The following is a 97,363-nucleotide window of genomic DNA, read 5'->3' as shown; positions in this document are numbered from 1 at the left end:
ACCTACCAGCGCATCGACAAGGACGGCACGTTCCACACCCTCTGGTCCGACAACGACCGCCGCGAGGTCGAACAGGAGCCGTCCACGCACTGAGCAGGACCCGCGGCAGGACCCGCGGGAGCGCAGGCCCGGGTCGGTTGCCTCGTCATCGACGAGAGCCGACCCGGGCGAACCCGTGTCCCGGTCGGTGCCGGGCGGGACACGGGCACCAGCACGGGCGCGGTCACGGACACGGGCACGGGCACGAGCACGAGCTCACGCACAGGTCCGCAGCGCCATCCCCGTCAGGCGACGATGCGCTCGCGGGCGAGTCGGGCGAGCAGGTCGTCGAGACGAGCACCGGGGCCGAGCAACCGGTCCGAACCGGGGGCGACACGCACGAAGAACGTCGCGACGGCGGTCGTGTCGTCGGCTCGGACGTAGTGCACCGCCACGGCGGGGGCGGTGCGCCGACCGGCACCCGGCACGAGGACCGCCTCGGTCCCGACGTGCATGACGCGGCTCCACCGGATGACGAGCAGCCGAGTCGCCCGCCGTCCGTCGAGTTCCCACAGCGAAGCCTCCGTCGCTCCGAACGCCCAGGTCACGCGAGCGGTGAGCGGCACCTCGGGCCGGGCCGCCTCGATCACCCCGCGCAGTTCCTGCGTCGGAGCCGCGGGGACCAGCCACACCGTCGGGTCGATACGGCGCACCGCGCGCGCGAGCACGTCGTCAGCGCGACGCCGACCCGCTGCGCGTGCACGGACGACCGCGAGGACGACGATCGTCACGCCAGCGGTGACGGCCACCGCCTCCGCGATGCCGAAGGCCCGCAGGTCTGCGTCCGCGTGGACGGTCACGACGATGATCCGGGCGGTGAGGAGCGCCACCCACACACCGACGATCACCCACCGGAGCACGAGGAGCCGAGCGGCGGAGGACCAGCGGTGCTGGTCGTCGCGGGCGCGACCGAGCCCGGGGACACGATCAGGTCGCCACGGCACGCTCCGATCCTGCCACGGCGCCCGCACGGCACACCTCGCACCGGGTGAACGCTCCCCGAACCCCGACCCCGAACCCCGATCCCGACCCGGACCCGACGCGCGACCTGCAGCCGCAGCCGCAGCCGCAGCCGCAGCCGCAGCCGCAGTCCACGAGCGGCACCGACGCCCTGTTCCCAGCACGACTGACCTACGATCCGATCGTGACCGAGCCAGACCCGCGCCTCCTCCCGCACCGCAGGTGGGCCGCAGCGCTCGTCGGCGTCATCGCCGTCCTCGCGTTCCTCGCGGTCGCCGAACTGGGCGCGCTCGTCCTGGGCGGCGCAGGCAGTCCGCTCGTCGCGGTCGGCTCCGCCGTCATCGACCTCGCGCCCCCGACGGCGAAGGACCTCATGGTGTCGCTGTTCGGAACGGGCGACAAGGTGGCCCTGTTCGTCCTCATGAGCGTCATCCTCGTCGCGGTGGCGGCCGGCGCCGGTGTCCTCGAACGCCGGAACCCGCCGTACGGCGCGCTCGTCTTCGCCGCCGGCGGGGTGCTCGCACTCCTCGCCGTCACCACTCGTTCGGGCAGCGGCACCCTCGACGGCGCCCCGACGGTCGCCGGCATCGCCGCCGCGGTGGTGGTGCTGCGACTCCTGCTCCAGCGTCTCCGCCGCTGGGAGGACGCCCGCGCGGTCCCGACCGCCGGACCCGGCGGTGCTGGTGCGGTCGCACGCCGCTCCTTCATCCGCTGGACGGTGACCAGCGCAGCGCTCGCGGTCGTGGTGGGCGGCGCCTCCCGGATCGGCTCGGCCTCGCTCCAGGCCGCAGCGGCCGTCCGGCGAGCCGTGCGTCTGCCGCAGCCGGCGACGCCCGCCCCGCCCGTCCCGAGCGGCGCGAGCCTGGACGTCGAGGCCATCACCCCGTACGTCACGCCGAACGCCGACTTCTACCGCATCGACACGGCGCTGCGCGTCCCCGCCATCGACCCCGCCGACTGGTCGCTGAAGATCACGGGCGAGGTCGACGAGGAGGTCGAGCTCACCTGGGACGAACTGCTCGCGCTCCCGCTCGAGGAACACATGGCGACCCTGAGCTGCGTGTCGAACGAGGTCGGTGGCGACTTGATCGGCAACGCCCTCTGGCTCGGGTACCCGATCCGGTCCCTGTTGGCGCGCGCCCGCCCCCGCGCCGGAGCGGACATGGTGCTGTCCCGCAGCATCGACGGCTTCACCGCGGGGACCCCGCTCGACGTGCTCCAGGACGAGGGGACCGACGCGCTCCTGGCCGTCGGGATGAACGGCGACCCGCTGCCCGCCGAGCACGGGTTCCCGGCGCGGCTGGTCGTGCCCGGCCTGTTCGGGTACGTGTCCGCGACGAAGTGGGTGACCGAGCTCGAGGTGACGCGGTTCTCCCGGGCACAGGGGTACTGGACGCCTCGGGGTTGGTCGGAGCGGGGACCGGTGAAGCTCGAGTCGCGGATCGACACCCCGGTGGACGGCGTCACGGTGGCCGTCGGCGACCGGGTCCCGATCGCGGGCGTCGCGTGGCAGCCGCACACCGGGGTGAAGGCCGTGCAGGTGAAGGTCGGGGACGCCGACTGGCAGGACGCCGAACTGGCGGACTCGGTCTCGGCCGACACGTGGCGGCAGTGGGTGCTCCGGTGGACGGCGACGAAGGGACGGCACGAGATCCAGGTCCGTGCCGTCGGTGCCGACGGCGAGGTGCAGACGAGCGTGCAGCGGCCGCCGGCACCGAACGGCGCGACCGGGTGGCACGGGGTCACCATCACGGCGTCCTGACGGGAGGCCCGTGCGGTCAGGCGGGGAGCGTCGCCACCACGCACGTGCCGTCGACGTCGTCGTCCCGCACGACATCGGTCGTGAAGCCGGCGGTGCGGAACAGTTCCGCGGACACCGGCGCCTGCTTGGCCGACACCTCGATGACCACGGACCCGCCGCGCCGCACCCAGTCAGCAGCGCCGGCAGCGATGCGCCGGTGCAGGTCGAGCCCGTCGGCGCCGCCGTCGAGTGCGACCCGGTGCTCGTGGTCGCGCGCTTCGGGCGGCATGGTCGCGATGGCGTCGGTCGGGACGTACGGGGCGTTCACGGCGAGCACGTCCACGGCACCGCGGAACCGGGTGGGCAGCGGGTCGAACAGGTTCCCGGTCACGACGATGCCGCGGTCGCCGAGGTTCTCCGCGGCCACCTCGGTGGCGTCGGGGTCGATGTCGGCAGCGACGAGGTCGAGCGCTCCGACGCGTTCCAGCAGCGCCATCGCGACGGCCCCCGCTCCGCAGCACAGGTCGACGACACGGTCGTACCGTCGGAGCCGTCGGGCTGCCTCCGTGACGACGACCCGCGTCCGCGCCCGTGGCACGAAGACGCCCGGTGTGACGCGGACGCGGTGCCCGTCGAACGCCGCCCAGCCGAGGACGTACTCGAGGGGCTCCCCCGCCAGGCGACGCTGCACCAGGCCGCGGAGCCGGACCGCGTCGCCGTCACCGGCCGCGAGGAGCAGGTCCGCCTCGTCCTCAGCGAACACGCTCCCGCCCGACCGGAGTCGGGCGGCGAGGGCGTCCCGCGCGGTCAGTGCCACCGTCGGACGTGAGCGCTCAGGCGGCGCCGTCGAACATCGACGTCACCGAGCCGTCGTCGAACACCTCGTGGATGGCCCGGGCGATGAGCGGCGCGATCGGCAGCACCTCGAGCTTGTCCCAGCGCTTCTCGGGTGGCAGCGGCAGGGTGTCGGTCACGACGACGCGGTCGATGAACTCGCTCTGCAGCAGCTCCGTGGCCGGGTCGGAGAACACCGCGTGGGTGGCGGCGACGACGACGCCCTTGGCACCGTTGGCCTTGAGTGCCTCGGCGGCCTTCGCGATGGTGCGCCCGGTGTCGATGAGGTCGTCGACGAGCAGGCACCAGCGACCGGAGACGTCACCGACGATCTCGTGCACGGAGACCTGGTTCGGGACGAGCGGGTCACGGCGCTTGTGGATGATCGCCAGCGGAGCCCCGAGCTTCTCGGACCAGATGTCGGCGACGCGGACGCGCCCCATGTCCGGCGAGACGACGGTGAGGGTCTCCGGGTCGAGCATCTCCTTGAAGCGCTCGAGCAGCACGGGCATGGCGAACAGGTGGTCGACGGGACCGTCGAAGAAGCCCTGGATCTGCGGCGCGTGCAGGTCGACGCTCATGATGCGGTGCGCACCCGCGGCCTTGAACAGGTCGGCGACCAGACGGGCCGAGATCGGCTCACGCCCACGGCCCTTCTTGTCCTGGCGGGCGTACGGGTAGAACGGCGCCACGACGGTGATGCGCTTGGCCGAGGCACGCTTGAGCGCGTCGACCATGATGAGCTGCTCCATGAGCCACTCGTTGATCGGGGCCGTGTGCGACTGGATGACGAAGGCGTCGCATCCGCGCACCGACTCGTCGAAGCGGGCGTAGAGCTCACCGTTGGCGAAGGTCCGGGCGTCGGTCGGGACGAGGTCGACACCGAGCTCTTCCGCGATCGCCTTCGACAGTTCCGGGTGCGCTCGCCCGGCCACCAGGACGAGTCGCTTCTGGCCGGTTGTCTTGATTCCGGACACGTGTGGTGCTCACTCCCTGACCCCGAGAGGGGGCCGATCTGACCCCGCCGGGGCCGATGTCCTGGGCTCCGATCGGGGCCCACCGCTGACGGCCGCAGGGACCGTCGAAGGTGTCACTCGCCTCGCGCGCGCCGAGCTGCCTCGGCCGCCGGGGTACCGGGTCGGTTCTCCTCGACCCATCCCTCGGTGTTGCGCTGTGGGGCGTAGCTGATCGCGAGCGACCCGGCCGGCACGTCCTTGCGGACGGTCGTGCCTGCACCGGTGTACGCCCCGTCACCAATCCTAACCGGGGCGACGAACACGTTGTGCGACCCGGTGCGGACGTCCGACCCGACGACGGTGCGGTGCTTGTGCACGCCGTCGTAGTTCGCCGTGATGGTGGCTGCGCCGATGTTCGAGTCCTCGCCCACCTCGGTGTCGCCGATGTAGGACAGGTGCGGGACCTTGCTGCCGCGACCGATGACGGCGTTCTTCGTCTCGACGAAGGTACCGATCTTGCCGCGGTCGCCGAGGACCGTGCCCGGCCGCAGGTAGGCGAACGGCCCGACGGAGGCGCCGTCCCCGATGACCGCGAGCGTGGCGTCGACCCGGTTGACGGTGGCGTCGGCTCCGACCTCGGTGTCCCGGAGCGTGGTGCCCGGTCCGACGACGGCGCCGGCCGCGATCGCCGTCGCTCCGAGCAGCTGCGTGCCGGGCAGGAGCTCGGCGTCGGGCTCGATGGACACGTCGAGGTCGATCCACGTCGATGCGGGGTCCTGCACCGTGACGCCGGCGAGCTGGTGCCGACGGACGATCCGCGCGTTCAGCTCCCGTGCCGCATCCGACAGCTGTGCCCGGTCGTTGATCCCGGCCACGAGCCACGGGTCGGTCAGGGTGACGACGTCCACCCGTCCCCCGCGGGCGGCGATGAGCGCGGGCACGTCGGTGATGTACTTCTCGCCCTGTGCGTTCTCCGTCGTCAGCGACGGCAGCACCGCGCGCAGGTGGGTGACGTCGAACGCGTAGATGCCGGCGTTGGTCTCGGTGACGGCACGCTGCTCGTCTGTCGCGTCCTTGTGCTCGACGACACCGGTGAAGGCGCCGGAGGCGTCGCGCAGGATCCGGCCGAGCCCGGTCGGGTCGTCCTGGATGGCGCTGACGAAGGTGACCGCGTTCGACTGGCTCGCGTGCGCCTCGACCAGTCCGCGGAGGCTCTGCGCGTCGAGCAGCGGGACGTCGCCGGAGAGCACCACGACGACGCCGTCGAAGTCGGCCGGGAGCGCGTCGACCGCGACCTCCACCGCCCGACCGGTCCCGGGGACGTCGTCCTGGTCCACGACGAGGGCGTCGGGGGCACGCTCGGTGATCTCCGCCGCGACGCGCTCACGTTCGTGCCGCACGACCACGGCGACGTGCTCGGGCGACAGGGACTCGGCGGTCCGGAGCACGTGGGCGATGAGGGGCAGCCCGGCGAGCCGGTGCAGCACCTTGGGGAGCGAGGACTTCATGCGCGTGCCCTGCCCGGCGGCGAGGACGACGACGGCGATCCGCTGGTCGGTCATGCGTCCCATCCTGGCGCACCGCTCCCCCGGCGTCCGACCGTCGCGGGCATCTGTGCGGAACTCCGCGCCGCAGCACGTCCGTGGAGGAGCCGCCGACGCACCGCGAGCGCCTGGAGGCCCGGCACCGGCCGTCTGACCGGTGCCGGGCCTCCAGGCCGAGCCGTGCGCGGTCCGCGCGTGCGTGTGGACCGCCGTCAGGCGGACGTGTCCGAACAGCTCTACCTTGATCCAGCCCGGCTCGCGACGGTCGAAGGCCTCGTACGCCTCGATCGCGGACCCGATGCCCTCGTGCTCGGTGATGAGCGCGGTCGGGTCGAACTGGCCCGCTGCGACCATGTCGATGAGCGGCGGCGTGACCGAGTGGTGGTCGCAGTTGCCCATGCGGATCGTGAGGTTCTTGTTCATCGCCTCGCCGATCGGGTACGACTGCGCGGTCGGCCCGTACACACCGATGATCCCGATCCGGCCGTACTTCGCCACGCACGCGACCGCCCACTGCGCGACCTGCGACGGGCCGTCACCCGGCTTCCACTGCTGCGCCTCGCCGAACCCGTCCGGGGAGGCGTCGGGCGCGACCTGGGCGACCTCGGCGTCGAACGCGGCCGCCTGCTCGTCGGACACCGCTGCCGGGCCCCGCTTCGGGCGCTCGGCGTCGACCCCGACCGCGTCGATGACGGCGTCGGCGCCGATCCCGTTCGTGAGGTCCATGATCGCCTGCACCGGGTCCTCGCGGTTGTAGTCGACGACCTCGCAGTTCTGCGCGAGCGCGGCGGCGAGCCGGGTCTCCTCGCCGTCGACGACGATCACGCGCCCGGCGCCCTGCTTGAACGCGGACGCCGCGGCGAACTGCCCGACGATGCCCGCGCCGAACACCACGACGACGTCGCCGCGGGTGACGCCGGCGAGCTCGGCGCCGAACCACCCGGTCGGGAAGATGTCGGAGAGCAGGATGGCCTGCTCGTCGCTCACGTTCTCCGGCAGCGGGTGCATGGTGTTCTGCGCCCACGGGACCCGGACGTACTCGGCCTGCAGACCGTTCACCGGACCGGTCGACTCGGGGCCGCCGAAGAAGCTCGTCCCCGCCTGCGGGCCGTTCGGGTTCGCGACGTCGCACTGCGCGGTCTGGCCCATCCGGCAGTACCGGCACGCGCCGCACGAGATCGTCGAGTTGATCACGACGCGGTCGCCGGCGCTGAAGCCACGGACGGCGTCACCGACGCTGGTGACGACACCGACGGCCTCGTGACCGACAATCGTGCCCTCCTGCATCGGGGCCATGGTGCCGCGGACGAAGTGCAGGTCGGTACCGCAGATCGCCGAGCGGGTGATGTGCACGATCGCGTCGTGCGGGTCCTGGATCGTGGGCTCCGGGACCTCGTCGAGCCGGATGTCGCCGATGCCGTGCCAGACAACTGCCTTCATGGGGTTCCTCCTCGTGGGTCGTCGACCCGGACGGTACGCGCGGCGGTCTCGGTGGTCGTCGAGGGCAGCAGGACCCGCGGGCAGGCGGCGGCCGGGAGGCCCTCCCCGCCTCCGTCAGGCGGCGGCGCCCCGGCTGGCGGGCCGGGTCTCGTCGCGCACGAACGCCATGAGCACGAGCCCGGCGACGAGCACCACGACCACCCCGAGGATCCCGTACCGGGTCGACCCGCCCACGGTCACGGCGAGGCCGAACAGCGCCGGCGCGATGAACGAGGCCGCGCGGCCGGTGGTGGCGTAGAGGCCGAACAGCTCTCCTTCACGACCGGGCGTCGCGAGCTTGGCCAGGTACGCCCGGGAGGACGACTGCACCGGCCCGACGAACACGCAGAGCGCGAGACCGAGCACCCAGAACGAGACCTGCGCGGAGCCGGCGAAGAGCACTGCGGTACCGGTCAGGGCCAGCCCCACGAGCGACACCATGATGAGCGGACGGGACCCGAACCGGTCGTCGAGTCGGCCGGAGAGCACGGTCGAGATGCCCGCGACGACGTTCGCGACGATCGCGAACAGGATGACCTCGGACGGGCTGAAGCCGAAGACCTGGGCGGCGATGATCCCGCCGAACGTGAACACCGCGCCGACGCCGTCGCGGAACACCGCACTCGCGAGCAGGAACGCGAGCACGTTGCGCCGCGTCCGCCAGAGCCGGGCGACGTCCCGCCCGAGGTCCGCGTAGGCGGTCCAGAGCGACCCGCGGCGGCTCGGGTCGGCGGGTGCCTCGGGAACGGCGAGGAAGAGCGGGACCGAGCTGACGGCGAGCCAGACCGCGGCGATCCCGATCGCGACGCGCACGTCCCACTGCCCGCCCGCGACCGTCGCCGGGAGCTGCAGGAGCCCACCGCGGCCGTCCACGCCGAAGTCCTGGATGCAGAGCAGGAGCAGGACGACGAGGAGCACGATCCCGCCGAAGTACCCGGCGGCCCAGCCGATCGCGGAGACCCGGCCGGTCTTCGGTCCGGTGGCGACCTGCCCGAGCATCGCGTTGTACCCGACACAGGCGATCTCGTACGCGACCGTCCCGATGCCGATGAGCGCGGCGCCGAGCACCAGGTACGGCTGCTCCGGGGCGACGAACACCATGCCGACGATGGCGAGGAAGACACCGACCGTCGCGATGAGCACCGACCGCCTGCGGTGCCCGGACGTGTCGGCCAGCCGCCCGACGGCGGGGGCGACGAGGGCGACCAGGATGCCCGCGACGGTCAACGCCGTCGAGACGACGGCGGCGTTGTGGGCGAGCTCCCGCTCGACGGCGGCGGCTGCTGCAGCGGTCGAGTCCTCGGCGGCGACCAGTGCCGGGTCCACGAAGGCCCGGCTCGCCAGGTAGGTGCTGAAGACGAACGTCGTGACGACGGCGTTGAAGGCGGCGGAGCCCCAGTCCCAGAGCGCCCAGGACACGAGTGCCCGTCGTCCTGCCGTGGTCGGCGGGGCCGCGGCGGTCGTCGGCGTACCGGTCATGGCGGAACCGTAGCGCGTCCCGGTGTCGTGCCGGGGAACCGTGCCGCTCCGGGTCAGCAGGTCACCGTCGGAGCGTCTGCTTGGGGTACTCGCCGAACCGCTCCGCGTAGGCCGCGGAGAAGCGTCCGAGGTGCGCGAAGCCCCACCGGGTCGCGACCTCACCGACCGACGCCGTCCGCGGGTCGCGGGCGAGCAGTTCGTCGTGCACGCGGTCGAGCCGCACCTGCCGCAGGTAGGTCAGGGGCGAGACACCGAGGGTCCGGCGGAAGGACTCCTGCACGCTGCGCACGCTCAACCCCGCGACCCGCGCCAGCTCCGCGATGGTGATCGGGTCCTCGGGGTGGGCGTGGACGTACTCGACGGCGGCCCGGAGCTTCGCCTGCCGCGGGTGCAGCAGCTCGGCGGGGAGGCGGTCGAGCTGCGGCGGGACGACCCGGAGGAACGCGTCGGCCGTCTGCCGCTTCGCCTCGTGCCACACGAGCGAGTCGGTCCCGCCCTCGCGCAGCGCGCGGGAGAGCGCGCCGAGGGAGTCGCGCCAGTGCCGGACGGCCGCGCTCTCGGTCGGTCGCAGGTGGTCGAACCGCAGGTCGCGGGTGCCCACGTCGAACCGTTCCGAGGCGACCTCGCGGACGAACCGACGATCCAGGTGCACGAGCTGCTGGTCGTAGTCTGCGGCCACGAACACGACCTCGCGGTGCGCGGCGAACAGCGTCGGCTGCCCGATGCGGAGCGGGACGCGGTCGCGCAGGGTGTCGGGGACGCCGGAGCCCGACGTGAGCCACCCCATCACCAGCTCGTTGCCCGGGGTGGAGGCGCCGCGGAGGAAGCCGTTCATGGTCGACCGGCGCATCGACACCTCCGAGTCCCCGACGGCCGTGTAGCGGTACGAGTACTCGCCCTCTGTCCGGCGGGACAACCACTGCTTGCCGGCGTAGATGCCGGCGAGGTCGCGGACGGCCGCCTCCGGTTCGGTCCCGGCGACCTCGAACCGGACCGGCGTGACGGACTGCTCGTCGCCCGGACCATCTGAGGACGTCGGCGCGCTCACCGGGTCACCCGACCGGACCGGACGTGACCGCCGTCCGGATAGGGTGAGCCCGAACGCGCGGAGCCGACCCGCGCGCGGCTGCACGTCGAGGAGGCGAGCCCGTGAGTGAACTCGACGTCATGGGCGCCCTGGCCCGGCTCGAGCACTCCTCGATCTCGCTGCGCGACCGTCTGCGCGACCGGACCGGCATCACCGGCACGGACCTGCTGGTCGTGCGGTACGTGTGGCGCGCGAAGACGGCCGGACGGTCGGTCCGCGTGAAGGACCTCAGCGTGCACCTGGGGCTGACGGGCCCCGCGGTGACCGGCCTCGTCGACCGGCTGGCACGACAGGGCGTCCTGCGACGGGTGCCGAACCCGGAGGACGGTCGGAGCCGCTTCATCGAGCTCACACCCGGTCACGAGGAGGTCTTCGCAGCGGCGCTGGCGAGCACCAACGAGCAGTTGCACGAACTCCTGTCCTCCTTCTCGGAACGCGAGCGTCGACGCCTCGTCCGCATCGTGGACCTGATCGCCGGGGCGCTCGACGACGGGGTGCCACCCGCGTCGTAGTGCAGGGTATGGGCCGGTCGGATCGTCGCTGGGGGGTTTGTCCGCGCAGCGCGGATGGGTCGGCGACCTCCCCGTTCGCCCGGACGTGCTCCCGTTCACCGTCGTACCGTCGGTGACGATCAGGACCCCTCGCAAGGGGGTCATGTCCGACGGGAAGGGACACCATGGGCATGTACGAGTCCGAGCCGGGCGTCGACCCGGTGCGCATCACCACCATCCGCCGTCTGCGCCGCCGCTGGAAGCACGGCGAGCAGCCGACCGACGACCAGGGGTTGTTCGACGACCTCTTCGTCGGCACGACGAAGCAGCGCTGACACACCGTCGTCGACGCGGCAGCGCGTCGCGCTGGCACACGACGGGAGGCCCGTGGCGGGATCGCCACGGGCCTCCCGTCGTGTGTGCGGCCGCTCAGCCCTTCACCGCGCCGGACGTGAGCCCGGAGACGATCGACCGGCGGAACACGAGCACGAGGATGACGATCGGCACCGTCGCCGCCACGCTCGCCGCGAAGATCTGCGCGAACGGCACCGTGAACTGGGTCCCGAACAGCGCGATGCCGACCGGGATCGTCCGCAGCGAGTTCTCGCTGTTGAAGGTGAGCGCCATGAGGAACTCGCTCCACGACGCGGTGAAGGTGAAGACCCCGACGGTGAACAACCCGGGCTTCGCCATCGGCAGGATCACGGAGAGCACCGTTCGCCAGGCACCGGCGCCGTCGATCTCGGAGGCCTCCTCGATCGTCGACGGGATGCCCTGCAGGTAGTTCCGCATGATCCAGATGGCGAACGGCAGGTTGAACGCCACGTACGGCACGATCAGCCCGGGGTACGAGTTGAGCAGTCCCAGGTTCCGTTCGAGCAGGTACAGCGGGGTGAGCACCGCGATCGCCGGGAACACCGACAACATGAGCAGCGACGTCATGATCGCGGTGCGTCCACGGATCCACCGGCCGGCGAGCGCGTACCCGGCCAGGAACGCGAGCGCGAGCACGATCACGGTCGTGGACACCGACACGATGATGCTGTTCACCATGTACTGCCCGAGCGCGTTGTCCCGGAAGGCCACGACGAAGTTGTCGAGCGTGAACGACATCGGGAAGGCGGTCGGCGGGGACTGCGCGATCTCGGAGGACGGCTTGAACGACGTCGTCACGAGCCAGTACAGCGGCAACGCGGTGACGACGGCGATGACGACGGCACTGACGTTGACGGTGTTGACCCACCGCCGCCAGCCCTTGCGGATCCGTTGACGGGGCATCAGGCCTCGCCTCCCTTCGCCTGGTTCCGGAAGGCCCGGAGGAAGAGCAGACAGCCGGCGGCCACGATGAGCGCGGTGCTCGTCGCGATCGCCGCTCCCGGCCCGATGTTGATGTCCTGGAAGAGCACCTTGTAGCCCATGATCGCGAGCGACTGGGTGCTCGTCCCGGGGCCGCCGTTCGTCAGCACGAAGGGCAGGTCGAAGACGCCGAACGCCTGCAGGATGCGGAACAGCACCGCGATCGTCAGGGTCGGGGCGAGTTGCGGCAGCACCACGCGCCAGAACGTCTGCCAGCCGTTGGCGCCGTCGAGCTCCGCCGCCTCGTAGTGGTCCTCGGAGATCTGCACCAGGCCCGCGAGCAGGATGATCGCGACGAACGGCGTCGTCTTCCAGATGTCGGCCACCATGAGTCCGGTGATGGCCGGGACGGGCTCGCCGAGGATCACCGGCGCCTCCCCGAACAGGGCGAAGAACCAGGTCGCCACCCCGTACGTGGAGTCGTAGACGTACTTCCACAGCTGGGCGTTGACGATGGTCACGAGCGACCACGGGACGAGCATGAGCGCGAGCATCCAGCCCCGGGTCGCCCCGAGCCGCTCGAGCACGAGCGCGACGAGCATGCCGAGCACGAGCTCCACGAACACCGTGACGATCGTGTACAGGAACGTGAAGCCGAGCGCCCGGTACCAGTCCGCGCTCTGCACCAGGGCCGCGTAGTTGTGGAACCCTAAGCCCTGGATCGCGAAGCCGTCGTAGCCGATCTCGACGTCCGCGAAGCTGAGGACGATCGAGTAGACGACCGGGAAGATCGTCACCGCCGCGACGACCAAGAGGGCCGGGGCGGCGAAGCCCCAGGCGCTCCGGGCACGCAGGCGGTCGAGGCGGTTCCGTCCGCTCCGGCGAACGACGGGGTCGGGGCGGGTCGGGCCTCCCGGTCGGGTCGACGTCCGGACGCCGGTCGCGGCGCTCACAGCGCCGCTCCCCGGAGCGCGAGGTCGATGGCGTCGGCCATCGCGCGCGTCCCGCCGTCGACCGTGCGCTGCCCGCCGAGGATGCCGTTGCCGTTCTGGTAGACGCCCTGCGAGACCTTCGGGTAGTAGGCGGTCGAGGTCGGACGCGGCACGAGCGTGATGCCCGCGGCGGTGTCGTACGTCGGGCGCTGCTGCCGCTTCGCGTCCGCGCTGACGAGCGACGCGGACCGGGCCGGCAGGACCCCGCCCTCGCGGGTGAGGAACTGCTGCGCCGTCTCGCTCGACATCCAGCGGGCGAACGTGAGGGCGGCTGCGGGCTGCTGGGTGTGCGGGTTGATGTAGTTCCCCCAACCGCCGATCGTCGAGTGGTGGTCCTCCATCCCGTCGAACGTCGGGCGGGCGGCGAGCCCGACCTTGCCCTGGACGGCGCTGTCCGGGCCGTTCGCGATGCCCCACGCGTACGACCAGTTCCGGAGGAACGCGGCACGACCGCCCGAGAAGGCGTCGTTCGTGTCCTGCTCCTGGTACGTGAGCGTCGCACGGGGGCTCGCGCCGGAGGTGACGAGCGAGCGCATGAACTCGAACGCCCGCCGGGTCTCGGAACTCGTCGTCGTCGCGTTCTCGAGGCCGTCGTCGAGCAGCGAGCCACCGGCGTCGGCGACGAACTCGGTGACGTTGCAGGTCAGGCCCTCGTACACGTCGCCCTGGAACGCGAACCCGTACGAGACGTCCCCGGTGTCGACGAGCTTCGCCGCGGTGTCGCGGACCTCCTCCCACGACCCGGGTACCTGGAAGCCGTGCTTGTCGAGCAGGTCCTTGCGGTACAGGAAGAACGACTCGTCGATGTAGAGCGGGAACATGTAGTACGTGCCGTCGACACTGGCGGCGAGCCGGAGCCCCTCGGGGAACTGCTCGAAGAAGTCCTCCCCCACCAGCGTGTTCACCGGCGTCGCGAGCTTGTTCTTCGCGAACTGCCCGGGCCAGGCGACGTCGCCCAGGTACACGTCCGGCGTCGGCGACCCGGCTGCGATCTGCGTCGTCAGCGACGTCCGGTTCGTGTCGGTGTCGCTCGGGGCGCTGACGATCCGCACGCGGATGTCGGGGTGCTCCTTCTGGAACTCGGCGATCAGTCGCCGTCGGAGGTCCCCACCGTCCTTCGACGCCACCTGCCCGGCCCACCAGCTGATGGTCGCCGGTCCCTCCGGCGGGTCGGTCGGCCAGTCGGCGACCTCGGTCCGCTCGGGGCGCGTGGAGCAGCCGGCCAGCAGCAGCACCCCCGTGCCTCCGAGCAGGAACAGCCTGCGGTCGATGTCCATCCGTCCTCCTCGACGTCCGGTCCGCACCCCCGGCCTCCGTCTGAGCGGGCGCGCGAAGCTGTGAGGCCACTCAACCCCTGACCACCGCACCGCGCCTGGGAGTCCGCCGAGCACGAGGGTCACGCTCCGGCCGGTCTCGACGAGCCGGTCTCGTCCGCCGCGCGCGCCCACGCCCGCCGGAGCCGTACCGGACACCGCCCAGCGGTTACGGTGACCGGGTGCGCGGACCACGGACGACGGAGCCAGCGCCCGACGGCGACGCCGAGCGCGCACCGAGGGCCGTGGTCGTCGTGCCCCCTGACCCGCGGCGACGCCCGGTCCGCGCGACCCCGTGGCGTCGGGTCCTGGTGGGCGTCGTGCTCGCGGCGGTGCTCGGCGGTGCCGCGGTCGCCGCTGCCGGGACGCTCGTCTCGCAGCGGACAGCGGAACGCTTCGCCGTCGAGGACGCCACCCGCGACACCGCGGCCGTCGCACGGTCCGTCGTCGAACCCGCGCTCCGCGACGCGATCGTCGACCCGGAGGCCGACACCACCGCACACCGGGAGGCGGTGGAGGCCCTCGACCGGGCCGTGCGCCGTGCCACCGCGGCGAGCGCCGCCGTCCGCGTCAAGCTCTGGGCACCGGACGGGACCGTGCTCTGGTCGGACGAACCCCGGCTCACGGGTGAACGGTTCACGCTGTCCGACGAGGACCTCGAAGCACTCGCCGAGGACCGGTCCGACGCCGAGGTGTCCGACCTGAGCGCACCCGAGAACCGCTACGAGCGGGGGCAGGGGCCCCTCCTCGAGGCGTACCAGGCGGTCCACGTCCCCTCCGGCGACCCGCTGCTGCTCGAGGTCTACTACCCGTACGACGACGTGCTGGCGAGTTCCGCGTCGCTCCGTTCGGCGTTCGCGGCACTCGCGTTCGGCACGGTCGCCGTCGTGATCGGGCTGCTCCTGCCGGTGCTCCTGTGGCTGCTGCTCCGCCTGCGCTCGGGCCAGCGGGACCGCGAACGGCTGCTCGTCCGCGCGCTCGACGCCGAGACCGCCGAGCGCCGACGCATCGCCGCGGACCTGCACGACGGACCGGTCCAGGACGTCGCCGGGCTCGCGTTCTCGCTCGGCGCGGTCGCGCGGGGAGCGACGGGTCCGACCGCCACGGCGCTCGACGCCGCCGCGTCGACTCTCCGCGGAGCGGTGTCCGCCCTGCGCTCGCTGATGTCGGCGGTGCAGCCGGCCGCCCCCGACCGGGACGGGCTCGGTGCCGCGCTCGCCGACGCCACCGCGCGCGCCCACGCCTCCGGCATCGCCACCGTCCTCGACGTGCCGGACCGGGTGGACGCCCCACCGGCCGCCCTGACCGCGGTGGTGCGGTTCGTGCGGGAGGCAGTGGCCAACACGGTGCGGCACGCCGGGGCCTCGCGGGTCGAGGTCGTCGTCCGACGGCGGGACGGCGACCTGTCGGTCCGCGTGTCCGACGACGGGACGGGCTTCGACCCGGTGACGGTCCTCAGCGCGCGGCGGGAGGGACACCTCGGCACGACGCTGCTCCGGCAGGTGGCCGAGGACTCCGGCGGGTCGCTGCACCTGCGGACCGCGCCGGGTGGCGGCACCACGTGGGAGCTCAGCCTGCCGGCGGAGGCCGACCGGTGGTGAGGGTGCTGCTCGTCGACGACCACGCGCTCGTCCGCAACGGGCTGCGGGCGGTGCTCGACACGACGGCGGACTGCACGGTGGTCGGTGAGGCCGCCACGGGCGAGGCCGCGGTCGACCTGGCGGAGACCCTGCAGCCGGACGTCGTGGTGATGGACCTGTCGATGCCGGGCGCGGGCGGGGTCGCCGCCACGGCCGCGCTGCGGGAGCGCGTCCCCACGGCCCGGGTGCTCGTGCTCACGACGTTCGCCGACGACGCCCGGGTCCGCGCCGCGCTGGCGGCCGGCGCGACCGGCTACCTGCTCAAGGACGCCGACCCCGACGACGTGGTCCGGGCGGTGCAGGCGACGGCGCGGGACGAGGTGCCGATCGACCCGCGGGTGGCCCGGAGCCTCCTGCCCCGCGGGGTCGACCGGCACGCGGATTCCGACGGCCACGCCGGTGCCGGGACCGGCAGCGGCGTCCCGGCGGGCACCGGCGGCGCGGCCCGACCCGGCGGCGGCGGTCCGGTGCGCGGCGGCGTCGACGGTCCGGACCGACACGATGCCGGTGGTCCGCTCCGTGGTGCGGCGGACCGGGACGCACCCGACCTGCCGCCGCGGGAGCGTGACGTGCTGGTCCGTCTGGCCCGTGGCCTGTCGAACCGGCAGATCGCCACCGAGCTCGGGATCGCCGAACGGACCGTGAAGGTGCACGTCGGCAGCGTGTTCCGCCGCATCGGTGTCGCCGACCGGACGAGCGCCGCGCTCTGGGCCCGGGACCACGGCTGGTGACCGCACGCCGACGTCGTCCGGCAGGCGGGTACTAGTACCAAGGTCCGATGGTGCCGTCGCGCTGCAGCGGCGACGATCGTGCCGAGGGGACGAACCGCCCCGAGCACAGGAGGCACACCATGGACACCACGACCACCCACCGCGGCCGCACCGCGGGTCGCCGCACGGTCGGCATCGCCGCCACCGTCGTCGCCGCCGCGGTCGCCGCAGTCGCCCTCGTCGGGGTCGCCCCGGCGCAGGCGTCCGGCAAGACCTCGACCGGCGGGGACTACGCCGTCACCGTGAACGGCACCACGACGAACCCCGCGGTCGGCAAGGACTTCAAGCTCCGTGACACCGCGGTGTCCGGCACGATCGCCGTGCGCGGCCAGCACAACGGCTTCGACATCCGGGTCGCCGACCTCGGCGTCCACGACTACACGCTCACCGGCGCACCGGACACGCAGCGGATGGTGACGAAGCCGACCGTCGTGTTCGCGTCGAAGGTCCCGACGCTGACGCCCGCCCAGCTCGCCGGCACGCGGCTGTCGTCCCTCGAGGTGCGGGACGACACCCTGGTCGCGATCTTCAGCACCGCAGCCGGCAAGTACAAGATCCAGGCCAAGGACGGCGCCCAGGGCGGGATCTTCCAGATGGAGACGGAGTTCGCCGGACCGGTCGAGTTCACGCACACGCTCGGCGCGGGCCTGTTCTACTTCGTCAACCCGTACACGGGCAAGGTCAACTTCGGCGACGGCACCGCGGCGGTGGCCTCGGGCAGCGGCGCGCACCAGATGCTCCTCGGCAAGGACAGCCCGCAGGTCGCGACGAAGACCTCGCAGACGGCCACGACCACGACCTGGACCGTGCAGCCGGGTGGACGCATGGGCGGGGTGCTCGGCGAGGACGCCGTCGAGCTGAGCGCGGGTGCGACGAACTGCACGAGCGACTGCCAGGCACAGAACCAGATCCGCGGCTCCCTGCCGGTGCCGCCGGACCCGGTCGACCCGACGCCGATCGCGTCGCGCTGACGGCCGGACGGCCTGACAGGCAGACGGGAGGCCCGGTACCAGCTGGTACCGGGCCTCCCGTCTGCCTGTAGCCCGTCGCGCGCCGCGCGTCAGCGCGGGATGACCGAGAACAGGAACTTCTTCCGCACCATGTACCAGACGAGCAGGATGAGCACCGTGTGGGTGATCGTCCCGATCCAGACGTTGCCGTAGTCGACCGGGATCGACGCGACCACGAGCGCGAAGAACACCTGCCACACGAACACGTACAGGCTGGCCTGACCGAGCGGGATCCAGAGCCAGCCGATCACGGCGTTCACCGGCTTCCAGAACACCGTGAGGATCGCGTACGACACGATCGCGAAGAACGCGATGTCGACGAGACGACCCCACTGCAGGTCCACACGCTGGTACGCCGTGTTGTACAGCTCGCGATACATGTCCGCAGGGAACGGCACCGGCGTGAAGTCGAACCGGTCACCCGCCCAGACGTAGACCAGGAACGCCGCGTACCCGCACACCAGCACACCGACGAGCACCTTGCCGAGGCGGCCGGTCAGGGCGCGCGTGATCTGCCGTCGGTGGTAGCCGAGCACGAGGCCGTGCGTGAACACCACCTGCCAGATGAACAGCGGGAACACCGCGTCGAACTGGGCGTTGACCGGCTTGAACTCCGGGTTGAGCACCTGGAACACGTAGAGCGCCCAGCTCGCGATGAGCAGCGCCCACCAGAACCCGCGGCGGATGATCCACATGAACACCGGGATGAACAGGCTCAGCACCACGAACAGGCCCATGATGTTGAACGGCCAGGGGCCCATCTCGAGCAGCAGGAACTGTCGGATCGCGTACCAGGGCGGCGGGTAGGCGAGCAGCTGCATCGCGTTCGGGTACAGGTCGTAGACGCGCCCCTCGGCCCGCACGCCGTCCGTGCCGGTCCCACGGTCGGTGAAGGTCGTGATCGCGTCGGTGTTCAGGAACGGGATGAAGCTCAGCGCGAAGACGACGAGGATGACGACGAGCGTCACGACGTACTGCTTGCGCGCCCGCTTGAAGGCCCCGATCGCCGAAGCCCACTCGCCGAACTTGGCGACGCCGAGCGGGTAGACCATGCCGAGGACCATGCCGGACAGGAACACGAACATCTCGGCACCGGTGATGGCGCCGACCGCGTGCAGCGTCAGGTACGAGTACGGGCCGGACACCTCGATGTGCGTGATCACCACCGCGAGGATGATGAACCCGCGGAACAGGTCGAGTCGGAGATCACGTCCGGGCTTGCCGTCGTCCGGGTAGCGCCAGCTCGGCACGAGCCGCCCGAACAGCCCGCTCAGCACGAACACGACCGCGAGGCCCGCCGCCAACCAGACGATCCAGGCCATCTGGTCGCCGCCGGTGTCGAGCTGCTGGTTCGTGGCCTCGGCGCCCTGCTGCGGGGTGACCCGCTCGGTGACCGGACCGAAGACGAAGCGGTCGGACTCCTGCAGGTCGGTGCGGAACGACCCGGCGACCCCGGGCGCCTTGGCGAACCGCCAGTCCGCGGGCCGGTTGCCCGCTTCGGGCTCACGCCGGATCGCGTCGATGTAGGTCACACCGCGGATCTCCGGGTGGTCGCGGACGGCGTCGATGACCTGCCGCCACCACCCCTGCTTCACGAGCAGTTCGGCGTCCCCTCCGAGCGAGTGGTCGTAGAGCGCACCGGTGTCGAGGAGCATCGGGAGGTCCCGGCCCGCGGCGAAGCGCTCCGTGAACGTCTCCGGTTGGGCCCGCTGGTAGCCCCAGGTCTCGGCGAAGCGCTGTGCCACCTCGTCGGACTCCGGCACGTCGTTCCGCGTCAGCGGGACGTCACGCCCGGCGGCCTCCGTCGCCGCTCCCTTGCCGAAGTAGAACATCGACAGGCCGACCCAGTCGACCGACGCTTCCCCCGGCCAGTAGGGCAGGTACGGGTCGTCGGCCTCGGTCAGCTGCCCGTCGCCGTTCGTGTCGAGCTTCTCCGTGTCCGTCGCCGACAGGTCGGCCAACCGGCCGGCGGACGAGCCGAACGGGTACCCGGCGCCGTAGGACGGCTGCCACACCATGCGGGCGTCCGAGTTCCCCGCGTGCACCTGCGACGCGAGCGCCCGGAAGGCCCGGATGAACTGCGTCGGCTGCTGCCCCCAGCGCAGCCACGTGCCGTTCATCTGCGGGGCGAAGCGGACGAGCAGCTGCGTGTCGTACTGCCGGTGGATCTCCTGGAGGAGCGTGTTCGCCCGGCGGGCGTCGGCCTTCGTGAGCGTCCGGAGCGCACGGTCCGGCTCGAGGCTCACCACGAGCACGGCACCCTGCGCCGCAGCGGCACGGGTCGCGCGCAGCAGCTCCCGCTCGGCCGACCGGTCGATCGGGTACGCGACCTCGACGCCGTACATGGACGGCGTCGCGTCGAGTCGTCCCTCGTAGCCGTCCGGTGAGTCCGAACCCCAGTCGAGGTCCGGTCCGAACCAGGTCTTCCCGCTCGCGGGTTCGCGGACGCCGGACGTGACGGCGTCGGCGGGCAGTGCTCCCCCGAGCACGAGCACGCCGATCGTGACCAGGAGCGCGACCGCCTTCGCCGCGTTCTGCCTCAGCGAGCGCACACCAGCGTCCAGACGTTGCGGCCGCCCTGGTGGGTGTGCTCGAGGCGGTCGAGGGCGGCGATGGCCAGGGCGAGCCCCCGGCCCCCCTCGTCCTCGGGGTCCGCCATGGTGACCTCGCCGAGGTCGATGTCGACCGGCATGCCGTTGTCGGACAGGACCGCGACCAGGTCGTCGCCGTCGGTGCCGAGGTCGAGCAGGAACCGCCGGCCCTGACCGACGTCGGACCGGCGGGTGTGCTCGATCACGTTGGCGGCGATCTCGACGAGCGCGGTCTCGAACCGGAACCGCAGCGAGACGTCGTCGACCCCCAGGCCCTCCCACCACGACCCGAACGTGTCCTGCACGGTGTCGAGCGACGCCGGGACCGCCGGGACGTCGATGCTGGCGTCTACGTTCACAGGGGTCCTCCGACGGTGGTCGACTCGTGGGCCAGGGGCATCTCGGCCTCGGGTCCGCGGTAGCGCACGGCCCGGATGACGATGCTGAAGATGAACAGGTCGAACACGACCCAGGCGGTGTTGACGAGCGGCGCGATGCCCTCGGCCTGCCCGGCCAGGTAGCGGATCGCGATCATCACGAGCGCGGCGACCAGGGCCCCCATCGCGATGAGCTGCGGCCTGACCAGGTCCCACCGGGGCCGTGCCTCGGACTCGTCGCGCACCTTCGGCGTCACGCGGAACCCGAGGGGCTTGCCGCGGAACACGTTCTCGAACGCGCTCGTCACCGACTCGATCCAGACCGGGAAGAGCGCGAGCGAGTACTGCTGCCCGCGCCACGTCGGTCTGCCTGCGGCCACCACCCAGAACAGCAGCTGGTTGAGCACCAGGAACGGGATCAGCCGGACGAAGAAGTCCACGCTGTACGCCTGCACCGGCACGACGCCGAACGACAGGCAGAGGACCGGTGCGGCGATGTAGACGACCGCGGCGAAGCCCGACAGGTAGCTCCACATCGTGGAGAAGTACATCAGGCGCTGGCCGAACGACAGGCCCTTCTGCACGAGCGGGTTCTCGCGGAAGAACACCTGCATGGTGCCCTGTGCCCAGCGGAGGCGCTGCACGAGCATCGTCTGGAGGTCCTCGGGCGCGAGGCCCTTCGCGAGGATCTCGTCGTGGTACGCCGACTTCCAGCCGAGACCGTGCAGGCGCATGGCGGTCGCCATGTCCTCGGTCACCGAGATCGTCGCCAGCGGCATGATCGGCTGCGCCTCGTCGTCGCGGTTGACGTCGAGCGCGCGGGTCAGCACGGCGATCGCCTCGATCGCGGCGACCGGCGACGCGTCGCGCTGCCCGAGGACGTCGAGTGCGGCGTCGTCGAGCCCCGCGAACGTGTTGGCGTCGGTCGACATCGCGGCGAGCTCCTGCAGCTCGGCACGGACCGCCTCGAGGTCCGCCGCGGCGAACCGGAAGGCGATCGCGTCGATGCCGCGCTGGAACCGGTAGGTGACGTCGCCGAGCGGCTCGCCCGTGGCGATGTCAGCGCGTGCCTGCTCCACCACGACCTCGGCGTCGTCGAGGGCGGCGAGCACGCGCGGGTCGGTCTCGTTCTCGCGTGCGCGGGCGAGGAGCTTCTTCGCCGTCTTGACGGTGCGCTGCACGCTCGTCTCGACCTCGCGGACGTACCGCGTGATGCCGAGCTGCATGAGGGCCTCGCGGCGCAGGATCGCGTTCGACCCGCAGAAGAACGCGGCGTTCCAGCCGTCCTTCGACTGCTGGATCGGCCCGTAGAACAGGGGCGCCTGGCTGCCGAGCGGGTCCGAGTCCGGCACGTTCTCGAACCACTGCGGGGTCTGCACGAGTGCCATCCGCTCGTCCTTGAAGTACCCCAGCGTCCGGTCGAGGATGGCGGGGTCCGGCACCTGGTCGGCGTCGAGGATGAGCAGGAACTCGCCCTGCGTGGCGAGCAGCGCGTTGTTGAGGTTTCCGGCCTTCGCGTGGCGCGGCCGGTCCACCCAGTCCTTGCCGCGCGTGATGACCCCGAGGCCCTCGGCCTCTGCCGCCGCCCGCATCTCCGGACGGTTGCCGTCGTCGAGGATCCAGGTCTCGTGCGGGTGCCGGATCGCCTTCGCGGCGCGGGCGGTGCGCATGACGAGGTCGATCGGCTCGTTGTACGTCGTGATGAAGACGTCGACGGTGACCGGGTCGCTCGGCGGGGTCGGCGGCTCACCGCGCTCCCGGAGCTTCCACGCGCCGAACGCGAAGAGGACCGAGTCGATGACGCTGTACGTCTCGGCGAGGATGAGCGGCACGGCGATCCACCACGAGTGCCAGTTCACCGAGGCCACCCACCGCCACGCGATGTAGTTGATGCCGGAGACGGCCGCGAGCACGGCGACCGTCCGCACGGCGAGGAGCCGACGGCGCGGGGTGCCGACCTCGAGCCGACGTCGGTCCTGACGCCCGACCTCGACCGCCGTCATCGACGTGCCTCCGGTGAACCGTGGGTGCTGTGCACGGTGTCCCCTCCTGATCCCGAAGACCCGTGCACGCGGTTGCCGCGCACGGGGGTGCCATCGGGGTCGGCGACGGTCCCGGGTCCCGCCGGTCGCTCCCCTGCGCTCGACGTCACCCCTGGCGACGTCGGCGTGCTGTCCTGTCTACCGCAGGCGGGCGACCAGTGTCAGCACCACGCCCCGATCTGGGGACGGCCGGCCCGGTACGACGACGCCCGGGCCGTCGAACCAGTCGACGACCCGGGCGCTGTCGGGCGGTGTTACGCGCCGCCACCCGCGGTGAAGATGTCCTGCGAGATCTTGTCGAGCTGCGTGCGGAGCTGCTCGAGCTCCGTCTTCGCCTTGTCCAGCGCAGCCTTGGTCTCCGGCCACGTCGAACCACGGAAGTTCGCAGCCAGCGGCCCGTCCCACACGTTCGAGTCGGACAGGATGCGCCCCTGCGCATCGAGCTGCGAGATCTGGTCCGTGAACCCACCGTTCACGATGGACTGGATCTGACGGATGGCGGTCTTCGCCTGCTCGGTCGAAAGCACACGCGACATGGTGAACCCCTCTTCTCTTCGTACCTGCACCCCCGCGCAGAAGATCCCCCGGAGGCTCTGACGGGGTCCACAGTACCGAACCGCGCCGCAGGCACACCAGGGTGTGCACAGGAACGACGGGAGGCCCGGTACCAGTGGTACCGGGCCTCCCGTCAGTGGTCGGTCGCGTGCGCGGCCGGTCGTGTCAGTCGCGCGTGTGACGCGGCTTGCGCGCCTCGCGGTCGTCGCCGTACCCGCGGTCGTCGCGACCACCGCGGTCGTCCCGGTCGCCGTAGCGCCCGCCGTCACGGCGCGGACCGCTGTCACGGCGGATCGGGCCGCGACGGTCCGGCTGGATCTCGATGAGCTTGCCGCTGATCCGGGTGTCGCGCAGTCGGTCGAGGACATCCGAGCCCATGTCCGACGGCAGCTCGACGACGGAGAAGTCCGGGCGGATCTGGATCGCACCGAAGTCGTCGCGGCGGAGGCCGCCCTCGTTGGCGAGAGCGCCGACGATCTGCCGGGGCTCGACACGGTGGCGGCGGCCGACCTCGATGCGGTAGGCCGTCATGGGGACCGAGCGACGTCGGCGGTCGCCGCCGTCGCGCTCACGGTCGCCGTCCCGGGCGGGACGGTCGTCACGGCTGCGGCGCTCGTCGCGCTCGGCCTGCTGGCGGACGCGGTCGTCGGCCGGGTCGAGGAGGAGCGGGGTGTCGCCCTGCGCGACGACGGCCAGCGCCGCGGCGACGTCCGACTCGGGGACGTCGTGGTGCTCGACGTAGTGCCCGATGATGTCGCGGAACGCGGTGATCCGGGACTGCTGCTCGAGGGCCGCGGTGATCGCGTCGTCGAAGCGGGTGAGGCGGGTCGAGTTGACGTCCTCGACACTCGGCAACTGCATCTGCGTGAGCGGCTGCCGGGTGGCCTTCTCGATCGCCGAGAGCAGTCGGCGCTCGCGCGGGGTGACGAAGCTGATCGCGGCACCCGAACGACCCGCGCGACCGGTGCGGCCGATGCGGTGCACGTAGGACTCGGTGTCCACCGGGATGTCGAAGTTCACCACGTGCGTGATGCGGTCGACGTCGAGTCCGCGGGCGGCGACGTCGGTCGCGACGAGGATGTCGAGCTTGCCGGACTTCAGCTGGTTGACCGTGCGCTCACGCTGGGCCTGGGCGACGTCCCCGCTGATGGCGGCGGCGGCGTACCCGCGGGCGCGGAGCTTCTCGGCCAGGGTCTCGGTCTCGCTCTTCGTGCGGACGAAGATGATCATGCCCTCGAAGTCCTCGACCTCGAGGATGCGCGTGAGGGCGTCGACCTTCTGCGGGTACGAGACGATGAGGTACCGCTGCGTGGTGTTCGCCGAGGTGGTCGTCTTCGCCTTGACCGTGATCTCGGCCGGGTCGTTGAGGTACTGCTTGGAGATGCGGCGGATCTGCGCGGGCATCGTCGCGGAGAACAGCGCGACCTGCTTGGTGTCCGGCGTCTCGGCGAGGATCGTCTCGACGTCCTCGGCGAAGCCCATCTTGAGCATCTCGTCGGCCTCGTCGAGCACGAGGTACTTCAGCTCGGACAGGTCGAGGGTGCCCTTGGCGATGTGGTCCATGATGCGACCCGGCGTGCCCACGACGACGTCGACCCCGCGACGCAGGGCGGACAGCTGTACGCCGTACGCCTGGCCGCCGTAGACGGGCAGGACGTGGACGTTCTTCATGTGCGACGCGTACTGCTCGAACGCCTCGCAGACCTGGAGCGCGAGCTCACGGGTCGGGGACAGCACGAGTGCCTGCGGCAGCTTGGCGCCGGACTCCATGCGGGAGAGCACGGGGAGCGCGAAGGCGGCGGTCTTGCCGGTGCCGGTCTGGGCGAGGCCGACGACGTCGCGGCCCTCGAGCAGGGTGGGGATGGTGGCGGCCTGGATGGCGGAGGGGGTCTCGTACCCGATCTCCTTGACGGCCTTGAGGACGGCATCGCTGAGCCCGAGGTCGGCGAAGGTGATCACGGGCTCCTCGTCGACGGCTTCGGTGGGGGTGTTCGTCTCGGTGCTCATAGGAGGAACGGTATCCCGTTTTCGGACCGCACCCCAGACGGCGCGGGGCGGACGGGACGGACGGGAGGCCCGTGGCGGCGCCGCCACGGGCCTCCCGTCCGTCGTGCGGCCGGTTCAGACGACCGACCAACCGCCGTCACTCGGCAGGACCGCCCCGTTGACGTTCGCGGAGTCGTCGCTGAGCAGCCAGGTGATGGCGGCCGCGAGCTGCTCCGGCTGCGCCACCGGCGGGATCGTGGTCTGCATGATCGGGCCGACCCGACGGGCGGCGTACTCGCTCCGCATCGGGGCCTCGATGTTCGTCGCGACCGCACCCGGCGCGACCGCGTTCGCACGGATGCCCTGCGGCCCGTGGAAGAAGGCGACGCTCTTGGTGTAGCCGGCGATGGCGTGCTTCGACGACGTGTACGCGGCTCCCGCGGCGGAGGCCTTGAGCGCTGCCTCGGAGGCCACGTTGACGACGGACCCCCGGCCCGCGGCGATCATGAGCGGGAGCACGGCACGGGTGAGCCGCATCGGCCCGGTTACGTTGACGCTGAACACCCGCTCCCACGTGGCGTCGTCGACCTCGTCCGGCGGCAGGAACGCGTCCATGATCCCGGCGACGTTCGCGAGCCCGTCGACACGGTCGCCGGCGACGGCGAGCAGCGCCTCGATCGTCTCGGTGGCGGCGACGTCACCCACGACGGTCTCGACGTCGAGTCCGGCGCCGTCGACGAGCTCGCTGCGGAGCGCGTCGAGCCGGTCGGCGACGACGTCGGTGGCGATCACCCGGCCGCCCTCGGTGGCGATGCGGAGGGCGGTCGCGCGGCCGATCCCGGAGCCCGCTCCGGTGACGATCACCGTCCGGCCGGCGAAACGGGCAGCGGACGCGGTGGCTGGTGCTGGGTCGGTCATGGTGTCTCCTCGTCGAGCAGCCGACGGGCGGGTCCCACCGGCGACGGTCGCCCGTCGGCACAGTTCTAGCACTCAGTGCCGGAAGTCACCAGAGTCCGGCGCCCGGACGACCGCGTGGCAGGATCGGCCCATGGCAGATCGGCCGACCGGGCGACCCCGCACGATCGACCCGGACCGGGTGTCGCTCGTCGCGCTCCGCCTGTTCGACGAGCGCGGGTACGACTTCGTCTCGATGGACGAGGTCGCCGCCGCTGCCGGGGTCAGCCGGCGCTCGCTCTTCCGGCTCTTCCCGACGAAGGCGTCGCTCGTCTGGGGTGGCCTCGACGAGTTCGCCGAGCGCCTCACCGCGGCCCTGGACGCCCGCCCCGCTGACGAACCAGCGCGCGCCGGCCTCCGCGCCGCCTACCGTACGGCCGCCACGTTCCCCGACGCCGTGGTCGAGACGACCCGGCACCGACTCCGGGTGATCCGGGCGAACCCGACCCTCGCCCGCGAGGCCCCCCGGTTCCCCGGAGGCACCGAGGAGCACCTGGTCCGCTTCGTGGCCGAGCACGACGGGGTCCGGGCAGACGGGCTCGCGCCCGCGGTCACCGCAGCGGTCGTGATCGGGGCGGCGACGGCGGCACTCCGGTGGTGGGCCGAGCAGGACGACAGTCGCCCGGAGGACGTGGTCGACCGGGCGCTGCGCGACCTCTCCTGAGGAGCCGTCCGCACCGTCCGCAAGGTCCGTAAGGTCCGCAAGGTCCGCAAGGTCCGCAAGGTCCGCAAGGTCCGCGGAGATGGTTGCGTCGTGGAACTATCGGGTGTAACTTTGCATCGTCTGCAAGGTTTCACGGCGCGCAGCAGCCCTCGCGATCCGTCCGGATCCCGGCCTCCGCCCGACCTCGCCACCGCCCGACGACGCGTCCGCCGCCCGGGCACATCGATGAAGAAGGACCCCCATTGTCAACAGCCACCGCAGCGACCTCGGTGCAGGACAGGCACGCCACGACCGCTGGCGCGCCCGGCCAGCAACCCCTGATGACCCACCGTCAGATCCTGCTCGTCATCTACGGCCTCATGGCGGGCATGTTCCTGTCCTCGCTCGGACAGACCGTCTTCGGCACCGCGATCCGCACGATCGGTGACGACCTGCACGGGCTCGACCAGCAGGCCTGGGTCACGACGGCGTACCTCATCACGTCGACGATCGCGACGCCGATCTACGGCAAGCTCTCGGACGTCTTCGGCCGTCGTCCGCTCTACATCTTCGGCATCGTGGTGTTCATCCTCGGCGCCGTGCTCTCGTCGATGTCCACCTCGATGCTCATGCTCGCGGCCTTCCGCGCCGTGCAGGGCATCGGTGCCGGTGCACTCATGTCCCTGCCGCTGGCGATCATGGGCGACATCCTCGCCCCGCGTGAGCGCGCCAAGTACCAGGGCTACTTCCTCGCCGTCTTCGGCATCTCCTCGGTCATCGGCCCGCTCATCGGCGGTCTGCTCGCTGGCGCGTCCGAGATCCTCTTCATCACCGGCTGGCGCTGGGTGCTCCTCATCAACGTGCCGATCGGCATCGCCGCGCTCGTCATGGTGATCGTCTTCCTGCACCTGCCGAAGGTGCACGACACGAAGGACAAGCCGGTCGTGGACTGGTGGGGCGCGACCGCGGTCATCGTCACCCTCGTCCCGCTGCTCCTCGTCGCCGAACAGGGCCGCACCTGGGGCTGGGGGTCGGCGGCCGCGATCGCCTGCTACGTCATCGGCGCGGTCGGCCTCGTCGCACTGCTGCTCATCGAGTCGAAGATGGGCGACGCGGCGATCATCCCGCTGAAGCTCTTCCGCTCGGGCACGTTCTCGATGGCGACCGTCATCGGCTTCCTCGTCGGGTTCGCGATGTTCGGCGCCATGCTGACCATCCCGCTCTACCTGCAGATCGTCGTCGGCCTCACCCCGACCGAGTCCGGGTTCGCCACGCTCCCCCTCGTCGGCGGCCTCATGATCGCCTCGATCGTCTCCGGTCAGATCGTCGCCCGCGTCGGCCGGTACCGGGTCTTCCCGGTGATCGGCACCGCGCTCGTCTCCGCCGGGTACGTCGTCCTGACCTTCATGACGATCGACAAGCCGCTCTGGTTCCTGATGATCGGCATGTTCCTCATCGGGCTCGGACTCGGTTCGGTCATGCAGTCCCTGACGCTCGCGTCGCAGGGATCGGTCGAGGCGCGGGACATGGGCGTCGCCACCAGCTCGGCGACCTTCTTCCGCCAGATCGGCGGCACGCTCGGCACCGCCGTGCTCCTGTCGATCCTGTTCTCGGTGATGCCGACGAACATCGTCCACGCGACGGCCGACAAGGCCGACCTGACGTCCGCACTCGACGCCGCACTCGACCCGCGGGTCGCCAGCGCGAAGGCGAACCAGGGCGTCATGGACCAGATCTGGAACCCGATCGTCGACCCGGTCCAGGACAGCATCGGCTCAGGCCTGGCGCGCGCCACCACCGCCGCGAAGCAGGCCGCCGACCAGGCCGTCACCGAGCAGGTCACCACCGCCGTCCAGGCGCAGGTCGCCGCCGGCACGCTCCCCGCGGCGGCCGCCGAGACCGTCATCGCACAGCAGGTCTCCGACGCCTCCCCGCAGGCCGAGGCCACCGCGCTCGCGACGGCAGCCGACAAGGCGCACGCCAGCGTCGTGGACGGCAAGCTCGCGGTCGACTGGGAGGACGCCGGACAGCGCACCTACTGGGTCGACCAGGTCGTCCCCGACCTCGCGAAGCAGATCGAGAAGGGCGCGCACGACGACTCGAGCGCATCGGCCACCAACGACACCTCGTTCCTGACCGGCGCCGACGCCCGCCTGACCCGCCCGTTCATGGCCGGCTTCAACGCCTCGTCCGTCGCGATCTACTGGGTCGGACTCGGTGTGATCCTCCTCGCGTTCGTGCTCACCTGGTTCTTCAAGGTGCCGCCGCTGCGGCAGCGCTCGGCCCTGCAGGAGCAGGCGGACATGTCCGCGCAGGCACAGCTCGAGACCGACGCCGGTCTCGCCGCTGCCGAGGCAGGCTCGTTCACCGGTCCGATGACCGGCTCCACCCCGACCCAGCGTCGGTGACCACCCGGGCCGCCCGTCCGCTCGCCGTCCCCTCGGCTGCGCGCGGGCGGCCCGTCCTCGTCTCTCCCACCCCGGAGGTCCTCCCGTGACCACCACGGCAGCACCCGCACACCCCGACGGCACCGAGCCGTGCACGCTCCGCGAGCGCAAGAAGCAGCAGACGCGCCAGGCGATCCACGACGCCGCCCTGACGCGCGTCACCGAGCAGGGGCTCGACGGGGTCACCGTCGAACAGATCTGCGCGGACGCCGACGTCTCCCCCCGGACGTTCTTCAACTACTTCTCGTCGAAGGCGCACGCCGCGATCGGGCTCGACACCGTCGAGGTCCCCGACGTCGTGCGGGACCGGTTCGCAGCCGCGGACGGCCGGCTCGTCGACGACGTCTGCACCCTCGTCGCGGACACCGTCCCGCTCGCCGCCGACCGCGCCCGCGCGAAGGAGCTCCTCGTCCGTCGTCCCGAGATGACCTCGATGGTGATGCGCTGGATGGCCGAGTCCCGTCAGGCCCTCATCGCCGCGGTCACCACCCGGACCGACGAGGACACCGCCCGCACGGCCGTCGCCCTCGTCATGTCGGCGCTGTCCGAGGCCGCCCACCGCTTCACCGTGCAGTCCCAGGCGGACCTGGCCGTCCGCCTCCGCGCCGTCGTCGCCGAGATGGTCGCGCTCGCCACCGCAGCGCCCGCCACGACCGAACGCTGACGCGCGGCGTCGTCGGGACGTCGGACGGGAGGCCCACCCGGCCCCGCGCCTCCCGGCCCGTCAGCGCGTCAGCCCGTCAGCCCGTCAGGAGCGTCGCTCCGGCCAGCCACCGCGACGGCGACGGTCGCGGAGCTCACGGAGGAAGGCGCTGGGCGTCGTGCCCCGCTCCTCCCGGAAGAGCTGCTGCAGGCGTCGCGGCCGGAGGCCGGCCGCCGCCGCGATGTCGGCCACCGAGCACGCCCCGTCCAGGTGCGCCTCGATGTAGTCGACCGCCCGCCGGATCCGCCACGACGACCCGCCGTCGGGGCGCTGCGACGTCGACGCACGCAGCGTCGCCGATGGGTCCTCGCCGAACCGCGCCCGGTAGGCGACGGCGAACCGGCTCGGGTTCGTGAACCGCCAGGTCCGGGCCACCTCGAGCACGCTGTTCGGCGACGCACCGCGGAGGAGCTCCCGCCGGACCTCGTCCAGGCGGTGGTCGCGCAGGAACCCGTTCGGCGTGACGCCGAGGGTGCGGGCGAACACCTCCTGCAGGCCGCGCTCGCTGAGTCCGGCTGCGGCCGCGATGGCCGGGACGGAGGGGCGGTCGCGTGCGTGCTCCTCGATGAACGCGATGGCGTCCCGGATCCGGCTCGCGGTCGGGACGTCGTCGCCACGGTCCCGCACGGGGAAGGTGTCGAGCACGACCGTGGCGAGCCGGCGGTTCAGGGCCGTCCGCATCGCGCCGCGCACCCGGTCGTCCATGAGCGTCGGGCTGACCTCACGGAGCAGACGCCGGAGCGGCCCGTACCGCGCGATGCGTTCGTCCTGCTGGTCGAACAGCACCGGCCCCGAGGGCATCCGGTAGCCGAGCTCGGCCGCGGTCCGGCGCAGGAACGCGTCCGAGATGTGCACGCCGTTGTAGACGGTGCCCTCGGAGGCGAAGCGGTACGCCTCGGACGCAGAGGCGATGTAGGGCGTCCCCGGCTCGATCACCCGGGACCGGTCCGCGAAGTGCATCTCGAGGCGGCCCTGCTGGAGCCAGAACAGCACGTGGTCGTCCCGCGGACCGATCACGCCACCACGACGGCCGCCGTGCGCGTTCATCGTGCGGAGCGTCAGGTCGGCGTCGCCGATCAGCGAGTACTCGTACCGCGTGCCCTCGGTCGCGAACGCGTCCGTGACCGTCGCGGTCGCCCCGACGAGGTCCCGACCGGAGTACTCGGACCGGAAGATCGCCGTGTAGTCCGCTCCCCCGGCGTCCGTGAACCGCTGTCGGCGGAACCCGTTGTCGTCGTCGATCGGTGGCACCGCGACATCATCCCATCCGGGGAACGCGGACCGTGACCGTCGTCCGCGGAGGGCCGGTCCGGGCGGCGCCGGTTCGGGCGCGACCCGTCAGCTCCGGAAGAGCGGCGCCCAGAACGCGTCCGGCCCGTCCTGCTGCACGGCCTCGCCGTCGAACCGGAACCCGTAGCCGCCGACGAAGTCCGCGGCGGCTGCGAGTTCGTCGACCCCGTCGTCCTGCGTGTGGTCGAAGAGGTGCACGCCGTGCCCCATCGGGACGCCGCTGTCGCTCACGATGGTGAGGTCCCAGCGGCCCTCCTCGGCGCGTTCGATGCGGACGACGGCGGCCTGGTCGGCGGTGAAGTCGGACATGACGCCGAGCCTACGCACGCGCGCCGGGTGCGGCGCCGGGAGCACGCGCGCCGGGAGCACGCGCGCCGGGCGGCGCCGGGAGCGGGCGGTGCCCCGGCGGCGTCCCGGGTCAGACGCCGGTGAAGAAGTCGGCGTAGGTGGGTTCGGCGGGCGTCGACCCGGACGTCCGGCGCGAGACCATCGCGTCGATCTCGTCGGGGTGGCTCAGACCGCGGCGGTGCCACTCGTCGGGCTGGCGGCGGAGGTCGTGGAGGGAGGGACGGATGCGCTCGTTCACGGTGCGCTCTTCCTGCTGGTGCGCTGGTCCCGAAGGGTTCGGAGGCGCACGGACCAGCATCCCGCGTCCGCCCGGCCGGACCAACCGCCGGGCTCCCGCGAGTACGCCGTCCGGACACGGTGTCCGCTGTGCGCACCGCCGTGGCCCTGCGGGTCCGCGCGTGCTCGGGAGGGGCACCCTCGCCCTGCCCGGAACGGCCACTCCCGGACCGGTCGGTCAGCCGCCGGGACGACGGCGGAGCGTTGCCGACGGCGGTTCGCCGAACGTGGCCGCGTAGGTGCCGGAGAACCGTCCGAGGTGCCCGACGCCCCACCCGAGGGCGACCTGCGCGACGGTGGTGGTGCTCGCGTCGGCGGCGGCGAGCTCGGCGCGCACCCGGTGCAGGCGGACCTGTCGCAGGAAGTGCATCGGCGAGGCACCGGTGTGCCGTCGGAACGAGGCCTGCAGGGACCGCACCGCCACCCCGGCCGCCTCGCTGACGTCGGTGATGGTGATCGGTCGCCGGGCGTTCGCGACCATCCACTCCTGGGCGGTCCGCATCGTCGCGGGTCCGCCGTCCAGGAGCCGGGAGGGCGGGACCGGCACGGCGTCGAACGCGAGCACGACCGCCTCGGCGACCGCCGTGTCGAGCGCAGCCCGGCGGTCGCGGGCCGTCGTCGGCTCGAGCAGGGCACCGGCGGCTCCGGACACCACGGCCTTGAGGCGCTGGAGGGCCCCCGGGTCCGCCTGCCGCGCGAACTGCAGCGGGGCCGGCAGGTCACCCTGTCGTGCGGCGGCGACGGACTCCAGGAAAGCGCGGTCGAACCGGATGACGTGCTGCGCGGTCGGCACGGCATCGAAGGCGAACGCCCGCCCGGCGGGGTACATGACCGGCACGCCGGGCTGCATCTCGACAGGGTCCGACGAAGCCGTGTCGAGCCGGATGCCCGGCGCGGACGCCCAGGCCAGGACGTAGTCGTCCCCGGGCTCGATGGTTCCCCAGCGACGCGCCGCCACCGAGGACGTCCCGACGGTCACCGCGTCGTCCCCGACGAGGCGGTAGCGCCACGAGAACCCCTCGGCGGCAGCCCGCCCGATGGAGATGTCCCGGCTCGAGTAGACGCGCTCGTAGAACGCGACCGCCTCGTCGACGGCGGAACCGCGGCGGTCGATGTGCACCAGGGGTTGTTCGACGGAGTCCATGCACTGCCAGGATGCCGACGACCTCCGACATCGCGCGCGTGACACAGACGAGCCCCGCACCAGGAGGTGCGGGGCTCGTCGTGGTGCCGGCGATGTGCCGGGCTCCGGCAGGGTCAGGCGCGAGAACGGCGGCGACCGGTGATCGCACCCCAGATGACGAGGACGATCAGCGCGCCGAGGATCGCGATGATCCAGGACTGGATGCTGAAGAAGCCGTCGTAGCCCACGTCGAAGATGAGGCCACCGAGCCAGCCACCGATGAGGGCGCCGATGACACCGAGCACGAGCGTGGCGAGCCAGCCGCCGCCCTGACGACCGGGGAGGATCAGCTTGGCGATGGCGCCGGCGATGAGGCCGAGGAGGATGAAGCCGAGGAAGCTCATGGGAGTGCCTTTCGAGACTGGCACCGCGAGGTGCCGTTGTGGTGCAGGGGTGTCACCCGGGGGCGACGGAGCGGTCGAGATCGACGCTCCCGGGACCGGAGAGTGCCGGTCAGATGGTGTCGAGCAGGCCGTCACGCGACTGCTCCGCGAACAGAGCCGTCATGTCGATGGCCTCGGTCGGGGTGTCCCCGTCGACGAAGGTGGAACTCGAGGGTGTCGAGTGCATCAGACCGGTCCTTCCGTGGTGGTGCGTGTACCGCTCCACCATGCTCCCCGTTCAGTAGTTAGGCACACTACACAGTAGGTGATGCGTTATCTGGAGCATCTGCAGGACCCCGGGAGGCCCGTACGGTCCGTCACACGACGCGCGAGACCTTCGAGACGGGCACGTGCGTGCCTCCGGTGAGGTGCACCAGGACCGGCACCTGACGACCGAGGGTCCGGTCGAGGGTGGTGATCGCGGCGTCCACTGCGTCGAGGACCGTCACGGCGTCCCCGCCACGGCGGACCGCGACGCGGAGCCGTGCAGCGCGGTGCTTGCGCACCCTGTAGACGTCGACCTTCGAGGAGACGACGTCGCGCACGCCGGCCAGCTCGTGGTCGATGACGTCACGGACGAGGGCGACGTTCACCGTGACCTCGTCGTCTCCGACCGACTCGCGGACGGCGATCGCGGTGCCGCCCCGCCCGCGGGTGAGGACCCAGACGAGCCCGAGCACGACCACGACGAGGCAGGCCGCCGCCACGACCCACAGCGAGGCCGCGGGGACCTCGACGCGGTCGGGGATGGTCACGTACGGCCGCAGTGCGTCCCGGACGGCGGGCAGGACTCCGGCACCCATCGCGAGTCCGACGACGACCGAGACGAGGCCGAGCACGAACAGGATCACCCGGTTGATGGTGCGGTTGCTCGATGTCATGACAGGGAGCCCTTCTCGCTGACGCGGACGGTGACGTGGCGGCCGAACCGCTCGTCGAGCTGTCCGAGCCGTTCGGCGACGGCGTGCTCGACGGCCGTGGAGTCCACCGGGATGCCGGACATCGGTACCACGGACACCTCGGTGCGGAGGCCGCGGGCACTCGCGGTGGTGTGCCCGTCGGGGACACCCGCGGCACGACCGGCGGCGTTCCGGGCGGTCGAGGCGACGATCGACGAGTCGATGACGACGGCGCCGCGGCCGTGCGCCACGACCGATCGGTGCTGGCGGCCGGGCTTGAGTGCCAGGACCACGAGGACGATCCCGGCGACGAGGAGCACCGCGGCGATGACCTCGATCATCGTCACGAAGGCCGCATCCGGTGCGAGTGCGGCGTCGACCGCCGTCTGCGGGTCGGCCAGGAGCGGCGGCGCTCCGATCGCACGAAGCACCGACTCGGTGCCGATCCACGCCGCGACCAGCACAAGCACCACCAGTGCCACGGACACGGCGGTCGACCGGGACCGGTACACGCTCCGGCGACGGAGCCGACGTTCGACGGGATTGTTGCTCATGGCGTCCTCTCCTACCGGACCCGGACGTCGCGCTCGCGCACGATCCCGGTCAACTCGATGCGGGCCGCGCCGACCCGACGACCGGTGAGGGCGCTCACGCGGCTCCGGATCTCAGCGGCGGCGGACGTGGTGCGCTCGACGAGGTCCGTGCCAGCGGCGATCGGGCCGGTGATGTCCATGGCCAGTGCCCCGGACGCGTCGCCGAGGTCCACCCGCACCCGCTTCGTGGGTGCCCCGAGCCGCTCGGCGGCGACGGCGCGCGCACACGAGGTGAGGGCGCGGGTGGTGATCTCGACGCGGCCCGGCACCGTGCCCGGGCCGTCCGTCACCGGGAGCTCCGGCGTCCGGTCAGCACGTCGGTCAGCGCGGCCCGGTCGACGCGTCCGGTTGCGAGTGCCGCGACGAGCGCACCCACGGCGGCGAACACGGCGACGAGGACGAAGCCCCAGAAGCCGAACTGCAGTGCTGCGACTGCCAGGAGGGCGCCGATCAGGGCGCCGGTCAGTGTGGCGCTCATGCGACGCGCGGCTCCTTCTTGTCCTCGTCCTCGTCGTCGTCACCCGGGATGAAGACGTCCTGGATCGTGACGTTGACCTCGGCGACCTCCATGCCGACGATCTCCTCGAGCGCGCGGGAGACCGCGGAACGCACGTCCTCGGCGACCTGCTGCAGGGGCACCGGGTACTCGGCGACGATGGTGATGTCGGCGGCGACCTGCTTCTCGCCGACCTCGACCTTGACGCCCTGGCTGAGGTCACGCTGCCCGATCGCACCGCGGATGGCACCGATGGCGCGGGCGGCTCCGTTGCCGAGCGAGTGCACGCCGGGGACGTCGCGGGCTGCGATGCCGACGACCTTCGCGACGACGGTGTCGTCGACGATGGTCTTCCCGGTGGACGTGGACGTGAGCGCCGAGCTGCCCGTCGACGTGGTCGCGACGGTGGTCGTGGTGGTGTCGGTCATGGTGTCTCCTTCCGATGGCCCGCCGGACGTTCCCAGCGGGTGCTGTTCACGGATGAGACGGGCTGGAGAGGACGTTCGTCACGGAAGCCGCGCGACTTCCAGGTCGGTCCCAGGATCGGCCGGTCCACACGCATCGACCTGTACCCCGACGGTCGCATGCTTCCGATTGCGGCTCAGCCGATGCGCGGAGCGGCACCGATCGAGACCGAGGGTCGTGCCCGCTCGGGGTACACGGCGCTGTGGACACCGGCTCCCCCGACGGTAGGAACGACCCATGACGGCGACCGCGTTCTGCCTCCACGCCCTCGGGTCGAGCTCCGAGGAGTTCGCCGCGTTGCGGACCCGCCTGCACGGCACCCTCGACCTCGTCGGCATCGACCTGCCCGGCTTCGGCACGAGTCCGGCCGCGAGCGGCACCACCGTCGAGGAGATGGCCGTGCTCGTCGAGCGTGCGATCGGGACCAGCGGCGCCACCGAGTGGGCGCTGATCGGGCACTCGATGGGCGGCAAGGTCGCCGCGGTCGTCGCCGGCCGCACGATGAGCGGCGCGAACGGCCTGTTCGGACTGCGGGCGGTCGTGCTCCTGGCGGCGTCGCCCCTCTCCCCCGAGCCGATGGACGAGGAACGTCGGCAGACCATGCTCGACTGGGCCGCCGACCACGAGATCGGGCCGGACGAGGCCGCCGCGTTCGTGGACGCGAACACCGCGGGCCAGCTGCCCCCGCACGAGTCCGCGATGGCCGTGCACGACGTGCAGCGGGCCGATCCGGCAGCCTGGAGGGCGTGGCTGCTGCGCGGCAGTCGCGAGGACTGGTCCGACACGATCGCGCCGAGTCCGGTGCCGGCCCTCGTGCTCGCCGGCGCGGACGACGGTGACCTCGGCCCCGACGCCCAACGTCGACTGACCCTCCCGCACTGGACCCGGGGCGAGTTCGACGTCGTGCCGGACGCCGCGCACCTCCTGCCCTGGGAACAGCCGGACGCGGTCGCCGACCGGATCCGGTCGTTCTGGACCCGACGCGTCGACCACGGGCCGACCGTCCCGACCGACTCCGCCCGTGTCGTCGCATCGCCGCGGGTGAGCGCCCGGACCCGCGGGGTGCTCGCGGAGCGCGCGCTCCCCGACGACCCGGCGGCGGAACCACGTGCACTGACCCCGCAGCAGCTCGACACCCTGCGCGCCGTCGCCCGGGTGGTCGTGCCGCAGGCCGCGGACCGGGCGATCGACCTCGCGCTGCGCGTCGACGCCCAGCTCGCCGCCGGTGCAGGTGACGGCTGGCGGACCGAGGGCATGCCCGCCGATCCGGACGCCTACCGGGCGGCACTCGACGTCCTCGCCCCGGTGGCCGCGGTGTCCGACGAGCACCTCGCCGAGGTCCTCGACGCCGTGGACGAGGGCACGTACTCGCCCGCCGGTGGGGTCCTCGACGCCGGGCAGTTGCGGGCGTGGTCCGAGGACGCCGGGGTCGACCTCGTCAAGCAGTGGCTCGCCCACCCCGCGACGATGGGCGCGATCGACTACGACGGCTTCGCCAACGGCGGGGACGGCGTGCGCAAGCAGGGCTTCCAGCTGCTGGGAGCCGGACAACGCGAAGCATGGGAACCGGGAGCGACACGATGAGACTCGACCACCAGCGCCGGTACGGCGAGGACGAGGTCGTCGACGTGGTCGTCGTCGGCACCGGTGCGGGCGGCGCACCGCTCCTCGCGAGCCTGGCCCGTGCCGGCCTGCGGGCCGTCGCGCTCGAGGCCGGCCGGAACACCGAGCCCGGCGACCACCTGCCCGACGAGGTCGAGGCACCGGCGGACATCAACTGGATGGAGGAGCGGATCAGCGGCGGCGGTGCCCCGACCGCCTTCGGTCCGAACAACAGCGGCACCGGTGTCGGCGGGTCGACGCTGCACTGGGGTGCCTTCACACCGCGGCCGAGCGCGCACGACCTGCACCTGCGGTCGGACACCGGCGAGGGCGTGGACTGGCCGGTCGACCACGCAGAGCTCGTCCGTTACATCGAGCAGGTCGAGCACGACGTGGGAGTCGCCGGCCCCGAGCACTACCCGTGGGACCCCGCACGTCGGTACGCGATGCGCCCGCCGGGCCGGAACGCCTCGTCGGACATGATGATGCGCGGCACCGCAGCCGTCGGGATCACCGCGACGGACGCCCCCGTCGCGCTCACCACCGAGGACCGGCACCAGGAGCACCACGGCCTCCGCCACGCCTGCGTCTCGTGCGGCTCCTGCCACCAGGGCTGCCGGAACGGCGCGAAGGTCTCGATGGACACGACGTACCTGCCGGCCGCCGTCGCCTTCGGTGCGGAGATCCGCGCCGAGGCGCTCGTGCACGGCATCGAGCTCGACGCCCGGGGCGAGGTCGAGGCCGTCGTCTACCGGCAGCACGGTCGCGAACACCGTCAGCGCACCCGTGCCCTCGTCCTGGCGGCCGGCGGGGTCGAGACGCCCCGCCTGCTCCTGCACACCGGGATCGCGAACAGCAGCGGTCAGGTCGGCCGGAACTTCACCGCGCACGGTGCCACGCAGGTCTGGGCCCGGTTCGACGAGTCGATGCGGTCCTACCGCGGCTACCCGTCCTCGATCATCACCGAGGACTTCGTCCGCCCGGCCGACGCCGACTTCGCCGGTGGGTACCTGATCCAGAGCCTCGGCGTGCAGCCGCTGACGTTCGCCACGTCGCTCGTGCGCGGGGGCGGGCTCCGCGGCGCGGCCCTGGTGCGGGCGATGCGGGACTACCCGCACATGGCCGGTGTCGGCATCAACGCCGAGTGCCTGCCGTACGACGACAACCGACTCGTCCTCGGCGACGAGGTCGACGAGCACGGGATCCGGAAGGCGACGATCACGTTCACGCCCGGCCCGAACGAGGAGGCCATCCGGCGCCACGCCGTCCGCACCATGACCGCGATCATCGAGGCCGCGGGCGGGCAGGACGTCCGCGTGCTCGAGCGCACCGCGCACACGATCGGCACCGCCCGGATGGGCACCGACCCCGGCGCGTCGGTGGTCGACGCGGCCGGTCGGTCGTGGGACGTCCCGAACCTCTGGATCGCGGACAACTCGGTCTTCCCGAGCGCGGTGATCGCGAACCCGGCGCTCACGATCATGGCGCTGTCCCTCCGGACGGCCGACCGCATGCTCCGCGCGGACGCTGCCGACGACCGCGCGCAGGGGCTGGTCGCCGCCGCCTGAGCGGTCCGGCCCACCACCCGTCGGACGGGAGGCCCGTGGCCAGGTCTCCCCGTGCCTCCCGTCCGGGCCCCGGCAGCGGGCGTGTCGGTGGGCGGTCGTAGCGTCGGCGCATGCCCGAGGGTGACTCCGTCCACCGGCTCGCCGCCCGCCTGCGGCAGGTCGACGGGGCGCGCGTCGTCAGCGGCGAGCTGCGTGGCGGCGGGGCCGCGGGTCGACGTCTCGCCGGGCGTCGGGTCCTCGCGCACGCGACGCACGGCAAGCACCTGCTCACCCGGTTCGACGACGGGACGACCCTGCACACCCACATGCGCATGCAGGGCTCGTGGACCGTCACGTCCCCGAGTCGCCGGCTGCCTCCGACCGTGGCGCGGCGGGCTCGCGTGCGTCTCGGGCTCGAGGACGGCCGGGTCGTCTGGGGCATCGACCTCCCCGTGGTGAACCTGGTCGACACCGTGGACGAGCACGCGGTGGTCGGGCACCTCGGGCCGGACCTGCTGCACGAGGACTTCGACGCGGCCGAGGCCGTCCGGCGCCTGACCGCCGAGCCGGACGCCACCGTCCGGAGCGTCCTGCTCGACCAGCGACGGGTGGCCGGACTCGGCAACCTCTGGGTGAACGAACTCGGCTTCGTCCGCGGCCTGCACCCCGACCGGCCCGTCGGGGACGTCGACGCCGATGCCCTGGTCGCGACGGCCCGGCGGATGCTGCACCACTCGGCGACCGTGCCGGAGGCGTACCAGGTCACCACGGGTCTGCTCCGACGGGGCGAACGGCACTGGGTGGTCGGCCGAGCCGGGCGGCGGTGTCTGCGCTGCGGCACGACGGTGGCCGCCCGGGACGACGTGGAGGTCGTCGGCTCGCCGGCCCGACGGGTCTGGTGGTGCCCGCGGTGTCAGCCGCCACCGAGCCCGTCCGGCCGACGACCCGCCGACCCCTGACCGCTCCTCCTCGTGCGCCCTACCGCGTCGACCGGACGGTGCTCACCCGCAGGTGCTCGAACGTGCTCGTCGACCCGGCACCACCGAGCGAGATGAGCCCGATGCGCGGCGTCGACCCGAGGTCGGCCGTCCAGGTGCCACCCCGGACGAAGTGGCGGCCGTCGATGCTCGTGTACGCCGTGTAGCGGTGCTCCCCGTCGACGACGCGGTGCACGATCCGGAGCGTGGTGGCGTCCCCGACCGGCCCGACGACCATGTTGCCGTAGCTCGGCGCACCGTCCGGCTGACCGCTGACCTGCTTGCCGAACTCGGTCTGCCGGGTGTTGAAGATCGAGTTGGACACCAGTCGGACGTAGTTCCCGTCGTCCCCGTACACGACGAGTCCGCCCTGCCGGTAGTTGAAGGAGTCACCGGTCGCCGGGGTGTCCATCCGCACCCGGGTCTCCACGACGTAGTCCCCGGCGGGTGCCGCTTCGGTCAGCACCGAGGCGAGCGGCGTCTGCGGCGGATGCAGGTCGGCGTCCTGGGTCTGCCACCGGAAGGCACCGCCGGAGACCCCGTACGTGGCACTGTCCGGCTGCCGGGTCCACGTGAGCGTCGGCGGCAGCGCGGTGCCGTCGAACTCGGTGGACAGCGACCGGATCGTCCGCGCCGGGACGTCGACCGGGGCGAGGCGCGGCCGGTACGCGGAGCGCTGCCCGGGCTGTGCCGCCGGGGCGGGCTCCACGGAGTCGGAGGGTCCTGCTCCCCCGCGCACCACGGGCCAGCCGCCGACCCAGTCGATCGGGTCGATGAGCGCCGGGCGCTTCGTGTACCCGGTCTGCCCGGCGTAGTACGGGTCGGTCCGGTCGACCGCGTGGTAGATCATCCAGTCCTGACCGGCGAAGTCGGTGACGACCGTGTTGTGGCCGGTGCCCACCCAGCGGTTGCCGTTCTGCGCGAGGAGGGGCGAGCCTCCCACCCGGGTGTCCGTGATCGCGACGCCGTCGCGGTCGCGGAACGGCCCGAGCGGGCTCTTCGAGCGGGCGACGAAGACGCCGTACCCGGTGAGCGATCCGTTGCAGCAGTTCGTCGCGGAGCCCATGTAGTACCACCAGCCGCCGTGCCGCATCAGGTACGACCCCTCGTACCGGTTGTCGATCGCGATCTGGCGTTCGGTCTCCGGACGCGAACGCAGGCCGTCGGCCGTGAGCTGCCGCACGTGCACGCCGCCGAAGTAGCTGCCGAAGTACAGGTAGGTCCGGCCGGAGTCGGTGATGACCTCGGGGTCGAACGACCACCGGAAGCCGTCACCGTTCGGCGCGGTCTGCGGCGCGACGACGGGTCCGCCGGAGTCCGTCCACGGTCCGGTCGGGCTGCTGCTCGTCGCGACCCCGATCGCGGAGCCGCCGCCGGTCGGACCGGTCGCCGAGGGGGTGTCCGACGCCGTGTAGTACAGGAACCAGGTCCCCGGCTTCCCCCGCGATCCGGCGCGGTACACGACGTCCGGGGCCCAGATGCCGTTCGCCTCGCCGACCCAGGCCGGCTTCGTGTCGAAGGCGTCGCCGACGTACGTCCAGTTCGTCAGGTCCGTCGACCGGTACGTCGGGACACTGTGCTGCACGAGTGCGCCGTCCGGGGTCGTCTCCGTCTCCGAGATCGCGTCGGTCGTGCAGTACAGGTACCAGTTCCGGTCGCGCCCGACCCCGTGCAGGGCGGTCGGGTCGGCGCAGCTCGCGGCCGTCTCGCCGTCCGGGAGGCGCAGGGCCATCGGGTTCTGGTGCGTCGCCGCCGGGGCGTGGTGGCGGGCGGTGGCGGGTGGTGCGGGAGCGGCGGTTGCGGGGCCGGCCAGGGCCTGGGCCCCGACGATGGTCACGGCCGCGAGGGTGATCGCGATGGTTCGGCGCACGGGACAGCCTCTCGTCGTTGAGGAGGTGGTGTGCCCGCGAGCGTAGCCCTGCCACGGTCCTGTGGCCAGGGGTGCGTCGCCGTCGCCCCCGCGTCCCGGACGGGAGGCCCGGTGCCAGCTGGTGACGCGCCTCCAGTCCGGCGACCACCGGCGGGTACAACGGGAGCATGACGCGACGCAGCCCCGGCCACCCCGTTCCCGTGCAGCCCGGACCCGGTCAGGAGTCGGTCTGGGACTACCCGCGGCCACCGCGCGTCGAGCGCACCGGCGCCCGTGTCGTCGTGCGCCTGGGCGGGCAGGTCATCGCCGACACCACGGCGGCCCTCCGCGTCCTCGAGACGAGCCACCCGCCGGTCTACTACCTGCCGATCGCGGACTTCGCCCCCGGCGCGCTCGTGCCGACGAGTGGCTCGAGCATGTGCGAGTTCAAGGGCAGTGCGACGTACTTCGACGTGCACGGCGGCGACGAGGTCGTGCCGCGGGGTGCCTGGACGTACCGGTCCCCGTGGCAGGGGTACGGCGAGCTGCGTGACCACGTCGCCGTCTACCCGTCGCGGATGGACTCGTGCGAGGTCGCCGGCGAACGCGTGCAGGCGCAGGCGGGCGACTTCTACGGCGGCTGGATCACCGCGGACATCGTCGGGCCGTTCAAGGGCGAACCCGGGACGCTCGGGTGGTGACACCGGCTCCGTCGCCCTCGGGCACCACCCGCCGCCGGGTCGAACTCCGACTGCGCAAGCCCTGGTTCGCCTGGGGCGCGCGGCCGACCGTCACCGTCGACGGCGTCGGGCACCCCGCGCAGTGGGGCTCCGGCACCTGGGTGCTGCCGGACGAGGGCGTCGTCGAGTTCGGCGTGTACTGCATCAACCGGGGTTGGCGGTTCGGCGCGGCCGCGGTGCGGGTCGATGCCGCCACGGCGACCGGCGGCCGGATCGACTACCGCGCCGGGGTGGTGCCGATCGGGCCGGGGAGGCTCGAGGTCATCCGGAGCTGAGGCGTCGGCGCGGACGGTACCGGTCGCGGACGTCCCCTGACGGCCCCTCGGACTGGGGCGACTCCGAGCCGTTGACCGGTGACGTCGACGCTCCGTAGCGTTGCCCGGATACGACCGGAGGATCTCGATGCGCGCCGTCAGCAGCACCGTCACCACGACCGTCCGACTGGCCGCGGCGGTGCTCGCGGTCGTCCTGCTCGCCGCCCTGCTCGTGGCGCTGCGGACACCGGCCGCCAGCGCCGCACCGTCCGTCCTGTCGACCGGGCGGCCGGCCGTCGCGTCGTCGACCGACTCGAGTTCGCGGTCGGCCGCGAAGGCGGTGGACGGGAACACCGCGACACGGTGGGCGAGTGCGCGGACCGACGCGCAGTGGTTGCGCGTCGACCTGGGCCGCACGGCGACGATCTCGAGCATCACCCTGCGGTGGGAGGTCGCGTACGCGAAGGCCTACAAGCTGCAGGTGTCGGCCGACGCGAAGACCTGGACCACCGTCTCGAACGTGACCGCCGGCAAGGGCGGGGTCGTCCGGAAGGCGGTGTCCGGGACGGGCCGGTACGTCCGGATGCTCGGCGTGCAGCGCGGCACCGTCCACGGCTACTCGCTGTGGGAGTTCCAGGTGACGGGGACCCCGGTGACGCCGCCCACGCCCACCACGCCGGCACCGTCGCCTGCCGCGGGGGTGCGGGTCACCGGCTCGCAGGGGAAGTGGCAGCTGACCGTGGACGGCAAGCCCTGGCTCGTCAAGGGCGTGACGTACGGTCCCCCGGCCGCCGAGGCGTCGTCGTACATGGCGGACATCGCCGGCATGGGCGTGAACACGGTCCGGACGTGGGGCACCGACGCGTCCTCCCGTCAGCTGTTCGACGCCGCCGAGGCACACGGCATCCGCGTCGTCGCCGGCCTCTGGTTGAACCAGGACGTCGACTACGTGAACGACTCCGCGTACAAGTCGAACACGCTCGCGAGCATCACGAAGACCGTCACGAGCTACCGCGACCACCGCGGACTCCTCATGTGGGACGTCGGCAACGAGGTCATGCTCGGCCAGGGCGAGGCGCAGCGCGTCGCCTACGCCGAGTACGTCGAACAGGTCGCGAAGGCGATCCACGCCGCGGACCCGGCGCACCCCGTGACGTCGACCGACGCGACGACCGAGGCCTGGGACTTGTACCGGCAGTACACCCCGAGCCTCGACCTCTACGCGGTGAACACCTACGGCGGCATCGGCTGGGTGCAGCAGAAGTGGCGGGACGGCGGCTACACGAAGCCGTACCTGGTCACCGAGACCGGGCCGGCCGGGTCGTGGGAGGTCCCCGCGGACGCGAACGGTGTCCCGCAGCAGCCGAGCGACACCGCAGCAGCGCGCTCGTACACCGACGCGTGGAAGGCCGTGACCGCCGCTCCCGGGGTCGCCCTCGGCGCGACGATGTTCCACTACGGCGTGGAGGACGACGAGCAGGGCGTGTGGCTGAACCTCCGCACCGGTGGCCTCAAGCGCCTGTCGTACTACGCGGTGCAGCAGGCGTACGGCGGGCCGGTGACCGGCAACCGGCCGCCCGTCATCCAGCGCATCGCCGCCTCGCCCTCGACGGGTGTCGCACCCGGGTCGACGGTGACCGTGACCGCTCCGGCGGTCGACCCGGACGGCGACACCGTGACCTACCGGGTGTCGGTGACGAGCCGGTGGATCGACGGCAACGGGGCGCTCCGGCCGACGCCGGTGACGACCACGGGCGACGGGACGCTGCGCATCACCGCACCGACGACTGCCGGCAACTGGAAGCTCGCGGTGTACGCGATGGACGGGCACGGCAACGCGGGCATCGAGACTGTGACGGTGCGGGTGCGCTGAGCCTGGGCAGGCGGGAGGACGTCGGCGGCTGGACAGTCGATCGAACGGTTCCTCCGGCCGATGCCGTGCAGGATGGTGGACGTGCAGGCGGACATCGCGAGGGTGACGATCGACGGCCGGGAACAGGATCGCGACGCCGACCTCGATCACCATCAGCGGTTCGAGGTCGAGACGGACGCCGGACACCACTACGTCGTGACGCGCGACGGGTCTCCGAGCGGCTCACCGTCGGAGTGGGACGTGACGCGAGCGGACGGGAGTCCCGTGGGTCACGTGCACGGGTCCGGGTGGGCCGGGGCGGGCGACCGGGCCTACCGCTACAAGCGGACTGGTGCCTGGTTCTCCGGGGGACAGCAGCACGACCTGTGGAACGCGGTGCAGTCGCTCCTGGAGTGACCGCACCGGATCGACCGGGCGCTCAGCCCCCGCTGCCGAGGACCGCTCGCGTCCGGCGACGCTCGACGGCGAGCGGCACGTCTCGGACTTCCTGGCGTCGTGACCGCTCCCCGTGGGGAGCCGCGCTCGCTCATCGGGCAGGATGACGCACGGCACTCGACGAAGGGCAGACGTGGGCAGGCGGAGCGCGAGCACGAGCACGACAGGTGACCGCGGCGGAACGCGGTCGGTCCGTCCCGGTCAACGTCGGGCCTGGTTCCGCTTCGGTGCCGGGATCGCTGCGATCCTGGTGATCGTCGGCGTGGTCTTCGTCGGCCCGGCTGTCGTCCAGTCCTACGACGCCGACCACAAGACGACGATCACCTGCCAGGTGACGTCAGCGGAAGGCGAGATGCAGTCGACGTCCTCTCGCGGGATCGGCGGGCCGATCGCCCAGGTCGTCATCTCGACCCGCGACTGTGGGCGCCTGCTCCTGCGAGACGGTGTGACCCGGGCCAACAACGAGGAGATCGCAGCTCGGCTGGCACCACCCGGTGACTACCGGATCGAGGTCGGGACCGCCTCCTGGAACATCCGGGGCATCCTGCACGCGATCCGGCGGGACCCCTCGGCCTTCGGGTTCGCTCCGGCCCCCTGACCCGACCGGGTCGGTGAGCGCGGTCGGCGGTGTGACGGTCGGGAGGCGCGCTACCGGCCCTGAACTGGTGCCCTGCCCCGCGCTCCCCGACCGCAGGTGGCGGCTGGGCGCCGGGTCGACGCCGTCAGCTGCCGTCGGTCGCCAGCGCGGCGGGCTGCCTAGTCGGTGGTCGGCCTGCTGAACAGGTTGACGACGTTGCCGTCGGGGTCACGGACCAGTGCGGAGCGGTTGCCCCAGGGCATCGTGGTCGGTTCGAGGACGACGTCCTCGCTCGTGAGCCCGAGCTCGGCGAAAGCGCCGTCGACGTCAGCGACTTCGAACTCGATGAACACCGATCGGTTCGTCGCAGGAGTGAGAGCGCCGCCGAGCACGGCGACGGTCGCGGTGCTCGCGATCGCGAGGCTCGCGCCGGGGCCGACGAACTGCGCGAAGACCGGGGCGGGGCGCTCGGCCTGCTGGCCGGTGACCCGCTCGTAGAACGCGACGAGACCGTCGAGGTCGTCGGTGACGATGCGGATGGATGCGAACGACATGGGGCTCCTTCAGAGGCGCTGATGAGGTTGGAGCATCAGCATCACGGGTCGTCGCGACACCGTCCTGTCGGTGTTCCGCGGAAGACGTCGGCTGCCGATCAGTCGTCGACGACCGAGCGGAGTCGTCCGTACTGGATCGCGAGGTCCTCAGCGCGGAGCGCCCGCATCGGGGGCCGCTCGTCGGTGACCCGGACCGAGAGCATGCGGTCTCCACGGAACGCCCGCACGCCGTCGCGCAGCCGGCACCAGGCGATCAGGTACCACTGCCCGTCCTTCCCGATCGACCCCAACGGTTCGACGTCACGCACGGACTCCGCACCGCCGGCGTCCTGGTACCGCAGCTGCACCACACGGTCCGCACGGAGCGCCTCGGCGAACTCGATCGGCACGACCGCGTCGTCCTCGCTCTCCAGGAAGTGCACCCGGGATGCGAAGGCGCTGGCACGTGCGGCGTCCCGGTCCGGCATGACCGCGAGCATCTTCCGGGCGGCGGTCTGTGCGGCCTGCCGGAACGGGCTGTGGCGGAGCGAGCCGAGCCCGATCAGCACCGCGAGGGCTTCGTCCAGCGTGAACCCCGCCGGGCCGAGCGTTGCTGACGCGTCGATGACGTACCCACCGGTCCGGCCGGGCTCCGCCCAGATCGGCAGGCCCGACTGCTGCAACGCAGCGAGGTCCCGCTCGATCGTCCGCACGGACACCTCGAAGCGTTCTGCGAGACGACGCGCGCTCCGCGGACGCGGCGACACGGCCCGCAGTTCCTCCACGAGGCCGTAGAGACGATCGGTCCGGTTCACCGACCCATCATCCGACACATCGCATCTGCCGCGCGTCGCACGACCACACCGTTCTGGTGAGCAGGTCTCCACCCGGCTGGACGCACGGCGGCCGGGCGCTGCACGTCGCCCGCGGCGGCAGCGCGGAGTCGGGAGATCGCCGACCACTGCCCGACACGTCGGCGGTGCTCGTCGACGCCCGGGCACACTGCCTCAGCGCGGCAGCCGCGGCACCGCGTCGAGCAGCGCCCGCGTGTAGTCCGACCTGGGCGACGCCAGGACCGCACCGGTGTCGCCCTGCTCCTCGACCCGACCGCCGCGGAGGACCACGGTCGCCGCGCAGAGACGTGCGACCACCGCGAGGTCGTGCGAGACGAGCACGATCGTCATGCCGTGCTCCTCGGCGAGCCGCTCGAACAGCTCGAGGACGGCGACCCGGGTCGTCAGGTCGAGCGCGCTCACCGGCTCGTCGGCCACCAGCACCCGGGGACCGGACACCACGGCGCGGGCGATCGCGATGCGCTGTCGCTGTCCGCCCGAGAACTCGTGCGGGTACCGCCGACCGGCATCGGCGCCGAGCCCGACGTCCCGCAGCGCGGCGGCGACACGGTCGGACGCCTCCGACCCGGACGCCACCCCGAGGGAGCGCAGCGGCTCCCCCACGATGCGGTCGATGCGTTGGCGGGGGTCGAGCGACGAGTACGGGTCCTGGAACACCGGCTGCACGGCGGTGCGGAACCGACGGAGTGCGGCCCGGTCGCCGAGGTCGAGGGGCGCGCCGTCGAACGACACGGAGCCGTTGTCCGGCGCCGCGAGCCCGAGGAGCATCCGGAGCACGGTGGTCTTGCCCGCGCCGGACTCCCCCACGATGCCGAGGTGCTCGCCGGGCTGCACGGCGAACGAGACGCCGTCGAGCGCCAGGCCCGTGCCCCCCGTGCGGCGCGTGCCACGGCCGGGGTACCGGAACGTCACGTCCGACAGCTCGAGCAGCGCGGTCATCGCGGACCTCCGCGTCGGCCGTCGTCGAGCGCGTCCTGCAGCGTCCGGGCACTGCCGACGAGCCGCTGCGTGTACGGGTGGGTGGGTGCGGCGATGACGTCCCGGACGGGACCCTGCTCGACGGCACGACCGTGTTCGAGCACGAGCACCCGGTCCACGGTCCGTGCGACCACCGGCAGGTCGTGGCTGATGAACAGCAGCCCCATCCCCCGCTCGGTCACGGCCCGGTCGAGGAGGTCGAGCACCTGCGCCTGCACCGTGACGTCGAGCGCCGTGGTCGGCTCGTCCGCGATGAGGACCCGCGGCCGGCACGCGAGTGCCATCGCGATGGCGACGCGCTGCCGCTGACCGCCGGACAGCTCCCACGGGAACGACCCGGCGACGCGCTCCGGATCGGCGAGGGCGACGTCGGCGATCGCCTCGCGCACCGCGGCGCGCAGGGCCTCCCCGCGGAGTCCGCGGTGCCGCCGGAGCGGCTCGGCGATCTGGTCGCCGGCGCGCATGAGCGGGTCGAGGGCGGTCATCGGCTCCTGGAAGACGGGGGCGACGACCGAACCGCGGACGTCGCGCAGGCTGCGCTCGCGTGCGCCGATCACCTCGACGTCGCCGACGCGGACCGATCCGGTGGCGGTCAGCCCCGTCGGCAGCAACCCCATGACCGCGAGCGCGGTGAGCGACTTGCCGCTGCCGGACTCACCGACGATGCCGAGGCGGTCGCCGACGTCCACGGAGAACGAGACGCCGTCGACGAGCGGGGTGCCGTCAGCGGTGGTGATGCGGAGGTCGGTGACCTCGATGGCGGACGTCATGCGGGCCTCCCGTCCGGGTCGTCGGTGGCGGACGCGACCGGTCCGATGGCGGTGCCGACGCCGTCACCGGCGACCGGCGCACCGGCCGGGAGGCCCGGGGCGGCACCGCGCGCCGCGCGCCGTCCGCGACGGGTCGGGTCCGCGACGTCACGGAGCCCGTCCGCCAGCAGGTTCGCACCGATGACGAGGACGACGAGCGCGAGGCCCGGCGCGAGGACACCGGCGGGTGCCTCGAACGCGGTCTGTTGGGCGTCCTGGAGCATCCGCCCCCAGGACGCGTTCGGCGGCGGCGCACCGAGGCCCAGGTACGACAGGCTCGCCTCGGCGAGGACCGCGAGCCCGAACTGCAGCGCGAGGTTGACCGCGAGGGTCGGCCAGATGTTCGGGAGCACGTGCTGGGTGACGATCCGCGGCCAGGTCGTGCCGGAGGTCCGCGCCGCGGTGACGTAGTCCTGGCGGAGCACCCGTCGGGCCAGGATCCGGACGAGCCGGGCGACGACGGCGGCCATGACGAGGCCGATGGCGACGATCGCGGTCCCGAGCGACGCACCGCGCGCAGCGACGAGCAGCATCGCGACGAGCAGCGTCGGGAAGGCGATCACGATGTCGAGCACGGCGGAGAGCGTGTCGTCGAGCCAGGGCCGAGCGAAGGCCGCGGCCAGCCCGATGGCGGTGCCGAGGACACCACCGACCAGGACGGCGCCGATGCCGGTCGCGAGCGCGATGCGGGCGCCGATGAGCAGCTGCGTCGCGAGGTCGCGGCCGAGCGTGTCGGTGCCGAGCCAGTGCGCGGCACCCGGCGGCGTGAGTCGGCCGCCGGAGGTGTCGTAGAGCGAGTAGGGCAGCCAGACGAGCGAGACGACCGCGGCGACGACGACCACGCCGACGAGCACGATGCCCGTGGTCAGGGACACCGACCGGCGCGCGCTCATCGGTTCCCCGAGACGCTCGTGCGCAGACGCGGGTCGACGATGCGCTGCACCACGTCGGCGACGAAGCCGATGACGAGCACCGCGACGGTGGAGACGAGCAGGACGCCCTGGATGCTCGGGTAGTCGTGCTGCTCGATGCCGGTGATGAGCATGCTGCCGAGTCCGGGCAGGGCGAAGACGCTCTCGACGACGACCGCGCCGAGGAAGGTCGACGCGAGCTCGATGCCGAGCACCGCGATCACCGGGACGACCGCCGACCGGACGCCGTGCCGGAGGAACGCCGACGCCGTCGACGCCCCGAGCGCCCGGGCGGTGCGGATGTGGTCAGCGCCGAGGACGTCGAGCACCGCGCTCCGCACGTAGCGCGCGATCGAGGCCGTCATCACGACCGCGACGGTGATGATCGGCAGCGCGAGCGACTCCAGCGCGTCGCCCGGGTACGTCCAGTCGTCACGCGGGAAGCCGCTCGACGGCAGCAGACCCCACTGCAGCGACACCACCTGCACGAGCAGGATGCCGATCCAGAACACCGGGACCGCGATGCCGAGCTGCGTCACCCCGGAGAGCAGCACGCCGTACCAGCGGTCGGCACGGGCAGCGGCGACGAACCCGACGACGCAGGCCACGACGACGGCGATGCCGAACGCGATGAGGGTGAGCGGCACGGTGACGACCAGGCGCTGGGCGAGGTCGGGTAGCACCGGGAGCCCGCTCGTGAACGACGTGCCGAGGTCGAGGTGCAGCATCTGGCCGATCCACTGCACGAACTGCTGCGCCAGCGGGAGGTCGGAGCCGACCTCCCGCCGGGCCGCCGCGATCTGGTCCGGCGTCGCGTTCGCGGCGAGGAGCGCGTTGGCCGGGTCGCCGGGCAGGATCCGCAGGAGCGCGAACACCACCACCAGGGCAACCGCGAGCGAGAGCACGAGGATGCCGAGGCGGCGGAGGACGTACGCGGTCATGCGGGGGTGCGGATCCTGCCTGGTCGGTCGGTACTAGGAGACGGTGATGTCGGAGACGGGGAACTGCGAGTTCAGCCCGTTCTTCCAGTATCCCGTGACGTCCTTGTCCGACACGACGATCTGCGGGTACAGGTACAGCCACGCGCTCGCGGCGTCCCGCACGATCTGCTCGTTCGCCTTCCGGAGCAGGTCCGTCTGCTGGTCCTCGGACGGAGCCTGCTCGGCGTCCGTGATGTCCTTCTGGACCGCCTTGTTGTCGTACCCGAAGTAGAAGTCCGGGTTGCCGTAGAAGACGACGTCGCGGTCGTTGACGTGCTCCTGCAGCGTCGCCTCGAAGTCGTGCTGCTGGTACACCTTCGTGTACCACTCGTCGGCGCTGATCGTGTTGATGTCGACGGTCACGCCGACCTTCTTCAGCGCGCTCTGCAGGTACTGCGCGACGGCCGGGTGCGGGTCGTACGAAGGGGTGTCGAGCGTGAAGGAGAACCCGTCGGCGTGGCCGGCCTCGGCGAGCAGGTCCTTCGCCTTCGCCGGGTCGTACGCGTTGACGCTCGTCAGGTCCTCGTACCAGGGGTCGGTCGGCGGGACCATCGAGCCGTTCACGGTGCCGTAGTCGCCCCAGATCGCCTTCAGCAGGGCCTTCCGGTCGACGGCGGCCGAGATCGCCTGGCGGAGCTTCACGTCGGTGAAGGGGCCCTCCGCGTCGTTGAACGCCAGGAGTTCCTTGGTCGTGGAGTCGCCCTCGCTGACCGTGTACTTCGACTCGTCCGCGGTGAACCGGGACAGGGCGTCGGGTGACTGGATGCTCGTGATGACGTCGACCTGACCGCTGGCGAGTGCGTTCGACAGCGTGGAGGCGCTGGTGAAGTAGTCGAACTCGACCCCGCCGTTCGCGGGCTTCTCACCCCAGTAGTCGGCGAAGGGCTCGAGCGTGATCGACGAGCCGCGCTTCCAGGTGTCGAGCGTGTACGGCCCGGTGCCGTCCTCCTCGGTCTTGAGCTTCGTCTCCCCCGCGGGGACGATCCAGACGTAGGACAGGTTGTAGACGAACGAGATCGACCGCTGCGACAGGTGCACCACGACGGTCTCGTCGTCGGGGGTCTCGATCGACTCCACGACGGCCAGGCTCGACTTGCGGGAGGACTGTGAGTCCTCGGCGGTGACGCGCTCGATGGAGCTCTTCACGTCGGCGCTGGTGAGCTCCGCGCCGCTGTGGAACTGGACGCCCGTCCGGAGCGTGAACGTGTAGGTGAGCCCGTCGGAGGACGTGTCGTACGACTTCGCGAGCAGCGGCGTCACCTTGCCGTCGTCCCCGAGGCGGAACAGCCCCTCGTAGACGTTGTCCTGGAACGCCTCGTTGACGCCCTGGCCGCCGCCGTCGACGTTCGACAGGTTCGTCGGCTCGTACAGCGAGCCGATCGCCACGGTGGCGTTCCCGCCCGACGACGATCCGCCGCCCCCGGAGGACGAGCAGCCGGCGAGGGCGAGGCTGAGGGCGATGCCGGACGCGGCGAGCGCGACGATTCGGGTCTTCACGGGACTCCTGGTGCTTCGGGGGGTGTGTGGAGGCAGGGTGTGGCTGTGCGGCCGACGGCCGCGTGACGCGTCAGGCGCGGTGCGCGACGTGGCGCTCGCCCGCGTGGACGGGCACGTGCAGACGGTTCTGGAAGGGCGGGAGCGGGCAGTTGTACTGGTCGCTGAACCCGCACGGTGGCACGAACGCCTGGTTGAAGTCGAGGACGACGTCCGACTCCTCGCCGGTCGAGGACCCCTCCGGCCGCTCGACGAACAGGAAGCGGCCGGTGCCGTAGGTGCGCTCCGACTCGTCGGTGCTGCGGTTCGTCGGGTCGCCGAACACGAGCAGCAGGGTCCCGTCGTCGTCGAAGGCGCTGAGCGTGTACTCGCGGTCGCCGATCGTCGCCGTGATGTCCCCGGGGACGACGAGGTCGCGCGTGGCACCGGCGGCGTCGCGGAGGTGCTCGTACGGGATCGTCCGGCCGGGCTCGGCGGGCGTGAAGTGCGCGGTGATCCGCCACGACGGGTCGTACGGGAACACCGGGGTGTCGATGTAGGACCGGATCGCCGGGGACTCGGCGTCCCACAGGCGGTAGCCGTGCTGCGGCTCGCCGGTGTCCAGGTCGATCCGACGCACACGGGTCGCGGTGACCGTCGCCGGCTGGTCGGCGAGCGCCGCCTCGAGGTCGGGCTCCTGGCCGATCGGGAGCCACTCGGTGCGGATCAGCGCCAGGTCGCCCTGCGCGCCGGTGACCCGCTCGCGGCGGGCTGCGCGCCAGGCGTCCCAGGAGGCGGCGGCGTCGTGCGTCGTGTCGGGGTCGGTGATGCTCATCGGGGACGAGAATCGCAGAGTGGCGTTCGGTATTCCCATGCGGTCGTCACACGGGGCAACACTGCGCGTCGTCGCCTCGACGGAACGGGGAGGACGGGGACCACGCGTCCCAGTACCGCCCCGACCGCTCGGTGCTTAGAATATACGGATTGGGACGACAAGGGAGCGGAATGCTGTACCAGTCGACGTTCGAGGACCTCCGGTCGCGCATCCGCTCCGGCGAGTTCGCGGTCGGACAGCGCCTACCGTCCGAGGCCGAGCTGCTCGCGCACTACGCCGTCAGTGCGATCACACTCCGTCGAGCGCTCGACATGCTCCGGCAGGAGGGGTACGTCGCGCGGCGGCCGCGGGTCGGCACGACCGTGGTCAGCGCCGACCCTGCCGCTCGGATCCGTCCCACGGACCAGGTCGACATCGGAGTGGTGATCACCAACTTCGACGACACCTTCGGGACCCGGGTGCTCGAGGGCATGCTGGACGAGGCCGGGACCGAGACGGACGTCGTCGTCAAGCGGACCCACGGAGACCACGACGCGGAGGACGCCGCCATCCGTGCACTCGCGACGCGGGTCCAGGGGCTGGTGGTGCTGCCGAGCAGCTCCGAGTTCATCCCACCGGGGGTGCTCGAACTGCTGCCGGCCGGGTTCCCGGTGGTGATCCTCGACCGTCGGTACGAGGGCATCCCGGTCTCCGACATCTCCACTGACAACATCGGTGCCGGCGCTGCGGCGACCGAGCACTTGTTCGGTCTCGGCCACCGTCGGGTCGCGCTCGTCACGTCGGACAGCCGCGTGACGTCGAACGACGACCGGAGGCGGGGCTGGGTCGGGGCACACGCTCGCAACGACAAGGCCCTCGACGACCGGCTGGCCTTCCACGACGTCGAGTCGACGCTGCCCGGCGCCACCGACCGCCCGGAGGACGACGTCGCGAGACTGGTGGCCTTCATCGAGGCGCATCCCGAGGCGACGGCGTTCGTGGCCGGGGAGTACAACATCGCCCTGCTCCTCCGTGACGCACTCGAGCAGCTGGGCAAGCACGTGCCGGACGACGTGTCGATCGTGTGCTTCGACCACCCGGACGCGACGTTCGACCGTCACTTGTTCCGGTTCACGCACATGGCCCAGGACCAGCCCGGAGTGGGCCGACAGGCGGTCGCGCAGGTGCTGCGACAGGCACGAGGCGAGAGTGGTTCCCGGAAGATCCTCGTGCCTGCGCAGCTGGTGGCGGGCGCCTCGACCGCGCCGCCGCCTACGGGTCGAGCCGGGCGCGCAACTCGGTCGCCATCGCGGCACTGAGCTGCGTCGAGTACGGCACCGTCCCGACGGGGAGCTCGGTCCAGTCGTTCGCGGCCGGCCGGTCGAGCTCCTCCGGGAACGCCCCCCAGAGCGCGTCGGTGCTGGCACGGACGAACGCCGTCAGGGCGACGCGGTCGGCGTCCCCGTCCGGCAGCCGCTCCAGGAGGAGCCCGAGGTACCGGTAGTAGACGCCCTTGAACAACCCTTCGTCACCACCGTCGCCCTCCTGACGGAAGACGACCCCGTCGGAGAGCTCCGCGACGGCCGTCCGGGCGGTCCGGACCGCGACGGCGAGCAGGTCGTCGTCCGGACGGCGGTCCGCCAGCTCGACGGCGGCGCCGAGGTAGAGGCCCTGGTTGTACGTGAACCGCCACTGTGTGTCCACCCGCCCGTCACCCTCGCGGTTGACGCCGTCCTCGACGAACCCGTCGGAGACGTCGACCAGGTGCTCCGTCAGCCAGTCGAACGCCGTGTCGGCGTACCGGACGAACCGGTCGTCCCCGGTGGTCCGGTGCAGTCGCGCGCCGAGGATCACGAGCGGACCGTTGGCCGGCGTGTTCTTGTACGCGAGCTGCTGCTTGCGCCAGGCCAGGCTCGTGCCTCCGGCGTCGTTCCAACCGTGTTCGACCACGTGGTCGAACAGGGCGACTGCGTCGTCGAGGTACTGCCGTTCCCCTGTCGCGTCGTGGAGTCGCAGGGTCGCGAGCGCGAACCAGAGCATGTCGTCGAAGTAGTCGTTGAACAGCGACCCGCCGTTGCGCTCCACGATGTTCCGGTGCACGGAGCGCGCCTGCTCGAGCCGCGCCGGGTCGCCGGTGCGCTCGTACGCGTCGAGCCGCACGTCGATGAGGTGCGCCAGCCACCAGTAGTTGAACGTGCTGTCGTCGGCGTCCTCGACGGGCCAGGCGTTGTGCAGGAACTGCGGCCACGGCGCTCCGTAGAGCCGCTCGATGCTGTCCTGGATGCGGTCGGCGCGGTCGGCCCAGAGGCCGGTCAGGGTGTCGGTCACTTGCGGTTCTCCTGGAGGATGCGGTCGCCCTGCTTCGCTGCCTGCGCGAGCGCCTGCTCCGCGGTCAGCTGGCCGGACATGAACTTCTCGAGCGCCGGGGTGAGGGCCTTGCCCTCGACGTCGCTGTAGCCGGGGACGTCCGGCCGGACGGAGGCGTAGTCGAGCGTCTTCACGAAACCGGCGTACCGCGGGTCGTCGGTGAAGAAGGGGTCGTTCGCAGAGGAACGGTTCGCCGGGATCCACCCGGAGACTTTCGCGAAGTCGACGCCGTTCTCGGCCTTGGTCGCCCACCACTTCTCGAACGCCCAGGCGCCGTCGGCCTGCTGCGCCCCGGTCGGGATGACGAGGCCGAACCCGCCCATCACGGCGCCCTTCTCCCCGCTCGGCCCGGCGACCGGCTCGGTGACCCCCCACTTGAGTCCGTCGGCCTCGTCGAGGTTCGGGACGTCCCACGGTCCGTCGTACTTCATCGCTGCCTGGCCAGCCGCGAACACGTCGTTGCTGTCGCCGAAGCCGTTCGTGTACACACCGTCGTCCATCAGGCTCTTCCAGAAGTCGAGCACCTCGATCCCCTGGGGGCTGTCGAAGGCCGTCTTCGTGCCGTCCTTCGTCAGGAGCTGCCCGCCGGCCTGCTGGAGCCACATCGAGAACAGGCCCGGGTCGTTGAGCATGAAGCCGGACTGCTGCAGCTTGCCGCCCTTCCTCTCGGTCAGCTTCTGCGCGTCGCTCTTGAGTTCGTCCCAGGTCGTGGGCGGCTCCAGTCCGGCCTCCGCGAACAGGTCTTCGTTGTAGACGAGCGACCGGTTGTCGACCAGCAGCGGCAGGCCGTAGAGCTTGCCGTCGTGGCGCATCTCCGACAGCGCCTGCGGGTAGAACTCGTCCGTGTCCACGCTGTCGTCGGCGACCCGGTCGTCGATGGCCTGCAGCGCTCCCTTCGGCGCGTAGAGCGAGGTCTGGTAGCGGTCCCAGAGCACGAGGTCGGGGACCTTGCCGCCCGCGATCGCGGTGAGGAGTTTCTGCTCGACGAGTTCCTGCGGGACGTACTTGACCGTGTACTTGCTCTGCGCCTTGTTGAAGGCGCTGGTCATGGTGTCGATCTGGTCGACCTGGTCGCCCGACCAGGAGCCCCACATGGTGACCTCCTGTCGGCCGTCGGCGCCGGTGGCGCCGGACGACCCGGAGGAACAGCCCGTGAGGACGAGTGCGGCTGCGGCGAGCGCTGCGGCCGCGCTGAGGAGACGACGTGACGTCATTGTCGTGTGCTTTCTGGTGCGTGGGGTACCGGACGGATCCGGCGTCCCCGGGGTTGGCGGGAGGACTTACTTGTTGCCGGCGTGCGCGATGCCCTCGATGATCCAGCGCTGCGCGAAGATGAACACGACCAGCACCGGGAGCATCGTGATGATCGTCCCGGCCATGAGCGGGCCGTAGTTCGTCGTGTAGTTGTTCACGAACCCCGCGAGTCCGACCTGGACGGTCATCATCTTCGGGTCGTTGAGGACGATCAGCGGCCAGAGGAAGTTGTTCCAGCCGGCCTGGAAGCTGAGCAGGCCGAGGACGGCGAGCCCGGCCTTCGTCAGCGGGAAGTAGATGAGCGCGAAGATGCGGAACTCACCCGCACCGTCGATGCGCGCTGCTTCCCCGAGCTCGTCGGGCAGCGACTCGAAGAACTGCTTCATGAAGAACACCGCGAACGCACCGGCGGCGCCGGGGACGATGACCGCCCAGTAGGTGTTGATGAGCCCGAGGCCGCCGTTGCCGCTGAGGTCGTTCCCACCGAGCAGGGGGAAGTGCCGGAGGATGAGGAACGTCGGGATCATCGTGACGATGCTGGGCACCATGAGCGAGGACAGGAACGTGAAGAACACCGCCTGGCGTCCGGCGAACCGCAGCTTCGCGAGGGCGTACCCGGCGAGGGAGCCGAAGAACAGGTTCGCGACGGCTCCCCCGACGCCGAGGACGAGCGAGTTGACGAAGTAGCGGCCGTACGGGACGGTCGTCACCGCCTGCACGTAGTTGTCGATGGTGGGGCGCTGTGGGATCAGCGACAGCGAGTGCGCGAGGATCTCGCCGGCCGGCTTGAGCGAGGTCGCGAGCGTCCAGATGAGCGGTGCGACCGTGACGACGCTGACCAGGCAGACCCCGACCCACCAGGCGATCGTCTTCGTCCGCTTGACGGCCGCAGCACGGCGTCGCTGCTGGTGACGGTCCCGCTCGCTGACGGTGCCGGACGGGGGAAGGGTGGCTGTGGCGGTCATCGTTCGGTGTCCCGGTTCGTGAGGCGGGCGTTGACGAGGGAGAACGCGAGGATGATCACGAACAGGATGAACGACAGCGCGGACGCGTAGCCCATCTGCAGCGACCCGAACCCGCGGTCGTAGATGTAGTAGACGATCGTCACGGTCGAGTTCCCGGGTCCGCCCTTGGTCAGCACGTACGCCTGGTCGAAGACCTGGAAGGCGTTGATGATGAGCAGGGTGGAGACGAGGAACGTGGTGCGGCGGATGCCCGGCAGGACGACGTACCGGAAGACCTGCCACGCGTTCGCGCCGTCGAGCCGGGCGGCTTCGCGGAGGTCCGGTGAGACGCCCTGCAGACCGCCGAGGACGATCATCATGTTCCCGCCGAAGCCCGCCCAGACGCTCATCATGACGATCGCGAACATCGCCCAGTGCGAGTCGTACAGCCACGCCGGTCCGTTGATGCCGAACCAGCTCAGGGCCTCGTTGAGGAGACCGTGCTGGGGGTTGAGCACCCAGTACCAGACCGTCGCGGTCGCCACGGTCGACGAGACGACCGGGATGTAGAACAGCGTGCGGAAGACGCGGACCGCCCGGCCACTGCGGTTGAGCAGCAGGGCCGTGGCGATGGCGATGACCAGACCGAGCGGCACGTAGAGCACCGTGTACAAGACGGTGTTCCCCAGTGCCGTCCAGAAGAACGGGTCGGATGCGATGTCGACGTAGTTGTCGAAGCCGGTCCACGTGAGGGGGCCGATGACGGCGTAGTCGCTGAGGCTGACGACGGCCGCGATGACCACGGGCAGCGCCGTGAAGAGCACGAACAACGCTCCCGGCAGCGCGAGGAACAGCCAGGCGGCGCGGGTCTGCTGCTTCCGGGTCGCACTGACGCCGCTCCCCCGTTCCGTCCGCCGTCGCTTCGGCTGCTCGGCGGTGAGGGCGTCGTCCGCTTCGCTCGCGACGACGGCCTGCTCCTCCGGCGTGGTGACGACGCTCATCGTGCACTCCGTTCCGGCTCCGGTACCGGCGTGGCTGCGGTCCGGAGTCCCGCGAGGTCGAGCACGAACTCGCAGAACATCGCGTTGGCCCAGGAGAACCAGGGGCGCGTGTACTCGGTGGGGTCGTCGACGTCGAACGACTCGTGCATGAGCTGCGTGCCCGCGTGGGTCGTACAGAGCTGCCGCAGGAGTCCGGCGCGCTCGTCGGGGTCGGTGGCGGTGAGCCCCTGCACGGCGAGCGCGATCGGCCAGACGTTGCGTCCCGGGGTGTGCGGGCTGCCGATCCCGCTCCCGATCGCGCCGCGGAACCAGTACGGGTTCGTCGGCGACAGGACGGCGGCGCGTGTGCGTCGGTAGAGCGGGTCGTCGCGGTCGCACCACCCGAGCATCGGCAAGGCGAGGAGACTCGGCACGTTGGCGTCGTCCATGAGCAGGACGTTCCCGGTGCCGTCGACCTCGTAGGCCAGGACCACGCCGTGGTCCGGGTGGTCGACGATGCCGGAGGAACGGATGGCCGCGTCGATCTCGTCGGCGAGTGCAGTCGCCCGACGAGCCAGCTCGTCGTCGGCGAAGACGGCGCTGGCGAGCACGGCGACGTGCCGGAGCTCCGCGACGGCGAACGCGTTGCCCGGGATGTTGTAGCCGAGCGTCGTGGCGTCGTCGCTCGGTCGGAACGCGCTCCAGGTCAGTCCGGTGCGGACGGTCACCGGTCCACGGCCGTCGCGGACGAGGGTGTCGCTCGGCAGCAACGGGTCGGGCCGTTCGAACCGGTAGGGCGAAGCGGTCTCGTGGTCCTGTTCGACCGTCCACAGGTCGATGGCCGTGGTGGCGACCTCGGCGAACCGCGCGAGGTGGTCGGTCCGCCCGGTGCGCTCCCAGAGGTCGTACGCGAGTCGGATCGGGTAGCAGAGCGAGTCGATCTCGTACTTGCGCTCCCACACCCACGGGTCCATGGCGGTGACGTCGTCGGCGTGCCCTGCGCCGTCAGGCGCACGGTTGAAGGCGTTGGCGTAGGGGTCGACGAGGACGTACTCGAGCTGCCGGCGAGAGACCGAGGCCACGGTGTCCGCCAGCGCCGCGTCCTCGCCGACGAAGTGCAGGTAGGGCGTGAGTTGGGCGGTCGAGTCGCGCAGCCACATCGCCGGGATGTCGCCGGTGACCATGAAGGTCGTCCCGTCCGACATCGTCGTCATCGTCGTCGACAGGGTGTTCGCGAAACAGTTCGCGAACAGTGCGCCGACCTCGGGCCCCATCCGGTCTTCGACCTGTCGGGCGACCCGGCCCACCAGGTCTGCATGCATCTGAGCCACGTTGCTCCCCTGACTTCCGCTGGTACTGCCTCAACTATATTCATCAGCCCGATCCACGCAAGAAGTAGTTCAAGTATACTTTTTGCGCCTGCGCAGGGCAGGGCGGATCAGCTCGGATCGAAGGAGATCCCATGCAGCACAGACTCGTCGGCCTGCTCGTCGCCGGCGCCGTGGCCACGACGGCGCTCACCGGCGTCGGCCTCGCGACCGACCCTGGTCGGGCCTCCGCCCTGACCACCGACCAGGCGACCGCCGCCTACGACGCCTTCATCGCCACCTACTGGGATCCGGACACGGAGTACTTCACGACGTACAGCGACCGGCAGGTCCACCAGGAGCACGCCGTCGGGCCGCAGGGAGGGCTCTACACCGACTACTGGTGGGAGGCCCAGAACTGGGAGGCGGTGATGGACCGGTACGCACGCACCCACGACGCGGCGAGCCGCCGGATGATCGACGACGTCTTCGACGGGTGGCGGACCGCGTACCCGGACTTCCGGCAGAACGACTGGAACGACGACATGGGCTGGTGGGCGCGCGGTGCCGTCCGCGCGTACGAACTCACCGGGGAGCAGCGGTTCCTCGACGAGGCCGAGGCTATCTTCGGGTACATCGCGCAGTACGAGGACACCACCTACGGGGGCGGCATCTGGTGGAAGAACGTCGACGTGGGCGACGGGAGCAGGAACGAGAAGAACGTCGCGACGAACGGCACCGCCGTCCAGACCGCGCTCCGGCTCTACGCTGCCACCGGGGACACCACCTACCGCGACACCGCAGAGCGCATCTTCACCTGGCTGCAGGGCCAGTTCGACCGCAACGGACACATCCGTGACCACGTGAGCGGGACCGGGCAGTTCACCGACTACGACTGGACGTACAACCAGGGCCAGTACGCCGGCGCAGCCCTGCAGATGTACCTGCTCACGCACGACCAGCAGTACCTGACCACCGCCACACGGGCGGTCGACTGGGCGATCGCGAACCTCACGGTCGCGGGCACCTTCGTGAACGAGGGTTCGAGCGACACCCAGGGGTTCAAGGCGATCCTGACCCGGGACATCCGGGACCTCATCGACGATGCCGGGCAGACGCAGTACGAGTCCGTGCTCACCGCGAACGCTTCACAGGCCGCCGCACACGTCTCCCCCGAGGGCATCGGCGGCCCGGACTGGACCGCGCCGACGCCGTCGATCGGCACGACGCCGCAGCAGTCCCTCGCGGCCTCGGCCACCGTCGCAGTGCTGCAGCAGGCCGTCCCGGACGGCTCGACCTCGGTGGTGCAGGGCGACGGCGTGTACCAGGCGGAGAACATCGACCACCCGGGCATCCCGACCGAGGCGTCGAACGCCGGGTACACGGGGCGGGGGTACCTCGCCGGATGGAACGCGGTGGGCACGACGGCGACCGCGCACGTGAACGTCACCTCCGCAGGGAGCCACACGCTCACCTTCCGGTACGCCGCGGCTGCCGGCACCGCGACCAGGACGGTCAGCATCGGAGGCGGGACGCCCGTCGTCGCGACCTTCCCCGCGACCGGGTCGTGGTCCACCTGGGCGACGGTCACCGTGCCCGTGCAACTCGGCGCTGGGTCGAACGCGGTGGCTGTCTCCTGTGCCTCGAGCAGCGGCGACTACCTGAACCTCGACCGGGTGACCGTCTCGCTCTGACCGAGCGGCGCCTCGGGGCGACGACGACGCCGGGACCGGCGAGAGGCCCCCACTCGTCAGGGTGGGGGCCTCTCGCATCGGCGACCCGACCGGGATCCGCACCCGCATCACCGCCGTGGGGAGGCAGCGTCCCGGGCGGTCGGCTGGAGTTCCACAGGCTCAGCCCGCGGCGCCTCCCGGCGTCAGGACGTCCGGCCCCGAGGTCCGCCGGTGACGACCTCGGCGGTCGAACGGATCGCGTCGGCGATCGGGCGGACCCCGTGCGCCAACTCGACGCTGTCGAGTTCGCCGCGGGCGAGCATGGTCCGCACCACCGAGACACACATCGCGACGAGCACCGGCGCGACGACGGCGCTGCTCTCCGCGGTCGACCCGCGGCGGAGGAGGAGGTCGGTGACGGACACGGCTGCGGTCCGCACCGACGCCTTCCAGAACGGCCGGAACTCGTCGAGGAGCTCCGGGAACCGGACGAACACCTCGCGACGCAGGTCCGTGTTCGTGCTGTCGACCTGACGGCCGAGGACGGCGACGACGATGGCCACCACGGCGTCGACGACGTCGGCGGGGAGCTGGTCCAACTCGTCCGCGGTCAGCGCACGCGCTGTCCCTGGGATCACCCCGGCGATCGCCGCTTCCTTGTTCGGGAAGTAGTTGAAGAACGACCGTGGCGAGATGTCGGCCTCACGCGCGATGGCGTCGATCGTCAGACCGTCGATGCCGGCGTCGAGGCTCCCGACACGCGCTGCCAGGATGATCCGACGGCGCGTCTCCTCCCGCTTGCGTTCACGCAGTCCGACCGGCGCCGGGGCCGGTTCGCCGTCCAGCGCAGCGGTCTCCCCCACCGTTCCGTCTCCTTCACCGCGGGGGGTCACGACAGCGCAGCGAGCAGTCGTGCGAGGTCCTCGAGATCCGTGCGCGGCCAGGTCACGAGCCGCTCGCGGAAGGCTGAGCGGGCACTGGCCCGGATGCGCTGGACCCGCTCGACGGCGTCGGGCGTGGCGCGGACGACGACCGCACGGCGATCGACCGCGTGCCGTTCCCGCGTGACGAGCCCGAGCGCCTCGAGCGCGCTGAGTTGACGACTGAGGGCGGTCTTGTCGTACCCGAGCGCCTCCGCGAGTTCGCCCGCTCCGGTGCTGCCGTTGATCACGACCTCGAGGAGGACCCGGTAGCCGGCCGGCTGCAGCTCCATCTGAGCGGCCTGCTCGCGCATCGTGCGCCGGGTCGAGCCGGCCAACGCCAGGAACTGCCGTTCGACGCCGGCGATCGCGCGTTCGGTCGCATCGAGGGCCGAGTCCTCGGCGGACGTCCGCAGGGGGTCCGTGGCCGCGTCGGTCATCACATCAGTGTCGGGCACGCCGCTCGCCGCCGTCCTGGGAGTCCGCCGACTGAATCGTCGGGTTGGACCCGGTGACGGTGCCGACGCCGGCGAAGTCCTCGGCAGCACCGGCGACCGGTCCAGCGTCGGTCGAGCGCTCGGCGACGGTCTTCGTGGTGAGCGGCACGTTCGGCATGAAGGCGATCGCCAGGACGAGCAGGACCGCGATCGGGGCGGCGATGAGGAAGATCTCGGCGACGCCCTGGCCGTACGCCGACTCGATGATCTGACGTACGCCCTTCGGGAGCGAGCTGACGGCGGGGATGCTGCCGGACGACAGCTCCTTCGCGACGGCGGCGCCCTTCTCGCCGAGCGCGGCGATCGCCCTCGTCAGGGCGTCCTGCTTGTCGCTGATGGCGTCCGCCACGCGGGTCCCGAGGACCGTTCCGAGGACCGAGACGCCGATCGCGCCGCCCAGGGAGCGGAAGAACGCGACGCCGGAGGAGGCAGCGCCGATGTTCCTCGGTTCGGTCGTGTTCTGCACCACCAGGACGAGGTTCTGCATGACGAGTCCGACGCCGCTCCCCATGACGAACATGTAGACCGCGACGACGACGTACTGCGTGTCGTACGCGATGGTCCCCATGAGACCGAGTCCGACGACGAGGGCGACCGAACCGATGAGCATGATCGGCTTCCACTTGCCTGTCCTAGTCACCAGGGCACCACCGACGGTCGAGGCGATGAGCAGACCGGCGATCATCGGGATCGTCAGCAAGCCGGACTGCGTCGGGGTGGCACCACGGGCGAGCTGCATGTACTGCGCCAGGTAGACGGTGGCGCCGAACATCGCGATGCCGACGGCGATGGAACCGATGACCGCCATCGTGAACGTGCGGCTCCGGAAGAGCGTCATCGGGATGATCGGCTCCTCCGCGCGGAGCTCGATGAAGACGGTGGCCGCGAGCAGGACGGCCGCACCGATGACCATCACGAACGAGGTGGGCGAGACCCAGTCGAAGTTCTTGCCGGCGAGGGTGACCCAGATGAGCAGGAGCGAGACGCCGCCGGCGATGGTCGCGATGCCGAGGTAGTCGATGGAGACCTTGCGCTCCGGCAGGGTCCGGAGCTTCAGGGTGACCTGCAGCAGGATGATCGCCGCGACCGCGAAGGGCACGCCGACGAAGAAGTTCCAGCGCCACCCGAGCGTGTCGGTCAGCAGTCCGCCGAACAGCGGGCCGCCGACGGTGCCGACGGCCATCACCGCGCCGAAGTAGCCGCCGTAGCGGCCGCGCTCACGCGGGCTGATGATGTCGGCCAGGATGATCTGGCTGAGGGCGGTGAGACCACCGGCACCGAGACCCTGCACGACTCGGAACGTGATGAGCGTGCCGGGGTTCTCCGAGAACCCCGCGAGCGCAGAGCCGAGGACGAAGATCACGAGCGAGAGCTGGATGAGCAGCTTGCGGTTGAAGAGGTCGGCGAGCTTGCCCCAGACCGGCGTCGAGACGGTCGTGGCGAGGAGCGTCGAGGTGACGACCCACGTGTAGGCGCTCTCGCCGCCGCCGAGGTCACCGATGATCTTCGGCAGGGACGTGCTGACGACGGTCGACGCGAGGATCGCGACGAACATGCCGAGCAGGAGCCCGGAGAGCGCTTCGAGGACCTGTCGGTGGGACATGGCCGCCGGTTCGGTCGGGTGCAGCTGTGCTGCTGCGGCATCGGGACGGGACATCGTGACTCCAGGACGAGGGATGCCGCACTGCACCCGAATGATTGACGACGGTCAACTATGTCCGTTTGGTTGCTGTTTGTCAACCAATGCCCACTGGCGGGGCACACCTACCGGGCGTCCCGATGAGTGGGGAGCTGGACGTCCTCATCGACGGCGCGAGGTGACCGTCCATCGGATGCTCGTCGTTCGACGGGCCGAGGGTGCGAGTGCACTGCGCCGGCCCAGCACCTCGAGTTCCGCGAGGTGCGCGTCGGGACGAAGACCCTCGAGCGCGGCGATCCGCTCGGCGACGGGTCGCTGCAGCCAGACCTGGCCCGGTGACCGTCCTCGCGGAGACGGTCGATCACCGGGTGGCTCCTTTCCGCTGCCTCGCGGCTAGCCGGGGCTACCTGCTGCTGAGCCGAGCCGGTCAGGAGCTGTCGTCATCTCCCCGACTCCCCGCCGAGCGCCTGTCGTACAGTCCCGGTCGGAACTGGCCAGCTGAGTTGACCGGGCACGGGTACACGATCAGCAGCGGCTCCGATCTGCGCCCGAGCAAGGTCGTAGTCGCCGATGCGCATGTCGACGACGGTAGTTGTGGCAGCTAGGCCCGACGCTTGCTCTGCACGCTGAACCACCTGATCTGCAGTCAGCGGCGCAGGCACGTGTCCTTCGAGCGATTCGAGGACGCGCTCTCGCGGGAAGCCGTGGAGTGACTCAACCTTGGGCCCGCGGTTGCGTCACCCCGCGGTCGCGTAGTCACCCTCGGCGCACTCTGACTCCGCCGTCAACGCGTACCCACGAGGGTCGGCGGTGAAGTCGACGGAAGTCGTCGGACCGCCGGCGCCACGGATCCCCACGATCGGGTCCGTACCGCCGCTCTGGTACCGCTCAGTGGTCACACCCCGCTGCTTCCACAGCTGTTCGATGGCGTCGACGTCAGCGTGCGGGTCGTCCCCGGCCTGACGATCGACGATGACGACCCACGAGACGCCGTCGTCACCGTCGCCCGTCGTGCACGGGCTGAGACCCGGACCTCCCCGGGGCTTCCAGTCTCCGCCGAGCGCCGTCGTCGAGCGGTCGACGAAGGTGGTGACGGACTGCTCCGCCTCATCGGGCGTGACCGAGGTCGCGCTCGTCTCGTTCGGTTGCACCGGTGTTCCTCCACAACTGGTCAGAAGGAGCGCCGTGGCTGCGAGGACCGCGCTCACGGCGAGGGTCTTGGAGATCATCGTTTCCTCGTCTGCACGTGTCACAGAGTGGGCTGCCGGTGGGCGTCCTGCTCATCGAACCACGTCGGCTCTGCTGAGCGCGCGGCGGTCATCCGCGCCGAAGGTCGTCGCACCGAACGCCGGATCGGTCGGGTCCTGGTGGTGGTCCTCGCTGTGATCCCGGCCGATGTGTGCCCATTGTTCGCCTTGGTCACGCTCGACACAGGGACGTCACGAGCTTGCCCGGAGTACACGTGGGTCGCGTGGATGGTCCACGCCGACGAGATGTCGTCCGGGACACCCGCGGATGCGAGCCTGGTGAAGGTGTCGACGTGCACGCCCGCTTCGGTCAGGGCGATGGACGCAGTGTCCGGCGTCGGCCACCGCGACGGTCAGGACTTCACGAGCCCACAGTGGGACCAGATCGTAGACTGGTCGGAAGCAACCGTGTGTTGCACCGCGGGCCCGGAGTTCTGAAGTGGAACCGACCTACTACCTCTCATCGATGGAAGACGACCGATTCGATTCCGCCTTCCGGTGCGAGCTGGAGTCGAGGGTCCAAGTCCCCAACGGCCACCACGCTCTCGTCGTCAGTTGTGACCCGCCAGCGCTCGGCCAGGACCTCGGCTTTCCCCAGGGAGTCGCTCGACTCCTCCTGTGGAGCCGTTTCGAGGGGGACGACTTGTGGGCCTTCCCGACCTTCCCGCAGTTCGTGCAGATCTGTCTCCCCGACGTCGTCATCCCGACGACTCGCATGCCGACCAGCATCGCGTGGGGCGAGCTCTACGCAACCAAGGCGGACGCGGAGGTGCAGTCGATGACCAAGCGCCCGCACACGCCGACCCCCTACGTCGATGGCGTGGATCCGGACTTCTGAGATGCGAGACGTCTTCTTCCTCTCGTCCATGGACAGCAAGCGGTTCTCGTCCGTCTTCCGGTGCGAGGTGGAACGACCGATCGTGCTCCCGAACGGTCACCACGCACTGATGGTCAGCTGCGATCCGCCGGTGAACGGTCAGGAACTCGGCCACCCGCTCGGCATCGGGGAGTTGTTGCTCTGGAGTCGGTTCGAGGACGACGACCTGTGGTCGTTCCCCGCCTTCCCGCACTTCGTGCAGATCTGTCTGCCCGACGTGGACCTGCGTGTCGACGCCATGCCCGCGAGCATCGCCTGGGGCGAGATCTACGAGACCGAGGCAGACGCGCGCGCCCATGAGATGAGCGCTCGCCCGCATCCCTCGGCGGAGTGACCGAGTTGCTCGGCGAGCGCCGTTCGCCACGAGGCAGCAGGAGACGATCCGTGTCGAGCAGGATCGACGCGACGGACGTTCGTTCCCACCGCGTCCGTGGAGAACCGGACGCGGTGAACGCCCGTTGCATCAGGTTCGTGGGCGGTCGCCCACCTGAGCCGGCCGACGCCGGCTTCAGGATCGCATCCGCCCGCCGCAGCTCCCGGAGCGTGCACGGGTACTTCCTCGATGCTCCGCTCGGCTGATCGGCGGTCACGCGAACCGGACGGCTCCGGACACCCGACATGTGCGCGGCTGGTGGTGAGACTGTCCGCCGGCTTCGACGGTGATCAGTGAGGGCCGACCCATAGCGACGCCCTGCCGCACCTGCAGGACTCCGCGCGGCAGTTCACCGCTCGCCGCCAGGGCGAAGAAGAGTGCGGCGGCTGCGATGCCGGTGGCGGGGTCCTCCAGGTATCCAGATGCCCGCGGGAACTGCCGCGCTTCCACTTGCCCCTCCGTGATGACCGCGTAGGGATACAAGCCCGTCGACCCCATCTCGGTGCATGCGCGTTCGACGGCGGCTGCGTGCGGTCGAAGTCCGCGCAGTACCGCGGTGTTGCGTAACGGTAGGAGCGTCTTCGTCCGCGGCGCAGCAGCATTCGACGACGTTCCGACGAGGTCGTCCGGAGTGAGGCCCAGCGCGGCGAGCGCCGGGCTCGGATCGACCGGGTCGATCTGCTGCAGAGACTGCTGGAACCACCCACCGTCCGTGGTCGCTCCCGCCCGGACCAAGCCAGCAGCGGTTGCGAAAACGTATCCGTCGTCGGGTTGGGCATGGCCACGGCGGTTCAGCAACCATGCGGTTCCGCATGGTGGCATGGCCGCACATGCTCATCTCGTGGTTCGGTACCCAGTAGCGCAGCCGTCCGACGGCCGGTGTGTCCGAAGACGACAGGAACGCGGACTCCAGCCCCGTCTCCTCCGCGAGCTCCTGCATCTGCTGGTCGGTGAACGTGTCCGCCTCCAGCACCACCGGGACCCGGTTCCCGCCGGCCTCTCCCTCGGTGAAGACGGTGAGCATCTCGTGCCGGACAGCCATGTGTCGTTCCTAACAGCTCCGCTCGTCGAGCGTCTCGCGAGAGACGTCGGTGGCGTCGGTACTCGCTGGTTGTGACCTTCCCGAGCCCGCGCTGTCGACGCACAGCCGCATCTGCTCGCCGGTGCCCAGCCGCTCAGCGCTGACACGCAGCGCCCCGAGACGATGCCCCTGCCCCGGATCCGGGTACGGGACAGCTTGCGTCCGTGAAGGAGGCTGTCGGCGTCGTTCACGGACCCCGGCCAGCGCTCCTCCCCGCCTCGGCGCTGTGCTGAAGGTGCGACAGGAGGTCCGCGCACGTCCAAGACGCTCCGGAAGGAACACACCCAACCGTCTCCGTTGATGGGCCGATCGGTCCTGAGCTCCGCCTCCAGGATTCGAACCCGGACCTAACGGCACCAAAGGCCGTCGTGCTGCCATTACACCAAGGCGGAACGCCCCCGGAGGAGCCCGACCATCTTCCCATGTGCCCGACACTGGTCGTGCGCCGCCGATCCACGCCATGATGGACGGATGCCGCCAGAGGACGAGGTCGACCGGATCGTCGCGGCGTGGGGGCGGGAGCGCCCGGACCTGGACTTCGCCCCGCTCGACGTGCTGTCGCGGGTCGACCGGCTCGCCCGGCACCTGGACCGCGCCCGACGTCAGGCGTTCGAGGCGGGCGGGACGGAGCCGTGGGAGTTCGACGTCCTGTCGGCGCTCCGGCGCGCGGGTGACCCGTACGAGTTGAGTCCCAAGGCGCTGCTCCAGCAGACCCTGGTGACGAGCGGCACGATGACGAACCGGGTGGACCGCCTCGCCGCCCGCGGGCTCGTCGCCCGCCGGACGGATCCCCGTGACGGTCGCGGTGTCCTGGTGACGCTCACCGACGCCGGTCGCGCTGCCGTCGACGCGGCCATCGCCGACCTGCTGCAAGCCGAGCGGGACATCCTCGCCGGTCTGTCCGCGGGTGAGCAGGACCAGCTCGCGGGCCTGCTGCGGCGCCTCATCCTCGGCCTCGGGGACTGACGCCGACCGGCACTGCCGTTCGAGCCCGGGCTAGACCCCGAGCTGCTCCGCCACCTCGAGCCACCGCTCCTCCAGCTGCTCCACCTCGGCATCGAGGTCGGCGAGCCGCCCCTGCAGCTTCCCGAGCCCCTCGTAGTCGGACTGGTCGTGCGTCGCGAACGAGTCGAGCAGCTTCTTCCGGTCGTCCCCGAGCTTGGCGATCCGACGGTCGAGGGCCGACATCTCCTTCTCGACGGTACGGCGCTCGGAACCGGACAGGGTCGGCGCAGCGGCCGGAGCCGAGCCGGTCCCCGCTGCCGGACGCAGCCCCGAGGCGGCGGCGACCGCGGACGCACCGGCGGTGTCGGGCCTCCCGGCCGAAGCGGCGGCAGCCGCCGACGCCGTCGTACCGCCGCTGCCGGAGGCGCGCAGGCGCATGTACTCGTCGACACCGCCGGGTAGGTGGCGCAGGTGCCCGCCGAGGACGGCGTACTGCTGGTCGGTCACGCGCTCCAGCAGGTACCGGTCGTGGCTGACGACGAGGAGGGTGCCGGGCCAGGTGTCGAGCAGGTCCTCCATCGCGGCGAGCATGTCGGTGTCGAGGTCGTTCGTGGGCTCGTCGAGGATCAGGACGTTCGGCTCGTCGAGCAGGATGAGCATGAGCTGCAGGCGGCGCTTCTGCCCACCGGACAGGTCCTTGACCGGCGTCGACAGCTGCTCGGACGTGAAGCCGAGGCGCTCGAGCAACTGCGACGGCGTCATCTCCTTGCCGTCGGCGACGTAGCTCGTCTTCTTGCGGGCGACGACCTCGCGGACGCGGTCCTCGGCGAACTGCTGCAGGTCGGCGAGCTGCTGGTCGAGCACCGCGATCTGCACGGTCTTGCCCGTCTTCACCCGGCCCGTGGTCGGCTGGAGCTTCCCGGAGACGAGGTTGAGCAACGTCGACTTGCCGGCGCCGTTCGGGCCGAGGATGCCGGTGCGCTCCCCCGGGGCAATGCGCCACTCGACGCCCTCGATGATCATCGTGCCGTCGAACGAGACGCCCGCGTCGATGAGGTCGACGACGTCCTTGCCCAGACGCGCCGTCGCCGTCTGGGACAGGGCGACGGTGTCGCGGATCGGTGGGACGTCGTCGATGAGGGCGTTCGCCGCGTCGATGCGGAACTTCGGCTTGCTCGTCCGCGCCGGGGCACCACGGCGGAGCCAGGCGAGCTCCTTGCGCGCCAGGTTCTGCCGGCGCTGCTCGCTCGACGCCGCCTGCCGGTCACGTTCGACGCGCTGCAGGATGTACGCCGCGTAGCCGCCCTCGAAGGGCTCGACGACGCCGTCGTGCACCTCCCACGTGTCGGTCGACACCGCGTCGAGGAACCACCGGTCGTGGGTCACGACGACCATCCCGCCCTGGTTCGACGACCAGCGGCGGTTGATGTGCTCGGCGAGCCACTGGATGCCCTCGACGTCCAGGTGGTTCGTCGGCTCGTCGAGGAACAGCACGTCCCAGTCGCCGACCAGCAGGCGCGCCAGGGCCACCCGCCGACGCTGCCCACCGGACAGTTCGTCGACGGTCTCGTCCCACGGGATGTCCGACACCAGGCCGCCGATGACGTCGCGGATCTTCGGGTCGCCCGCCCACTCGTGCTCGGCGAGGTCACCGACGACGACCTGCCCGACCGTCATGCCCTCGGGCAGGACGTCGCGCTGGTCGAGGTACCCGATCGTCACCCCGCGGCGGTGCGTCACCCGGCCGGTGTCCGGCTCGAGCCGCTGCGCGAGGAGGGCGAGCAGCGTCGACTTGCCGTCACCGTTGCGCCCGACGACGCCGATCCGGTCGCCCTCGTCGAGGCCGATGGTCACGCTGTCGAAGACGACACGGGTGGGGAACTCGAGATGCACGTTCTCGGCGCCGAGGAGATGAGCCACCTGACCAGGGTAGGCGGGCGCGGGGGCGGCCCGTGCCGCGGGCGGCGTGGCGACGAGCTGTCGGCCGGGATCGGCGGCGGCCCGGGGGCTCGGGTGCGGAGGTCGGAGGCCGGAGGCCGGGCGGCGCGGCGGCCGGGGGCTCGGGTGCGGAGGCGCGGCGGCCGGGCAGCGCGGCGGGGTCCGGATCCGGCCAGCGGCATCCGGTCCGAACCGCGGACGCCCGTGGTTCGGGCCGGAGATCGTCGTGCGGGTCCGCGCGGCGCCGGACCGTCCTGGAGGCTCGGCTCAGCTCGCGGGGCTCGGGTCGCCCTCGCCGGCGGCTTCCTTCGCCCGCTTCAGGCGCGCCTGGGCCTCCCAGTACTCGATCTCCCGTTCGAGCTCGGCGAGTTCCTGCTCCGTGCCGGAGATCCGCTTGTCCCCGTGTGCGACCTTGGCGGCGCCGAGCGTGGCGTACCCGTCCTCGTGGCGCTTCGGTTCGACGTACCGGCCGTGGTTCCGGGGGCCGGCGCTCCAGTCGTGGCCGATCGCGAACCACACGATGCTGCCGACGAACGGCAACAGGATAACGAGGATGATCCAGGCGACCTTCGGCAGGCCGCGGACCTCGCTGTCGGGGCGCGTGATGATGTCGATCAGGGCGAACACGAGCAGGACGACGCTCACGCCGGACAGCAGGATTCCCATGGTCCGGATACTAGGGAGTCGCGAGGCGGCGGCGCTACGCCCGTGTTCACGGGGCGGTGCAGCAGGCCGACTCCTGCGCGGAACCGACAGATCACCGCGGAAGTCCGGCGGCCTTCTGTCGGTCCGCCGACCCAGTGCCCGGCCCAGCCAGCCGACCTAGCCAGCCCGGCCCAGCCAGCCCGGCCCAGCCAGCCCGGCCCAGCCAGCTCGGCGCCGCCGGGCGCACGGGTCAGGGGCGTTCGGCGGCTGCTTCCCACGGCGTCGGCGACGACCGCAGCGCTCGTCGGACCCGGGCGACGTCGAGCCCGGCGTACACCGCAGCTCCTGCCGAGAGGACGGCCGCGACGCAGTACAGCGCGCCGCCGACCGGGGCCGCGCTCGAGCTCCCGAGGGCGAGGGCGGCCCACAACAGCGAGTACCAGGTCATCTCTTCGATCCGGTGGGGAGCCGCACGGAGTACGGCAGCCGCGCGGACGATCCGGAGTCGGTCCTCCGGTGCGCGGACTCTCCCGTCCACGGCACGAGCGACGGCGTGCCGCTCCTGCGCGGACAGGACCGTCGTCACCGTCGGGAACGCGGTCCCGACGACCCGTCGACTGCGCGCGGCGACGACCAGGCGGACGACGACGGACACGACAGCCGCTCCGACGAGGACCATCCCGACGACGAAGTGCGCCACGTCGTCCTCTCCCCGCGGCAGCAGGACGAAGCCAGCGATCGCGGCCAGGAGCGCCGCCAGGCCGAGTCCGAGGCTCCACCTCGTCCACGGCGTCACCCGGAGGAGCGACTGCTCGTGGGCGAGCACGCGTTCGGCGTCCTCGTCCGCTGCGGCCCACCGTCGAGTCACCAGGTCGTCGATGGTCACGACTCGCGATCGAACACCACTGCGCGCACCGCCGTCATCAGAGCGCCGCGACCCACTCGTCCGTCCCGTCGGTGAAGCGCTGGTGCTTCCAGATCGGCACCTGTTCCTTGACGAGGTCGACGAGCGCCCCGCACGCCGCGAACGCCTCGGCGCGGTGCCCCGACGCCACCGCCGCGGCGAGCGCCACGTCCCCGATGCCGAGCGCGCCGACACGGTGCAGCACGGCGACGCGGACCTCCGGGTGCTGCTCGGCGATGGTGCGTGCGACCTCGGCGATGACCTCGCCGGCGCTCGGGTGCCGTTCGTAGTCGAGCGCGGTGACGCCCTTCCCGCCGTCGTGGTCGCGGACGACCCCCGCGAAGGTGACGACCGCGCCGTCGTGGTCGGAGGCGACGACCCGCGAGACCTCGTCCACCGTGATGTCGCGGTCGACGACGTCCGCGACGACCACGCGGTCGGCGGCTCCGGCGCTCACGAGGCGCTCCGGGGAGCGTGACCGTCACCGTGCAGCTGGGCGAGCAGGTGGTCGAGCAGGCCGTCGAGCACGGCCAGGCCGTCCGCCACCCCGCCACGGGACCCTGGCAGCGTGACGACGAACGTGCCGCCCCCGACGATGCCGGCGACGCCACGGCTGAGGAGCGCGGTCGGTCCGGCTCCGGCCAGTCCCCGCCGGCGGATCTCCTCGACGATGCCGGGCAGTTCCAGGTCGAGCAGGGGTGCGACGGCCTCCGGGGTGCGGTCGGTCGGCGTGACGCCGGTCCCGCCCGTCGTGATGACGACCCGTGCGCCACCGGCGACGGCAGCGGCGAGGGTGTCGGCGACGGGACCACGGTCGGCGACGATCACCGGGTCACCGACGGCGAAACCGCGGTCCCGCAGCCAGTCGGCGATGACCGGCCCGGTGCGGTCGAGGGCCGGGTCCGTGGCGGCCGAGGTCGACACCACGACGACGGAGGCCCGTCCTCGGTCCGGGACGGCCGTGTCGTTCATCGGGCACTCCAGTCGCCGGAGCGGCCGCCGCGCTTCTCGAGTACGCGGACGTCGGTGATCGAGGCCGTCTTGTCGACCGCCTTCACCATGTCGTAGACGGTGAGCGCGGCGACGCTCGCACCGGTCAGGGCCTCCATCTCGACGCCCGTGCGTGAGGTCGTCCGCACGGACACCTCGACGACGACTCGGTCGTCGGCGCCGGAGATGTCGACCTCGACGCCGGCGATCGGCAGCGGGTGGCAGAGCGGGATGAGGTCCGAGGTCTTCTTGACGGCCATGATCGCCGCGATGCGGGCGGTGCCGATGACCTCGCCCTTCGGCAACGAGCCGTCCAGGATGCGTGCGACGACGTCGGGTCGGGTGACGAGCGTCGCGGTGGCGGTCGCGGCCCGGGCGGTCACGTCCTTCTCGGAGACGTCGACCATGTGGGCGCTGCCGTCGGCGCGGACGTGGGACAGGTCGGTCATCGGATGCTCCAGACGGTCAGGGAGTCGCCCGGCTCGACGCTGGCGACGCCGACGGGGACGTGGACGAGGTGGGTGGCTTCGGCGTAGTGCCAGAGCAGGTGCGAACTCGGGCCCCCGACGAAGTGCACGCGGCCGTCGACGACGGTCCCGCGACGGACCTGGTGCTTGCCCGCGGGCGAGGTCGTGGGCTCGGCCGCCGGCAGCTCCGCGGTCGGACGGTGCTCCGGCAGCCCGACGGCGCGGGCGAGGACCGGGCGGAGGAACACCTCGAACGAGACGAGCGCCGAGACCGGGTTGCCGGGGAAGGCGACCACCGGGACCGTTCGGCCGGCGACCGGGACCGATCCGAGCGCCTGCGGCCCGCCCGGCTGCATCGCGACCGGGGTCACGACGAGCCCGCGGGGTCCGAGGGCCTGCCGGACGACCTCGTACGCCCCCGCGCTGATCCCCCCGGTGGTGAGCACGACGTCGGCCCAGTCGCCCACGGCGTCGTCGAGGGCGCCGAGGAACCGGTCGGGGTCGTCGGGGACCCGGACCCGCCGCGTGTCGACCCCGACCTCGGCGAGCGCGGCGGAGAGTGCGACCCCGTTCGCGTCGCCGATGGCGGCCCCGGCGCGCAGGTCGGTGTCGGCCGTCGAGCCGGGGTCGAGCAGTTCGCTGCCGGTCGACACGACGAGCACCCGTGGGCGTCGGACCGCGTCGACGGTCGTCACGCCGGCGCCTGCCAGCGCACCGAGCACGGCCGGGGTGAGGGGTTGCCCGGCGCGGGCGACCGGAGCACCCGCGGCCAGGTCGGAGCCGGCGACACGCACGAAGGTCCCCGAGGCGAGGTCGGCCGGCACCGGTACGTCCTCGGACTGCAGAGCGGCGGGGAAGGACCCGGCGGGCGTGGACTCGACCGGGAAGACGGCGTCCGCCCCGAAGGGCATCCGCGCACCGGTCATGATCGGGGCCGCGGTGCCCGCGCCGAGCGGCGGGGGCACGACCCCGGCCGGGATGGGTGCGCCCACCCGGACGGTCGTACCGGCGTCGGCGGCGCGGACGGCGAACCCGTCCATCTGGCTGTTGTCGAAGGCCGGCAGGGGCGTCGGCGCGAGCACGGTGGTGGCGAGCACGCGGTACCCGTGGCCGGCTCCGGACCCCACGGCCAGCGCGACGACCGACGACGACTCCGGCGGCAGCGACGACCCCGCGGTCGGCAGGGCCGGTCCCACGAGCGCCTGGACCGCGTCCCGGTGCTGACCGATCGTTCGCACGCGCGCCTCCGAATGGTCGTGACGTGGCGCCGACAGGACGACGGCACCACACGCGGGCCGCTCCTGGCCCGCATCTGTAGCGTAACGACGGCGCCGACCAGCGCCGAGGACGACCGGAGGACCTGTGGACAACGAGAAGACGACGACGATCGGCGTGATCGGCGGCTCGGGCCTGTACGAACTGTTCGAACCCGGCACCGCGGACGAGGTCGACGTCCCGACGCCGTTCGGCCCGACCTCCAGCCCGATCAGCATCGGCACGATGTCCGGCCGCCGGGTCGCCTTCCTCACCCGCCACGGCCGGGCCCACTCCGTCGCGCCCCATCGCATCGAGCACCGCGCGAACCTGTGGGCACTGCGCTCCCTGGGCGTCCGCGCCGTCGTGTCCTCGAGCGCCGTCGGCGGCCTGCACCCGGACTACGCCCCCGGGACCTTCGTCGTGACGGACCAGCTCATCGACCGGACCTGGGGCCGGGCCGACACCTACTTCGAGGACGAGGTCCAGCACCTCTCCTTCGCCGACCCCTTCGACCCGGTGCTCCGGCGCGCGGCGATCGACGCCGTCGCGGCGCTCGACGTGCCCTTCCGCCCGATCGGCACGTGCGTCGTCATCCAGGGTCCGCGGTTCTCGAGTCGCGCCGAGTCCGTCTGGATGCGCGAGGCCGGCGGCCACACGATCAACATGACGATGACGCCCGAGGTCCCGCTGGCCGCGGAGCTCGGCATCGGCACGGTGAACCTGTCCTTCGTGACCGACGCCGACGCGGGCCTGGCCCCGGTGACCGACGAGACGACGAGCACCGACGCCACGACCAACACCGACGCCACGACCAACACCGCGGCGCCGGTCACGCACCAGGCCGTCATGGACCGTCTGACCCGCGCGAACGAGGTCATCGTCCGCGCCATCGGCTCGATCGTCGCCGCGGTCCCCGAGGACTACACGCCGCGCGAACTCGTCCCGGCGAGCGCCAGCGCCCGCGTGATGGAGCTCCGCCCGTGACCCGGCTGCTCGTCACCGGCGGCGCCGGGTTCATCGGCTCCACGATCGTCCGGCAGGCCCTGGCGGCGGGACACGAGGTCCGCGTCCTCGACTCCCTCCGCACCGACGTGCACGGCGACCCGGAGGCCGTCGTCACCGCGCACCGGACCGCGGGGATCGAGCTCGTGCACGGTGACGTCCGTGACCGTGCCGCCCTCGACGCCGCGCTGCAGGACGTCGACGTCGTCTGCCACCAGGCGGCGAAGGTCGGCCTCGGTGTCGACTTCCAGGACGCGCCCGACTACGTCTCGAGCAACGACGCCGGCACCGCCCACGTGCTCGCCGCGATGGACCGTCTCGACATCGACCGGCTCGTGGTCGCGAGTTCGATGGTCGTCTACGGTGAGGGTGCGTACAGCACCGCCGACGGCGACCCGATGCGCCCGCCGGCCCGCCGCCGCGAGGACCTGGACGCCGGCCGCTTCGACCCGATCGGCCCCGATGGTCGACCGCTCCGCCCCGGGCTGATCGACGAGTCCGCCGCGCTGGACCCGCGGAACGTGTACGCCCAGACGAAGGTCGCGCAGGAGCAGCTCGCCTCGTCGTGGTCCCGCGCCACGGGCGGCCGCGCCGTCGCCCTCCGCTACCACAACGTCTACGGCCCGGGCATGCCGGCGAACACGCCGTACGCCGGGGTCGCGTCCCTGTTCCGCTCGGCGCTGGCGCGGGGCGAGGCGCCGCGCGTCTTCGAGGACGGGGCACAGCGCCGCGACTTCGTGCACGTCGACGACGTCGCGGGAGCGAACCTCGCCGCGATCGACGCGACCGGGTCCGCGCCGTCCGAGTCGTTCCGGGCCTTCAACGTCGGTTCGGGCACGGTGCACACCATCGGCGAGATGGCCGCCGCGATCGCCGGTCCGGACGGTCCGCAACCGGTCGTGACCGGGGAGTACCGTCTCGGTGACGTGCGGCACGTGACGGCGTCGTCCTCGCGGATCGCCGACGAGCTCGGCTGGCGCGCGCTGGTCGACTTCACCCGCGGCATGCGGGAGTTCGCGACCGCGCCGCTCCGGGCGGCCGTGCGCTAGGTCCGGACTCCCGCGCTGCGGCACCCGCGGCGACCCCGTCCTGTCCCCCGAACAGGGCCGGGAGGCGCGTGGCGGCCCCGCCACGCGCCTCCCGGCTCCCACCCCCTCCAGGTGGGCGCGGTCGCACCACAGCGCGGCCCGCCGCACGTCGGCACACCGCGGACGGTGCGCAGAACGGCCGTCGGGGGACGCCTTCACTGTCCCCCGACAGCCGGGATCGTGTTTGCTCGTGTGCATGACGCAACACCCCGCCGCCGACCCCGACGCCGGACCGCATCCCGAGGACGACAGCTCGACCAGTCGATCCGACGGAGGGCACCGAATGGTCTCCATGAGCGTCGACGTGATCCTCCCCTGCCTCGACGAGGCGGACGCCCTGCCGCAGGTGATCGGTCGGCTCCCCGAGGGCTACCGGGCGATCGTCGTCGACAACGGCTCGACCGACGGCTCGGCGGACGTCGCCCGCGCGCACGGCGCCCTCGTCGTGACGGAACCGGTCCGCGGGTTCGGCTCCGCCTGCGCCGCCGGCGTGGCAGCAGCGACCGCCGACTACGTCGCGTTCTGCGACGCCGACGCCTCGATGGACCCCGCCGAACTCCCCGCCCTCGTGCAGCGGGTCGCGGACGGTCGGGTCGACCTCGCCCTCGGCCGCCGTGTCCCGACGAGCCGTGGCGCCTGGGCCCCGCACGCACGCTTCGCGAACCGCGTGCTCGCCGTCCTCATGCGACGTGCGACCGGCTACCGACTGCACGACCTCGGCCCGATGCGCGTGATGCACCGCGAGGACCTCGTCGCCCTCGACCTCCGCGACCGCCGCAGCGGCTACCCGCTCGAGATGGTCCTCGCCGCCCACGCCGCCGGATGGCGCGTCGACGAGTCGGACATCGGGTACGCGCAGCGCATCGGCGACAGCAAGGTCACCGGGACGCTCCGGGGGACGGTCAACGCCGTCAAGGACATGTCCCGCCTGCTCCGTGCGTACCGCCGGGAGGCCCGGACCCGCTCCGCCGCGCCCGTGTCGGTCCGCCAGCGCGTCGCCGCCGAGGCCCGCTCGTGACGGCCGCGCGCACCACGGGCGGACCCGGCACCGACGGCCCCGGAGGCATCACGGTCGCGGTCGTCGCGAAGGAGTGCCTGCCGGGCAGGGTCAAGACGCGCCTGACCCCGGCACTCTCCCCCGAGGGCGCCGCACGGGTCGCCGCCGCGAGCCTCGCCGACACCCTCGCGACGGTCTCCGCGCTCCCCGCCGCCCGCCGGGTCCTGTTCTTCGACGGCGACGTCCTGCCCGAGGGTGCCGAGGGCTTCGACGTCGTCCACCAGCCCGGTGGCGGGCTCGACGAGCGCCTCGGGTTCCTGTTCGACACCGTGGACGAGCCGCTCCTGTTGGTCGGCATGGACACCCCGCAGGTGTCCGCCGACGCGCTCGCCCCGGTGTTCGCCGGTCCCGAGCGGGACGCGTGGTTCGGTCCGGCGGAGGACGGCGGGTTCTGGTCGCTGTACTTGCGCGAGCCGACCGGCGACCTGCTGCGTGGCGTGCCGATGTCGCAGGACGACACCGGGGCCGTGCAGCTCGAGCGTCTGCGGTCCGCCGGACGCGACACGGGCCTCCTGGCCGAACTGCTCGACGTCGACACGCTGCCCGACGCCGAGCGCGTCGCGGCCCTCGCACCCGCAACGCGGTTCGCCGCGGCCCTGGCCGCCGAGTCCGCGACCACCTCCGGAGGTGTCCGATGACCGACACGACCAGCACCGTCCAGGCCTTCGGGGCCGGTGGCGACGAGCCGTACGCCCGCGCACTGCGGTCCGACGGCCGGCTGCGCCTGACCGACCCCACGCGTCCCGGCGAGGTCGTCACGATGGACGTCGGCCGGTGGAGCGCCGCCGCGGACCGTGTCGACGTGTCGTTGCTCGAGGGCGCCGACGGCCCGGTGATCGACCTCGGGTGCGGACCGGGCCGGATGCTCGTCGCCGCACTCCGGATGGGCCTGCCCGCGCTCGGTGTGGACGTCTCGGCGGAGGCGGTGGCGATCGCGCAGCGCTCCGGCGGTCGCGCGGTCCAGGGATCGGTCTTCGACCCGGTGCCGGACGAGGGCCGGTGGGACACCGCGCTCATCATCGACGGGAACATCGGCATCGGCGGCGACCCGGTCGCGCTCCTGTCCCGCGCCGCGCAGATCGTCCGGACGGGCGGCCGCGTGGTGGTCGAGACGAACCGCGACGCCGACGCCGACCGCACCTACACGGCCACGGTGACGGACGCGGACGGCCACGCCAGCTCGGCCTTCCCGTGGGCCGAGGTCGGCCTGCCAGCACTCCGTGCACACGCCGCCGCCGCGGGGCTCACCGCCCGTCAGAGTTGGACGGACGGCGGTCGGCACTTCTGCGAGCTCGTCGCCTGAGCCGTCCTTCTTTTGCATCATGCAAGAGAAGGACGTAGAGTGGTCGCAGCAGTCGACGGCGTCGCGGACGTCGACTCGACGGACGTGGCACCTCGGCACGACAGCGAGGAGACCACCATGAACACCTTCCCCCTCGGCGGGACCTTCGTGAGCGGGCTCCGGCAGCGCGACGAGCACGGTACGTACACCTCGTCCGCGGACGCCCGGACCGACACGATCGGGAGCTACACCGGGGTCGCCGTGGGCCGCCTCGGCCGCTTCGTGGACACGCAGTCCCGTCGACCGAGCACGGTCACCGCGAGCACCCGCACCGTCACCGGCTCGGTCCGGACGGCCACGGGGTCGTTCCGCACCGCCTGACCCGCACCACTCCCCCAGACCGCGAGCGGTCGCACTCCCTGACGCCCCCCTTCGTCCGGGAAGGCGGCCGCTCGCTCCTCGTCCGGCAGGCGGCCGTCCTGCTCGTCCAGCGGTGACCCTGAACGCGTCCACCCGTCGGATGCCAGGATGGGCACATGAACGACCGTGCCGGCACCCCAGCGACCGCAGACGACCTCGTGGACCTCGACGCCCTCATCGCCGCGTACTACGACCGGGTCCCGGACGTCACGAACCCCGAGCAGAAGGTCGTCTTCGGCACCTCCGGCCACCGGGGCTCGTCGCTCGACACAGCGTTCAACGACACGCACATCGCCGCCATCACGCAGGCGATCGTCGAGTACCGCACCGCGCAGGGCACCGACGGCCCGCTCTTCATCGGCCGTGACACGCACGCGCTCTCCGGCCCGGCCGAGCGGACCGCGCTCGAGGTCCTCGCCGCGAACGGCGTGCACGTCCTCGCCGACGCCGACAACGGCTACGTGCCGACACCCGCGCTGAGCCACGCGATCATCGCCTACAACACGGCCGGCCACGACGACACCGCCGACGGCATCGTCATCACGCCGAGCCACAACCCGCCGCGTGACGGCGGCTTCAAGTACAACCCGCCGCACGGCGGCCCGGCCGACAGCGACGCGACGACGTGGATCGCGGACCGGGCGAACGCGATCATCGCCGGCGGCAACGCCGAGGTGCAGCGCGCCGAGCACGCCACCCACGACGGCTACGACTTCCTGCACAACTACGTCGCGGACCTCGGGAACATCATCGACATCGACGCGATCAAGCGCGCCGGGGTGAAGATCGGTGCCGACCCGCTCGGTGGCGCGTCGCTGCCGTACTGGAACCTCATCCGCGACCACTACGGACTCGACCTCACCGTCGTGAACCCGGACGTCGACCCGACCTGGTCGTTCATGACGCTCGACTGGGACGGGAAGATCCGGATGGACCCGTCGAGCCCCTCCGCCATGGCCTCCGTGGTCGCGCGGAAGGACGACTTCGACGTCCTGACCGGCAACGACGCCGACTCCGACCGGCACGGCATCGTCACGCCGGACGGCGGGCTGATGAACCCGAACCACTACCTCGCCGTCGCGATCGAGTACCTGTACGCGCACCGCCCGCAGTGGCGCGAGGACGCGGCCATCGGCAAGACCCTGGTGTCGTCGAGCATCATCGACCGCGTCGCGGAGTCCCTCGGCCGTCGCCTGTGGGAGGTCCCGGTCGGGTTCAAGTGGTTCGTCCCCGGCCTGATCGACGGCTCGGTGGCCTTCGGCGGTGAGGAGTCCGCCGGGGCCTCGTTCCTCCGCAAGGACGGCACCGCGTGGACGACGGACAAGGACGGCATCATCCTGGCGCTCCTGGCGTCCGAGATCGTCGCCGTGACGGGCAAGACGCCGTCGCAGCTGTACGCCGAGCTGACCGAACGGTTCGGCGCCCCGGTCTACCAGCGGGTCGACGCCGCCGCCTCCAAGGAGCAGAAGGCGCGCCTCGGCAAGCTCGACGGCGACGCCATCCAGGCCGAGACCCTGGCCGGCGATCCGATCACCGCCAAGCTGTCGAAGGCACCGGGCAACGACGCGGCCGTCGGCGGCGTGAAGGTCGTCACCGACAAGGCGTGGTTCGCCGCCCGCCCGTCGGGCACCGAGGACGTCTACAAGATCTACGCCGAGAGCTTCGTCGGGCAGGAACACCTCGAGCAGGTGCAGCGCGAGGCCAAGGAGATCGTCGACGCCGCGCTGGGGGCCTGACACCGGCCGCCGTTCCGTGCACGGCTGACCACTGCCGTGCGCGCCGGGCCCCTGATGCGGGCCCTCGACGACCGCGATGCGGGCCTCCAGTCCAGCCGCACGTCGGGCTGTGGACGGCTGCCGATCCCCACAGGAACGCCCCGCCGGAGCACGCCGTCCGTGCGGCGGTTGTAACTTTGCAGGCAGCGCAAAGTCCTCGGGAGTCCCGCACATGACACAGACCGCGACCGCACCCGCGGCCCCCACCACGGCGTCGAACGCCGTGATGAACCACCGCCAGATCCTCCTGGTGATCTACGGCCTCATGGCCGGCATGTTCCTCGGCGCCCTCGACCAGACGATCGTCGGCACGGCCATCCGCACCATCGGCGACGACCTGCACGGGCTCGACCAGCAGGCGTGGGTGACGACCGGGTACCTGATCGCCTCGACGATCACGACGCCGATCTACGGCAAGCTCTCCGACCTGTTCGGTCGGCGACCGCTGTTCATCACGGCCATCGGCATCTTCATCATCGGCTCGCTCGCGGCCTCGTTCTCGACGTCCATGCTCATGCTCGCCGGCTTCCGTGCGCTGCAGGGCCTCGGCGCCGGTGGCCTGATGTCGCTGCCGCTGGCGATCATGGGCGACATGCTCGCGCCGCGTGAACGCGCCAAGTACCAGGGCTACTTCCTCGCCGTGTTCGGCATCTCCTCCGTCATCGGGCCACTGGTCGGCGGTGTCTTCGCCGGCGCCGACGACCTGCTGTTCGTCACCGGGTGGCGGTGGGTGTTCCTCATCAACGTCCCGATCGGCGTCATCGCGCTGTTCATGGTCTTGACGTTCCTGCACCTGCCGGCCTTCGGCGAGCGCCGGAAGCCGCGCATCGACTGGTGGGGTGCCAGCCTCGTCATCGTCACCCTCGTGCCGCTGCTGCTCATCGCCGAACAGGGCCGCGACTGGGGCTGGGACTCCCCCGGCGCCTTCGCCTGCTACGGCATCGGCGCACTCGGGCTCATCGCATTCGTCATCGTCGAGCGTGCGATGGGGGACGACGCGATCCTGCCGCTGAAGCTCTTCGGCTCGCACGTGTTCTCGATGGCAGCCGTCCTGTCCGTGCTCATCGGCTTCGGCATGTTCGGCGCGATGCTGACGATCCCGCTGTACCTGCAGATCGTCAAGGGGGTCACCCCGACCGAGTCCGGCTTCGCGATGCTGCCCATGGTCCTCGGCCTGATGATCTCCTCGATCGCATCGGGACAGATCGTCTCGCGCACCGGCAAGTACCGCATCTTCCCGGTCACCGGCACGGCCTTCACCGCCGTCGGCTACACGGTCCTGACGTTCCTGACCGCGGACCGTCCGCTGTGGTTCCTCATGACCGGGATGTTCCTCATCGGCCTCGGGCTCGGACAGCTCATGCAGACGCTGACCCTCGCGGCGCAGAACTCGGTGAGCCCGCGGGACATCGGTGTCGCCACCAGCGCCGCGACGTTCTTCCGACAGATCGGCGGCACGATGGGCACCGCCGTGCTGCTCTCGGTGCTGTTCAGCCTGATGCCGACCAACATCTCCGGGGCGCTCCAGAACGAGTCCGACCTCAAGAGCGCCCTCAACGCGGCGCTGAACCCCGCGGTGGCGAACGCCGAGCAGAACGCGGGCGTGATGGACCAGATCTGGGACCCGATCGTCACGCCGGTCAAGCGGAACGTGCAGGACGGTCTCGACCAGGGCGCCGTACAGGCCAAGCGCGCGGCGGACCAGGCCGTCACCGAGCGGGTCACCGCGGCCGTCCAGCAGCAGGTCGCCGCCGGACGTGTCCCCGCCGCGGCCGCCGACACGGTCATCGCCCAACAGGTCGACGACGCGAAGGGTGCCGCCGAGCAGCAGGCACTGCGGGCCGCCGCCGCGAAGGCGAACGCCGAGGTCGTCGACGGCACGCTGCAGGTCGACTACTCCGACGCCGACCAGCGTCGTGACGTCGTCGACGCGGTGGCGCCGGAGCTCGTCGACCAGCTTCGCGACGGGAAGGGCGGGACGTCGTCGACCACGTCGTCCACCAACGACACGTCCTTCCTCAACGGCGCCGACCCGCGACTGAGCCGTCCGTTCCTGGTCGGGTTCAGCGACTCCGCCGTGACCGTCTACTGGGTGGGTCTGGCCGTCGTCCTCGTGGCGTTCGTCCTCACGTGGTTCTTCCGCGTGCCGCCGCTCCGGAAGACCTCGGCCCTGCAGGAGCAGGCCGACGCCGCACGGAAGAGCGCCGACGACGACCGCCTGACCGTCGACGCGCAGCAGGCCGCCGCGGGGTCGGGTTCGCTCGTCTCCCCCGACACCGGCTCGACGGCGGTCGTGCCCACCTCCCCCGACGTCCTGCCGGCGGCGACGACGCACGGAGCGCACGCGGCGTCGACCCCGGTGGACGAGCCTCCGACGCTGACCGGCGCGATCCGGACGCAGCACGGCGCCCACGCTGCCGGCACGGCCCCGGTCCCCCCGTCGGGCCACGACGACCACCCGCACGGTCGCCACAGCGCCGAGTAGCTGCGCCGAGTAGCCCCGGGCGAGGGCGGGTCCGTGCGACGGGACACCGTCGCGCGCACCCGCCCTCGTCACGTTCCGCGCCCGCACCGGAACGACTCCGTGCCCGCTCCGGGCCGACCGGGGTAACGTCCGGACGATGAGTCTCGACGTGCGCAACGACTCCGACAAGAACCAGTACTCCCTCGTCGAGGACGGCGAGGTGATCGGGCTGGCGGCCTACGAGGTCGACGGCGACGAGATCCGCTTCGTGCACACCGAGGTCGACCCCGAACACCGCGGCGGCGGCCACGCGTCCATGCTCGTCCAGCACGCACTCGACGACGTCCGCGCGAACTCCGACCGACGCGTCGTCGCCCAGTGCAGCTACGTCGCGGCCTGGGTCGAGCGGCACCCGGACTACCAGGAGCTCACGGCTCGCTGACGCGTTCCCGTCAGTACTGGCGGTCGTGCGTACCGGCCCGGTGCGCACCGGCCGAGTGTGCCCCGACGGCGGGCACCCGGATGAGCACCGACCCGCTCAGCAGGTCGTGGTCGTGACGGGACGGCGTCGGCGCCTCCCGCGGCAACCGCGCCTGCCGTTCGTACTCGGTCTGCGTCTCGTGCCGCGTCGGGGCGAACACCTCGTCCAGCATCCCGACCGCACCGCCGGATCCGCCCCCGCGCGTGGCCTTGTTCGACAGGTCGATCCAGCCCAGACGGTCGGCGATCCACATCACGACGGCCGCGACGGCCACCGCCCCCAGGAAGATCAACCAGTTCACGGGAGTGACGCTACGTGGCCGATCGACGGAGGACATCCGCCGCGCGGCTGATCCTCGCGATCCGCACCGACGGCGACGGCCGGACCCCGGGAGTCGGCGCTCAGGGCACGCGCTCGAGCCACTCCCGCGTCGAGAACTTCGTCTCGACGAGCTCCTGCGCCCGCTGCCGCTCGGCGTCGGTGACGTGCCCCTCGGTCGCGCCGTAGAGCTTCGTGAACGTGCCGATGAGCCGGTCGATGATCTCGGCGCGGGTGAGACCGGTCTGCGAGCGCAGCGGGTCGACCCGCTTCGCGGCGCTCGTCGTCCCCTTGTCGCTCATCTTCTCGCGGCCGATGCGGAGGACCTCCACCATCTTCTCGCCGTCCATGTCGTAGCTCATGGTGGCGTGGTGGAGGAGCGACCCGGTGCCGAGGCGCTTCTGTGCGGCCCCGCCGATCTTCCCCTTGGTCGAGGTGATGTCGTTGAGCGGCTGGTAGTACGCCTCGATGCCCAGGGACTTCAGCGCCTCGATCACCCACTCGTCCAGGTACGCGTAGGAGTCGGCGAACGTCATGCCCTGCACGAGGTCGGTCGGGACGTACAGCGAGTACGAGATGATCGCGCCGGCGTCCATGAACATCGCGCCGCCGCCCGAGATCCGCCGCACGACCTGCACGCCGTACTTCTCGGCGCCGGCCGGGTCGACCTCGTTCTTGAGCGACTGGAACGACCCGATGACGACCGCGGGCTGGTCCCACTCCCAGATGCGCAGCGTCGGCCCGCGGCGTCCGGCCCCGACCTCCTCGGTGAGGACCTGGTCGAGCGCGAGGTGCTCGTTCGGGCTGATCGGCCCCTCGTGGACGACCTGCCACTCGTAGTCCCGCCACGAGGAGGCGCGCGAGAGCGCCCGCCGTACCGCGACCCCGACGGACTCGGGCGTGAAGCCGAGCAGGACTGCGTCCTCCGGCAGCGCGTGGCGGACTGCGGCGGCGATGCCGGCCGCGTCGGTGTCGGCACGGAGGCCGTCCACCGCCTGGTCGATGAGCGGGAGCGCGTCGTCCGGTTCCAGGAAGAAGTCACCGGCCAGGCGGAACTGGTCGATCTTGCCGTCGACGACCTCCAGGTCGACGACGACGAGCTTGCCTCCGGGGACCTTGTACTCACCGTGCATGTCGCCACCCTATTCCGGGAGGCCCGTGGCGGCCCCGCAGCGGGCCTCCCGTCCGGTGGCCGGGAACGGCGTCCGTCGCCCGCAGTGCGGCCCGATCACCTGAAAACGAACCGAGTTGCCGCTGTGCGTGTGCGGGCGTAGCGTCGTCACCACGCCTGGGGTGCGACCCCCCTCGAGCCTCGGGCGTCGCCACTCGATCCGTTCCCCCCAATGGGTCGAGTGGTCCGGCCCCGGTCTGTTCCCCCCAACAGGCCGGGGCCTTCTCCGTCGGTGGGTGTGTTCGTCCACAAGTCGCGGGTCGGTCGCTGGTTCCCGAATAGGGTCGTCGTGTGGTCAGACAGGACAGCGGCAGCCAAGGCAGCGGCAGCCAGGGCAGCGCCGGACAGCACGACGTCGGACCGGGCGTTGGACGTGGCGGCGGGGTCCGCGCATGGGCATGACCGGCGTCGTGGTCCGTGCTGTGGCGGGAGCGGCCGCCGTGGGGCTCGCAGCATCGACCGCAGCGGGTGTCGTGGTCGCCCGCAAGGCCGTCCATCCGCGTCCGAAGCGGACCGTGACCGTCCTCGACGTGGGTCCCGCGGGCGTCACCGTGCCGGCCGACGAGCAGACCCGGTGCCCGGGCGTGTACCGGGTGTACTTCGGGGACCACGAGCACAGCGTCCTGCTCGGTGACGTCCGCACCGACGACGGCGAGCGGGTGTGCCGCGCGGTGCTCGATGCCCCCGCGACGCTGCCGGCCCGGGGTGACGAGCTGCTCTGGACGGGGTACCTCCTCGACCAGCCGACAGCCGTGTCGCCCGACTCCGCCCAGGTCATGATCACGGCGGACGGCTCGGACCGACCGGCCTGGCTCTTCCCCGTGCGCGAGGCGACGACGTGGGCGATCCACGTGCACGGCATCCACTCCAGCCGGACCGCCGTCCTCCGTGGCGTCCCCGACACCCTCGACGCCGGCATGACCTCGCTCGTGATCGGGTACCGCGGCGACGTCGAGGACGACCGTGGACTGCCGGCGACGTTCGGCTCCGACGAGTGGCACGACCTCGACGCCGCGATGCGGTACGCCGTCGACCACGGTGCGGAGCGGCTCGTCCTCGTCGGGTGGTCGATGGGGGCGACGATCGCGATGCACGCGGCGAGCGACTCCGCACTCCGGGACCGCGTGGGCGCGATGGTCCTGGTGTGTCCGGCCCTCGACTGGTTCACCGCGCTCCGGTGGGGCGCGGTGAAGGCCGGCTTCCCGGGGTTCCTCGGCGTGCTCGGCGCCGGTGCGCTCACGGTCCCAGGACTCTCCCGGCTCGCCGGCATGCGGACGCCGATCCCCCTCGGACGGATGCGACCGCGGCCGCCGGTCGGGGTCCCGCTGCTCGTGGTCCACAGCGTCGGCGACCGGGACGTGCCGATCGACGCCTCGCGGCGCTTCGTCGCGGCGGCGGGACCGGCGGCGACCCTGGTGGAGGTCGCGTCCTGCCCGCACGGGTCGGAGATGAACCGGGACCCGGACCTGTTCCACGGGTCGGTGCGCCGGTTCCTGGCACGCGTGGCGGCACGGTCGGCGGATGTGGACGCGGCCGTGTCCACGGAGCACGGCGGCACCGCCAGCTGACACGGCATCCTCCGACCGGAACGTCGGCCTCGCCGGTCAGCTGCGGTCGACTGCCCGGTCGAGCCACGCGACGAGGTCCGCGACCACCTCGTCACGGTTCGTCTCGTTGTAGACCTCGTGCCGCGCCCCCTCGTACACGCGCACCGTGACGTCGGAGAGCTGACCACGCCGCCGGTACGCCCGCGCGAGCAGCTCGACGGACCGGGGCCCGCCGAGCGAGTCCTCGGAGCCGACCTGCAGCAGCATCGGCAGGTCGTGCGGGATCGCCCGGCGCGGGACCCCGAGCAGCCGGAGGGTGTCCGGCAGCCCGAACAACCCGAGCACGTCGGCCTCGACCGCGAGCGGGTCGACCCCGACGGCATCGATGACCGCCCGGTCCCGGGTGAGCCACTCGTGCTTCGTCGGACCGGACGCCGCGTGCCGCCGGTTGAGGTCCCCGCCGTTCATGAACCCGGGCAACCGGAGCGCGGTCGCCGACAGCACGACGCCCGCGTACCGCTCCGACGAGGTGTTCACGATCCGCTGGGCCATGAGCGACCCCCACGAGTGTCCGAGCAGCACGACGGGCAGCCCGGGGTCGCCGTCCATCGCCACGGTCGTCATCTGCTCGACCGCCGCGATCGCCGCCCGCAGTCCACCCGGGCCCAGGCGTCCGAGCTTCCCGTGGTCGCCGTCCCACTGTCCGAGACCGGTCCGGCCGTGGCCGCGGTGGTCGGTCGCGTGCACGGTCCAGCCGGCGCGCACGAGGTCCTGGGCGAGCGGCTCGTAGCGCAGCGCGTGCTCCCCGACGCCGTGCGCGATCTGCACGATGCCCTTCGCCCTGCCCGCACGCCAGGTCGAGTAGACGATCTCGACGCCGTGTGCGTCGGTGAACGAGGAGTCACCTCGGGCAGCGGAGAAGGTGGGCACGGCGTCATCCTGGCAGACGTCGCACCTGTTCATCCGTCGTTCACGCGCACCTTCGGGTACCGGCCTAGCGTTCCGCGCATGGACGTCCTCGTCACCGTCGTGCTGGTGATCGTGGTGGCCCTCGTGTTCGACTTCACGAACGGGTTCCACGACACCGCGAACGCCATGGCCACCTCGGTGGCCACGGGTGCCCTCAAGCCCCGCACCGCCGTCCTCATCTCCGCCGTGCTGAACCTCGTCGGTGCGTTCCTCTCCACCGAGGTGGCGAAGACCGTGTCACAGGGCCTCATCCGCGAAGGAGAGGACGGCATCCACATCACCCCGACGATGGTCTTCGCGGGGCTCGTCGGCGCCGTGCTCTGAACCTCGCCACGTGGTACTCGGGCCTGCCGTCGTCGTCCACCCACGCCCTGTTCGGCGGGCTCATCGGGGCGTCGGTGATCGGTGCCGGGCTGGACTCGGTCGACTGGGCCACGGTCGTCTCCAAGGTCGTGCTCCCGGCGCTGCTCTCCCCGGTCATCGCCGGGGTGATCGCCCTCGTCGCGACCTACCTGGCCTACACGATCACGAAGAACGCGACCACGCACGGCGCCGCCACCGGGTTCCGGCACGGCCAGACGGTGTCCGCCTCCCTGGTGTCGCTCGCCCACGGGACGAACGACGCGCAGAAGACCATGGGCGTCATCACCCTGACCCTCATCGCGGCGGGCTACCAGGGCGCGGGGACCGCCCCGGAGCTCTGGGTGGTCCTGGCCTGCGGGCTCGCGATCGCCCTCGGCACGTACATGGGCGGCTGGCGGATCATGAAGACCGTCGGCAAGCGGATCTCGGACGTGCAGTCCCCGCAGGGGTTCGCGGCGGAGACCAGCTCGGCCGCGACGATCCTCGTGTCCTCGCACCTCGGCTTCGCCCTCTCGACGACGCACGTCACGAGCGGCTCGGTCATCGGTTCGGGCCTCGGCAAGAAGCTGGCCGACGTGCACTGGGGTGTCGTCGGCAAGATCGTCGTGGCCTGGGTGATCACGCTGCCGTCCGCCGCGGTGGTGGGCGGTCTGGCGACGTGGATCGCGTCGAGCTCCACCATCGGGCTGGTCGTCGTGGCGGTGCTGGCCCTGGTCGGCGGGCTCACGTTCGCCGTCCTCGCCCGCCGCAAGCCGATCGGTGCGGACGACGTGCGCGAGGGCGCCCCGGAGCGCGAGTCCGTGGCCGCCGGGAACTGAGGGAGGACCAGATGGACATCGACTTCGGAGCGATCGGCACCGTCGCGGGGGTGGGCTTCGTGGCCGCCGTCGGCGTCGTGCTGCTCTACACGCTCGGCCTGCGCCTGCTCGGCACCGGTCAACCCGCCGACGTCGGCGGCGAGCGCACCCAGTACGCCGAGGAGACCCCGCGCTCGGGCTCGACACCGCGCATGGCGTCCCTCGGTGCCGGCGTCTGCTTCGCGCTCTGCGGCGCAGCCGTCCTGTACGGGATCTGGCTGACGATCCCCCAGTTCCACTGACCGTTCGAGACGCCACCGTCTGCTCGAGACACCACCTCGCACCCGAGACGCCGCCGGTTCCGGCGGCGTCTCGTCCGTCGTGCGGCGTCACCCGGAGACGGGCCCGTCTCCCAGGCAGGCCCGTCTCACAGGCTGGGCAGGCAGACCCGCCTCGCAGGCACGCCCACCCCGCCCGCGGCCCACGTCCCGCGCCCGGCCGGGAGGCCCGCCCCACGGCGCCGCCAGGTGCGGCCTGGCAGGATCGCCGAGTGACCCACCACCGCATCGCGACCACCGCGGACACCGCCGTCGACGTGTTCACCGCCGAACGCCGGCCCGTGCTGACGGTCGAGCCCGGCGACACCGTCACCGTCCACACGCTCGACGCCGCCGGCTACACCGAGCGTCTGCCGGCACCGGGCGTCGACGTGCCGACCCTCATCAGTCCGCGACGAGGCCACTGCCTGCTCGGGCCGATCGCGGTCGCGGGCGCCCGTCCCGGGCAGGTGCTGGCGGTCCGGTTCGACGACCTCGTCCCGGACGACTGGGGCTACACCGGTTCCGGTGGGGTGGACACCCCGCTGAACCGAGCGCTCGGGCTCGCCGACCCGTCGACGCGAGGGCCGCTCCTCTGGGACATCGACGCGTCGGCGGGGACCGCCTCCAACCAGCTCGGACTCGGCGTCCGGACAGCCCCGTTCCTCGGCGTCGTCGGCGTCCCGCCGGAGGCCACTGGCGAGCATGTGACCACCCCGCCCCGGGCCGTCGGTGGCGGGAACATCGACTGCCGCGAGCTCGTCGCCGGCGCCACGCTGTACCTGCCGGTGACGGTGCCCGACGCGCTGCTGACGGTCGGGGACGGGCACGCCGCCCAGGGCGACGGCGAGGTCTCCGGCACGGCCGTCGAGTGCGGCATGACGACGACGATGACGCTGTCCCTGCTCGACACGGCGCCGGTCGCGGGCATCCACGCCGACACCCCGGCCGGGCGCATCACGTTCGGCTTCGACGCGGACCTCAACGCGGCGACGACGACGGCCCTCGACCGGATGATCGACTGGATCGCGGCGGAGCACGGCATCGGCCGCGCCGAGGCGCTCGCGATGGCGAGCGTCGCGGTGAGCATGCGCATCACGCAGATCGCCAACCGGACGTGGGGCGTGCACGCACTGCTCGCACACGACGCGATCCTCACGCAGACCCGCTGACGGACGGGAGGCCCGGCCGCGGTGAGCAGATCTGCTCACGGCGGTCGGGCCTCCCGTCCGGTGCTGCCGGCGGAGAGCCGGCGCACGGCGGGTCGGCGCTCGGAAACTCAGCACACGGACGGTCAGTGCGCGGAGTAGCCGCCGTCGACCAGGTGGTAGCTGCCGCTGATGAACGACGCCTGGTCGCTCAGCAGGAAGAGGACGAGCGCGGCGACCTCGGAGTCGGTGCCGAGCCGTCCGGCGGCGTGCAGGGACTCGAGGCCGGCGAGCTCGTCGGCGCTCAGCGAGGACCGGACCAGCGGGGTGTCGATGAAGCCCGGGCCGACGGCGTTGGTGCGGACGCCCTTCGCGGTGTACTCGAGCGCCGCGACCTTCGTGAGCCCGACGAGTGCGTGCTTCGACGCCACGTAGGCCGCGTTGTTCGCGATGCCGACCGAGCCGAGGACCGACGACATGTTGACGACGGCGCCGCCGCCCGACTCGAGGATCGCGGGGATCTCGTAGCGGAGGCCGTAGAACACCCCGTCCAGGTCGACGGCTCGGACGCGGTCCCACGCCTCGACGTCGTACTCGCCGATGGGCTGCGGGGCGGCACCGATGCCGGCGTTGTTCACGGCGAGGTGCAGTGCGCCGTAGGTGTCGACGGCGAACTGCACGGCACGTTCGTTGTCGGCGGCGAGGGCCGAGTTCGCGGCGACGGCGGCGGCGGTGCCACCGGCCTGCTCGATCTCGGCGACGACGCGCTCGGCCGCCTCCTGCTTGATGTCCGTCACGACGACGGAGGCACCCGCTGCCGCGAGCTCCTTCGCGATCGACTCGCCGATCCCGCTGCCACCTCCGGTGACGATGGCGGCCTTGCCCTCGAACCCGTTCATGCGTCCTGCTCCTCCTGGTGCCTTCCGGCCCGTCTCATCTGGGCAACACCTGTTGTCCAGATGCCCATCGTACGCCTGGCGGTCAGAGACAGCGGGGTGAGGCGGCCCAACTGGTTCGTTCGCTGAACTAATGAGGTAGGCTGACGATCCGTGACCGCCACCGACCCGCTCCCGACCAACGCGCGTCACCGACCCGCACCGCACGCCGCACTCGCGACCGACGTCCGCGTGGCCGTGAACCGGCTCTCGCGGACACTCCGCGGGCAGAAAGCCGACACGTCCGTCACCGACGCCCAGTTCTCCGCCCTCGCCCTGCTGCACCGCGACGGGCCGATGACGCTCGCCGACCTCAGCCGGGCCGAGGGCGTCACGCCCCCGTCGATGACGAAGACCGTGGACGTCCTGATCGGTCGCGGCCTGCTGACGAAGGACGACCACGGGGACGACCGACGCAAGGTGCTGCTCTGCCCGACCCCGGCCGGCGCCGAGCTGGTCGCCGAGACCCGGCAGCGTCGTGACGACTGGCTCAGTCCCCGGCTCACGGCCCTCACCGCGGCGGAACGACGGACCCTCGCCGCCGCCACGGACGTCATGCGGAAGCTCGCCGCCCGGTGAGCGCCGTGTTCCGGTCCCTCTCGGGACGCAACTACCGCATCTGGTTCGCCGGCGCCCTCGTGTCGAACATCGGCACCTGGATGCAGCGCACCGCCCAGGACTGGATCGTCCTCACCCAGCTGACCGACGACGACGCCGTCGCGGTCGGCGTCACGATGGCGCTGCAGTTCGGTCCGCAACTGCTCTTGCTGCCCTGGACCGGGTTGGTCGCGGACCGTTTCGACCGGCGTCGCATGCTCATGGTGACCCAGGGCCTGATGGGACTGCTCGGGCTCGGACTGGCCGTGATGGTCCTCACCGACACCGCGACGCTGTGGACCCTGTACGGCTTCGCCCTCGCACTCGGTGTCGTCGCGGCGTTCGACACCCCGGTCCGACAGGCGTTCGTGTCCGACGTCGTGACGGGCGAGAACGTGTCGAACGCCGTCGCGCTGAACTCGGCGTCGTTCAACGCCGCCCGGCTCGTCGGCCCGGCGGTCGCGGGCGTCCTCATCGCGGCGATCGGCTCCGGGTGGGTCTTCGTCATCAACGCGGGGTCGTTCCTCGCGGTGCTCGTGGCCCTGCGCTTCGTCGACCCACGGCAGCTCGCCGACCGCCCGCGGGCCGCCCGCGGGAAGGGGCAGCTCGTCGCGGGGTTCCGGTACGTCCGCACCCGACCGGACATCCTCGTCGTGCTCGCCATGGTCTTCGTGGTCGGCACCTTCGGCGTGAACTTCCCCATCTTCACCTCGACGATGGCGCGGGTGGAGTTCCACCGGGGTGCGGGCGACTTCGGGCTGCTCAACTCGGTGATGGCGGTCGGCTCGGTGCTCGGCGCGCTGCTCGCGGCACGGCGCGACGCGCCCCGGATGCGCACGCTGGTCCTCGCCGCCGGCGGGTTCGGCCTCGCCTGCACCGCGGCCGCTCTCGCCCCGACCTACTGGGTCTTCGCGGTCCTGCTCGCCTTCGTCGGCCTCGCAGCCCTGACCTTCATGACCACGGCGAACGCCCTCGTGCAGACCACCACGACCCCGGCGATGCGCGGCCGCGTGATGGCGCTCTACATGGCGATCTTCGTCGGCGGCACCCCCGTCGGTGCTCCCGTCGTCGGTGCCGTCGCTGACGCCTGGGGACCGCGGTGGGCGATCGTCGTGGGCGCGCTCGCGGGCTTCGTCGCGCTCGCCATCGCCGTCCTGTGGCTCGTCCGGTCCCAGCACCTCCGGCTGCGGTACGACGCCGACGCACGTCTGCACCTCGCCGTCACGCGGTCGACACCGGTGGTCGGGACGCGGGCGAGCCGAGCGGCCGTGCGCCGGGACCTCGAGCACGACGAGGTGGTGGCGGACCGGTCGAGTGCCGTCTGACCTGCCCTGGCCCTGGCCCTGGCCCGGATTGGCCCGGCCCGGTCCGGCCCGGTGTCAGCCGACCGGTTCGGGTGCGGCGAACACGCGGGCGTCCAGCGCCGCCGTTACCGTCTCGGCGGCCAGCGCGAGCCGCGCTCCGGCGGACCGGGCGGCGTCGACCGCGGTGTCCGGCGTCAGGGTCTCGAGCTCGGCGCGGGCATCGCCGAACGCCCGGACCTCGGCCGCCAGGTGCACGCCGACGAGGTCGTCGAGGCACTCCTCGCTCCGGCGGGTGAGGAAGAGGAGCGAGCGCGGGCTGTGCGCGTCGAGGAGCAGGAACGTGGCCGCCTCCGAGGACGTCGTGCCGCGCCGGTGCTCGCGGTGGAACGCCTCCCCCGCACCGCAGGCACGCAGCGCGGTCGTCCACGACGCCGCCGAGGCCGGGTCGAGGAGGTCCGACGCGAGCATCCGCGCGGTCACCGTCAACCGGGTGAGCGAGCGACCGAGGGTGAAGAACTCCCACACCTCGTCGCGACTGGCGTCCCCGTCGACGACCCCGACCGCGAGGGCGCTCCGTTCGCGGACCCAGCCGAGGAACTCGTGCGCCCGCTCCCCCGCGATCTTGCGCGGCAGCCGCGACCGCGTCGTGTTGAGGCAGTCCCACAGCTCGGTGGAGACGACGTCACGCGCACGACGCGCGTCGTCCCGGGCGACCGCCACCGCAGCGGCGATGGAGGCCGGTTCGTGGCGGTCGAGCGCCAGGGCCTCCAGGGTCGCGTCCGGACCGAGGTCCACGTCCTCCGGCACGGTGGCGCCGACGACGCCGCGGAGGCTCCGGCCGATCGAGCCCCTCTCGGCCGCGGGGTCCCGGCGTGCGAGGTGCACGTCCAGCAGACGCGCGACGACGTCCGTCCGCTCGACCGCGCCCCCGACGCTGTGGACGCTCCGCGCGAGTCGGTTCAGCACGGCGACTCCTGCATGCGGCGAACCTACTGACCGCGCGTTGCCGGGGTGTTTCGGGATGACGTCCCGGGTGTTGCAGACCGTCGCTCGCTTCGTTCCCTGGACGGTGGACGTACATGTGACGCGCTCGCTAGACAAACTAACTAGACCGTCTAGCATTGATCCCATGACTTCCGAGGTGACGACAGCAGCCCCGGGTTTCTGGTACGGCGAGGACTCCCGGGTCGACGCGGTGGACGTGCTGAACGCGCTGCGTCGGTACCGCACTGCCGAGAGCTCCGCCCAGCGTCGTGTGCGTGAGGAACTCGGGATCGGTGAGAACGCGTTGATGGCCCTGCGGGTGCTCGTCGACGCCGAGACGTCCGGCCGGACCGTCAACTCGAAGGAACTCGCGGAGCGCCTCGGCATCACCGCGGCGTCGACGTCGGCGCTGGTGGACCGGCTCGTCCGTTCCGGTCACGTCGAACGGCACGCTGACCCGGCCGACCGGCGTGGGGTCATCCTCACCGCCACGGGTCGCTCGATGCGTCGGGCCCTGGCCGTCATCGGGGACCTGGACTCCCGTGCCGTCGAGGTCGCGCAGCACCTGCCCCCGGAGGACATGGCCGTGGTCGTGGCCTTCCTGCGCGAGATGGCGGGCGCCGTCGACGAGTCCGCGGACCACGACGAGTACTGACGTCCGTGTCGCGACACGTCCCGCCGTACGCTGAGGGCATGCGCGAGCCCGAGGACGACATGCCCGCGGCCGAACTCGACGCGCGTGCCCGGGCGGATGCCGCACTGCGACGCATCCGGGACGGCGCGGATCCCGCGCAGGAGGCCTTCACGCTCGCGAACACGCTGAACGACGAGTCCGTGGGCCGGGTCGCCCGACGACTCCGGCAGGTGTTCCGCCGGTCCTGACGGTCGTCAGAACGCGGTGCCGACCGCCGCGATGTCGTCCCCGCCGTGCCCGGCAGCGCTGGCCTCGGCGTAGACCCGGCCGAGTGCGTCGAGCAGGGTGGTGTCGACGCCGGCATCCCGAGCCGCTTCGGTGATGAGAGCGATGTCCTTCCGCAGACCGTCGAGGGCGAACTGCGCCGGGAACTCCCGCGCGATCATCGCCGCACCCTTCGTGTGGGCGTAGGCGGAGTCGCTCGCCGACCCCTCGATCGCCTGGAGGAACAGCTGCGGGTCGAGGCCGAGTGCCGAGGCGATCGCCAACGACTGCCCGGTGGCCGCGGTGATCGACGCGATCCAGGCGTTGGCCGCGAGCTTCAGGGCCGTCCCCTGGCCGACCCGGTCGCCCGCGTGGACGACCTTGGCACTGACGGCATCGAGCACGGGCTCGACGACGGACACCGCGTCGGGATGGCCCGCGACGAGTATGGTCAGCTTGCCCTGCTCAGCCGGCGCCTTCGTGCCGAGCATCATGGCCTCGACGAGGGTGATGCCGTACTTGGCGGCGAGCTGCACGACGGTCTCCGTGCCCGGCACGCCGATCGTCGACGCCTGCACCCACACGGCATCCTGCGGCGCATCACCGGCGGCCCGCTCGAGGACGTCGACCACCGCGTCGGTGTCGAACAGGGTCAGCAGCACGACCTGGGCATCGGCGACCGCGTCGATGACCTCTGCCACGACGGTCGCGCCGAGGTCGGCGAGGGGTCGCGCGCGCTCCGTCGTGCGGTTCCACGCCGTGACGTCGTGCCCCGCACGGAGCAACGACTGCGCCACACCCGCTCCCATCGCTCCGGTTCCCAACACCGACACGCGCACCGTGGTCTCCTCACCGCGTGGCCCGAGCGCCACGACCAGGTCGACGGTACGCCGCTCCGCGGGGCGGCGTCCCGGCCGGCCCGGGCCAGGACGGTGGGGTCGAGGCAGAGGTGGGGTCGAGGCAGAGCGGCGGGGTCGGGCCCCGCGCACCGCCGGGTGCGCGCCGCCGGGTGCGCGCCGCGGGTCAGGACCGGATGACGCCGCTCGTGGTGATCCTGTCTCTTATACACATCT

At 71.8% G+C, this 97,363-nt stretch carries 95 protein-coding genes, 1 tRNA gene and 3 pseudogenes; 39 read left to right on the top strand and 60 right to left on the bottom strand.

The window, feature by feature from the left end; genetic code table 11:
• Positions 1 to 284 precede the first annotated feature (284 nt).
• Positions 285 to 983 carry a hypothetical protein gene (locus tag DEJ32_RS11735; protein WP_110901393.1) on the bottom strand — a complete coding sequence of 233 codons (699 nt, stop codon included), beginning with the start codon at positions 981 to 983 and terminating at the stop codon, positions 285 to 287.
• A 200-nt stretch (positions 984 to 1,183) separates the two neighbouring features.
• Here DEJ32_RS11735 and DEJ32_RS11730 point away from each other — a divergent pair, with 200 nt between their 5' ends.
• Complete coding sequence (locus DEJ32_RS11730; RefSeq protein WP_110901402.1) at positions 1,184 to 2,761, top strand: molybdopterin-dependent oxidoreductase; 1,578 nt, start codon at positions 1,184 to 1,186, stop codon at positions 2,759 to 2,761.
• A 16-nt stretch (positions 2,762 to 2,777) separates the two neighbouring features.
• Here DEJ32_RS11730 and DEJ32_RS11725 read toward each other — a convergent pair whose 3' ends face one another.
• From DEJ32_RS11725 to DEJ32_RS11700, 6 genes and pseudogenes are all read right to left on the bottom strand, one after another.
• Positions 2,778 to 3,551: a putative protein N(5)-glutamine methyltransferase gene (locus DEJ32_RS11725; protein ID WP_110901401.1), complete on the bottom strand. Its 774-nt coding sequence runs from the start codon at positions 3,549 to 3,551 to the stop codon at positions 2,778 to 2,780.
• 22 nt (positions 3,552 to 3,573) lie between these two features.
• Positions 3,574 to 4,551, bottom strand: coding sequence for a ribose-phosphate diphosphokinase (locus DEJ32_RS11720; RefSeq protein ID WP_110823606.1), 978 nt, complete (start codon positions 4,549 to 4,551; stop codon positions 3,574 to 3,576).
• Between the two features lie 113 nt (positions 4,552 to 4,664).
• On the bottom strand, positions 4,665 to 6,092 hold the full coding sequence (gene glmU / locus DEJ32_RS16525; RefSeq protein WP_110901400.1) for a bifunctional UDP-N-acetylglucosamine diphosphorylase/glucosamine-1-phosphate N-acetyltransferase GlmU: 1,428 nt from the start codon (positions 6,090 to 6,092) through the stop codon (positions 4,665 to 4,667).
• Positions 6,093 to 6,755: 663 nt separating this feature from the next.
• Positions 6,756 to 7,514: pseudogene (locus DEJ32_RS16520) on the bottom strand (alcohol dehydrogenase catalytic domain-containing protein); the annotation flags it as partial.
• Positions 7,515 to 7,628: 114 nt separating this feature from the next.
• A complete protein-coding gene (locus DEJ32_RS11705; RefSeq protein WP_110901392.1) occupies positions 7,629 to 9,032 on the bottom strand; it encodes an MFS transporter in 1,404 nt (467 codons plus the stop codon).
• A gap of 61 nt (positions 9,033 to 9,093) precedes the next feature.
• Positions 9,094 to 10,080: an AraC family transcriptional regulator gene (locus tag DEJ32_RS11700; RefSeq protein ID WP_110823602.1), complete on the bottom strand. Its 987-nt coding sequence runs from the start codon at positions 10,078 to 10,080 to the stop codon at positions 9,094 to 9,096.
• A gap of 101 nt (positions 10,081 to 10,181) precedes the next feature.
• Here DEJ32_RS11700 and DEJ32_RS11695 point away from each other — a divergent pair, with 101 nt between their 5' ends.
• The gene (locus DEJ32_RS11695; RefSeq protein ID WP_110823601.1) at positions 10,182 to 10,631 is read left to right on the top strand and encodes a MarR family winged helix-turn-helix transcriptional regulator; all 450 of its coding nucleotides are present in this window, start codon (positions 10,182 to 10,184) and stop codon (positions 10,629 to 10,631) included.
• A gap of 164 nt (positions 10,632 to 10,795) precedes the next feature.
• Positions 10,796 to 10,945: a hypothetical protein gene (locus DEJ32_RS16295; protein ID WP_181419412.1), complete on the top strand. Its 150-nt coding sequence runs from the start codon at positions 10,796 to 10,798 to the stop codon at positions 10,943 to 10,945.
• A 94-nt stretch (positions 10,946 to 11,039) separates the two neighbouring features.
• Here the strand turns inward: DEJ32_RS16295 and DEJ32_RS11690 are convergent, their stop codons facing one another.
• Genes DEJ32_RS11690 through DEJ32_RS11680 form a run of 3 tightly spaced genes read right to left on the bottom strand, consistent with a single transcriptional unit; the run spans position 11,040 to position 14,175 of the window.
• On the bottom strand, positions 11,040 to 11,888 hold the full coding sequence (locus DEJ32_RS11690) for a carbohydrate ABC transporter permease (protein ID WP_110823600.1): 849 nt from the start codon (positions 11,886 to 11,888) through the stop codon (positions 11,040 to 11,042).
• A complete protein-coding gene (locus DEJ32_RS11685; RefSeq protein WP_181420664.1) occupies positions 11,888 to 12,859 on the bottom strand; it encodes a carbohydrate ABC transporter permease in 972 nt (323 codons plus the stop codon). The genes DEJ32_RS11690 and DEJ32_RS11685 overlap by 1 nt, the downstream gene beginning before the upstream one ends.
• On the bottom strand, positions 12,856 to 14,175 hold the full coding sequence (locus DEJ32_RS11680) for an ABC transporter substrate-binding protein (RefSeq protein WP_110823599.1): 1,320 nt from the start codon (positions 14,173 to 14,175) through the stop codon (positions 12,856 to 12,858). The genes DEJ32_RS11685 and DEJ32_RS11680 overlap by 4 nt, the downstream gene beginning before the upstream one ends.
• Before the next feature lie 218 nt (positions 14,176 to 14,393).
• Here DEJ32_RS11680 and DEJ32_RS11675 point away from each other — a divergent pair, with 218 nt between their 5' ends.
• The 3 genes from DEJ32_RS11675 (at position 14,394) to DEJ32_RS16290 (ending at position 17,592) form a co-directional block, all read left to right on the top strand.
• Positions 14,394 to 15,812, top strand: coding sequence for a sensor histidine kinase (locus DEJ32_RS11675; RefSeq protein WP_146234149.1), 1,419 nt, complete (start codon positions 14,394 to 14,396; stop codon positions 15,810 to 15,812).
• On the top strand, positions 15,809 to 16,582 hold the full coding sequence (locus DEJ32_RS11670; protein WP_258369031.1) for a response regulator transcription factor: 774 nt from the start codon (positions 15,809 to 15,811) through the stop codon (positions 16,580 to 16,582). The genes DEJ32_RS11675 and DEJ32_RS11670 overlap by 4 nt, the downstream gene beginning before the upstream one ends.
• 119 nt (positions 16,583 to 16,701) lie before the next feature.
• Positions 16,702 to 17,592, top strand: coding sequence for a hypothetical protein (locus tag DEJ32_RS16290; RefSeq protein WP_181420663.1), 891 nt, complete (start codon positions 16,702 to 16,704; stop codon positions 17,590 to 17,592).
• Between the two features lie 89 nt (positions 17,593 to 17,681).
• Here DEJ32_RS16290 and DEJ32_RS11660 read toward each other — a convergent pair whose 3' ends face one another.
• The 6 genes from DEJ32_RS11660 to DEJ32_RS11635 form a co-directional block, all read right to left on the bottom strand.
• Entirely contained in the window at positions 17,682 to 20,183 is a 2,502-nt protein-coding gene (locus DEJ32_RS11660) for an OpgC family protein (RefSeq protein WP_110901389.1), read from the bottom strand.
• Entirely contained in the window at positions 20,171 to 20,581 is a 411-nt protein-coding gene (locus DEJ32_RS16285) for an ATP-binding protein (protein ID WP_110823594.1), read from the bottom strand. The genes DEJ32_RS11660 and DEJ32_RS16285 overlap by 13 nt, the downstream gene beginning before the upstream one ends.
• Positions 20,578 to 22,602 (bottom strand): glycosyltransferase, encoded by a 2,025-nt coding sequence (locus DEJ32_RS11650; RefSeq protein ID WP_110823593.1) that lies wholly within the window; start codon positions 22,600 to 22,602, stop codon positions 20,578 to 20,580. The genes DEJ32_RS16285 and DEJ32_RS11650 overlap by 4 nt, the downstream gene beginning before the upstream one ends.
• Positions 22,603 to 22,895: 293 nt before the next feature.
• The gene (locus tag DEJ32_RS11645) at positions 22,896 to 23,177 is read right to left on the bottom strand and encodes a pyrophosphorylase (protein ID WP_110823592.1); all 282 of its coding nucleotides are present in this window, start codon (positions 23,175 to 23,177) and stop codon (positions 22,896 to 22,898) included.
• Between the two features lie 184 nt (positions 23,178 to 23,361).
• A complete protein-coding gene (locus tag DEJ32_RS11640; RefSeq protein ID WP_110823591.1) occupies positions 23,362 to 25,203 on the bottom strand; it encodes a DEAD/DEAH box helicase in 1,842 nt (613 codons plus the stop codon).
• 114 nt (positions 25,204 to 25,317) lie between these two features.
• The gene (locus tag DEJ32_RS11635) at positions 25,318 to 26,100 is read right to left on the bottom strand and encodes an SDR family NAD(P)-dependent oxidoreductase (protein ID WP_110901388.1); all 783 of its coding nucleotides are present in this window, start codon (positions 26,098 to 26,100) and stop codon (positions 25,318 to 25,320) included.
• 130 nt (positions 26,101 to 26,230) lie between these two features.
• Between DEJ32_RS11635 and DEJ32_RS11630 the strand changes: the two genes are divergently transcribed.
• The 3 genes from DEJ32_RS11630 (at position 26,231) to DEJ32_RS11620 (ending at position 29,890) form a co-directional block, all read left to right on the top strand.
• Entirely contained in the window at positions 26,231 to 26,800 is a 570-nt protein-coding gene (locus DEJ32_RS11630) for a TetR/AcrR family transcriptional regulator (protein WP_110901387.1), read from the top strand.
• A 320-nt stretch (positions 26,801 to 27,120) separates the two neighbouring features.
• Entirely contained in the window at positions 27,121 to 29,187 is a 2,067-nt protein-coding gene (locus DEJ32_RS11625; protein ID WP_110901386.1) for an MDR family MFS transporter, read from the top strand.
• A gap of 85 nt (positions 29,188 to 29,272) precedes the next feature.
• Positions 29,273 to 29,890: a TetR/AcrR family transcriptional regulator gene (locus tag DEJ32_RS11620; protein WP_110823587.1), complete on the top strand. Its 618-nt coding sequence runs from the start codon at positions 29,273 to 29,275 to the stop codon at positions 29,888 to 29,890.
• Between the two features lie 84 nt (positions 29,891 to 29,974).
• On the opposite strand, the gene DEJ32_RS11615 is transcribed toward DEJ32_RS11620, so the two are convergent.
• From DEJ32_RS11615 to DEJ32_RS11575, 10 genes are all read right to left on the bottom strand, one after another.
• Positions 29,975 to 31,180, bottom strand: coding sequence for an AraC family transcriptional regulator (locus DEJ32_RS11615; RefSeq protein WP_110823586.1), 1,206 nt, complete (start codon positions 31,178 to 31,180; stop codon positions 29,975 to 29,977).
• A gap of 87 nt (positions 31,181 to 31,267) precedes the next feature.
• On the bottom strand, positions 31,268 to 31,528 hold the full coding sequence (locus DEJ32_RS16280; protein ID WP_110823585.1) for a hypothetical protein: 261 nt from the start codon (positions 31,526 to 31,528) through the stop codon (positions 31,268 to 31,270).
• 109 nt (positions 31,529 to 31,637) lie between these two features.
• On the bottom strand, positions 31,638 to 31,805 hold the full coding sequence (locus tag DEJ32_RS16275; RefSeq protein ID WP_181419415.1) for a hypothetical protein: 168 nt from the start codon (positions 31,803 to 31,805) through the stop codon (positions 31,638 to 31,640).
• A 216-nt stretch (positions 31,806 to 32,021) separates the two neighbouring features.
• Positions 32,022 to 32,987, bottom strand: coding sequence for a helix-turn-helix domain-containing protein (locus DEJ32_RS11605; RefSeq protein ID WP_110901385.1), 966 nt, complete (start codon positions 32,985 to 32,987; stop codon positions 32,022 to 32,024).
• A 113-nt stretch (positions 32,988 to 33,100) separates the two neighbouring features.
• Positions 33,101 to 33,370, bottom strand: a complete 270-nt coding sequence (locus tag DEJ32_RS11600; RefSeq protein WP_110823582.1) for a GlsB/YeaQ/YmgE family stress response membrane protein — start codon at positions 33,368 to 33,370, stop codon at positions 33,101 to 33,103.
• Positions 33,371 to 33,726: 356 nt separating this feature from the next.
• The gene (locus DEJ32_RS11595) at positions 33,727 to 34,290 is read right to left on the bottom strand and encodes a hypothetical protein (protein ID WP_110901384.1); all 564 of its coding nucleotides are present in this window, start codon (positions 34,288 to 34,290) and stop codon (positions 33,727 to 33,729) included.
• Positions 34,287 to 34,862 (bottom strand): DUF6286 domain-containing protein, encoded by a 576-nt coding sequence (locus DEJ32_RS11590; RefSeq protein WP_110901383.1) that lies wholly within the window; start codon positions 34,860 to 34,862, stop codon positions 34,287 to 34,289. The genes DEJ32_RS11595 and DEJ32_RS11590 overlap by 4 nt, the downstream gene beginning before the upstream one ends.
• A gap of 11 nt (positions 34,863 to 34,873) precedes the next feature.
• Complete coding sequence (locus tag DEJ32_RS11585; RefSeq protein ID WP_110890376.1) at positions 34,874 to 35,191, bottom strand: hypothetical protein; 318 nt, start codon at positions 35,189 to 35,191, stop codon at positions 34,874 to 34,876.
• Complete coding sequence (locus DEJ32_RS11580; RefSeq protein WP_110901382.1) at positions 35,188 to 35,379, bottom strand: DUF2273 domain-containing protein; 192 nt, start codon at positions 35,377 to 35,379, stop codon at positions 35,188 to 35,190. The genes DEJ32_RS11585 and DEJ32_RS11580 overlap by 4 nt, the downstream gene beginning before the upstream one ends.
• On the bottom strand, positions 35,376 to 35,825 hold the full coding sequence (locus DEJ32_RS11575; protein WP_110890377.1) for an Asp23/Gls24 family envelope stress response protein: 450 nt from the start codon (positions 35,823 to 35,825) through the stop codon (positions 35,376 to 35,378). The genes DEJ32_RS11580 and DEJ32_RS11575 overlap by 4 nt, the downstream gene beginning before the upstream one ends.
• 274 nt (positions 35,826 to 36,099) lie before the next feature.
• On the opposite strand from DEJ32_RS11575, the gene DEJ32_RS11570 reads away from it, so the two are divergent.
• From DEJ32_RS11570 to DEJ32_RS11560, 3 genes are all read left to right on the top strand, one after another.
• Positions 36,100 to 37,446 carry an alpha/beta fold hydrolase gene (locus tag DEJ32_RS11570; RefSeq protein WP_110901381.1) on the top strand — a complete coding sequence of 449 codons (1,347 nt, stop codon included), beginning with the start codon at positions 36,100 to 36,102 and terminating at the stop codon, positions 37,444 to 37,446.
• On the top strand, positions 37,443 to 39,032 hold the full coding sequence (locus DEJ32_RS11565) for a GMC family oxidoreductase (protein WP_110901398.1): 1,590 nt from the start codon (positions 37,443 to 37,445) through the stop codon (positions 39,030 to 39,032). Before DEJ32_RS11570 ends, DEJ32_RS11565 begins: the two co-directional genes overlap by 4 nt.
• A 110-nt stretch (positions 39,033 to 39,142) precedes the next feature.
• Positions 39,143 to 39,970 (top strand): DNA-formamidopyrimidine glycosylase family protein, encoded by an 828-nt coding sequence (locus DEJ32_RS11560; protein ID WP_110901380.1) that lies wholly within the window; start codon positions 39,143 to 39,145, stop codon positions 39,968 to 39,970.
• A 19-nt stretch (positions 39,971 to 39,989) separates the two neighbouring features.
• On the opposite strand, the gene DEJ32_RS11555 is transcribed toward DEJ32_RS11560, so the two are convergent.
• The gene (locus DEJ32_RS11555) at positions 39,990 to 41,858 is read right to left on the bottom strand and encodes a family 43 glycosylhydrolase (RefSeq protein WP_110901379.1); all 1,869 of its coding nucleotides are present in this window, start codon (positions 41,856 to 41,858) and stop codon (positions 39,990 to 39,992) included.
• Between the two features lie 167 nt (positions 41,859 to 42,025).
• Between DEJ32_RS11555 and DEJ32_RS11550 the strand changes: the two genes are divergently transcribed.
• The 5 genes from DEJ32_RS11550 to DEJ32_RS11530 all read left to right on the top strand — a co-directional run bounded on the left by DEJ32_RS11550 (position 42,026) and on the right by DEJ32_RS11530 (position 45,737).
• The gene (locus DEJ32_RS11550; RefSeq protein ID WP_110890381.1) at positions 42,026 to 42,538 is read left to right on the top strand and encodes a DUF427 domain-containing protein; all 513 of its coding nucleotides are present in this window, start codon (positions 42,026 to 42,028) and stop codon (positions 42,536 to 42,538) included.
• The gene (locus DEJ32_RS11545) at positions 42,535 to 42,852 is read left to right on the top strand and encodes a hypothetical protein (RefSeq protein ID WP_146234147.1); all 318 of its coding nucleotides are present in this window, start codon (positions 42,535 to 42,537) and stop codon (positions 42,850 to 42,852) included. The genes DEJ32_RS11550 and DEJ32_RS11545 overlap by 4 nt, the downstream gene beginning before the upstream one ends.
• 127 nt (positions 42,853 to 42,979) lie before the next feature.
• Positions 42,980 to 44,704, top strand: a complete 1,725-nt coding sequence (locus DEJ32_RS11540) for a discoidin domain-containing protein (RefSeq protein WP_110901378.1) — start codon at positions 42,980 to 42,982, stop codon at positions 44,702 to 44,704.
• A gap of 81 nt (positions 44,705 to 44,785) precedes the next feature.
• Entirely contained in the window at positions 44,786 to 45,100 is a 315-nt protein-coding gene (locus tag DEJ32_RS11535; protein ID WP_146234146.1) for a hypothetical protein, read from the top strand.
• A 289-nt stretch (positions 45,101 to 45,389) separates the two neighbouring features.
• Entirely contained in the window at positions 45,390 to 45,737 is a 348-nt protein-coding gene (locus DEJ32_RS11530) for a hypothetical protein (RefSeq protein ID WP_146234145.1), read from the top strand.
• 158 nt (positions 45,738 to 45,895) lie between these two features.
• Here the strand turns inward: DEJ32_RS11530 and DEJ32_RS11525 are convergent, their stop codons facing one another.
• The 8 genes from DEJ32_RS11525 to DEJ32_RS11490 form a co-directional block, all read right to left on the bottom strand.
• On the bottom strand, positions 45,896 to 46,270 hold the full coding sequence (locus DEJ32_RS11525) for a VOC family protein (protein WP_110901376.1): 375 nt from the start codon (positions 46,268 to 46,270) through the stop codon (positions 45,896 to 45,898).
• Positions 46,271 to 46,368: 98 nt separating this feature from the next.
• Positions 46,369 to 47,064: a YafY family protein gene (locus DEJ32_RS11520; RefSeq protein WP_110890388.1), complete on the bottom strand. Its 696-nt coding sequence runs from the start codon at positions 47,062 to 47,064 to the stop codon at positions 46,369 to 46,371.
• A gap of 192 nt (positions 47,065 to 47,256) precedes the next feature.
• Positions 47,257 to 48,042, bottom strand: coding sequence for an ABC transporter ATP-binding protein (locus DEJ32_RS11515; RefSeq protein WP_110901375.1), 786 nt, complete (start codon positions 48,040 to 48,042; stop codon positions 47,257 to 47,259).
• Positions 48,039 to 48,851: an ABC transporter ATP-binding protein gene (locus tag DEJ32_RS11510; protein WP_110890393.1), complete on the bottom strand. Its 813-nt coding sequence runs from the start codon at positions 48,849 to 48,851 to the stop codon at positions 48,039 to 48,041. Before DEJ32_RS11510 ends, DEJ32_RS11515 begins: the two co-directional genes overlap by 4 nt.
• Positions 48,848 to 49,783, bottom strand: coding sequence for an ABC transporter permease (locus DEJ32_RS11505; RefSeq protein WP_110901374.1), 936 nt, complete (start codon positions 49,781 to 49,783; stop codon positions 48,848 to 48,850). The genes DEJ32_RS11510 and DEJ32_RS11505 overlap by 4 nt, the downstream gene beginning before the upstream one ends.
• Positions 49,780 to 50,742 carry an ABC transporter permease gene (locus DEJ32_RS11500; RefSeq protein WP_110823564.1) on the bottom strand — a complete coding sequence of 321 codons (963 nt, stop codon included), beginning with the start codon at positions 50,740 to 50,742 and terminating at the stop codon, positions 49,780 to 49,782. The genes DEJ32_RS11505 and DEJ32_RS11500 overlap by 4 nt, the downstream gene beginning before the upstream one ends.
• 33 nt (positions 50,743 to 50,775) lie before the next feature.
• Entirely contained in the window at positions 50,776 to 52,278 is a 1,503-nt protein-coding gene (locus tag DEJ32_RS11495) for an ABC transporter substrate-binding protein (protein ID WP_258369029.1), read from the bottom strand.
• Positions 52,279 to 52,348: 70 nt separating this feature from the next.
• On the bottom strand, positions 52,349 to 53,089 hold the full coding sequence (locus DEJ32_RS11490) for a DUF1684 domain-containing protein (protein ID WP_110901373.1): 741 nt from the start codon (positions 53,087 to 53,089) through the stop codon (positions 52,349 to 52,351).
• Between the two features lie 170 nt (positions 53,090 to 53,259).
• Between DEJ32_RS11490 and DEJ32_RS11485 the strand changes: the two genes are divergently transcribed.
• Positions 53,260 to 54,387 carry a GntR family transcriptional regulator gene (locus DEJ32_RS11485; protein ID WP_110890397.1) on the top strand — a complete coding sequence of 376 codons (1,128 nt, stop codon included), beginning with the start codon at positions 53,260 to 53,262 and terminating at the stop codon, positions 54,385 to 54,387.
• Here DEJ32_RS11485 and DEJ32_RS11480 read toward each other — a convergent pair.
• The 5 genes from DEJ32_RS11480 to DEJ32_RS11460 all read right to left on the bottom strand — a co-directional run bounded on the left by DEJ32_RS11480 (position 54,341) and on the right by DEJ32_RS11460 (position 59,935).
• Positions 54,341 to 55,396: a glycoside hydrolase family 76 protein gene (locus DEJ32_RS11480; protein ID WP_110901372.1), complete on the bottom strand. Its 1,056-nt coding sequence runs from the start codon at positions 55,394 to 55,396 to the stop codon at positions 54,341 to 54,343. The genes DEJ32_RS11485 and DEJ32_RS11480 overlap by 47 nt on opposite strands.
• The gene (locus DEJ32_RS11475; protein WP_110890399.1) at positions 55,393 to 56,649 is read right to left on the bottom strand and encodes an ABC transporter substrate-binding protein; all 1,257 of its coding nucleotides are present in this window, start codon (positions 56,647 to 56,649) and stop codon (positions 55,393 to 55,395) included. Before DEJ32_RS11475 ends, DEJ32_RS11480 begins: the two co-directional genes overlap by 4 nt.
• A 66-nt stretch (positions 56,650 to 56,715) precedes the next feature.
• Positions 56,716 to 57,654, bottom strand: coding sequence for a carbohydrate ABC transporter permease (locus DEJ32_RS11470; RefSeq protein WP_110901371.1), 939 nt, complete (start codon positions 57,652 to 57,654; stop codon positions 56,716 to 56,718).
• The gene (locus tag DEJ32_RS11465; RefSeq protein WP_110901370.1) at positions 57,651 to 58,634 is read right to left on the bottom strand and encodes a carbohydrate ABC transporter permease; all 984 of its coding nucleotides are present in this window, start codon (positions 58,632 to 58,634) and stop codon (positions 57,651 to 57,653) included. Before DEJ32_RS11465 ends, DEJ32_RS11470 begins: the two co-directional genes overlap by 4 nt.
• On the bottom strand, positions 58,631 to 59,935 hold the full coding sequence (locus DEJ32_RS11460; RefSeq protein ID WP_110901369.1) for a glycoside hydrolase family 125 protein: 1,305 nt from the start codon (positions 59,933 to 59,935) through the stop codon (positions 58,631 to 58,633). Before DEJ32_RS11460 ends, DEJ32_RS11465 begins: the two co-directional genes overlap by 4 nt.
• A 140-nt stretch (positions 59,936 to 60,075) precedes the next feature.
• Here DEJ32_RS11460 and DEJ32_RS11455 point away from each other — a divergent pair, with 140 nt between their 5' ends.
• Entirely contained in the window at positions 60,076 to 61,614 is a 1,539-nt protein-coding gene (locus tag DEJ32_RS11455) for a glycoside hydrolase family 76 protein (RefSeq protein ID WP_110901368.1), read from the top strand.
• Positions 61,615 to 61,796: 182 nt separating this feature from the next.
• Here the strand turns inward: DEJ32_RS11455 and DEJ32_RS11450 are convergent, their stop codons facing one another.
• The 4 genes from DEJ32_RS11450 to DEJ32_RS11435 form a co-directional block, all read right to left on the bottom strand.
• Entirely contained in the window at positions 61,797 to 62,456 is a 660-nt protein-coding gene (locus DEJ32_RS11450) for a TetR/AcrR family transcriptional regulator (RefSeq protein ID WP_146234144.1), read from the bottom strand.
• A 26-nt stretch (positions 62,457 to 62,482) separates the two neighbouring features.
• Entirely contained in the window at positions 62,483 to 62,953 is a 471-nt protein-coding gene (locus DEJ32_RS11445; RefSeq protein WP_146234143.1) for a MarR family winged helix-turn-helix transcriptional regulator, read from the bottom strand.
• 4 nt (positions 62,954 to 62,957) lie between these two features.
• Positions 62,958 to 64,667: an MDR family MFS transporter gene (locus DEJ32_RS11440; protein ID WP_375232104.1), complete on the bottom strand. Its 1,710-nt coding sequence runs from the start codon at positions 64,665 to 64,667 to the stop codon at positions 62,958 to 62,960.
• A 719-nt stretch (positions 64,668 to 65,386) separates the two neighbouring features.
• Positions 65,387 to 65,878 (bottom strand): hypothetical protein, encoded by a 492-nt coding sequence (locus DEJ32_RS11435; protein WP_146234142.1) that lies wholly within the window; start codon positions 65,876 to 65,878, stop codon positions 65,387 to 65,389.
• A gap of 457 nt (positions 65,879 to 66,335) precedes the next feature.
• Here DEJ32_RS11435 and DEJ32_RS11425 point away from each other — a divergent pair, with 457 nt between their 5' ends.
• Both DEJ32_RS11425 and DEJ32_RS11420 read left to right on the top strand, forming a co-directional pair.
• A complete protein-coding gene (locus tag DEJ32_RS11425; RefSeq protein WP_110901363.1) occupies positions 66,336 to 66,734 on the top strand; it encodes a hypothetical protein in 399 nt (132 codons plus the stop codon).
• 1 nt (position 66,735) lies between these two features.
• On the top strand, positions 66,736 to 67,107 hold the full coding sequence (locus DEJ32_RS11420; protein WP_110901362.1) for a hypothetical protein: 372 nt from the start codon (positions 66,736 to 66,738) through the stop codon (positions 67,105 to 67,107).
• A gap of 252 nt (positions 67,108 to 67,359) precedes the next feature.
• Here the strand turns inward: DEJ32_RS11420 and DEJ32_RS11415 are convergent, their stop codons facing one another.
• The 3 genes and pseudogenes from DEJ32_RS11415 to DEJ32_RS11405 all read right to left on the bottom strand — a co-directional run bounded on the left by DEJ32_RS11415 (position 67,360) and on the right by DEJ32_RS11405 (position 68,619).
• The gene (locus tag DEJ32_RS11415) at positions 67,360 to 67,944 is read right to left on the bottom strand and encodes a PhzF family phenazine biosynthesis protein (protein WP_181420662.1); all 585 of its coding nucleotides are present in this window, start codon (positions 67,942 to 67,944) and stop codon (positions 67,360 to 67,362) included.
• 25 nt (positions 67,945 to 67,969) lie between these two features.
• Positions 67,970 to 68,170: pseudogene (locus DEJ32_RS16675) on the bottom strand (PhzF family phenazine biosynthesis protein); the annotation flags it as partial.
• Positions 68,171 to 68,547: 377 nt separating this feature from the next.
• Positions 68,548 to 68,619 (bottom strand) — tRNA-Gln (locus DEJ32_RS11405).
• 79 nt (positions 68,620 to 68,698) lie between these two features.
• Here DEJ32_RS11405 and DEJ32_RS11400 point away from each other — a divergent pair.
• A complete protein-coding gene (locus tag DEJ32_RS11400; protein ID WP_110890410.1) occupies positions 68,699 to 69,193 on the top strand; it encodes a MarR family winged helix-turn-helix transcriptional regulator in 495 nt (164 codons plus the stop codon).
• A gap of 30 nt (positions 69,194 to 69,223) precedes the next feature.
• Here DEJ32_RS11400 and DEJ32_RS11395 read toward each other — a convergent pair whose 3' ends face one another.
• From DEJ32_RS11395 to glp, 7 genes are all read right to left on the bottom strand, one after another.
• Positions 69,224 to 71,092: an ABC-F family ATP-binding cassette domain-containing protein gene (locus DEJ32_RS11395; protein WP_110901360.1), complete on the bottom strand. Its 1,869-nt coding sequence runs from the start codon at positions 71,090 to 71,092 to the stop codon at positions 69,224 to 69,226.
• A 285-nt stretch (positions 71,093 to 71,377) separates the two neighbouring features.
• A complete protein-coding gene (locus DEJ32_RS11390) occupies positions 71,378 to 71,776 on the bottom strand; it encodes a PLD nuclease N-terminal domain-containing protein (protein ID WP_110890413.1) in 399 nt (132 codons plus the stop codon).
• A 229-nt stretch (positions 71,777 to 72,005) separates the two neighbouring features.
• A complete protein-coding gene (locus DEJ32_RS11385; RefSeq protein WP_110901359.1) occupies positions 72,006 to 72,641 on the bottom strand; it encodes a hypothetical protein in 636 nt (211 codons plus the stop codon).
• 37 nt (positions 72,642 to 72,678) lie between these two features.
• The gene (locus tag DEJ32_RS11380; protein WP_110823553.1) at positions 72,679 to 73,116 is read right to left on the bottom strand and encodes a molybdenum cofactor biosynthesis protein MoaE; all 438 of its coding nucleotides are present in this window, start codon (positions 73,114 to 73,116) and stop codon (positions 72,679 to 72,681) included.
• Positions 73,113 to 73,631 (bottom strand): molybdenum cofactor biosynthesis protein B, encoded by a 519-nt coding sequence (locus tag DEJ32_RS11375; RefSeq protein WP_110823552.1) that lies wholly within the window; start codon positions 73,629 to 73,631, stop codon positions 73,113 to 73,115. Before DEJ32_RS11375 ends, DEJ32_RS11380 begins: the two co-directional genes overlap by 4 nt.
• Positions 73,628 to 74,098 carry a cyclic pyranopterin monophosphate synthase MoaC gene (gene moaC / locus DEJ32_RS11370; protein WP_110823551.1) on the bottom strand — a complete coding sequence of 157 codons (471 nt, stop codon included), beginning with the start codon at positions 74,096 to 74,098 and terminating at the stop codon, positions 73,628 to 73,630. The genes DEJ32_RS11375 and moaC overlap by 4 nt, the downstream gene beginning before the upstream one ends.
• Positions 74,095 to 75,354 (bottom strand): gephyrin-like molybdotransferase Glp, encoded by a 1,260-nt coding sequence (glp, locus tag DEJ32_RS11365; RefSeq protein WP_258369027.1) that lies wholly within the window; start codon positions 75,352 to 75,354, stop codon positions 74,095 to 74,097. Before glp ends, moaC begins: the two co-directional genes overlap by 4 nt.
• 124 nt (positions 75,355 to 75,478) lie before the next feature.
• Here glp and DEJ32_RS11360 point away from each other — a divergent pair, with 124 nt between their 5' ends.
• From DEJ32_RS11360 to DEJ32_RS11320, 9 genes are all read left to right on the top strand, one after another.
• The gene (locus DEJ32_RS11360) at positions 75,479 to 76,357 is read left to right on the top strand and encodes an MTAP family purine nucleoside phosphorylase (RefSeq protein WP_110901358.1); all 879 of its coding nucleotides are present in this window, start codon (positions 75,479 to 75,481) and stop codon (positions 76,355 to 76,357) included.
• Positions 76,354 to 77,424, top strand: a complete 1,071-nt coding sequence (locus tag DEJ32_RS11355; RefSeq protein WP_110901357.1) for an NAD(P)-dependent oxidoreductase — start codon at positions 76,354 to 76,356, stop codon at positions 77,422 to 77,424. The genes DEJ32_RS11360 and DEJ32_RS11355 overlap by 4 nt, the downstream gene beginning before the upstream one ends.
• A 322-nt stretch (positions 77,425 to 77,746) precedes the next feature.
• Positions 77,747 to 78,481 carry a glycosyltransferase family 2 protein gene (locus DEJ32_RS11350; protein WP_110823548.1) on the top strand — a complete coding sequence of 245 codons (735 nt, stop codon included), beginning with the start codon at positions 77,747 to 77,749 and terminating at the stop codon, positions 78,479 to 78,481.
• Positions 78,478 to 79,158: a DUF2064 domain-containing protein gene (locus tag DEJ32_RS11345; RefSeq protein ID WP_258369025.1), complete on the top strand. Its 681-nt coding sequence runs from the start codon at positions 78,478 to 78,480 to the stop codon at positions 79,156 to 79,158. Before DEJ32_RS11350 ends, DEJ32_RS11345 begins: the two co-directional genes overlap by 4 nt.
• Positions 79,155 to 79,823, top strand: coding sequence for a bifunctional 2-polyprenyl-6-hydroxyphenol methylase/3-demethylubiquinol 3-O-methyltransferase UbiG (locus tag DEJ32_RS11340; protein WP_110890426.1), 669 nt, complete (start codon positions 79,155 to 79,157; stop codon positions 79,821 to 79,823). The genes DEJ32_RS11345 and DEJ32_RS11340 overlap by 4 nt, the downstream gene beginning before the upstream one ends.
• Before the next feature lie 39 nt (positions 79,824 to 79,862).
• On the top strand, positions 79,863 to 80,183 hold the full coding sequence (locus DEJ32_RS11335; RefSeq protein WP_110901356.1) for a hypothetical protein: 321 nt from the start codon (positions 79,863 to 79,865) through the stop codon (positions 80,181 to 80,183).
• Between the two features lie 155 nt (positions 80,184 to 80,338).
• Positions 80,339 to 81,958, top strand: coding sequence for a phosphoglucomutase (alpha-D-glucose-1,6-bisphosphate-dependent) (gene pgm / locus DEJ32_RS11330; RefSeq protein WP_110901355.1), 1,620 nt, complete (start codon positions 80,339 to 80,341; stop codon positions 81,956 to 81,958).
• Positions 81,959 to 82,169: 211 nt separating this feature from the next.
• On the top strand, positions 82,170 to 84,482 hold the full coding sequence (locus DEJ32_RS11325) for an MDR family MFS transporter (RefSeq protein ID WP_181420661.1): 2,313 nt from the start codon (positions 82,170 to 82,172) through the stop codon (positions 84,480 to 84,482).
• Positions 84,483 to 84,618: 136 nt separating this feature from the next.
• Complete coding sequence (locus DEJ32_RS11320) at positions 84,619 to 84,903, top strand: GNAT family N-acetyltransferase (RefSeq protein ID WP_110901354.1); 285 nt, start codon at positions 84,619 to 84,621, stop codon at positions 84,901 to 84,903.
• Positions 84,904 to 84,913: 10 nt separating this feature from the next.
• Here DEJ32_RS11320 and DEJ32_RS11315 read toward each other — a convergent pair whose 3' ends face one another.
• A complete protein-coding gene (locus tag DEJ32_RS11315) occupies positions 84,914 to 85,243 on the bottom strand; it encodes a hypothetical protein (RefSeq protein WP_110823543.1) in 330 nt (109 codons plus the stop codon).
• A gap of 100 nt (positions 85,244 to 85,343) precedes the next feature.
• Positions 85,344 to 86,393, bottom strand: a complete 1,050-nt coding sequence (locus DEJ32_RS11310) for a biotin/lipoate A/B protein ligase family protein (RefSeq protein WP_110890434.1) — start codon at positions 86,391 to 86,393, stop codon at positions 85,344 to 85,346.
• Between the two features lie 430 nt (positions 86,394 to 86,823).
• Between DEJ32_RS11310 and DEJ32_RS11305 the strand changes: the two genes are divergently transcribed.
• Complete coding sequence (locus DEJ32_RS11305; RefSeq protein ID WP_110901353.1) at positions 86,824 to 87,999, top strand: S9 family peptidase; 1,176 nt, start codon at positions 86,824 to 86,826, stop codon at positions 87,997 to 87,999.
• A 36-nt stretch (positions 88,000 to 88,035) separates the two neighbouring features.
• On the opposite strand, the gene DEJ32_RS11300 is transcribed toward DEJ32_RS11305, so the two are convergent.
• The gene (locus DEJ32_RS11300) at positions 88,036 to 88,908 is read right to left on the bottom strand and encodes an alpha/beta hydrolase (protein ID WP_110823966.1); all 873 of its coding nucleotides are present in this window, start codon (positions 88,906 to 88,908) and stop codon (positions 88,036 to 88,038) included.
• A gap of 78 nt (positions 88,909 to 88,986) precedes the next feature.
• On the opposite strand from DEJ32_RS11300, the pseudogene DEJ32_RS11295 reads away from it, so the two are divergent.
• From DEJ32_RS11295 to DEJ32_RS11285, 3 genes and pseudogenes are all read left to right on the top strand, one after another.
• Positions 88,987 to 90,128, top strand: a pseudogene (locus DEJ32_RS11295) (anion permease).
• Between the two features lie 11 nt (positions 90,129 to 90,139).
• Positions 90,140 to 90,409 (top strand): hypothetical protein, encoded by a 270-nt coding sequence (locus tag DEJ32_RS11290; RefSeq protein WP_110823539.1) that lies wholly within the window; start codon positions 90,140 to 90,142, stop codon positions 90,407 to 90,409.
• Positions 90,410 to 90,657: 248 nt separating this feature from the next.
• Complete coding sequence (locus tag DEJ32_RS11285; RefSeq protein WP_110823538.1) at positions 90,658 to 91,596, top strand: acetamidase/formamidase family protein; 939 nt, start codon at positions 90,658 to 90,660, stop codon at positions 91,594 to 91,596.
• A gap of 122 nt (positions 91,597 to 91,718) precedes the next feature.
• Here the strand turns inward: DEJ32_RS11285 and DEJ32_RS11280 are convergent, their stop codons facing one another.
• A complete protein-coding gene (locus DEJ32_RS11280) occupies positions 91,719 to 92,471 on the bottom strand; it encodes an SDR family NAD(P)-dependent oxidoreductase (protein ID WP_110901352.1) in 753 nt (250 codons plus the stop codon).
• Between the two features lie 150 nt (positions 92,472 to 92,621).
• Here DEJ32_RS11280 and DEJ32_RS11275 point away from each other — a divergent pair, with 150 nt between their 5' ends.
• A complete protein-coding gene (locus tag DEJ32_RS11275) occupies positions 92,622 to 93,086 on the top strand; it encodes a MarR family winged helix-turn-helix transcriptional regulator (protein WP_110901351.1) in 465 nt (154 codons plus the stop codon).
• Positions 93,083 to 94,429, top strand: a complete 1,347-nt coding sequence (locus tag DEJ32_RS11270) for an MFS transporter (protein WP_110823535.1) — start codon at positions 93,083 to 93,085, stop codon at positions 94,427 to 94,429. Before DEJ32_RS11275 ends, DEJ32_RS11270 begins: the two co-directional genes overlap by 4 nt.
• Positions 94,430 to 94,483: 54 nt before the next feature.
• Here the strand turns inward: DEJ32_RS11270 and DEJ32_RS11265 are convergent, their stop codons facing one another.
• Positions 94,484 to 95,374 (bottom strand): alpha-E domain-containing protein, encoded by an 891-nt coding sequence (locus DEJ32_RS11265; protein ID WP_181420660.1) that lies wholly within the window; start codon positions 95,372 to 95,374, stop codon positions 94,484 to 94,486.
• Positions 95,375 to 95,537: 163 nt separating this feature from the next.
• Here DEJ32_RS11265 and DEJ32_RS11260 point away from each other — a divergent pair, with 163 nt between their 5' ends.
• Together DEJ32_RS11260 and DEJ32_RS11255 are read left to right on the top strand one after the other, a co-directional pair.
• Complete coding sequence (locus DEJ32_RS11260; protein WP_110890450.1) at positions 95,538 to 96,047, top strand: MarR family winged helix-turn-helix transcriptional regulator; 510 nt, start codon at positions 95,538 to 95,540, stop codon at positions 96,045 to 96,047.
• Positions 96,048 to 96,085: 38 nt separating this feature from the next.
• Positions 96,086 to 96,274 carry a hypothetical protein gene (locus DEJ32_RS11255; protein WP_110899798.1) on the top strand — a complete coding sequence of 63 codons (189 nt, stop codon included), beginning with the start codon at positions 96,086 to 96,088 and terminating at the stop codon, positions 96,272 to 96,274.
• Between the two features lie 6 nt (positions 96,275 to 96,280).
• Here DEJ32_RS11255 and DEJ32_RS11250 read toward each other — a convergent pair whose 3' ends face one another.
• Positions 96,281 to 97,129, bottom strand: a complete 849-nt coding sequence (locus DEJ32_RS11250; RefSeq protein WP_258369034.1) for an NAD(P)-dependent oxidoreductase — start codon at positions 97,127 to 97,129, stop codon at positions 96,281 to 96,283.
• Positions 97,130 to 97,363 lie beyond the last annotated feature (234 nt).

Source organism: Curtobacterium sp. MCPF17_046, assembly GCF_003224295.1.
In the GTDB taxonomy this organism is placed as follows: domain Bacteria; phylum Actinomycetota; class Actinomycetes; order Actinomycetales; family Microbacteriaceae; genus Curtobacterium.
Note: the sequence above shows the minus strand (reverse complement) of the source record. Positions and strands in the feature narration are given on the sequence as shown.

What these genes read in the sequence shown, in the direction of transcription:
- DEJ32_RS11460 (WP_110901369.1), bottom strand. Translation starts at nt 59,935, where the DNA reads ATGCATGCAGACCTGGTGGGCCGGGTCGCCCGACAGGTCGAAGACCGG.
- DEJ32_RS11525 (WP_110901376.1), bottom strand. Translation starts at nt 46,270, where the DNA reads ATGTCGTTCGCATCCATCCGCATCGTCACCGACGACCTCGACGGTCTC.
- DEJ32_RS11420 (WP_110901362.1), top strand. Translation starts at nt 66,736, where the DNA reads ATGCGAGACGTCTTCTTCCTCTCGTCCATGGACAGCAAGCGGTTCTCG.
- DEJ32_RS16280 (WP_110823585.1), bottom strand. Translation starts at nt 31,528, where the DNA reads ATGTCCGACTTCACCGCCGACCAGGCCGCCGTCGTCCGCATCGAACGC.
- DEJ32_RS11260 (WP_110890450.1), top strand. Translation starts at nt 95,538, where the DNA reads ATGACTTCCGAGGTGACGACAGCAGCCCCGGGTTTCTGGTACGGCGAG.
- DEJ32_RS11540 (WP_110901378.1), top strand. Translation starts at nt 42,980, where the DNA reads ATGCGCGCCGTCAGCAGCACCGTCACCACGACCGTCCGACTGGCCGCG.
- DEJ32_RS11435 (WP_146234142.1), bottom strand. Translation starts at nt 65,878, where the DNA reads ATGATCTCCAAGACCCTCGCCGTGAGCGCGGTCCTCGCAGCCACGGCG.
- DEJ32_RS11340 (WP_110890426.1), top strand. Translation starts at nt 79,155, where the DNA reads ATGACCGACACGACCAGCACCGTCCAGGCCTTCGGGGCCGGTGGCGAC.
- DEJ32_RS11290 (WP_110823539.1), top strand. Translation starts at nt 90,140, where the DNA reads ATGGACATCGACTTCGGAGCGATCGGCACCGTCGCGGGGGTGGGCTTC.
- moaC (WP_110823551.1), bottom strand. Translation starts at nt 74,098, where the DNA reads ATGACCGACCTGTCCCACGTCCGCGCCGACGGCAGCGCCCACATGGTC.
- DEJ32_RS11705 (WP_110901392.1), bottom strand. Translation starts at nt 9,032, where the DNA reads ATGACCGGTACGCCGACGACCGCCGCGGCCCCGCCGACCACGGCAGGA.
- DEJ32_RS11320 (WP_110901354.1), top strand. Translation starts at nt 84,619, where the DNA reads ATGAGTCTCGACGTGCGCAACGACTCCGACAAGAACCAGTACTCCCTC.
- DEJ32_RS11550 (WP_110890381.1), top strand. Translation starts at nt 42,026, where the DNA reads ATGACGCGACGCAGCCCCGGCCACCCCGTTCCCGTGCAGCCCGGACCC.
- DEJ32_RS11645 (WP_110823592.1), bottom strand. Translation starts at nt 23,177, where the DNA reads ATGTCGCGTGTGCTTTCGACCGAGCAGGCGAAGACCGCCATCCGTCAG.
- DEJ32_RS11500 (WP_110823564.1), bottom strand. Translation starts at nt 50,742, where the DNA reads ATGACCGCGTACGTCCTCCGCCGCCTCGGCATCCTCGTGCTCTCGCTC.
- DEJ32_RS11515 (WP_110901375.1), bottom strand. Translation starts at nt 48,042, where the DNA reads ATGACCGCGCTGCTCGAGCTGTCGGACGTGACGTTCCGGTACCCCGGC.
- DEJ32_RS11305 (WP_110901353.1), top strand. Translation starts at nt 86,824, where the DNA reads ATGGGCATGACCGGCGTCGTGGTCCGTGCTGTGGCGGGAGCGGCCGCC.
- DEJ32_RS11575 (WP_110890377.1), bottom strand. Translation starts at nt 35,825, where the DNA reads ATGACCGACACCACCACGACCACCGTCGCGACCACGTCGACGGGCAGC.
- DEJ32_RS11350 (WP_110823548.1), top strand. Translation starts at nt 77,747, where the DNA reads ATGGTCTCCATGAGCGTCGACGTGATCCTCCCCTGCCTCGACGAGGCG.
- DEJ32_RS11375 (WP_110823552.1), bottom strand. Translation starts at nt 73,631, where the DNA reads ATGAACGACACGGCCGTCCCGGACCGAGGACGGGCCTCCGTCGTCGTG.
- DEJ32_RS11505 (WP_110901374.1), bottom strand. Translation starts at nt 49,783, where the DNA reads ATGAGCGCGCGCCGGTCGGTGTCCCTGACCACGGGCATCGTGCTCGTC.
- DEJ32_RS11510 (WP_110890393.1), bottom strand. Translation starts at nt 48,851, where the DNA reads ATGACGTCCGCCATCGAGGTCACCGACCTCCGCATCACCACCGCTGAC.
- DEJ32_RS11625 (WP_110901386.1), top strand. Translation starts at nt 27,121, where the DNA reads ATGACCCACCGTCAGATCCTGCTCGTCATCTACGGCCTCATGGCGGGC.
- DEJ32_RS11440 (WP_375232104.1), bottom strand. Translation starts at nt 64,667, where the DNA reads ATGTCCCGTCCCGATGCCGCAGCAGCACAGCTGCACCCGACCGAACCG.
- DEJ32_RS11640 (WP_110823591.1), bottom strand. Translation starts at nt 25,203, where the DNA reads ATGAGCACCGAGACGAACACCCCCACCGAAGCCGTCGACGAGGAGCCC.
- DEJ32_RS11565 (WP_110901398.1), top strand. Translation starts at nt 37,443, where the DNA reads ATGAGACTCGACCACCAGCGCCGGTACGGCGAGGACGAGGTCGTCGAC.
- DEJ32_RS11445 (WP_146234143.1), bottom strand. Translation starts at nt 62,953, where the DNA reads ATGACCGACGCGGCCACGGACCCCCTGCGGACGTCCGCCGAGGACTCG.
- DEJ32_RS11310 (WP_110890434.1), bottom strand. Translation starts at nt 86,393, where the DNA reads ATGCACGGTGAGTACAAGGTCCCCGGAGGCAAGCTCGTCGTCGTCGAC.
- DEJ32_RS11595 (WP_110901384.1), bottom strand. Translation starts at nt 34,290, where the DNA reads ATGACATCGAGCAACCGCACCATCAACCGGGTGATCCTGTTCGTGCTC.
- glmU (WP_110901400.1), bottom strand. Translation starts at nt 6,092, where the DNA reads ATGACCGACCAGCGGATCGCCGTCGTCGTCCTCGCCGCCGGGCAGGGC.
- DEJ32_RS11680 (WP_110823599.1), bottom strand. Translation starts at nt 14,175, where the DNA reads ATGGACATCGACCGCAGGCTGTTCCTGCTCGGAGGCACGGGGGTGCTG.
- DEJ32_RS11690 (WP_110823600.1), bottom strand. Translation starts at nt 11,888, where the DNA reads ATGCCCCGTCAACGGATCCGCAAGGGCTGGCGGCGGTGGGTCAACACC.
- DEJ32_RS11650 (WP_110823593.1), bottom strand. Translation starts at nt 22,602, where the DNA reads ATGACGGCGGTCGAGGTCGGGCGTCAGGACCGACGTCGGCTCGAGGTC.
- DEJ32_RS16290 (WP_181420663.1), top strand. Translation starts at nt 16,702, where the DNA reads ATGGACACCACGACCACCCACCGCGGCCGCACCGCGGGTCGCCGCACG.
- DEJ32_RS11600 (WP_110823582.1), bottom strand. Translation starts at nt 33,370, where the DNA reads ATGAGCTTCCTCGGCTTCATCCTCCTCGGCCTCATCGCCGGCGCCATC.
- DEJ32_RS11605 (WP_110901385.1), bottom strand. Translation starts at nt 32,987, where the DNA reads ATGGACTCCGTCGAACAACCCCTGGTGCACATCGACCGCCGCGGTTCC.
- pgm (WP_110901355.1), top strand. Translation starts at nt 80,339, where the DNA reads ATGAACGACCGTGCCGGCACCCCAGCGACCGCAGACGACCTCGTGGAC.
- DEJ32_RS11560 (WP_110901380.1), top strand. Translation starts at nt 39,143, where the DNA reads ATGCCCGAGGGTGACTCCGTCCACCGGCTCGCCGCCCGCCTGCGGCAG.
- DEJ32_RS11465 (WP_110901370.1), bottom strand. Translation starts at nt 58,634, where the DNA reads ATGAGCGTCGTCACCACGCCGGAGGAGCAGGCCGTCGTCGCGAGCGAA.
- DEJ32_RS11590 (WP_110901383.1), bottom strand. Translation starts at nt 34,862, where the DNA reads ATGAGCAACAATCCCGTCGAACGTCGGCTCCGTCGCCGGAGCGTGTAC.
- DEJ32_RS11280 (WP_110901352.1), bottom strand. Translation starts at nt 92,471, where the DNA reads ATGAACGGGTTCGAGGGCAAGGCCGCCATCGTCACCGGAGGTGGCAGC.
- DEJ32_RS11325 (WP_181420661.1), top strand. Translation starts at nt 82,170, where the DNA reads ATGACACAGACCGCGACCGCACCCGCGGCCCCCACCACGGCGTCGAAC.
- DEJ32_RS16295 (WP_181419412.1), top strand. Translation starts at nt 10,796, where the DNA reads ATGGGCATGTACGAGTCCGAGCCGGGCGTCGACCCGGTGCGCATCACC.
- DEJ32_RS11470 (WP_110901371.1), bottom strand. Translation starts at nt 57,654, where the DNA reads ATGACCGCCACAGCCACCCTTCCCCCGTCCGGCACCGTCAGCGAGCGG.
- DEJ32_RS11570 (WP_110901381.1), top strand. Translation starts at nt 36,100, where the DNA reads ATGACGGCGACCGCGTTCTGCCTCCACGCCCTCGGGTCGAGCTCCGAG.
- DEJ32_RS11635 (WP_110901388.1), bottom strand. Translation starts at nt 26,100, where the DNA reads ATGACCGACCCAGCACCAGCCACCGCGTCCGCTGCCCGTTTCGCCGGC.
- DEJ32_RS11485 (WP_110890397.1), top strand. Translation starts at nt 53,260, where the DNA reads ATGCTGTACCAGTCGACGTTCGAGGACCTCCGGTCGCGCATCCGCTCC.
- DEJ32_RS11390 (WP_110890413.1), bottom strand. Translation starts at nt 71,776, where the DNA reads ATGGGAATCCTGCTGTCCGGCGTGAGCGTCGTCCTGCTCGTGTTCGCC.
- DEJ32_RS11490 (WP_110901373.1), bottom strand. Translation starts at nt 53,089, where the DNA reads ATGAGCATCACCGACCCCGACACGACGCACGACGCCGCCGCCTCCTGG.
- DEJ32_RS11475 (WP_110890399.1), bottom strand. Translation starts at nt 56,649, where the DNA reads ATGACGTCACGTCGTCTCCTCAGCGCGGCCGCAGCGCTCGCCGCAGCC.
- DEJ32_RS11580 (WP_110901382.1), bottom strand. Translation starts at nt 35,379, where the DNA reads ATGAGCGCCACACTGACCGGCGCCCTGATCGGCGCCCTCCTGGCAGTC.
- DEJ32_RS11255 (WP_110899798.1), top strand. Translation starts at nt 96,086, where the DNA reads ATGCGCGAGCCCGAGGACGACATGCCCGCGGCCGAACTCGACGCGCGT.
- DEJ32_RS11455 (WP_110901368.1), top strand. Translation starts at nt 60,076, where the DNA reads ATGCAGCACAGACTCGTCGGCCTGCTCGTCGCCGGCGCCGTGGCCACG.
- DEJ32_RS11630 (WP_110901387.1), top strand. Translation starts at nt 26,231, where the DNA reads ATGGCAGATCGGCCGACCGGGCGACCCCGCACGATCGACCCGGACCGG.
- DEJ32_RS11400 (WP_110890410.1), top strand. Translation starts at nt 68,699, where the DNA reads ATGCCGCCAGAGGACGAGGTCGACCGGATCGTCGCGGCGTGGGGGCGG.